Genomic DNA, 113985 nt, shown 5'->3' on the forward strand with positions numbered 1-113985 from the left:
GCAGAACAAGATCCCGGTCAAGGTGGTCATCCTCAACAACGGCCATCTGGGCATGGTCCGCCAGTGGCAGGAACTTTTCTACAATCGCAACTACAGCCATACCAATATGGAGGCCCAGCCCGACTTCGTGAAGCTGGCTGAGGCCTACGGCGCCGAAGGCTACCGCATCAGCAAGCCCGAAGAGCTGGAAGACGTGCTGCGCAAGGCCCTGACCTCGCCCAACCCGGCCTTCATCGACGTCATGGTTGAGCGCGAGGAAAACGTCTATCCCATGGTGCCCGCCGGGGCCGCCCTGGATGAGATGCTCTTGGTGTAGAGGAGGAACGCCATGCAAAGACATGTTCTTTCCGTGCTGGTGGAGAACGAGCCCGGTGTGCTCAGCCGCGTGGCCGGCCTGTTCAGCGGCCGCGGCTTCAATATCGATTCGCTCAATGTGGCGCCCACCCTGGAAGAGGGCGTTTCGCACATGACCATCACCACCTACGGTGACAGCCAGATACTGGAGCAGATCATGAAACAGCTCCACAAGATCGTGACCGTCATCAAGGTGATGGATTTTGCCGATATGTCCGCCATCGAACGCGAGATGATGTTCGTCAAGGTGCAGGCTGAAGGCCCCGCCCGCAGCGAGATCCTGCGTACCGTGGAGATCTTCCGCTGCAAGGTGGTGGACGTCAGCTCCAGCGAGATGACCATCGAGGCCACCGGCGACCACGACAAGCTGGACGCCATCCTGAGCCTGCTGCACCGCTTCGGCATCAAGGAAGTGGCCCGCACCGGTTCCGTGGCCATGCGCCGCTCCAAAAAGTGTGAATAGCATCCCCGGCGGCGGGATCGCGAACGGTCCCCCACCGGAAGATGACGGCAAATTTGCCTGAGGGATGCCGTGACGCTTGACATTTGCGCCGCGGCATCCCAAATAGAAGTTTCCCCCTCGGGAATACCGAGTATTTTTCCATTGAAAAGGACAAGAGCCATGAAAGTTTACTATGATCAGGATGCCGATCTTTCCGTCTTGAAAAACAAGACTGTGGCCATCATCGGTTACGGCAGCCAGGGCCATGCCCATGCCCAGAACCTGCGCGACTCCGGCGTGAAGGTCGTCGTGGGCCAGCGCCCCGGCGGTGCCAACTACGAGCTGGCCAAGCAGCACGGCTTTACCCCCGTGTCCGCTGCCGAAGCTGCCGCTCAGGGCGACCTGATCATGATCCTGCTGCCTGACGAAGTGCAGGCCGCCGTGTACGAAAAGGACATCAAGCCCAACCTGACTCCCGGCAAGGCTCTGCTGTTCGCCCACGGCTTCAACATCCATTTCAACCAGATCGTGCCTCCCAAGGACGTGGACGTGTTCCTGATCGCCCCCAAGGGTCCCGGCCATCTGGTGCGCCGTACCTTCACCGAAGGCGGCGGCGTGCCCTGCCTGGTGGGCATCCAGCAGGACGCCACCGGTGAAGCCCTGAAGGTGGCCCTGGCCTACGCCAAGGGCATCGGCGGCACCCGCTCCGGCGTTATCGAGACCAGCTTCCGTGAAGAGACCGAAACCGACCTCTTCGGCGAACAGGCCGTGCTGTGCGGCGGTATCTCCGCCCTCATCAAGGCCGGTTTCGAAACCCTGGTGGAAGCCGGTTACCAGCCCGAAATGGCTTACTTCGAGTGCATGCACGAAATGAAGCTGATCGTTGACCTGATGTACGAAGGCGGCCTGTCCCGCATGCGTTACTCCATCAGCAACACGGCTGAATACGGCGACTATGTGACCGGCCCCCGCCTGATCACCGACGCCGTGAAGAAGGAAATGAAGGCCGTGCTGAAGGACATCCAGAGCGGCAAGTTCGCCCGTGACTTCATCCTCGAAGCCCGCGCCAACTATCCCATGTTCATGGCCACCCGCCGCAACGAAGCCAACCACCAGCTGGAGCAGGTGGGCAAGGAACTGCGCGGCATGATGACCTGGCTGAAGAAGGACAAGAAGGACTAGTTCCGCTGTCCGTCATGACGCTCACAAAGGGGGACTTCGGTCCCCCTTTTTTGTTTCGGAGGCCGGGCAGGGGCGTTGAAAAGAAGGCCCGTGATATGGCCGTGCGGGCAGCGACCAGCCTCCGGGACTTCCCGCGGCAAGACAGCGGGAAGGACAGGCTCCGTCCCTGTCCCGGGAGGGAGCGGCCACCAGTGCATCCCGGCACGATGAGACAAAGGGAGGAAAACTGTGGCACCGGATACGGCATTCTATGACCAGCGCGCGGCCAGCTACGCTGCGGCATCCCATGATATGGACCTGCGGCCCCTGTATGCCCGTTTTCTGCCGCATGTGCGCCCCGGCGGGCTCATCCTTGATGCCGGTTGCGGCTCGGGGCGGGACGCGCTGGCTTTCCGGCAGGCGGGCTTCCGGGTGGAGGCCTTTGATGCTTCGCCGCAGATGGCCCGGCAGGCAGCGCTCCTGCTGGGGCAGGAGGTGCCCGTGCTCTGCTTCGAAGACGTGGCATGGCAGGAGCGTTTCGACGGTATCTGGGCCTGTGCCAGCCTGCTGCATGTGGCCCCGGCGGATCTGCCCGATGTCTTGCGGCGTTTGCAGCGTGCCCTGCGTCCCGGCGGCGTGATGTTCTTCAATTTCAAGTACGGTCAGGGGCAGCGCCACAGCCCGGACGGTCGTCGCTTCACGGATATGGACGAGGTCGGTGTCCGGGCCCTGCTGGATGCGCTGCCGGAGCTTTCCTGCCTCGATATGCGGACAGGGGAGGACGACCGTGCGGCGGAGCTGCGGGAACGCTGGATCCAGGTCCTTGTCCGGCGCATCCCCTCTTCCGATTGAGGCGGCCTGCTCAACAGCCTGACCGGAGGGGAGCGGCGTCTGGCATACCGGCATCCCTAGCGCAGCTTCCCCAACAGCCGCCCCCTGTGACTTGCAGACGGAAAAAACACCCGCTCCGGCGGGTGTTTTTCCGTTTAGGGCAGGGGGGCATCGTTGTCTTATTGCTGCCCGTCGTAACGGCTGCAGCCTGTCACAGCCTGGCTTGTCTCCATCCCCGTGCTTTGTGTTTGTCCCTGAGCGACCCGGGCTGCTGCAAAACAAGAAAGCCCATCCGCAAGGCAGATGGACATACTGGTGTTTTGGGAGGAGGGGCGTCCGAGGGGAGAGGCCCCTTTTTGCCGCAAGATGCGACCGGATGGCGGCCCGCAAGGCCGTGCCCGTTACGACGCAGGAAGTTACGGGCATCGACAGCAGGGATGCGACCGAATGGCGGCCGCAAGGCCGTGCCCGTTACGACGCAGGAAGTTACGGGCATCGACAGCAGGGATGCGACCGGAAGGCGGCCGCAAGGCCGTGCCCGTTGCGACGCAGGAAGTTACGGGCATCGACAGCAGAGATGCGACCGGAAGGCGGCCGCAAGGCCGTGCCCGTTACGACGCAGGAAGCTACGCCCGTCGGCAGCAGAGCGAAAGGGGATCTCCTCTCGATCTAAAAGCAACGGCGGCCTACACCGCCCAGCAGGCAACGCTGTGGCCGTTCTCGCAACGGGCCACAGGGGCGCTTTCAAAGCAGCGCGGCAGGGCTTCGTCGCAGCGCGGGGCAAAGGGGCAGCCTTCGGGCATGTTGTCCAGGCTGGGGACGCTGCCGGTGATGGCGGGCAGGCGCTGCATGCCCATGGCCGCATGTCCCGGTGCGGAACGCATGAGCCCGCGCGTATACGGATGCAGAGGATTGCGGAACAGCTCGGCCGTGGGAGCGTGTTCCACCAGATGTCCCGCGTACATGACGCCCACGTTGTCGGCGATGCGGGCCACCACGCCCAGGTCGTGGGTGATGAAGAGCACGGCCATGCCGCGCTTGCGGCTCTGTTCCGTGATGAGGCTGAGTATCTGCCCCTGGATGGTGGCGTCGAGGGCCGTGGTGGGCTCGTCCGCCAGCAGCAGATCGGGCTTGCAGGCCAGGGCCATGGCGATCATCACGCGCTGGCGCATGCCGCCGGAAAGCTGATGGGGATAATCGTCATAGCGGCTCTCGGCCGCCGGGATGCCCACCTCGGAGAACAGGCGGATGACCTCCTGCCGCGCCTCGCTGCGGGACAGGCCCAGATGCAGGCGCAGGGGCTCCGCGGTCTGCATGCCTACCTTCAGCACCGGATTGAGCGAGGTCATGGGCTCCTGGAAGATCATGGCGATATGGCGGCCCCGCAGGGCGCGCATCTCTTCCGGGGGCATGGTGCGCAGGTCACGGCCGCGGAACAGGATACGGCCGCTGATATGGGCATTTTCGGGCAGCAGATGCAGGATGGCGCGGGCCGTGAGGCTTTTGCCGCAACCGGATTCGCCCACCAGGCAGGTGATGCCCGCCGGGGGCAGGCTGAGGCTGACGGCGTGGACGGCGGGCAGGATGCCGTCGTCCGTGCTGAAACTGACGGAAAGCTGTTCCAGAGTGAGGGTATCGTCCAGGTTCATGGGCGGAGTGTTCCCCGGCTGTTGGGTTGGGCGGCCGGTCCCCGGCAGGGCTCCGGCACGGCGGGTTTGAAAAAGGGAAGGAGTCTTTCCTTGCGGAAACGGCTCCTTCCCCCGGATGTCGTCGAGGTGACGGCGGATCAGCGTTTGACGCGCGCCTCGCGGTACTGGATGTAGGCCTCGCGCACGGCGATGTACGGGTCCACGGCGATGCCGCTCAGGCTCTCGTAGGTGGGCAGCAGGTCGTCCAGGGCATTGAAGCGCAGGTAGAGCTCGGAAGCCGTGGCCAGCTCCCAGGGATGGACGAAGAAGAAGACATCGGTGGCGCAGTCGCCCACAAAGCCGATGCTTTCACGCACGGAGCTGGGGCCCAGGAAGGGCCAGACGATGTAGAAACCGTGCCCGATGCCCCAGCGGCCCAGGGTCTGTCCGAAATCCTCGCCGCCGGGATCGATGTCCACCAGGATCTTCTTGGTGCTGGCCACATCGGCAAAGCCGCCCAGGCCCACGGTGGTGTTCATGCAGAAGCGCCCGAATTCCACAAAGGCTTCCTTGACGCGGAACTGCAGCAGGCTGTTGATCATGCGCTTGGGCATGAGGATGTTGGCATAGAAGTTTTTGACGCCGCCCCGGATGGGCTGGGGGACGACGGTCTCGTAGAAGTTGTAGACCGGCTTGGCGACATGCAGGAAGAAGATATCGTTGAAGGCGAACCAGAAGCGGTTCCAGGGCTCCAGCGGGTCGGCGATGCTGGTCAGGGGCTCGCTGTCGTAATCATCCAGGGAATCCCCGTCAGCCAGCTGCTCATGGGCATAGGGATGCACGGAGATGGCCCCGGCCGGCATGGTGGGGCTGCTGCTGTCGTACAGGCTCGACGGCGCGTGTTCCGTGGCCGGGGCGGCCGGAGCGGCACCGGCGGGCGCGGCGCACAGGAGCGTCAGCAGCAGGAGCGGGACAAGGATATGGGGACGCATGCTGTCTCCGTCTGGCGGCTATTTGCCGACCGGCTGCTTGCGCACTTCTTCGGCCTTGGCCTTGACGCGGGCGATGAGCTCGTCAGGGGTGCCGCTGGTCAGGATGTCCTGGAACTGGGTGCGGTAATTTTTGACCAGGCTCAGGTTCTCCACGATGATGTCATAGACGCGCCAGCTGTTGTCCTTGGCCATCATGCGGTAGGCCACGGGCACGCGGGTGCCGTCCTTCATGGTGATCTCGGTGCGGACTTCCACACGGGTCTTGGCGGCATTGGCGATCTCGCCGGTATAGGCCACCTGCTCGCCGTTATAGCCGTCCACCTTGTTCAGGTAGGTGGTCAGCAGCAGGTCGGCAAAGGCGTTGCTGAAACTCTTTTTCTGGGCGGCGGAAAATTCCTTCCAGCGGGGGCCCACCGTACGGGACGAGAACTCGCCGAAATCGAAGATATGGTAGACCTCGTCCTCGATCTGGCGGCGCAGGGGCGGCCGGGTGGCGGGGTTCACGTAGTCGGGGTTCTTGATGCAGTCCAGTACGCGGCTGATGGAGACCTCCAGGGCTTTGCGGGCCGGAGAAGCTTCGGCCGCGTCGGCGGCGGGGGCAAAGCCGGGCAGGGACAGACAGAGGGTGAGGGCGGCAGCGGCCAGCAGGCCGAGCACCGTGCGACGGTTGTTCATATTACACACCTCCCAGGGCGTATTTGCTGATAAGGGATTCGATGTCCACGGCGGATTCCGTTTCTTCCAGGGTGTCCCCGGAAGCCAGGATGTCTTCGGAGCCGCCGGCAGTCAGGTTGACGTACTTGTCACCGATAAGACCGCTGGTCTTGACCGAGGCGATGGTATCGGCGGGCAGCTGCAGGTCCTTGTCCAGGATCAGGACCACGCGGGCCTGACGCCGGGAAAGGTCGTCATCCAGCTTGATGGAGGCCACACGGCCCACGGGCACACCGGCCATCTCCACGTCGGCGCCCACGCGCAGACCGGAAACGGAGTTGAAGTTGGCCACAAGCTCAAAGCCCTTGCTGTCGAAGACCTCCATCTTGCCGAGCTTGATGGTCAGGTAGGCCACACAGACAAGGCCCAGCAGGACGAAGATGCCGACAGCGGTCTGGCGGAAAGAATTCATGGCAATTTCCTTGTGCGGCAATGCCGCGCTATGGTTATACGCCCGGCAGGGGCAATCTTCAAGGTGCGTCCGCAACGATATGCGGCAACATTCGTTGGCGGCTCGCCGGGTATCAGACGATGGGTGCGGCGGCACGGCCCTGCAGCACAGGGCAGAGGGCCGCCGGCCCCGCCTAGGTCCTGAACCATTTGTCCAGGGCGGCGCTCACGCGCGGGTCGGCAGGGGCGTCGGCCAGGCTTTCCTCGTCGCCGCCTTCACGGCGCAGGAACTGGAGCAGGTACGGGTCCCGGCTGGCCTCCAGTTCCGGCAACGTACCGGAAAAGATGGCCCGGCCCTCGCGCAGCACCAGCACATGGTCGGCGATGCAGCGCAGGCTGGCCAGGTCATGGCTGACCACCACGATGGTCATTTCCGGGTACTGGCGGTGCATGGCCTGCAACAGGGCATCCATGCGCGCGGCCGTGATGGGGTCCAGGCCGGAGGTCGGCTCGTCACACAGCAGGATGCGCGGCTCGGCGATGAGGGCCCGGGCAAGGCCCGCCCGTTTGCGCATGCCGCCCGAAAGCTGGTTGGGGAAATAGTCGGCAAAGTCTTCCAGCCCCACCATGCGCAGGACGCGCAGCCCGGCTTCGCGCAGGACGTCCTTGGGCAGGCGCAGATGCTCGCTGAGGGGCAGGCAGACGTTCTGCACCAGGGTCAGGGCGCCCAGCAGGGCACCGTCCTGGAAAAGCACGCCCATGCGGCGGCGGATGCGCCGGGCCTCGGCATGGGGCAGGCTGAACAGGTCCTGGCCGCCGATGCGCAGGTTGCCGCTGATGGGCCGCGAAAGGCCGATGATGTGGCGCAGCAGGGTGGACTTGCCGCAGCCGGAGCCCCCCAGGATGACGGAGACCTTGCCGCCGGGCAGGGTGGCGTTGATGTCATGCAGCACGGCGTGGTCGCCGTAGCCTACGGAAAGGGAAGAAAAAGAGATGTCCCAGGCGTTCATGGTCACCTACAGCAGGAAGGAGGTCAGCACATAGTCGGCCACCAGGATGAGCACGCAGGAGATGACCACGGCCGAGGTGGTGGCGTTGCCCACGGCTTCGGGGCCCACACTGTCACGCCGCATGTGGGTGGTGTAGCCCTGATGGCAGCAGACCGTGGCCACCAGCAGGCCGAAGACCAGGGATTTGATGAAGCCCCCGGCCACGTCGTTCATGGTCACGGAGCTGGCGATGCGGTACAGATAGGCGCCTTCGTTGATGTGCAGCATGAGCACGCCGGTGAGGTAACCGCCGATGATGCCGATGACGTCGAAGATGGCCGTGAGCAGGGGAAAGGCCAGCAGCGAGGCCACCAGCCGGGGGCTGACCAGATAGGCCATGGAGTTGATGTCCATGACGTCCAGGGCGTCGATCTGGTCGGAGATGCGCATGACGCCGATCTCGGCCGCCATGGAGGAACCGGCGCGTCCGGCCAGCATGATGGCCGTGAGCACGGGGCCCAGTTCGCGGATGAGGCTCAGCGAGACGGCCGAGCCCAGCATGCCCACGGAACCGAACTGGACGAGGGTATAGTAGCCCTGCAGGCCCAGCACCATGCCGCAGAAGATGCCGATGAGCAGGATGACGAACAGGGATTTGTAACCGATGACGTACAGCTGCTGGATGGTGCGGGGAACGATGCGGGGACTGGTGAAGATATGGCGCAGGCCGTCGAGCATGAAAAGGGTCACGGCGCCCAGACTGTCCAGCATGCGCAGCACAGCGGCGCCCAGCCGGTTGCAGAACGTCAGGATGCTGCTCATAAAGGGTAACACGCCTCACTAGCGGGGGCGGGGTTTGCCGCCTACCCGTTTTTTGGATTTTTGCAGGGGAGAGCCGAGCCGCATGCGTTGCAGCTCTTCTTTGAGGTTGGCGGCATCAAGATCCGTGCCGCGCATATGGACCATGACCAGGGTCAGCTTGCCGCTTTTCTGGCCGCGTGTGCGCAGGCCCTGGCCTTCCAGGCGCTGGCGCAGGCGGTCGGCGTCGTCCACATTGCGGAAGGCCGCCACCTGGAACACGAAATCATACAGGGGCGCGCCGTTCGTCGCCGCCTGGGGCTTGGCCGGGGCCGCCGTTTTTTCGGAAGCGGGCTGGGCCGCGCCCTTGGGGGCATTGCCCCAGGCCGCCAGTCCGTTGTCCGAAGGCTTGTTGAAAGGATACGGGCTCTTGGCGGCAGGGGCCGCGGCCGGTGCGGCGGATGCGTTGGCAGCGGCAGCGGGGGCCGCAGCGGCATCCCCGTCGGGAGCGGCAGGGGCGCCGCCCACGGGCTGCCGGCTCAGGTCGGCCAGTTTGTCGCGCAGGCCCGCGTCTTCGGAACCGGCCATGGCCTTGTCCATCTCGGCCAGGGTCTCCCTGTCGGGACGGCCGATGCCGGTCAGCTCCCGCATCTCTTCGCCGGGGTTCTGGCCGTGGCCCACCATATAGCCCATGAAGAAGGCCCAGCCTATGCAGGCCAGCATGACGATGCAGACGGCCCCCGCGGCCAGGGGCGGCAGCGTGAAGCTGAAACCGCCCTTGGGCACAGCGGGAGCGATACGCTGGCGGATCTTTCGCAAAGGCTGGGCCATAGGATCTACATGGCCTCGGGAGCGCTGACGCCCAGCAGATCAAGGCCGTTGCGAAGCACCTGGCTCACGGCGCGCAGCAGGGCCAGACGCGAGAGGGTGCGGGCCGTATCGTCGGCCAGCAGCACCTGATGCTTGGCGTAGTAGCTGTGCAGCATGCCGGCCAGATCCATCAGATAGTGGCTGACGTGATGCACGGCCAGGGCCTGGGCAGCGGTGGCCACCATGTCCTCGAAACCGGCCATCTTGCGCAGCAGGGCCATGTCTTCGGGGGTGTCCAGGGCCGCCAGCAGTTCGTCCGTGGCAGCGGCGGGCAGGGTGATGCCGCGTTCCTCGGCACGGCGCAGCACGGCGCAGATGCGGGCGTGGGCGTACTGCACATAGTACACCGGGTTGTCCAGGCTGCGCTGCTTGGCCAGCTCCAGGTCGAAGTCCAGGCTGGTGTCGCTCTTGCGCGAAAGGAACATGAAGCGGGCCGCGTCGGCGCCCACTTCCTTGACCACGTCGGCCAGGGTCTCGAAGGTGCCGGCGCGGGTGGACATGCTCACGGGCTTGCCGCCCTGGAGCAGGTTCACCAGCTGGATGAGCACCACGTCGAAGCTTTCGCGGGGCTTGCCCATGGCGGTGATGGCCGCGCGCATGCGGGGCATGTAGCCGTGGTGGTCGGCGCCCCAGATATCGATGAGCCAGTCATAGCCGCGCTGGAACTTGTTGTGATGGTAGGCGATGTCCGAGGCGAAATAGGTCAGGCTGCCGTCGGACTTGCGCAGCACGCGGTCCTTGTCGTCGCCCAGGGCCTGGGTGGCGAACCAGAAGGCGCCGTCCTTGTCGAAGGTGTGCCCGGCTTCGGTCAGGGCGTCGAAGGCGGCCTTGACGGCGCCGCTCTCCACCAGGGTCTTTTCCGAGAACCAGTGCTGGTGCTCCACGCGGAAGTCGGCCAGGTCGGCCTTGATGCCGTCCAGGATCTCGTTCATGGCGCGTTCGTAGCAGCGGTCCTGACCGGCCTGGTCTTCCATGTCGGGCAGGCTGGGATCTTCGGCCAGCATCTCGCGGGCGATGTCGATGATGTAGCTGCCGCGGTAGTAGTCTTCAGGCCATTCCACGGGACGGCCGGCCAGTTCCTTCACGCGCAGCCACACGGAAAGGCCCAGGATGCGCATCTGGCGACCGGCATCGTTGATGTAGTACTCGGTCTCCACATCGAAACCGGCCTTGCGCAGCAGGCGGGCCAGGCTGTCGCCCACGGCGGCGCCGCGGCCGTGGCCCACATGCAGGGGACCGGTGGGGTTGGCTGAAACGTATTCCACCAGGGTCTTGCGGCCCTGGCCCACGCTGCTCTGGCCGTAGGCGGCACCGGCGGCTTCCACTTCACACACGGTCTTGCGCCAGAAGTGCTGGCTGAAGGTCACGTTGCAGAAACCGGGGCCGGCCACTTCCACCTTTTCGATGTCGGCGCAGCGCTGGGGCAGTTTTTCCACGAAGATCTGGGCCAGTTCGCGGGGATTCTTGTGGGCCTCGCGGGCCAGCAGCATGGCGATGTTGGCGGCCAGGTCGCCGTGTTTGGGGTCGCGGGGCGGTTCGATGACCGCTTTGGCGGGCCAGTTGAGGCCCATCTCTTCCACAATGCCCATGAGGGCAGAGCGCAAAACGTCGGTAGCGCGCATGTATTTTATCTCCTGAGGCGGGGCTCGCGCCTACGCCGAAAAATTTTCCACGCTTTCGAGGCTGTTGACCAGTTCCACCCGCAGTTCCTGGCGGGCGGCCTCGTCCAGATGATTGAGACAGGCGGGCACCATCTTGCCCAGCACGGCCTTGGGACCCACTTCGACCCAGCGGCGCACGCCGTCGGCGTACTGGTTGCGCACGGTCTCGATCCAGAGCACGGACGAGGTCATCTGCTTGAGCAGGCTTTCCTTGGCGCTTTCGCCGTCGGTGACGGCGCGGCCGTGCAGGTTGCAGTAGACCGGGAACTGCGGCTTGCGCCACACGGCCTTGCGCAGCAGGGGCTCCAGCTCGCGGGAGGCCTTTTCCATCATGGGGCTGTGGAAGGCGCCGCTCACCTTGAGCTCGATGGCGCGGCCGCGGTGCTCCTTGGCCTTTTGACAGGCCAGGGCCACGGCATCGCGGTGACCGCTGACCACGAACTGGGCCGGGGTGTTGTAATTGGCCACGATGAGCAGGGCGTCGGCTTCCACGGCGGCCTCGCGGGCCAGGGCCTCCACGTCTTCCTGCTTCATCTTGAGGATGGCGGCCATGCTGCCGGTGCCGTCGGGATCGGCCTCGGCCATGAGGCGGCCGCGCAGGGACACGATCTGCAGCACGGTCTCGGGATCCAGCACCTCGGCGGCGGCCAGGGCGCTGAATTCGCCCAGGCTGTGACCGGCGGCGGCACAGGGGCGCACCTTGCCCGCCAGCTCACGCCAGAGGTTGATGTTGACCACGGTCAGCGCGGGCTGCAGGGCGCGGGTGTCGCTCATGGCGGCAGCATCGCCTTCCCAGTAGATCTCGCGCAGCGGCAGGCCGCTGATGGCTTCGGCGCGCTTCCAGAGCGTCATGGCTTCGGGACGGGCTTCGGCCAGCTCCCGGCCCATGCCCGCTTCCTGCGAGCCCTGGCCGGGAAAAAGCAATGCACACGATGTCATTTTCATAGCTCCAAAAATGGATTGGCAAGCGGTATAAAGTCGTCTTTTTTACGACAGAGCGCCAGAGCTTGCAAGTCCCGCCGCCAGAGGCTACACAAGGCCCATGAAGCCCAACGCGAAACACGACGACATCTCCCTGTCCGCCCTGGCGCGATGCGCCCGGGAGGCGGGCGTGACGGTGCCCGAGGCGGCCCTGCCCGGGCTGGCGGAATATCTGCAGCTGCTCTGCCGCTGGAACAAGGCCATGAACCTGGTGGGCGCGCATCACTGGCGCGACGCCATGCAGCGCCTGGTGGCCGACAGCTTCCATCTGGCGACCTTCCTCGACGGCCTGCCCCTGCCCGAAGATCCCCTGTGCTGGGATCTGGGCTCCGGTGCGGGCCTGCCCGCCATCCCCCTGCGCATGGCCTGGCAGCGCGGCACCTGCTGGCTGGTGGAGGCCCGGGAGAAACGGGCGCTCTTCCTTTCCATGGTGCTGGCCCGCGTGCCCCTGCCGGGGACCCATGTTTTCCGGGGCAGGGTGGAGCACTTTTTCCCCAAGCAGGCCCGCAAGGCCGACTGCATCACCAGCCGGGCCTTCATGCCCTGGCCGCAGCTGCTGGAGCTGGTGGCCCCGCATCTGGCCGATGACGGCATCGTGGTGATCCTGGCCCGCGAGGAGCCGCCCGCCGCCGGGGACATCGACGGCTGGGAGCTGGTGGGATCCTTCGCCTACACGGCCGACAACGTGCACCGCTGGTTCTGGGCCCTGCGCCGGAGAGCCGAAGGATAGTTTTTGAGGGGAGGGGCTGCCCACGCGGGAGGGCCCCAGGCTTTTCGCCTTTTCCCCGCACGTTTCTTCGTATCCCCGGGATGCGTCCCTTCTTCTGCCTGAAAACTCTCTGCCACAAAGGAGAGCACGCATGACGGACAAACCGGTCTCCGTCTATTTTACCGCTGAGAACCGCACCTTCTGGCTGCACGGCCTGTTCTGGGGCCTGGTGACCCTGGGCCTGGCCTTTGCCCTGCGCATGCTGGAATGGCCCTGCTGGCAGAACCCGGAGTACTGTCTGGGCTCGGAATGGCTGCTGGCCACGCACGATGCCTACCACTGGGTGGCCGGTGCCGAAGGTTTCGGCCATGCGGTGGGGCACCCCATGGCCGTCATGCTGCGCGGCATGGCCGATCTGCTGGGGACCTATCCCGCGGCGGTGGCCTTCTGGTTCCCGGCGCTGCTCTCCTGCTTCGTGGCCGTCATCGTCTACGCCTGGGTCTGGGCCCTGGGCAGCATGGAAGCCGGTGTGGCGGCGGGCCTGCTGACCAGCCTTGCGCCGGGTTTCCTGGCCCGCACGCTGCTGGGCTACTATGACACGGACCTGGTGACCCTGTTCTTCCCCCTGCTCATGACCCTGGCGCCTGCCTGCTGGGCCATGCGCTACATGCTCCTGCCCCAGCTGATCCTGAAAAAGCTCATCGTAGGTTCCGGCCTGGCCGCGGCCAGACGCCTTTGGGGCAGCTCGCTGGCCGAGCAGGACCTGCGCCTGGGCAACCCCCTGCGCTGGCAGTGGGTGGTGCTGCTGGGCGTTTCCGGCGTCATCTCCTGGTGGACGCAGGAATGGCACTCGGTCTTCCCCTATCTGACCCGCTACAATGTCTGTCTGCTGGCCTTCATGAGCCTGGTCATGGCGCCGCGCGGCCGCCGCAACCTTCTGCTGCTGGGCTCGCTGGCCTACGCCCTGCCCACGCTGGGCGGCCCCCTGTTCTTCGGCTTCAGCGCCCTGCTCATGACCGCGGGCTGGACGCGTGCCCGTCAGATGTACCGTCTGCGCCAGTGGCTGTGCCGCCCCTGGGTCCTCATCCTCCTCTGGCTGGGGGTGGGCTCCCTCTTCCTGTCGGGCGAACTGTTGCAGACCATCACCCACCAGCTTTCCCTGTACATGAAGAAGGCCGAGGTCTCGGGCGGCAGCGGGGCGCTGGCCCTCATCTATCCGCCTGCGGGGCAGGCCCTTACCGAAGTACAGGACCTTGGCCTGCTGGCCGTGCTGGCCTATTTCCATCCCTGGCACGAGGCCGCGGCCCTTGGCCTGCTGGGTTTCGTATGGGTGATCTTCCGCCGTCCCGGCGCGCTCTTCCTGCTGCCGCTGGCGGCGCTGGGCCTGCTCAGCACCAAGATGGGCGGTCGCATGGTCATGTTCGGCGCGCCCATCGTGGCCGTGGGCCTGACCCTGCCCCTGTACTGGATGCTCCAGCGTCTGCTGCGCAAGCTGCGCCCCAACGTGACGGGCATCCTGACCTCCGCGCTGCTGCTGGCGCTGCTGGTGGCCCCCTTCGTGAACATCATCCCGGCCATGTCGCAGGGCCCCATGATCAACCGCCGCCATGCCGAGATGCTCAGCCGGGCCCAGACCGTGGTGCCCAAGGATGCCACGCTCTGGCTGTGGTGGGACTGGGGCTACGCGGCCCATCATTTTGCCCACCGCCTCACCATCGCGGACGGTGCCCGCAATGCCGGAGCGCCGCTCTATCTTTCGGCGGCGGTGCTGGGTACGGACAATCCCCGTTTCGCCCGTCAGCTCATCCGCTATACCAGCCAGTTCGCCAAAGGGCGCGACCCCTTCGACGAGGAGGTGGCCAGCGAGGTCTTTGCCGGACTGGACGCCCAGCAGGCCCAGGACCTCATGGACAAGCTGCGCTCGCCGGAAACGGCGCTGGTGGAAGGCGAAGGGCGGCAGTTCGTGACGGTCAGCTTCGAGATGCTGCGTCTCGGTTTCTGGATCAGCAATTTCGGCAACTGGGATTTCGTGACCCGGCAGGGAGAGGGCGCGGCCCTGTCCATCCTGCCGCAGGCCGTGGCCTACAATCTGGACAAGGGCGAGGTCCTGCTGGACGACAGCGCCACGCCCATCCGTCCGGCGTCCATCAGCGTGTTCGAGGAGACGGGCGTCACCCGCCGGGACTACATCCAGCAGTGGTTCGACAGCCATCCGCGGGCCACGGCGGCCCAGCGGCAGGAATTCCTTTCCGGACGCCGCAACGTGCACTTCTTCTTCAACCGCATCACGGACGAGAAGCTGGCCATGGATGCCAACCTCTACAATTCGCTCATGGTGCGCCTGCTGGTGGGCAATCCGCAGGATCCGGCCATCTCGCCCTATTTCAAGCTGGTCTACGACAACGTGTTCTGCCGTATCTACGAAGTGCTGTAGGGAAGGGCGGACGTTGAGGGATTCTTGAGGAGAGGGCAGACCTCTCCTCAAATCTCTTGGCCTTCCCCAGCGTGTTTTGTCTGGAAAAGAGGAAGCGGATGCCGGGGGAGCCCCGGTCGCGGGGATGCTTTTTGCCGGACGAAGCCGTCCCTTTTGGCATGGGCGTGTGACCAAAGACGGTCTGCAGGGCCGTGTCCGTCGCGATGGAGAGCGCCGGGGCATGGACGGCAGAGGGGCGAGCGGAGGCGGCTCGCGGCAAGGCTCCTCTGGAGATGAAGCGCATGGTGGGGAGGGGCGCTCCTCCCCGGCGGATTTTTCAGACAAGCGCCCGCAGGCCGCATCAATGATGGTAGGGTACCTTGCGGATGATGCACTCCGCGCGGTAGAGCTGCTCCAGCAGGAGCACGCGGGCCAGCTCATGGGGGAAGGTCATGCTGCTGAGGCTGACGAGCTTCCAGGCGCGCTGGCGCACGGCCTCATCCAGACCGTAGGCGCCGCCGATGATGAAGCAGGCGCGGCCCATGGCGTTGTTGTCGATCTTTTGCAGCAGCTGGGCCAGCTGGGGCGAGGTCATGGTGATGCCGCGCTCGTCCAGCACCAGGGGCACGTCCTGCGGGCCCAGGGCCTCCAGCAGACGGCGGCCTTCCAGCTCGTTGCGCTGGGCCTGGGGCAGGGCGGGGTCCCCGTCCCGGACTTCCACACATTCCAGACGCCGCCAGCGGTTGATGCGCTGGCTGTAGTGGGCGGCGGCGTCTTTCCAGAACGGTACTTTCAGTTTGCCCACACTGAGCAGGCGCAAGGGTTTCCCTGTCATGATTCCTCGATCGTTGTGTCAGATATCCACGGCGGAAGACGCCGCCCGCAGACTGCGTGATGGCGGCGTGCTGGCCTTTCCCACAGAGACGTTCTACGGCCTGGGCTGCTGTGCCGACCAGGCCGTGGCCGTGGCGCGAGTGTATCAGGCCAAGCGCAGGCCCGTCCATATGCCTCTGCCCCTGCTGGCGGGCAGCCTTGACCTGCTGCGCCCCTATGTGACGCTGGAGCAGGCCCCCGAAGCGCTGCTGACGGCCTTTTGGCCCGGCCCGTTGACCGTGGTGCTGACCGCCCGGCTGACGCCGCTGGAAGGATGTCGGCCCCTGGCGCCGCAGCTGGTGAACCCCAAGGGCAAGGCTGCCGTGCGCCTGACGCCCCATCCGCTGGCGGCGCAGCTTTCCCGTCTGGCCGGGGCGCCCCTGACGGCCAGCAGCGCCAACATCAGCGGCCAGGCGGCCGCCCGTGTGCCTGAGGAGCTGGACGAACGCCTGCTGACGGCCCTGACCGGGCCCGACGACGGCGTGGTGATCAGCGGCCCGGCCCCGGCAGGCGGCGTGCCGTCCACCATCGTGGAGCCGCTGGCCGGTACGGACCTGCGCGTGCTGCGTCTGGGGGCCGTCAGCCTGGAGGCTTTGAAGGCCGCGGGCTTCACGCCGCACCTGGCCTGAGCCCGCTCCGCCGCCAAAGGCGGAAGGCGCATCCCGGAGCATCGGAATCCCTGTCGAACATGGAGCTTGCGGCCAACATGCTGCTGGCGTACCATGCGCCACTGGAGGCACCCATGCAGAAAGAACTCACCTGTCCCGCTTGCGGTCACAGCGTCATCCAGTATCTGAACCCCGCGCCCACCACGGATGTGGTCATCTATGATCCCGAACGGGGCGTGGTGGTCATCGAACGTGTCAACGAGCCGCACGGCTTTGCCCTGCCGGGAGGCTTCGTGGACGACGGCGAGCAGGTGGAACATGCCGCCGTGCGCGAGATGCGCGAGGAGACCGGCCTCGATGTGGAGCTGCTGGGCGTGCTGGGCGTGTATTCGCGCCCGGATCGTGACCCGCGCCGCCATACCATGAGCGTGGTCTTCGTGGGGCGTCCGCGTGATGCGGCGGCCCTGAAAGCCGGGGACGATGCGGCCCGGGCGGCCTTCTATCCTCTGGACAGGCTGCCGCAGCCCATTTGTTTCGACCATGCCCGCATCCTGGCGGACTTCGGCCGCTGGCTGGCGGGAGAACGTACGCTGGCGCCGGTGGAACCGGCAGGGGAGGATGACTGATGGGCTACCGTAACCTTCAGGAATGTGTGGCCGATCTGGAAAAGGTCGGGCAGCTGCGCCGTATCGACGTGCCCGTGGACCCGTATCTGGAGCTGGCGCACATCCAGCGCCGGGCCTTCCGCTCCAAGTCTCCGGCCCTGCTGTTCACGCGGGTCAAGGGCTGCTCCTTCCCCATGCTGGCTAACCTTTTCGGCACCACGGAGCGCCTGCACTTCATTTTTCGCGACAGCCTCGCCGGGGTGGAAGCCGTGCTGGCCGCCAAGGCCGATCCGGCCGCGGCCCTGAAGCATCCCCTGCGCAGCCTGCGGGCCCTGCCCGCGCTGCCGCACATGCTGCCCCGCCGCACCTCCAAGGCCCCCGTGCTGGAGAACCGCTGCGCCCTGTCGGCCCTGCCCCGTCTGGTGGGCTGGCCCATGGACGGCGGCCCCTTCATCACCCTGCCGCTGGTCTACAGCGAGGATCCCGCACGCCCCGGCCCGGATGCCTCCAATCTGGGCATGTACCGTGTGCAGCTGGCGGGCAACGACTACGCCGCCGACGAGGTGGGCCTGCATTACCAGATCCATCGCGGCATCGGCGTGCACCATGCCGAGGCCCTCAAGCGGGGCCAGAGCCTGCCGGTGAACATCTTCGTGGGCGGGCCGCCGGCCTTCACCGTGGCGGCGGTCATGCCCCTGCCCGAAGGCCTGTCGGAACTGCGCTTCGCGGGCCTGCTGGGGGGCTGCCGTGCGGCCATGCATTACAGCCGCCGTCTGCCCCTGCCGGTGCTGGCCGAGGCGGATTTCTGCATCAGCGGCCACATCCTGCCGCACCTCAAGCCCGAAGGTCCCTTTGGCGACCATGTGGGCTACTACAGCCTGAAGCATGATTTCCCCGTCCTGCAGGTGGAGGCCGTGCATCACCGCACCGGCGCCATCTGGCCCTATACGGCCGTGGGACGCCCGCCGCAGGAAGACACGGTCTTCGGCGATTTCATCCACGAGCTCACCGGCGCGCTGGTGCCGCAGATCTTCCAGGGCGTGCGCGAGGTCCACGCCGTGGACGCCGCCGGGGTGCACCCCCTGCTGCTGGCCCTGGGCAGCGAGCGCTACACGCCGTACGAGGCGCAGCGCCGCCCGCGCGAACTGCTGACCGCCGCCCTGCACATGCTGGGCACCACGCAGACGGCCCTGGCCAAATACGTGCTGGTGGCCGCGCATGAGGATGCGCCGGGACTGCGGGCGCGGGACGTGGTGGCCTTTTTCCGGCATCTGCTGGAGCGCACCGATTTCGAGCGCGACCTGCACTTCATCACCCGCTCCACCACGGATACGCTGGACTACACCGGTTTTGCCCTCAACGAAGGCTCCAAGCTCATCTGGGCCTCGGCGGGCGAGAAGCGCCGGGAACTGGCGCTGGAAGTGCACGACCTGCCGTCGCTGCCCGAAGGCTTCGGCGACGCCCGCTGTGCCGGGCCGGGCATCCTGGTGCTGCGCGGCCCCCGTCATGAACTGGGCCGCAACGAGACCGACCCGCGCATGGAGGAGCTGGCCGCCTGCCTGGCCCACTGGCCGCAGCGCGATGCCTTCCCGCTGGTGGTCGTGGCGGACGATGCCGCCTTTTGCGCCGCGGACTTCGACAATTTCCTCTGGGTGGCCTTCAGCCGTTCCGATCCCGCTGCCGACGTCTACGGCACCGGGGCCGTGGTCCGCGCGCGGCACTGGTCCTGCGAAGGGCCGCTGCTGCTGGATGCCCGCATCAAGCCCTTCCATGCGCCCGCCCTGGAGGAAGACCCCGCCGTTCAACGCCGTGTGGATGCCCTGGCCGCGCCGGGCGGCCCGCTGCACGGCCTTATCGAATAAGGATCGTCTATGAAGATCGCCCTCTTGCAATGCAATACCGTCACCGGTGACGTGGCCGGCAATGCCGAGCGCATCCTTGCCGCCGTGCGTGAGGCCGCCGCCCAGGGCGCCGACCTGTGCGTCACTCCCGAGCTGGCCCTGTGCGGCGTGGCCCCGGGCAGCTATCTGCGCGCCGAGGACTTCGCCGAGGGCTGCAAGGCCGGGTTGCAGATGTTGGCCGATGCCCTGCAGGACGGGCCGCCCCTGCTGGTGGGCGCGCCGGTGGCCAGCGTGTACGCCTCGGGCCTGCTCTCCAATGCGGCCATCCTGGTGCAGAAAGGGCGCTGGTCGGTGGTCTCGCGCAAGGTCTACCAGACCTACGGGCAGGACAGCGAGGCCCGCTTCTTCGACCGGGGCGTCTCCTGCGGCATCCTGGCCCTGGACGGCTGGCGCCTTGGCGTGGTGCTGTGCCAGGAATCGGCCACCGAGGACGGCGCCTTCTGGAAGACCCAGTACGCCAGCGGCCACAACCCGCTCATGGAGCTGGTGCAGCGCGGTGTGGACGCCATCGTCCACATGGCGGCGGTGCCGTTCAGCAAGGGGGTGCAGCGCCTGAGCGAGCAGATGCTCTCGCATGTGGCGGCGCGGCATCATGTGCATCTTTTTTCCGTCAACATGGTGGGCGGCAACGACAGCCGCGTCTATAACGGCCAGAGCCTGGCCTTCGACCCCACGGGGCAGATCCTGGCCCGCGGCAAGGCCTTTGCCGAGGACGTGCTGCTGGTGGACACCGCGGGCAGCGGCGGCATCGTGCATCCGCGTCCCGCCTGCCTGCCCGAAGCCATCTGGGACGCCCTGACCCTGGGCGTGCGGGACTTCGTCCGCAAGTGCGGTCTGGAAAAGGCCATCGTGGCCCTTTCCGGCGGCATGGATTCGGCCCTGGTGCTCTGTGTGGCTGCCGAGGCCCTAGGCGCGGACAACGTGACGGCCGTGCTCATGCCGTCGCCCTACAGCAGCGAAGGTTCGGTGACCGACTCGCTGGAGCTGGCCAAGAATCTGGGAGTGCGGACCCTGACCCTGCCCATCGAGCCGGTCATGGAGAGTTTTTCCGCGGCGCTGGCGCCGGGGCTCGACCTGTTCGAGACCTTCCCCGGTGACACCACCTTCGAGAACCTGCAGGCCCGCATCCGGGGCATCATGGTGTCCTCGCTGGCCAACCGGGCGCGGGCGCTGGTGCTCAACACGGGCAACAAGAGCGAGTGCGCCGTGGGCTACAGCACCCTGTACGGCGATACCGTGGGCGCGCTGGGCGTCATCGCCGACCTGACCAAGACCGAAGTCTACACCCTGGCAGGCTGGTACAACCATCACCGTCAGGCCACCATCATCCCGCAGGCCATCTTCGACAAGGCCCCCTCGGCCGAGCTGCGGCCCGGGCAGAAGGATTCGGATTCCCTGCCGCCCTACGACGTGCTGGATCCGGTGCTGGAGAGCCTGATCTTTGCCGGGCAGACGGCGGCCCAGCCCCAGGAAGCCGACGAGGGCCTGCGCAAGGAAGTGCGCCGCAAGCTGTTCGCCGCGGAATTCAAGCGCCGTCAGGAGCCGTTGGGCCTGCACATCAGCCGCATGCCCTTCGGCACGGGCTGGCAGGTGCCGGTGGCCGGGCGCTACCGCATGCCGTAGGGGCGCGTGCTATCCGAGGAAAAGGGGACGCGCCGCAAGGCGCACGATATTTGATACCAAGGGAAGGCGGCTGCGGGAACGAGCATGGCCGCCGGAGCGCTCGCAGGAGCGCAGACAGACATCATTCGCATCTGGAGGAGAGACCATGCCTGAAGCACCAGAGAAAAACCTGGCTCTTGACATCGTTCGCATCACGGAAGCCGCCGCGCTTTCTTCGGCCCGCTGGCTGGGCCGCGGCAACAAGGAGGCCGGTGACGGCGCCGCCGTGGACGCCATGCGCAACAGTTTTTCCACCCTGCATGTGGACGGCATCGTGGTCATCGGTGAAGGCGAAAAGGACCACGCCCCCATGCTGTACAACGGTGAAAAGGTCGGCATGGGCGACGGCCCGCAGCTGGATGTGGCCGTGGACCCCGTGGAAGGCACCAGCCTGTTGGCCTATGGCCGTCCCAATGCCATCTCCACGGTGGCCGTGGCGCCGCGCGGCAGCATGTTCAACCCCGGCCCCAGCTACTACATGCAGAAGCTGGTGGTGGCCCGCGAGGCCCGCGATGTGATCGATCTGGACGCCCCGGTGGACGTCAACCTGCACAACGTGGCCCGCGCCCTGGGCAAGAACGTGCAGGACCTGGTGGTCTTCGTGCTGGACAAGCCCCGTCACAAGAAGCTCATCGAAGACATCCGCAGCACGGGCGCCCGCATCCAGCTGCATACCGACGGTGACGTGGCCGGCGCCCTGATGGCCGTGGATCCGCGTTCCGAAGTCGACGTCATGATGGGCACCGGCGGCACTCCCGAAGGCGTGCTGGCGGCCTGCGCCATCAAGGGGATGGGCGGCCAGATCCTGGCCCGTCTGGATCCCCAGTCCTATGTGGAGAAGGAAGCCATCAACGAGGCCGGCATCGACATCCGCGAAGTGCTGACCGTGCACGACCTGGTGCGCAGCGATGATTGCTTCTTTGCCGCCACGGGTATCTCCGGCGGCGATTTCCTGCGTGGCGTGCGCTACAGCGCCCGTCATGCGGTGACCCATTCCCTGGTGCTGCGCGGCAAGACCGGGACCCTGCGCTATGTGGAATCCTACCACAATATGGACAGGCTCTCCAAGATCAGCGCCGTGCAGTACTAAGCGAGGCTTGTTGCTTGATGAGAAAAACAGGATGCCAAGGCTGGCTGGCCAGCGGGCTGCTTTGCGGCCTGCTGCTGGGCGGCCTGACCGTGGTCGCCCCGGTGGACGTGGAAGCGGCCGCCGTGACGACGGTCTATGACGGGCAGAGCCCGGTGGAAGAAAAGGAACTGCTGCGCTTTCTCGATATGCTGCCCCAGTTCCGCAGCTGGGCCCGTGAGAACAGGATCGAGGCCCATCCCGTGGCCCGCAGGGGCAAGGCGGATTTCCTCTATCCTGAGGATGCCGCCCGCTGGGTGGAAGCCAAGGGCTGGGATGCCCGGCGCTTCTTCTGCGTCATGGGCCGTATGGCCGCAGCGCTTGTCATCGTGGAAGACGGCAATGACCTGCAGGCCCGTCCCAAGGATATGCCCGTCGTGGACAAGAGCGAAGTGGAGCTGGCCCGCAAGCATCTGGGCAGCCTGCTCAAGGTGAGCATGCCTGACGAGGGCATGTCCCACTAGAAGTCATTTCATAATTCTGGAGAAAATTTAAGGTTTCGGTTAGTCTCAAAAAATGAGCAAAGCCGAAATGCTAACTGATGATCAATGGTCTGTCCTGGAACCTCTTTTTCAGAAAGAGCGCACAGGCGCAGGACGTCCACAAATTCATTCTGACAGAGAAGTTTTAAATGGCGTCCTCTGGGTCTTGCGTACAGGCGCGGCATGGGCGGACTTACCGGACAGGTTTCCATCTTCCGCAACTTGCTATCGGAGATTCAGCAAATGGGTAAAAGATGGAAGGCTTCGAAAAATTCTGGAGTCTCTGGCCCGGCATCTTGAAGATAATGGCCTGATAAATCTGGAAGAATGCTTCATTGACGGCACATTCGTTGTCGCAAAAAAAGGGGCCCAAAAGTGGGAAAGACCAAGCGGGGCAAAGGTACGAAGCTCATGGTTATTGCTGACGCTTCTGGTTTACCTATCGCCGTGTACACGGATTCTGCTAACCCTCATGAAGTCAGACTTGTCCAGGCTACAATCAATGAAATTGTCACGTTGGGACGCCCCCGAAGAATTATTGGGGATCGTGCCTATGACAGCGATCCGCTTGATGAAGCCCTTGCTTCTCAGGGAATTGAACTCATCGCGCCGCACCGCAAGAATCGTAAAAAGCCGGCGACGCAAGACGGACGGCTCTTGCGCCGTTACAAAAGAAGATGGAAAATTGAACGCCTTTTTGCGTGGCTTAACAAATTTAAAAAGGCAATAACTCGTTGGGAAAGGTGCGTTGAACGTTTTACGGCTCTTGTCCACCTTGCTTTTTCTATGATTTTGTTGAGAAGAGTTATAAAAATTGCCCATTAATTATGAAATGAGTTCTAGCATCGCAGGCCCCTGCCTGCTGTTCTGAAAAAAAGGCGTCCGTCCCGTGAGGATGGGCGCTTTTTTCATGCCGTTTGGCTTTGTTCCGTTTGCATCCTCCCTGCTGGCAGGCGGATGTGGAGAGTCCTTTTCTCGCACGGCGAGGCCTTCAGAGCCTTAGCGGCGGCGACGGACGGAAGCGCCAAACGAAGAAGAGCTGTCTCCCAAACAGAGGGCCGGGACTGGTGGCCTCCCTGCTTTACAGTACGCTATGGAGGCAGGTCCGGTACGTTCGCATTTGTTGGTGTGGTGTCGTGTCGCTAGGGGAGATCCGCCATCTCGGGCGGCATCCTTTCCGTATGTTTGCGGATACGTCGTCCGGCAGGGATAAAGAGATGCTGTCACAGTCCCGCTGTCCGAAATGTGGGGCGGCAGGCAGCCCGGCAGCAGACAGGTGGAGTTCCCGCTGGGCAAGGAAACAGGAAACGCAAAAGGGGAGAGCCTTGGCAGGCTCTCCCCTTGTTTTTGGTCTATGGACGGGCGCTTACTGGGCCGGAACGGCTTCCGGCGGGATGGGCGCGCCGTGTTCGGGGCCCGCGGGCAGGGTCTGCACGGCGGGCGCCTCCTGCACGGGTTCGGCAGGCTGCGCGTTTTCCGCAGGCGCGGGCGTGCCTTCCGCGGGAGCGGGGGCCGCAGCCTCCTCGGCCGGGGCAGCCTGCGTTTCCGCAGGAGCGGCGGCATCAGTCGCGGGAGCGGTGTCTTCCGGCGTTTCCGGAGCCTGGGCGGCTTCAGCCGGAGCAGCGGCCTCAGGGGCCGGGGCCGCTTCAGCAGCTGCCGCATCAGCAGCGGGCGTTTCCGGTGCGGCCGTTTCGGCAGCAGCTTCGGGGGTCGCAGGAGCCGCGCTTTCCTCAACAGCGGCCGGAGCGGCAGGGGCAGCGGCGTTCAGGGGCTGGGCGGCGGCGAGCTTGAGCTCGGCATGTCCGGCCAGCTGGGGAGCCAGCCACAGGTGGGCGGGCTGGGCCAGGAGGATGGCGAACAGGGTGCAGACCAGCAGGGAGCCGCCGGGCCAGGCGCGGCGGGTGAAGCGGGCCAGCAGCACGGCAAAGACGATGCACAGGCCGCCCAGGACGGGCAGGGCATCCAGACTGGTCAGCAGGGCCTCATACTGCTGGGGGATGGCCAGCGAGGTGGACGTGCGGAGCCATTCCAGCGCCACGGGGAAGTGCAGGGCGGCCAGCAGCATGCCCGCATGCAGGAAGAGCAGGGCGATGACCAGATAGAAGAACTTGCTGCCCAGGCTGCCCATGCGGACCAGGGCGCGGCCCAGCAGGATGGCCAGCAGGCAGAGCGCGGGCGTGGCACCGGCAAGACCGGAACCCAGCAGGGACAGGGGCAGGGAGAAGAACAGGGCGATCCAGAGGAAGGAACTGCCGCTGTTTTCCTTGCGGCTGGCCCGCAGGGTCTTCCAGCTGGTGGCGAACACGCGGCCCCAGTTGACGCCGGTGACCACGAAGAGCCAGGGCAGGAGGCCGAGCACGGCCAGCGCCGGGGCCAGCCACCAGAAGGCGGGCAGGGGCCAGGGCAGGCTGATGAACTTGCCCGACACGGCCTGGGCGTAGCCTTCGGCCTGCACCCAGAAGATGATGGCGGCGGCCCAGAGGGTGCCCAGCAGCAGGAGCAGGAGGAAGCCCGCCAGCGCGTCCAGACGCTGGGCGCGACGGATGCGCCAGGTCCAGAACAGGTGGACGAGGCTGGTCAGCAGGGGCAGGATCAGGAAGACCAGGCCGCCGGTCAGCGCGGCCAGACCGGAGGTCAGGAAGGCCAGCGGCAGGGAGATCCAGGCGTGTTCCTTTTTCCAGCCCATGCAGAAAAAGGCCATGGAGAGCAGGCACAGACCGGTGGCCAGCCCCTGCGGGCCCATGAAATGCGCCAGCTGCGGGAACAGCAGGCTGGAGAGCAGGATCAGGCCGGAGGCCAGGGCGGCCTGCGGGCCGAAACCGGCGGCACGGCTCAGGGCCCAGGTGCCCCACAGACAAGCCAGCCCGCCCAGAGCGGCGCCCGCCGGCCAGACGAAGGCCGAAAGCTGCGGCACCATGCGGGCCACCAGGTCGAGGGCGGCCAGCATCCATACGAAGACGGGCAGCTGGGCATCACCGTTATGCAGGGGCGCGAACCACTGTCCACTGGCCAGCGCTTCACGGACGGTATCCATCAGTTTCATTTCCGGCGGGCAGTACAGACCGCCGGTCAGGAAGGTGGGCCAGAGCTGGCAGGCCAGGAGCAGGAGCAGGGCCAGGGGGCCCATCTTGGCCAGTACGGCAAAGGCCTTCTGGGCAGGCCCGGCTTCCAGCACGGCCACCGGCGCGGCAGCAGGCGCGGCGGGAGCGGCCGGGGCTTCTGCCTGCGGGGCGGGCGCCTGGCCTTCTTCCGGCAGGGGAGCTGCTTCGGCTGCCGGGATCTGTTCATCCATCGCAGCGGGCTGCATGGTGGCCAGACCGCGACGTCCGCTGCGGGGCGCTTCGGCCATGGCGGCAGCCGCGGCGGCATCGGCAGCGACGTCCTCCGCAGGGGCTTCGCTGCCGTCGGCCTTTTCTTCGGCGGTGACGGCAGGCTCGGTCGCGGGTACGGGCCGTGCAGCCTCGGCAGGGGCCGCAGGCGCTTCCCCGGCTTCCATGCTCAGGGGCGCTTCGGGCGTATGGTCCGCGGCAGGGCTTTCCACCGGCGCGGCAACGGGCGCGGCGGGAGCGGCCGGGGCGCCCTCAGCCTGCACGGCCTCTGCGGCGGGCATGGGGATGGGGACCTCTTGCTGCGGGGCGGGCGCCGGTTCCGGGGCCACAGACGCTGTGCCGGGGGCCGGGCTCTTCTGGCCGTCGGCAGGGGCGGGGCGGCTTACCCGGGCCCGGGCCTCTTCATCCAGCTGGGACCAGGGCGTCATGCCCATGGGGATCTCCTCTTCAGGGCAGGCCAGCTTGCTGGCGGCATCGGGATTTTTTTCTGTCATGATGGCTCCTTGGGCGATGCGGCGGCTCCGACCAGATAATGCCGGGCAGAACGGCCGTTCAGGGTCACGGTCAGACCTCCCCGGACAGCCAGGGACGTCTGTTCAACGATATCTTGCGCTGCCCCGGAAACGGGCAGGGGGATGCGAAAGGTGGCGCTGTCGCTGCCGAAGTTGGCGGCCAGCACCCAGCAGCTGCCGTCAGGCAGACGGGTGACGGTGGCCAGAGTCCCGGCAGGGCCGCTGACCACGCGCAAAAGCCGGCCCCGGGCCACACCGGAGACGGCGCGGGCATGCAGCAGCCGCGCCATGATGCTTGCCGGGCTCCGGGGCAGGCGCAGCTCTTCCGAAAGCGGGCCAAAGGCCAGGGGCGCGGGCTCCACTTCTCCGGCTGCGGTCTCCGGCTCCAGAAGGGGGACGAGACCGGCGCTGGCAGCCGTGCCCGGCGTGGACTTGGGCAGGGGCAGGGCGCCCTGCAATTCCTGCGGGCTCACGAAGGCCAGACCGGGCAGGCCCACACGCCAGGCAAGCAGCAGCAGGCAGGCTTCTTCCAGTTCCGTGTCGCGCCGGTCGCGGGCGGGAACGGCATCGGGCTTGCGCCCAAGGGCTTCCCGGGCCAGTCCGGCGGGCGTGGTGGGCCAGAAATATTCGTCGTCATGCAGGCCGGCAAGACGGCAGGCACGCTGGAACAGGGCCTCGCCACCGGGCAGGTCGCGCAGGGGACGCCAGTCCACGCCCCGCCACTGGTGCAGACCGCGGGCCAGACCTTCCTGCCGGACACCGCTGTTCATGGACTGGCGCAGTAATGAGGCCAGAGGCGCGGCATCGCCGGTGAGCAGGGCATATTCGGCGGCGGGGCTGGTGACGGTATCGCGGGTCAGGTCCACGGGGGCCCGCTGGATAAGGGGCGTCAGCGACGGGGGCAGGATGTCGGCCTGCATGGCCCAGCCGCCGTAGCGGTGGATCTCGCGGGCAAGGGCATCCAGGGCCTCCAGACCGGGGGCCAGCTGGTCACGGGGGGAGGGAACTCCGCCGTCGGGCGGCACGTCCAGGCCCATGATGGCTTCAAGGTGCAGCCCGGCCAGGGTCTGCTGCTGCAGGCCGGTATGGCGGATGACGGCGGCGGAGAGCACGCGCCGGGCCTGTCCCGAGGGATCCTGCCAGAGCAGCACGGGGCGCAGCACGTTGCCCGCATAGCGGTAGAGCCAGCGCCGGGGCTTGCCGTCGGCCCCGCGCACTTCGCCGGTGACGGCCCAGCCGCCGGGCGTGGCCCAGGGCAGGCTGTCGCGCAGCAGGGCCGGGGGCAGCAGGCCCTTGTCGGTGAGGGCGCGGCATTGCCGGGCGTTGAGGGGGAGGCATTCCCATTCCTGGGGCGAGGCGGGCAGCGTGCTCCAGAGGGAGGAGGGGGCCTCCATCATGGCGTACAGACCGCTGAAGCGGCTGGCGTGGCGGGCCTGGAGGAAAAAGTCCGGGCCCAGGCCTGTGGCGGCCGGGGGCAGGGAGCCGCCCAGCTGGAAGCCGCTGGTGGCGGCACGGGCGTTGAGCCGGGCGAACTGTTCGTCATCGCCGCTGCGGGCGTCGAAGGCCAGGGACGTGGTGCCCGTGCCGAAATCGGGGCGGAGCTGGTTGTGCCAGAGGGCGCCCTGTTCCTGGGACGGGGACAGGTAGAGGCCGGAAAAGCCCATCCGCCGGAAGGCTTCCAGGGTGCCGGAGCGGGCCAGGGACTGCATGGCCGTGGCCTTGCCCCGCAGGGTGTGGGGATTGACCTCCAGCCAGCAGGGGGCGGCGTCCAGCAGCAGGGGAAGACGGTCATTGCTGCCGCTGTTGCCCCACAGGCGTTCCGAGCCCGAGACCTCGGCGGCCAGGTCGTCGGCATTGCCCAGCATGGACTGGCGTTCCAGCCACTGGATATAGCCGGGATCGGCGCGCAGCAGGCTGCCGGGGGCCCTGTCGGGGCGTTCCGTCCCGGACAGGAGCATCGGCTTGCGGCCGTGCGGGCCCATGACCTCCTGCGAACAGGCGCAGAGCAGCAGGGCCAGCACGACCGCCAAAAGCCGCCAAAGGGCAAAGGTCGCTAATGGGCGGCCTTTTCTTCTTCCTTGGCCGCGTTCCACAGCTCGTCCTTCTCATCCAGCGACAGGTCGGGGAAGTCCTTCCCCTGCTGCCGGGCCAGTTCTTCCATGCGGGCAAAGCGGCGCAGGAAGCGGGCCGTGGCCAGGTCCAGGGCTTCGCTGGCCTTGATGCCCTTGCGGCGGCCCATCTCGGTGATGCTGAAGATCAGGTCGCCCAGTTCGTGCTTCTGGGCTTCGGCGTCGTCCCCGGCGGAGGCGTCCAGCCATTCCAGCCATTCGGCTTCCACCTGCTGTTCCACTTCTTCGTCCTCGGGCCAGGTGAAGCCCACGCGGGCGGCCTTGGAGTGGATGCGGTAGGCCTTGGTCAGCGGCGGCAGGCTGGAGGGCAGGGAGTCGAACAGGCCCTGGGGCTTGCCTTCGGCGTCGGTGTGCTCGGCGCGCTTGATCTTTTCCCAGGTCTTGAGCTGCTCGTCCAGATTGTCGAAGGTCACGTCACCGAACACATGGGGATGGCGGCGCACCATCTTGGCCCGGTTGTTGTTCAGGGCGTCGTCCAGGCTGAACTGGCCGCGCTTCTGGTACAGATGGGCCACGAAGAGCAGCAGGAAGGCCACGTCGCCCAGTTCTTCGCACACGTCGGCCGTGTTGCCGGAGCGGATGGCGCTGACCAGCTCGTGGCTTTCCTCGATGAGGTATTCGGTCAGGCTTTCGGGGGTCTGCTCCTTGTCCCAGGGGCAGCCGTTCTCGGCATCGGTCAGCCGTTCGATGACGGCCTGCAATTCTTCCAGAGCGCTTTTCATGAAACAGTTCCTTGTGGAGGGTTAAAGTCCGAAACGGCTGATGAGGTCAGGCGGCAGCCAGCCGCGCACCTGGCTTATCAGGGAATTGAAGTAGGGCAGGGCGCGCGAATGGCGCAGGAACTCGGCATCGCCGAAGAGCTTTTGCAACAGCAGCAGGACCACGGCGCAGAGCAGCACGCCCTTGGCCAGGCCCAGCAGGCCGCCGGTGAGCTTGTCGATCCAGCCCACGAAGGAGAAGGCCAGCAGCTTTTGCAGCAGCCGCGCCAGCAGGCCCACGGCGATGAGCACGCCCAGGAAGAGCAGCACATAGCTGGCGATGTTGCGCCAGGCCGGTTCGGTGATGAAGGTGAGGTGCGGGGCCAGCACGGTGTGGAAATGGTGGGAGACCCAGAAGCCGCCCACGATGGAGATCAGCCCGGCGACCTCGCCCACGAAGCCGGTCCAGAACCCGCGGGCCGCGAAGGCCGTCAGGACCAGCACGATGATGACGTCGAAAATATCCTGTCCCATAAGCTTCCTGTAGGAAAAGATCCTCCTGCGGCCGACGGGGCGGCAGGGTCGCGGGGCGCCGGGATCTCCGGCAGCCTGCGGCGGGCCGCATCCGTGCGTGCAGGTACGGGCGCAGCATAGCAAAAGGGGGGGCAGGACACAATCCGTCCGTCTGTACAGATGGGGGCCGATACGCTATGCTTGCGGGATGGATACGCGATTGGGAAACTTGCTGGAGCAGGCCGGACTGGCCTGCAACAGTACGGAAGCTCCGGCGGCGGAGACCGCTCCCGGAGCCGAAGAGGAAAGCCACGGCCTGACGGCCTACACGCCCTTCATCTCCGTGCGGGCCTGCGGCCGTTTGTGGCGCCTGCAGCGCGCCGCCGACCTGGAGACCCTGTGGAACGCCATGCTGGACGATCCGCAGAACTTCGAGGACGAACGCCTGCCTTACTGGACGGAACTGTGGCCGTCCAGCATCGCCCTGTGCCGCTGGCTGGAAGAGCGCCGCGCCGAGATCGCCGGGCGTCCCTGCCTCGACCTGGGCTGCGGCCTGGGCCTCACGGCCATGGTGGGCCAGTGGCTGGGCGCGCAGGTCATCGGCATGGACTATGAGGAAGAGGCCCTGCACTTCGCCAGCCTCAACGCCCGGCACAACGGGGTGTCCTCGCCCCTGTGGACCGTCATGGACTGGCGGCAGCCCGCCGTGCGGCCCCGCAGCATCTTCCGCCTGTGGGGCGGCGACATCATGTACGAAAAGCGCTTCGTGGCGCCGGTGATGCACTTTCTTTCCCATGTGCTGGCCGATGACGGCGCGGCCTGGGTGGCCGAGCCCGGGCGCGGCGTGTACGAGGCCTTTTTGCAGGCCCTGCACGGCGGCGGTCTGGAAGGGCGGCGCGTGTTCACCGAGCGTGTGGAACCCCTGTATGCCCAGCCTGTGCCCGTCACGGTGGCCGTATGGGAGATACGCCGCCGCGTCCGGCCCGCGTAGGCCCGGATCGTGGGCCCTGGAGCCCTCCCGCCCCGGTAGCCTGCGTGAGGGGCTTGTCCCCGCAAGGCATGCGGCAACATGCGCAGGCAGGGGCCTTTTGTATCCCTTGCCGCAGCGGCCCGGCATGACGGGCGCGCACCTGTGGCCGACATCCGGCCTGTCCGTCCCTTTCCAGGCACGTTTTTTCGTGAAAGGCGCCGCTCCGGCGGGCAGGGGCGGGGAAAGGCCTCTGGATTTTCAGGAAGATTTTGCTAGATTCACCACCGGGCACCGCCGGACGGTGTCCCGGCCGCATGAGGCGAACAATGGGAAAACTGACACGTTTTGGTGTTTCTCTGGATGAAGAGCTGCTGGAACCTTTCGACGCCCTGTGCGCCGTCAAGGGCTACAGCAACCGCTCCGAAGCCATCCGTGACCTCATCCGCAAGGCCCTTGTGGCCGAGGAGTGGCAACAGGCCGACGGCCAGGGCGCAGGCACGCTGACCCTGGTCTATGACCATCACAAGAACGACCTGGCCCGCCGCCTGACCCAGATGCAGCACGACGAGCATGACATCATCATCGCCACCCTGCATGTGCATCTGGACCATCACAACTGCCTTGAGGTGCTCATCCTCAAAGGCGAGGCCGCCCGCGTGCGGGCGCTGGCCGACAAGCTCATTTCCTGCAAGGGTGTCAAGCACGGCACCTTCAGCGGTACAACTACAGGACAGGATCTCGCATAATGGAAGACGTGCAACGCCATGCCCCCAAGGTTCCCATCAATATCGACCGCGTCGGCATCCGCGGCATCACCGTGCCCCTGCTGGTGCGCGACCGCGCCCAGGGCAGCCGCCAGACCGTGGCCCGGGTGGACCTTGGTGTGGATCTGCCCGCCTCGTTCAAGGGCACGCACATGAGCCGCTTCATCGAAGCGCTGGAAGAATGGAACGACGAAATCAACTACCAGTCGGTGCGCCGCCTGCTGGCCACGGTCAAGGAACGTCTGGAAGCGCGCCGTTCCTATGTGCGCTTCTGCTTCCCCTATTTCGTGCACAAGCCCGCGCCCTCGTCGGGCATCAAGAGCATCATCTCGTATGAATGCCGTTTGACCGGCGAGCTGGACGAGAAGGGCCAGTCCTTCCTGCTGGAAGTGGACGTGCCCGTGATGACCGTGTGCCCCTGCTCCAAGGCCATCAGCCGCGAGGGCGCGCACAGCCAGCGCACCATGATCCATCTGGCCGTGCGCATGTCGGGCTTCAGCTGGATCGAGGAATTCATCGAGATGGCCGAGGCTTCGGGCTCGTCCGCCGTCTACACCCTGCTCAAGCGCGAGGACGAGAAATACGTCACCGAGCACGCCTTCGCCCAGCCCACCTTCGTGGAGGACGTGGTGCGCAACGTGGCCCAGCGCCTGACGGAGCACGAGCATGTGCGCTGGTTCCGCGTGGAAGTGGAGAGCATGGAATCCATCCACAGCCACAACGCCTTTGCCTGCATCGAACGCGACCTGCGAACGCAGGACGAACAGGCCTAGCCCACACCTGAGGAAGCCGGGAGAGCCCCGGCTTCCTTTTTTTACACGATACTGCGGTCAAAAAATTTTCCCCAAAAAGTTTTTTACACTTGACAGCAGCCTGTGCTAATACTCTCAAGCCCAAGTTTCGTATGGCCTTGGGGCAGGGCAGGCTGTCCGGCCGTCGTCCTGTCCCCCTCAGGGACTGTCCCTTTGCCGGCGGCATGCGGGGCTTTTCCCTGCCGCCCGGGCCCTTTCCCCCGTTTTTGGTTGCGATTTCTTACCCCGGAGAAAGCATGCGTCTTGTCCCAAGACTGCTGATACCCCTTGCCATGGGCCTGCTGGCCCTGAGCGCCGGTTGCGCCTCCCATTCCGGGTCCGGCTCTTCCGGTTATCCTGAAGAATCCTGGTATGCGCAGCGCCAGCGCGCGGCGCAGGAAGCCCGCTTCCGCCGTTCCTATGAAGCCGTTTTCGATGAAAGCGCCGAGGAGGGCGGTCCCCGGCAGGCCAAGGCCGTGCAGGTGGCCCGTTCCGCCATCGGTACCCCCTATGTGCCCGGCGGGCGCAATCCCGGCGGCTTCGACTGCTCCGGCCTCGTCCAGTGGGCCTACAAGAGCGTGGGCATCAACCTGCCGCGCACGGCCCGGGAACAGTCGGCCGTAGGCAAGCGCATCACCCGCGTGGAAGACATGCGCGCCGGTGACATCGTGGCCTTCCACCATCCCCGCCGCGGCTACCACACCGGCATCTATGTGGGGGACGGGAAATTCGTCCACAGCCCCCGTCGCCGGACGCGCGTGCGCATCAACAGCCTTGACGACCCGTATTTCAGAACTACCTTCATGGGAGCCCGGCGCGTGGAAGGCAGCGACGCCTTCAGTGCTGAGGAACTGCGCATGGCCGCCTATGCCGAAGAGCAGGCCGTGCGCGAGATCTCGCACAGCCGCAGCAAGAGCAAGGCCGGTGTCAGCCAGAAGAGCTCGCGGGACAAGAAGAGCAGCGTCAAGAAGAACAACAGCCGCAGCAAGAGCAAGAGCAGCGTCAGCCGGAAGGGCAGCAGCAAGAAGAGCAGCGTCAAGAAAAGCAGTCGCAGCAAAAGCAAGAGCAGCAAAAGCAAGAGCAGCGTCCAGAAAAAGAGCAGCAGCAAGAAAAGCTCCGGCAAGCAGGGACGCAATACCAAGAAATAGTCCGTCCTTTCGTCCGCAACGGGAGGGCGGCATGACCCGGGCCCCGGGCCCGGCATATACGGGAGTCGATCATGCTTCCTCTCATGAGCCCCCAGGATGCCAAAAGGAAACTGGAAGCCGGCGAGATCCGGCTCGTGGACATACGCGAACCTGATGAAGTGGAGTCCCTGCGCATCGAAGGCGCGGAGATCGCCCCCCTGTCGGTCATCCGCTGGCAGGATTTCCGCCCCGTGACGGACAAGCCCGTGGTCTTCACCTGCAACTCGGGCCGCCGCACCAAGAACAACAGCGACCTTCTGGAACAGCTGGCCGCCGGTGAGGCCTGGCAGATGGAAGGCGGGGCCACGGCCTGGGACAAGGCCGGTCTCCCCGTGGTGCGCAGCCGCCGCAGCCTGCCCATGTTCCGCCAGATCCAGATCGGCGCGGGCGGCATGGTGCTGCTGGGCCTGGTCCTGAGCCTTGTCTGGCCCCAGTGGCTCTGGCTGAGCGCTTTCGTGGGCGCGGGCCTGGTCTTTGCCGGGGTGACGGGCTTCTGCGGCTTGGGTCTTTTGCTGGCCCGCATGCCGTGGAACAAGAAATAGTCTCCGCGCAGACAGATTTTCCCAAAGGGGAAGGGCGCTCCTGTCAGGGGGCCCTTCCCCTTTCGTTCATATCCTTCATGATACACAGACGGCCCGTACGGGCGTTTTCGGAGGCGGCATGACCATCCCCTGCGCACTGCCCCGCAGCCTGCAAGCCTATCGTTACCATCCTGCGCCGTCAGCCTCTTCCCGTCCCGTGCGGGGACGGCTGGCCCCCAGCCCCACGGGCTACATGCATCTGGGCAATGCCTGGGCCTTCCTTCTGGCCTGGCTGGCGGTGCGCAGCGCCGGAGGGTCGCTGGTCCTGCGCATGGAGGACATCGACCCCCAGCGTTCGCGTCCCGAATATGCCCGGGCTCTGGTGGAGGATCTGCGCTGGCTGGGGCTGGACTGGGACGAAGGCCCGGCCGTGGACGGTGCCATCCCGGACGAGGGCGACATGGCGGAGCAGGGCCCGTGCGGCCCCTATTTTCAGAGCGCCCGCGCGGCCCTGTATGATGCGACGCTGGATGCCATGGATCGTGCCGGGCTGGTCTATCCCTGTTATTGCACCCGCAAGGAGCTGCGCCAGCTGGCCGGAGCCCCCCATGTGGATGATGCCGGGGCCCCCTATCCAGGTACCTGCCGTCATCTGAGCCCGGAAGAACGGCGTCAGCGCGAGGCCCGGGGGCGGCGTGCCTGCCTGCGTCTGCGCTGCCCCGAGGGACGTTTCCATTTTCAGGACGGCCTGCTGGGTGAGCAATCTTTCACTCTGGAGGACTGCGGCGGCGATTTTGCCCTGCGCCGTTCCGACGGCGTGGTGGCCTACCAGCTGGCCGTGGCCCTGGACGACGCCCTGATGGGCATCACCCAGGTGGTGCGGGGCCGCGACATACTGACGTCCACGCCGCGCCAGCTGGCCCTGCTGCGTCTGTGGGGCTTCGAACCGCCCGCCTATGCGCACATCCCGCTGCTGCTGGACGGACAGGGGGAGCGGCTGGCCAAGCGCCATCAGAGCCTGGGGGTGCGCGAGCTGCGCCGCCAGGGCGTCGCGGCGGCGGAGATCGTGGGCGTGCTGGCCCGTCTGGCAGGCCTGCGCCCGGACATGCGACCGCTGGCGGCAGCGGATCTGCTGGCGGATTTCCGGCTGGAGCGCCTGCCCCGGCAGGACGTCTGCCTGCGGGACCTGCCCTGTGTGCCGGACTGGCTGCGGCCCCTGTGCCTGCCCTGCTGACGGGCGGATTTGTCTTTTATGAAAAAAAACGCTATCTTTAGCTTTTGAAATTTTCTTGCCCGTTGTCGGGCTGGAGGCAATATGAGCAAGGTTCTTGATAAGGCCTTTCTTGAAAGTGTGTTCCCTCCGGAACGCACTGAGGCTTTTTTCGACGCACTGTTCGGCGGCGCTGAGGAAGGCGCTTATGACATCGTTCTGGTCTGCCGCTCCGAAGGAGAAGGGAAGGCGGAACTGGCCTTTGAGCTGCATCAGCGTCCCGGAAAATGTCTTGCCTGCAATCTGACCTACGGACTGCCGCAGGTCTTCCAGCGCCATCCCATCCTCAATGTGGCGGGCGTGGCCCGTGCCGTGGCGGAAAAACTGGGTTGGCCCGGCGAAAAGGTCCGCTGGTGGCTGGGCCATACCGAGGAAGTCAGCCGCAGCCTGCACGTCATCCTCCTGTATCTGGAAAGGACTGCGGACTGATCCCGGGGCCGGGCATATTTCCGCTTGACAGTCCGGCCATATTTTGACACAACAAGCCGTCCGCCAGCTTAGCTCAGTTGGTAGAGCAGCTGATTCGTAATCAGCAGGTCAAGAGTTCAAGTCTCTTAGCTGGCTCCATAAAAAATAAGCCCTTACGGAAATCTCCGTGAGGGCTTTTTTTGTGCCCATGCGACATCTTCCTGCCGGGCCTTTCTGTGAGGTATCCCGGCAGGACGGCAAATGATCCATCTTTTGCGCATGGTCATGACGCCAGATCTGGCCGGGAAAATGCCCGGTCAGCACGCCAACGAAACGACATTCCGGTTCAGACTATTCCCCGTTTGCCTTGGCGCATGACACGCCGTCCTGCGCCTGCTGTCGTGACCGGCAGGGACACTCGCGGCAGGCCCTGGTGGAAAGCGTGGATATGTTCGGTGCTTTCCTCACTGTCTTTGGACGGCAGGGACCGCAGGTGGAAAAAAGTGCTTGAAAGATGAAAAACAGAAACGGTTGTTTATTATAATCGGTCAATGATACACGCAGGATAACAAAAAAGAACAAAGAATTTTCACATGACCCGCGATCTGGAACGATCCCGCAGCAGGATGGGGCATTCACTGCCGGACAGTGTCATTTCAACCCTGAGAGGTACGTCATGCCAGTGTGTCCCACCTGCGGTTTTCCGGGAACGATCTATAAATGTGATGTTTGCGGTGATGTCCGTTGCAACGGCATACGGTGAGCGCCGGAGGCCAGCGCGGTGCCTGCGGTACCACCAAGAGCCCCTTTGGTACGGCAAACCGGCTGTGCCCAATGGCCGTTGCCATGTCTGCCGCAAGGGGAAGTACAGAAAGATCTAGCGTTTACCGGGGCTCCGGCTTGCGGGCCGTCGGTGAACAATGCCGCATCCGGGAACGAGAGGTGCCGTGAGGTGCGCCGTCGTGATGGTGGCAAACGCTCCGCCTTGGCGCTATCTTTGTTCCCGGACAGGCTGTCCAGGGCTGGAGGGCTGGTCTCTGCGGCCACGTCCAGCTTTTTTTCTTTGAAGTGCGCCATCCCGGGGATGCAGCCTCCCTGCTGGAGAAGAACGGGCAGGACGTTTCCATGAGGCGCCGTGTATCAAGGAGATCGATCATGCTGGGAGCCATCATCGGTGACATGGTGGGCAGTCCTTACGAGTTCCATCCGTGGCAGGGGGCTGCGGAGGCCTTTCCTTTGTTTTCTCCCCGTTCCCGCTTCACGGACGATACGGTGATGACCGTGGCCGTGGCCCGCGGGCTGATGCAGGCCTATGGGCAGGAACAGGCCTGCCGGGAGGCCTTCATCGACGCCATGCACGAATATGGCCGTGCTTACAGCCGGGCGGGCTACGGTCAGCGTTTTTTTCGCTGGATCGTCACAGGCAGCCGCGCGCCGTACAACAGTTTCGGCAACGGTTCGGCCATGCGCGTCTCACCCGTGGGCTGGGCCTGTGACAGTCTGGAAGAAACGGAACGCTATGCGGCCCTGAGCGCCTCCGTGATGCATGACCATCCCGAGGGCATCAAGGGGGCCTGCGCCACGGCCGCAGCCATCTTCCTGGCCCGGGACGGGGCCGGGCGGGATGCCATCCGTGACTATGTCTCTTCCCGCTACGGGTATGATCTGGCCCGCAGCCTGGCCGAGATCAGGCCCGCGTACCGTCATAAGGAGAGCTGTCAGGAGTCCGTCCCCGAAGCCATCATCGCCTTTCTGGAAAGCCGTTCCTTCGAGAAGGCCGTACGCAATGCCGTCTGGCTGGGCGGTGACAGCGACACGCAGGCCGCCATCGCCGGGAGCATAGCCGAGGCTTTTTACGGCGGTGTGCCGCAGGAACTGCGGGAGGCGGCACTGGCCCGCCTCGATGACCGTCTGCGCGGCGATGTGGCTGCCTGGTACCACTGGCTGTCGGAGTACAGGGGCATCCGGCTTGACAGGAAGGCCGATCCTGTTCAGGAACAGAAGACAGCCGTATCCGCAACAGGGAGGGACATCATGGAGATCATGCCGAAAGCCGGGATGACAGGGCAGTGGGAAACGACGGTGGAAGAAGGCCTGCTGGCCGCGCAGGTGGGCAGCGGCGAGGTCCGGGTGCTGGCCACGCCCATGATGATCATGGGCATGGAACGGGCCGCCATGGAAGCTGTGCGTCCCTGCCTGCCCGAAGGCATGACCAGCGTGGGTACCCGTGTGGACATCAGCCACATGGCGCCGACCCCCTGCGGCATGAAGGTGCGCTTTGAGGCGAAATTGACGGCGGTCTCGGCCAACGGGCGCGGTCTGACTTTTTCCGTGGCTGCCTATGACGAGGTCGGCACCATCGGAGAGGGGACCCACGAGCGCGTGGTGGTGGACAGGGAAAAATTCCAGAGCCGGGCTCAGACCCGTGGCGGTCAGGGCTAGCACAGACCGTCAAACCGGACAGAAGTACCGGTGCAAAACAGGACGTTACTGACAGGGAGGGGCAGAGGCTCCTCCCTGTTTTTTGTTCCAGGAGAGAAGGGGCGGCTCGGTGTATCTTGCGCGGGAAAGTGTGGTTTCCTGGGGAATAAGGCTGCTCCTGTCTCGTCCTATCTCTGGGCAGGTATCTTCAGCAGCCTGCAGTGCGGACAGGATGCCGGTGCGCAAGGCAACGCCAAGGGATGAGAAGAGGCTTGCCCGCACGTCTGGGGAAGGGTAGGCTCTACACGTCCTTCTGCGGGAGGAGAAAAAGCGCAGGCAGCAGGAGGAAAGCGGTCTGCCGGCGGCCAGGCGGAACCGTTCCGGGCCTCTGCCTTGGGCCAGCCCTGACCTGCAAGCTGTGGCGTCAGATTTGCCCTTTGTCGCGATATTGCGTACTTGTCTGGCAGCCGTCCTCTGGTCGTGGATGCCGGGGCGGATACGGCACGGCAGCCATCTGCCCTGTGCTGCATAGCAATGCTTCGAGGAGGCACCGTTGTTTTTTATCGGATCACTGACCTGCCTGAGCATCTTTCTGGCCTGGCGTCTGGCTGCACCCTGGTGCGCCCCCTTCCTGGCGGTCTGCGTGACAGCCCTGCTGCAGGTCCTCGCGGCCATGGGGGGCGTGTATCATGAAGTCCGCCTTGCTGTGGCTGTCCTCTCCTTCCTTTCCCTGCTGCCTGTCTGTCTTTCGCTGTTCACCGCGGGGGCGCCGCGGCGGCGCTATATGTGGACGGCCGCTCCCTCCTTGCTCTTCGCGGGCCTATTGCTCCTGTTCGCCTGGCATTATGCCGGGGCCAGGCTCGTCTATTGGGACGAATACTTCTGGGGGGGCTTCGTCAAGCATCTGGTGCAGGAAAACAGCCTCTGGGCCTGGGGCTCCGTCCTGCCCCGCCATGATTCGGTGCTGCTCTATCCCCCCATAGTCACCATCCTGCAGGCCCTGCTCCAGCCCATGGGGACGTTCTCGGAGCCTGCCATAGCCCTGGGCGAAGGAGCCGTCCTGCTTTCTGCCACCGGTGTCGTCATCCATCTGGCCCGGGAACGAGGGCTTTCGTTCTGGCCGGTCTGCTTCTGCGCTCTGCTGACGTTCGGCCTGCTGCGCTCCCTGGGCACCCCGGTACGCTTTTTCTCCTACCTGTTTGGCTATGCCGAGAGTCTGCAGGCCGCCTTGTTTCTTGTCCCCGCACTGGTTCTGGTCTTTGCCGGGAATACGTTCCTGACGCGTACGGTATTGTTCCTTGGGCTGCCGGTTCTGATCCTGTGCAAAGTGACGGGGTGTTTGCTGGTCCTGTGCATCCTGGGCACCACGGCAGTGGTGACCTTTCTTGTCGCGCCTGCAGGGCAAAAGTTGCGCCAGACAGGGAGGATGCTTGTTCTTCCGGGAGGGGCCTGCCTTCTTTTTTGGGGGCTCTGGCGCTGGTATCTGCAGATCCATATTTTGCAGCACGTTCCCCAGCTTTCTGCCAGGATGGCGAATGCGTTTGATCCGGCTGTCGTGCAGCTGGTCATCTCCAAGTATGTCCAAGCATTTTTCCTGACGGATCTTTTCGCCATCCCGTATGTCGGGGATCTTCCCGTCGTGACAGGGACGGCATTTCTGTTGCTCCTGAGCGTGTACTTTATTGTCAAAAAGGATGCGAAAGGCCAACGATGTTTCCGGGGCAGCCAGTATGTTGCTTTGGGGATACTTTTATGCGGCTTCTTTTGCTGGATGCTGGCCCATGCCTATGTGACCATCATGTATATGACCCCGGAAGAGCAGGGACGAGCCGCGAGCTATGAACGTTATATCGCTGTGGCCATCGCTCCGTTCCTTGTTGCCGGCCTTATGGCGGCTCTGGAGTCCGGCATGCGCTGCCGTCCCTTTTTGACACGACGCATCGTCAAGGGAGGCATATTCCTTCTGGGAACTGGTATGGCCCTCTTTTTCTTCATGCGTCCTGTGGGGTTGCCGGCCAACATGGCAGAGATGGATCAGGCGGCCCGGATCGTGGCCCGGGCGTCGGCCCCAGGGGCCCGGTACTGGCTCGTGGTAGGCCAGGAGAAGTACCTGTACGGGAATGCCTGCCAGTTTTATCTGATGCCGGACAGACAGGAAGCCCCGGTGGAAAATGACATCGTATTCAATCCCCATGATACGCCGGAGACGGCCCTGCTCGGCGGCAGGTTGCCTGCCGACCTGCGGGCCACGGCCCGACGGCAGAAGGTGGATTATCTGCTCCTGTGGCGCGTCCCTGCCGACTTCGTGGCGCGTTACGGCAAGGAGCTGGGTTTGTGTGAAGGTGAAGCGTTCCCGCTCCTCCTGCGTCTTGATGCCTGGCGTGAAGGGGAACGGGAGCTGCCTGAAAAGATCGTGTTGCCGGCAGAGCTTGGCCGGTAATGAGGGAGATGCGGTACGGCCGTGTCCCCATCGAGGGGAAATGCTATGGAACAGACCTGTGAACTGACTATCCTGATGCCCTGCCTGAATGAATCCGAGACGTTGGCCACCTGCATCATGAAGGCCAAGGCCTATCTAGAACGCTCCGGAGTCGACGGGGAAGTGCTGATAGCGGACAACGGCAGTACGGACGGGTCCCAGGAGATAGCCCGCGGCCTGGGGGCCCGGGTGGTGGATGTGGCGCAGAAAGGGTATGGCGCGGCCCTGCTGGGGGGGATCGCTGCCGCACGCGGCAAGTACACCATCATGGGCGATGCCGATGACAGCTACGATTTCTCCAGCCTTCAGGTCTTTGTGGACAAGCTGCGTCAGGGCGTGGATCTGGTCATGGGCAACCGCTTCAAGGGCGGAATCGCTCCCGGGGCCATGCCGCCGCTCCATCGCTATCTGGGCAACCCGGTCCTGAGCTGGATCGGTCGTTTGTTCTTCCGTATCAGCATCGGCGATTTCCATTGCGGTCTGCGTGGGTTCAACACCGAGGCTATTCGGCACTGCGACCTGAAGACCACCGGTATGGAGTTCGCCTCCGAGATGGTGGTCAAGGCCTCCCTTTACGGCCTCAGCATGGCCGAGGTCCCCACCACGCTGGCCCAGGATGGCCGCAGCCGTCCGCCGCATCTGCGTACCTGGCGCGATGGCTGGCGCCACCTGTGCTTTTTGCTGACCTATGCGCCGCACTGGCTGTACATGTATCCGGCGCTGGCCCTGATGGGCGTGGGCCTGCTGGGCGTGCTGCTCCTGCTCTCCGGTCCGCTGTCCGTGGGCAGTGTGACCTTTGCCAACAAAAGTTTCGTGACCTTTGCCATGCTGCTCATGCTGGGCATGCAGGTCATGGGGCTGGGGGTCGTGGCGGCCGGGCTGGCCGGTACGCATCTGCCGGGTCGCGGCGTCAGCCTGCTGGCGCGCCTGGCCTCCCGTGACAGGCTGGCTTTCGTGGCGCTGGCCTTTCTGGTGCTCTTCGTATCCAGCTATGGCTATTGTTTTTCTGCATGGTCCAGTGCCGGTTACGGGGATATGGCATCGCCCTTCGTGGACAATCTGAGCATCCTTGCCATCGTCTTCGGTGCCATGGCTGTTTTTTCCTTCATGCTGGCCTTCATCATCGCTGTGTGCAAGGAATTCGGCATGCGGCACTGATCCTGCCGCCAGAAGCTGTATGAAGGGGAGAACGCGGACGGAGCTTGAGCGGGCTTTGTCTGTCATCTTAAAAACAGGTAATAGATCAAGCATGAAATACTGCGCTATCTTGCTGTGCTGCTTCCTCTGGGGAGCCGTGCCCGTCCTCGCTTCCCCCCTGGGGGCGGACAGTTTCTTCACGGTAGACATCCCCGAAGGCTGGACCATCGAGGCCCAGGACAAAGGCTCCGTGACCATGCTTTCCCCGGATGCCGGCATCATGGTGAGCCTGGTGACAGGTCTCAACGGTGCGCGCAGCCGTGCCGATATCGTGGAGGAGTACCGCAAGATGCTGGACGCGCCGGATGTCCGGCCCCGGGCCGATGATGTCTACGAGATGCAGGGCCATGCGGGGAACATCCCCATGCGGGGCGTGCTGGCTCTGGGAGCTGACCGGCATGTGCTCGTCCTGCTGGCCGGGAAGGTGGATGATGCCCAGGCCCAGGCCATTGTGGATTCGCTGGCCCTGAAAAAATAGACTGCTTCCGTACCGCTTCCTGCTGGGGCGGGACAGCGATCGCAGGCGCAGGAGGACTGCTCTTGACGGGCAGGAAAAGACCGTTTGGCTAAAAAGACCGTCGTCCGTGGGATGGCGGTCTTTTTTTATGGCAGGAAGACCCATGTGCGGCTGGTTCCGTCAGGTGGCGGCCCGTGGGAGAGAGGGCGGGCTCGGGCCCGGGGCATGTCTGCTGCTGTCGCCATGTACAGGAGGACGTGACGGGCCTGAGGAAAGGGCCGCAGGGGCATCCGTGGCCGGAAAAGCCGCTGTTCTGCGGAAAGGCGGCTCCCCGGCCCCTTGTGGGGCGTGTGTAATGGGTATATGCTCCAAAGATTCCGCCTGCCTCTGGCGTGAGCAGGCGCACCGTTTTTACAAGGGATGTTTTCCATGTCGAATCATAGCGAGTACCTGAACAAGGTGTTGTTGAGCCGGGTCTACGACGTGGCCGTCGAGACCCCGCTGGATGAGGCCGTGAGCCTTTCCCGCCGCCTGGGCAACCGCGTGCTGCTCAAGCGGGACGACCTGCAGCCTGTGTTTTCCTTCAAGCTGCGCGGCGCCTACAACAAGATGGCCCGTCTTTCTCCCGAAGAGCTGCGCCGCGGCGTCATCGCCGCCTCGGCCGGCAACCATGCCCAGGGGGTGGCCCTGGCCGCCCGCCGTCTGGGATGCGAAGCCGTCATCGTCATGCCCGTGACCACGCCCGCCATCAAGGTGGATGCCGTGCGCCGTCTGGGCGGACAGGTGGTGCTGTTCGGTGAGTCTTTCAGCGATGCCTGGCGGCATACGCTGGATCTCATCAAGGAGACCGGCTACGTGTTCATCCCGCCTTTTGACGATCCCGATGTCATTGCCGGACAGGGCACCATCGGCATGGAGATCCTGCGTCAGCATCCCGACCCCATTCACGCCATTTTCGTGCCCATCGGCGGGGGCGGACTTGCCGCCGGCGTGGCCGCCTATGTGAAGAACCTGCGGCCCGAGATTCGCGTCATCGGCGTGGAACCCGTGGACTCCGACGCCATGCGCCGTTCCATCATGGCCGGGCATCGTGTGGAGCTCAAGGACGTGGGCTTGTTCGCCGACGGCGTGGCCGTGAAACTGGTGGGCGAGGAGACCTTCGCCCTTTGCCGCGACCTGCTGGACGACATCATCACCGTGGACACGGACGCCATCTGTGGCGCCATCAAGGATATCTTTGAAGATACCCGCGTGGTGGCCGAACCGGCCGGTGCGCTGGCCCTGGCCGGTCTGCGTGCCTATGCCCGCGCGGGCAACCTGCGCGACACCACCCTGGTGGCCGTGGTCAGCGGCGCCAACATGAATTTCGACCGTCTGAGCCATGTGGCCGAACGGGCGCGCTTCGGTGCCAACCGCGAAGCCCTGCTGGGCGTGACCATCCCCGAGAAGGCGGGCAGCTTCCGCCAGCTGGTGCAGGCCATCAGCAGCCGCAACATCACCGAGCTGTGCACCCGCTTCGCCGACCCGGTCAACGCCCATGTGCTGGTGGGCATCGACATCAAGAACAGCGACGAGGTGGCCTCCGTGCTGGAAGACCTGCGGGCTGCCGGTTTCAGCGCCTGCGACCTTACGGACAACGAGCTGGCCAAGCTGCATCTGCGCCATATGGTGGGCGGCAACGCGCCCCAGGTGCACAACGAGCGCCTGATCCGCTTCTTCTTCCCCGAGCGGCCCGGCGCCCTGCTCAATTTCATGGACGCCATGCGCGTGACCTACAACTTCACCCTGTTCCAGTACCGCTACCACGGGGCGGACTTCGGCCGCGTGCTGCTGGGGGTGGAAGTTCCCGAAGAGCGGCGCGAGGACTTCGAGGAGTTCCTGGCCCGCGTCGACCGTATGGGCTACCCGCATGTGGATGAGACCGACAACCCGGCCTACAAGATGTTCCTGGGCTGGCATCACGACAACTAACTGATGCCGGTCTGCACGGACAGACCATGATGCTTGTCGGGAGGCCGCTCCTTCGGGGGCGGCCTCCTGCTGTTCACAGGCCCCGGAGATCCCGGCGGCAACAAGGAGAGCACGGGAGGGCTGAGAGAGATCCGACAGCGCGGCTCCTTTGCGGACAATCGGGAGGCCTGCATCGGCCCTCCCCGGGCCGGGGGAGCTTTCTCCGCCTGTCCCTGCCTTCCGGGCCGTCGTCATTGACAAGCCGGGACAGTTGGCCGAACATGGACAAAACCGGTATCGTCAACTTTTTACCGTCTGACAGGACGCTATGATTCGTATTCAGGAAATTCTCGACAAGGTGGCGGCCAACAACCATGATGCCAATCTGGAGCTGATCCAGAAGGCCTATGTGTTCGCCGCCACAGCTCACGCGGGGCAGACGCGCCTTTCGGGCGAGCCCTATCTGTCCCATCCGCTGGCCGTGGCCTATACCCTGGCCGACATGGGTTTTGACGAGCCCACGGTGGCGGCGGGCCTGCTGCACGATACGGTGGAAGACACCGGCACCACCATCGAAGAGATCGACGACAAGTTCGGCGAAGACGTGGCCGACATCGTGGACGGTGTCACCAAGATCAGCATGATCGTCTTCGAGAACAAGGAAGAGGCGCAGGCCGAGAACATCCGCAAGATGATCCTGGCCATGAGCCACGACATGCGCGTGCTGATGGTCAAACTGGCCGACCGCCTGCACAACATGAGCACCCTTGATTTCCAGAAGCCCCACAAGCAGCGCCGCATCGCCCAGGAGACCATGGACATCTACGCGCCCCTGGCCAACCGTCTGGGCCTGTACCTGCTCAAGCGCCAGCTGGAGGACCTGAGCTTCAAATACCTGCGGCCGGACATCTACAACCAGATCGACCACTGGCTGGACGCGCATCAGGTAGTGGAAAAGCAGATCATCGAAAAGGTGGTCTCCCTCATCCAGGATCTGCTGGCTTCCAACGGTCTGGAAGGGCAGGTCTACGGGCGCATCAAGCACAAGTACAGCATCTACAAAAAGATGCAGTCCCAGTCCCTGACCCTGGACGAGATGCACGACATCATGGCCTTCCGCGTGCTGGTCAAGGACATCCGCGACTGTTACGCGGTGCTCGGTCTGGTGCACTCGCAGTGGAAGCCGGTGCACGGGCGCTTCAAGGACTATATCTCCATGCCCAAGGCCAACGGCTACCAGAGCCTGCATACCACGGTCATCGGGCCCGAGGGCGAGCGCATCGAGATCCAGATCCGTACCGAAGAGATGCACCGGCAGGCCGAACACGGTGTGGCCGCGCACTGGTTGTACAAGGAAAAAGGCCGGGTCAACTCCAAGGACCTGGAACAGTTCTCCTGGCTGCGCGAGATCTTCGAGCGCCAGGGCGACGAAGCGGACTCGCGCGAATTCATGCATTCGCTCAAGCTGGACCTGTTCAAGGACGAGGTCTACGTCTATACCCCTGCCGGTGATGTGAAGGAACTGCCCGAAGGCGCCACGCCGCTGGACTTCGCCTTCCACATCCACAGCAAGGTGGGCCATCATTGCGCCGGGGCCAAGATCAACGGCCGCCTCATGCCGCTGGGCACGCCGCTCAAGAACGGCGACATCGTGGAGATCATCACCGATCCTTCGCGCAACCCCAATCGCGACTGGCTCAAGATCGTCAAGACGGCCCGCGCCCGCAGCCGCATCCAGCGCTACCTGCGTACCGAGGAACGCGCCCATGCCCTGGCCCTGGGCCGCGACATGCTGGAAAAGGAAGGCCGCAAGGTCAACCTCAATGTGGCGCGCGCCCTGAAAGACGGCCAGCTGGCCATCGTGGCGCAGGAGATGAACTTCGAGAACGTGGACGAGCTGGTGGCTTCGGTGGGCTATGCGCATATCACGCCGCGCCGTGTGCTCAACAAGCTCTATGCCGTCCTGCATCCCGATAATGCCGCAGCCGCGGAACCGGCCACGCCCACCATCAAGGAAAGCAAGGAAGCCGCAAAGCGCAAGAGCGACGGCGTGGGCATTTCCGGCTGTGACGGCGTGCTCATGCGTTTTGCCAAGTGCTGCAACCCGGTGCCGGGGGACCCCATCATCGGTTACATCAGCCGCGGCATGGGCGTCACCGTCCACCGTGCGGACTGTCCCAATGTGGCCAATATGGAGCCGGAGCGCCTCATCTCCGTGCATTGGGACGGCGAGGAGGAAAAGCCCTACGAGGCCGGTATCTTCATCCTGGCCCAGAACCGCAGCGGCGTGCTGGCGGGCATCGCCCAGCTCCTGGCCTTGCAGGGCATCAACATCACGGCGCTGTCTTCGCGGGCGCTGGTGGACGGCCGGGCAGAACTGCGCCTGACCGTGGAAGTGTGCAACGCCACCCAGCTCTATGATGTCATCGAGGCCATCCGCGGCCAGTCCGGCATCCTCGAAGTGGTGCGCGATACCGAAGAAGCCTAGCCCATCCCGCCCGGCTGCCGTGGCGCAGCCTTTCAGCGAACATACGCAGGGGACACCGCAAGGTGTCCCCTTTTTCGTGGGCCATCCCGCGACAGTTTTGGGCAACTATTTGCCAGGAGCAGGTCTGTACCCGGCAGCCGGGGCGGCGTATCCCGGTAAGCACAGGACAAAGGTCCGTTGCCCGGACGGGATCTGCCGGAAAAGGGCGGAGCCTTCCGGTCTGCATCGACGGGGAGCAGGAGGCATCTTTGCGTTGCGTTCCCCGGTATGCGGCAGCGGGCCGTCTTTCTCATGCCGGGGCATCCGGCACAACCGTTGAAGATATCGTGGGGAACACCATGGACAGGATGCAGAAAGCGGAAGCGTACAGGAAGGAATTGGGCAAGACGGGGGCCCCGGCACTGGCCGGGACGGATCCCGAACTGGCGGCTATCCGGGAGCGCCTGGAATACGGCGAGATCGCCGGACAGGGCTGCCTGGATGCGCGTCGGCGCCGCCTCATCACCCTGGTCGTCCTGGCCGCCATCCAGACGCCGGAGGGGATAGGGGAGGAGACACGGGCCGCCCTGCATCAGGGCGTGCGTCCCGAAGAGATCCGCGAGGCCCTGTACCAGTGCGCGCCCTATATCGGCTTCCCGCGGACGGAGGCGGCCCTGCGCCATGCGGATGCCGCCCTGGAGGCCGCCGGTATCGCCCTGCCCCTGCCTGAAGGCGGCACGGTGAGCGAAGAAGACCGCTTTGAAAAAGGCCTTGCCGTACAGACCGGTATTTTCGGGGATGCCATCAGCAAGATGCACGCTTCGGCCCCTGAAGGACAGCGAGAGATCCTCGTCCGGCATCTTTCCGCGTTCTGCTTCGGCGACATCTATACGCGCACGGGGCTTGATCTGCCGCTGCGGGAGCTGCTGACCTTCTGCATCATCAGCGCGCTGGGCGGCTGTGAGGTCCAGGTCAAGGCCCATGTGCAGGGCAATGCCGCCGTGGGCAACGGCAAGCAGCTGCTGGTGGATGCCCTGCTGCAGATGCTGCCCTGCATCGGCTTCCCCCGCACGCTCAACGCCCTTGCCTGCGTCAACAGCGTGCTGCCGGAGGCCTAATGCACCCGGCAGGACGATAGCGTCCCCGCGCGCCCCGGCTGTGTTCCTGTTGCCGGGGCATGCGGGAATGACGGGATGGTCTTGAGGTCAGGAAGGGCGCGGCCCTACGAGGACGGGCCGCACCGGCGCGGAACAGGGCCGGCCCGCAGGCGGATGACGCGGACGTATCCTAAAGGCCGCCCGCCCCGGCTTCGCCCAGAGGCGCAACCGTGCGTTTCCGCTGGATGTCCCGGTGGGGCGGTTCGCCGAACATGCGTTTGTACTCCCTGCTGAACTGGGTCACGCTCTCATAGCCTACGGAAAGGGCCGCCGAGGCCGCGCGCATGTCTTCCATGAGCATCAGGCGCTGGGCCTCGTGCAGCCTGAGCTGCTTGAGGTATTGCAGGGGGCTCAGGCCGGTGACGGTCTTGAAATGACGATGGAGCGTGGACAGGGACATGCCCACCTGCCGTGCCAGGCTCTCCATGCGTACCGGGGCCCCCAGATCCCGGCGCAGGATGGAGACGGCCTGCAAGACCTGGCTGTTCTGCGAGCCCTGGGCATAGAGTCCGCGCAGCACATGGCCCAGGGGCCCGATCAGCAGCAGATAGTGCAGCTCCTGCAGGATCATGGGGGCGCGGATGGCGATCTGCTCCGGCTTGTCCAGCAGCTCGGCCAGGCGCAGCACCGCTTCCAGGAATTCCGGTTCGGCATCCGCCACGGCGACGCCGGGGCCGTCTTCCTGCGGCGTTTTGCCCGCAGGCCGCATCCTGAGCATGAGGTCCGTCAGGATCTGCCTGTCCAGATAGAAGAAGAGGGAGAGGAAAGGCTGTCCGGGAGCCGTATCGAAAAAGGAAGACGAGCTGGGCATGTCGATGCCGGAGACCAGGAACTGGCCCCGCCGGAAGACGAATTCCTGCGAGCCGATGAGCGAGCGTTTGCTCCCCTGGACGATGACGGACACCAGCGGTCTTTCGAAGCAGCGGTCAGGTGCGGGCGGGTCCTCCCGCCGGACGAGCACCAGACCGTCGATGGGGCTGGGGCGGATCTCCGGGGCGGGGAGGTGCCGCATCAGGATGTCTTTCAGGGCGGCAAGGATATCTTCTTTGATGGACAGGGCTGAGGATGCCATGAGGACCTCCGGTTCGGGCTGCCTGTCCAGTGTAACCAAAAGACGGCAGGGAGAGAAGACGCCCGCCAGTGGCGTCCGCGGGCAGACGGCACGACTGTGCAAGAGCGCCGGAGGGGATGTGTTTCCCCAGCCTCAGGAAGGCTCTGTCTTTGCCCTGCTGACGGGACAGGCACGGGGAGCGGTACACGGCGCTGTCCGTCCGCGGCTGCCCGGCAGTGTGGCCGCACCTCCGGCGATACCGGCCGGGCGTGACATGTAACGATCAACAAAAGGAAACGACCATGCAGGAAAACAGGGGGCCTTTCGCCCAGGGCGGTGCCAACACGGCCTATGCCCGCTACTTTGTCGGCAACAGTTACCTGAACATGCTTTCCACCGAAGGGGTCGTCATCGGTAACGTGACCTTCGAACCGGGATGCCGCAACAACTGGCATATCCATGAGGCCGCCAGCGGCGGCGGGCAGATACTGCTCTGCACCTCCGGGCGCGGCTGGTATCAGGAGTGGGGCAAGCCCGCACGCGAACTGCACGCGGGCGACGTGGTCCACATCCCCGCCGGGGTCAAGCACTGGCACGGCGCGGCCAGGGACAGCTGGTTCGTGCATCTGGCCGTAGAAGTCCCCGGTGAGGGCTGCCGCTCCCAGTGGCTGGAGCCTGTCAGCGAAGAGGAGTATGCCCGTCTGCCCTAGGCAGGAGCATCTTGCATCCGGTGCCCACGGCGCCGGATGAGCCTGCCGGCAGCCGCCGGAAAAAGGAGGCCGCCGCTGTTCCTGCAAAAACAGCGGCGGCGGAGTGCGCGCGGGAAGGAGAAGCACGCGCGGGAAAGGGGCGGATGCCCGCCCCGGGAGGACTAGAAGCTGTAGGCGAAGATCAGCTGGGCCTTCCAGGCATCCTGCTTGGACCAGTTACGATCGCTGACGTAGCTCTTGTCCCAGGTGTCCTTGTCCATCATGTTGATGATGTAGCCGAGCTCGAGATTGGCTTCCAGGTTCTCGTAGATCTGCCAGGAGTTGACCAGGTTGAATTCCAGCAGGCCGTCGTTGGTGGTCAGGTAGGGACCGTCCTGGGTGGCGGTGGTGTCGTTCCAGGCCACGGCGGAACCCATGTACTTGACCATGGAGGGGCTGTTGGTGCCGCCCCAGTAGGCCACACGGAAGGTGTGCTTGAGGTCTTCCACAAAGCTCACGTCCGCGATCTGCAGGCCCACGCCCCAGGTACCGGCGTAGGTCAGATTGTTGTCGTAGAAGTTGTAGCCGGTGCCCCAGGCCAGGTTGCCGTCGCCCATGAAGGACGTGAAGTTGCCCGCGCCGGCGATGGAGGGCAGGCGCTCGGAACCGTTCTTGACGTTGCCGTCGTCACCGGAGGCATACCAGCCGAAGATGCCGGGGGTGCCCCAGTCCATCTTGTATTCCACCAGGGCCTTGACCAGCCAGCCTTCACGCTTGCTGTTGCCGCGCACCAAGTCCGTACCGCGCTTGAGCACGTCGTAACGGCCCATGGCTTCCACATAGCCGTAGTTGATGTCGAATTCGATGTTCAGGGGATCGAAGGCCGTGATGGCCACGGGCAGACCGGCCCAGAACATGGAGCCGTAGGCCTTGCTGGTCTTGCCGAGGGCAAACTCGTTCATGCCGGGCAGATAGCCGGGCAGGGTCACGTCCAGCGCGCCGTCGGCCGTACCCACGCCGCCTTCATTGAAGCGGGTGTTCTTGCCCTGCATGCCGTACATGGCCCAGGGGGTCAGTTCCACACCGTCGAACTTCAGGGGCAGCATGAGCGCGAAGAGGTCCATGTTGTCCAAGTAGTTCTTCTGGTAATCTTCCCTGTCGCCATAGACACGGCCAGCATAATTGTCGTTGAGCGGGCGCATCCAGAGGGCGGTCAGGCCCACATTGTCGTTGAACTGGTAGCTGGCGACCAGGGCGGCGGCGTCACCGTCCATGATGGCGGAACCGCCGGCCACGTTGGGCATGGCCACGGCCTGCAAGCCCATGCGGAGTTTGAGGTCGGTATTGGGCACCATCCAGTCGATGTAGGCGTTCTTGACCTTCACCTCCCTGCCGTCGGCACCCAGGGCGCCGCCGCTTTCGGCATTGCCCCACATCTGGTCGCCGATCTCGAAGAACACCGTACCGGACAGGGATTCGGAGGCCACGGCATCCAGCTGCAGGCGGACGCGCTGACCGGCATTGAAGGTATCCTCGTGATGGCGTTTCTTGTTGTCCACATCCTTGATAAGGCTGCCGTCACCAAGGCCAAAGCCCACCAGCCATTCGCCGGAGGCTTTGAAATCGATGGCTTTGGCGCCGCTGGCGGCCCCCAGGAGCATGCCGGCAGCCAGCATGAGGGTAAGAATTTTTTTCATGACCTTCTTCCTTACTGTTTGAGGTTCACATCCATCAGGCAACAGCGGCGCCCCCCGACGCCACGGCCGCCCGGGCCGTATTCCGCGCCTTGGCGCGGGCCTTTTTGTCCTTGCAGCGGCAGTTGGGGCAGGTGCCCTTGCAAACATGCTTTGCCTTTTCAGGGACAATGAGGACCTTGTTGCCGCTCGTCGCCAGCTCGAAGCCGCGGGAGCCTTTGTAGTGGATGCGCTGCGGCGCGATGGAAGGCTGGGGCGCACCGCGCAGGGCGGCGGCCGCCGCCGGCTGGATGCGGGTCACATGGCGCACATCGATGAAGAATTTGTTGCAGTCGTTGCTGTGGCAGCGCATAAGGTTCAGGATGGCACGGGCCTGTTCCAGATCCAGATCCTCGCCGGTGGCGATGTGCAGGTTGTTGGCACTGCGGCGGAAAGAGATCCGGGTCTGGGGAAGGTTTTCCAATCTCGGCATGGTGGCTCCTGTGGTAATGTGTTTTGTTGGGGCAAACATGCCATGATTGAAAAATGATGTCAACAGAATTGAAAATTGTTTTCAATTTATTGTCCCACTCAGGGAGGGGTAAAACCCCCACCTTTAGGTGGCGGCTTTAGCGTTTCTTTTGTAGTCTGTGGGCATGAGCAATTATCGTAAAGGCTCCCACAGTGTTTTTTCAATTCACCTGCACCTGGTCTGGATAACCAAGTACAGGAAAAAGATTTTGTCAGGCGACATCGCCCAGAGAGCCAGGTCGCTGATACGCGGCATCTGTGAAAAGCATCAGGTGGAAATTCTCAAAGGACATATAGCACCCGACCATATCCATCTTTTCGTTTCGATTTCACCAAGCCTTGCTGTGAGCAAGTTGATGCAACAACTGAAAGGCCGAACCGCGCATGCCATGATAAATGAATTTCCATTGTTGCGCCGCCAGTACTGGGGACGTCATATGTGGGCGCGTGGCTATTTCTGTTGCAGCAGTGGCAATGTGACCGATGAGGTCATTAAGCAATACATCACGCAACAGGAAGATGCAGATGAAACCTTCCGAATTGAGGGGGAATGACTTCAGCCTGCTTCAGCAGGGGCCATACCGGCTTTAGCCGGAACGCGACTTTAGTCGCCACGGTGAATCCACCGGCTTTAGCCGGTGGAGTGTTCAATGTCCCACTCAGGGAGGGGTAAAACCCCCACCTTTAGGTGGCGGCTTTAGCGTTTCTTTTGTAGTCTGTGGGCATGAGCAATTATCGTAAAGGCTCCCACAGTGTTTTTTCAATTCACCTGCACCTGGTCTGGATAACCAAGTACAGGAAAAAGATTTTGTCAGGCGACATCGCCCAGAGAGCCAGGTCGCTGATACGCGGCATCTGTGAAAAGCATCAGGTGGAAATTCTCAAAGGACATATAGCACCCGACCATATCCATCTTTTCGTTTCGATTTCACCAAGCCTTGCTGTGAGCAAGTTGATGCAACAACTGAAAGGCCGAACCGCGCATGCCATGATAAATGAATTTCCATTGTTGCGCCGCCAGTACTGGGGACGTCATATGTGGGCGCGTGGCTATTTCTGTTGCAGCAGTGGCAATGTGACCGATGAGGTCATTAAGCAATACATCACGCAACAGGAAGATGCAGATGAAACCTTCCGAATTGAGGGGGAATGACTTCAGCCTGCTTCAGCAGGGGCCATACCGGCTTTAGCCGGAACGCGACTTTAGTCGCCACGGTGAATCCACCGGCTTTAGCCGGTGGAGTGTTCAATTTGCCTTTGAAAAATAAAAAGGCAATCATCTCAAAGAGGTAGCGAACCTGTGCCGGCTTATCTCTGCGTATGACGCAGAACAGGGCCAGCATCGATCCCGGACTGCGTGCCCCTGCTGGCCCTGACGGCCGCCCTGTGGGGCGCCCAGCCGCTGCTGGTCAAGATCACCATGCGGGAGCTGAACCCGTCCACCATGACCGCAGTGCGTTATCTGCTCATGAGCATCACCTTTTTCGCGCTCATGCGCTGGCGGGGGCTGCCGCTCCTGCCGCCGCTGCGCCTGATGCCGGCCCTGCTGCTCATGGGCATCACCGGTGTGGCGCTCAACAATATCGCCCAGTTCACCGGTCTGCAGCTCTCCACGGTCAGCAATGCCACTCTCATCGCCACGACCACTCCGGCCGTGACGGCGCTGGTGGCCCTGATCTTCCTGCGCGAGCGCCTGCTGCCCATCGAACTGCTGGGGATCCTGCTTTCCGTGGCCGGGGCGCTGTTCCTCGTCAGCAAGGGACAGATGGACGTATTGCTGCATATCTCCTTCAACAAGGGGGATCTGCTGTTCTTCACCGCCCAGCTGGGCTGGGCCGTCTATTCCCTGACGGGCTTCCGCGTCATGCGCCATCTTCCGCCCCTGACGACCACGGCCTGGGCCGGGCTGTTCGGGACGGCGGGCACCTTCATCTACGCCGCGCTGACCGGCCAGCTGGACGTGCACAGCGTGGGCGGCACGACCCTGGCCTGTATGGTCTATATCGTCTGGATCGGCGGCGTGTGCGCCATGATCTTCTGGAACATGGGGGTCAAGGTGGTGGGGGCAGGGCAGGCGGCCATCTTCCTCAACATCATGCCGCTGGTGGGCGTTGTCCTGGGCGTGACCCTGCTGGGAGAGGACTTTGCTTTCCGCGAGGCCTTCGGCGCCGTGGGCATCCTGGGCGGGGTGTACATCCTGACGCACAGCCGCCAGATCATGCGGCGCATGGACCAGCGCCTGATCCGGCGTGCCCGGGAGCTGGCGGCCGCCCGCCGGCAGGCTGCGGAAAAGGAATCCCGCCGGGACTGAGACCGGCGGGATGGCATCTATCAAGAGACGGGCTGCCGCTATGAAAGAGACTGAACACAAAAGACACCGGCTTGCGGATCTGCTTCTGGTCCTGCTGGCCGCGCTGTTCTGCTGGTGTGCCCTGCAGGGGACGCTGGACCTCAATCCCCAGGGCATCGGCATGGACAGCGACCTGCAGAACTACGCGCAGATCATGGAAGCCGGGGAATGCCCCGCGGCCTTTGCCCGTGACCCGGTGGCGTCTTTTTTCCCGCAGGATCCGGGCGTGCCCAACCTGCTGACGGCCCTGGCGGGTCTGCTCCCCGACGGGGACAATGCGGCCACGGACATGCTGCGTGTGGGCGCGCTGGGCGTCTTTTTGCACTTCCTTGCCTATTACATCCTGGGGCGCTGCCTGTTCCGCAGCCCCTCTCTGGCGGCCCTGCTCTCGATCCTGATGAGCATTGCCGTGCACTGGTCGTTCGGCACCTTCTGGGGCAGCATGCGCTCGGATCCGGTGCCGCGCATCTTCTATGCCGATCTCTGGCCCTTTCTTCTGCTGCCGGCCTGTGCGGCCGTCAAACGCCCTTCGCTGCAGCCTGTGGTCATGTTCCTGTCAGGCTGTGCCATGCTGGTGCATACGGTCAGCGCCCTCATGGGCGGAGCCATGTTCTTCATGGCCTTTTTCCTGCTCTGGCGGGACAGGGGACTGTGGCGCCACGCGGGCCTGAGCCTGCTGAATCTGTTGAGCTTCGCAGTTCCCGTTGTTATATATCTGAAAGTTTTTCTTGCGGATACACCAGCACCGCCGGCCGAGTATACCGGGCTTTTTGCCGAGGTGCGCGCCCTGCGTTACAGCAAGGACTGGCATGATGTCTGGCAGAGCCTTGCGGACATATTGCGCTATTATACCTTCCCCGTCCCGCTGTTCCCCGCGGCGGCCGTAGCAGCCGCCATACTGTTCAAAAAAAGACAGCAGCTGGCCGGGCCGGTGCGCACCCTGCTGCGGCTCATGCCGGGCATGGTGCTGGGCATCGCGGGCGGCTGTGTGCTCTGCGCCCTGGAGATGTGGCTGGCCCGCCATCTGGGGCGGCAGAACATGAGTCAGGAGATCCTGCGGGGCACACGCTTTTTGGTGCCGCTTTCCTGGCTGCTGCTGACCTGTCTTTTGTCCCCGTACTGGCAGGGCCTTGCCCCCCTGCTGCGCCGTGGCCTCGTCATCCTGCTGGCTGTCGTCCTGCTGTCGCTGGGGCAGGGCAAACAGGTGGTGGCGGCCCGGCATGCCCTGGCGGACATGACCGGTCTGGGCTGGCTGGATACGGAAGAGGCCCGGCAGATCAAGGCGCATTCCCTGGGATTGCGGGATGCCCTGCAGGCCCTGCGCGCGCAGGCGGGACCGGAAGAGCTGGTTTTTACTGACGGAGACTGCATGGCCGTGCGCTTTGCTGCCCGCATGCCCATGCTGCCCGTACACAAGGACGGGAACGTCATCTATTATGCCGCCGACCCGGATATGGCCCGGCGCTGGCTGGCCATGCAACACCGCATGGCGGCCGATGCCACCGGCTATATGGAGGTCTGGCGTACGGAGCAGGCCGCGTTGCTGCTGACGCGCCATGTGGAGCACAAAGCCCTGTTGCTGCGTTACGGTGTCCTGCTTTTTGAGAATGAAGACTGGCTGTTGCTGCGGCGTTCGCCGGTAGCGGCGGACGCCGATGCACAGGTCACGAGGAGCGGATATGCAGACTGAGAAGAAAGGCAACAGGATCGCGGTCCTGATCCCCTGCTATAACGAGGCGCTGACCATCGGGAACGTGGTCAGGGATTACCGTCAGGCCCTGCCGGATGCCGATATCTATGTCTATGACAACAATTCCACCGACGAAACGGCCCGTCTGGCCCGTGAGGCCGGTGCCATCGTGCGCCCCGAGCCCCGTCAGGGCAAGGGCAACGTGGTGCGGACCATGTTCCGTGACATCGAGGCGGACTGTTATCTGATGGTGGACGGGGACGACACCTATCCGGCTTCGCAGGCGGCGGCCCTGTGCGCGCCCGTGCTGGAAGGACGTGCGGACATGGTCATCGGCGACCGGCTGTCCTCCACCTACTTCACGGAGAACAAGCGCCCATTCCACAACTGCGGCAACATGCTGGTGCGCCGCTGCATCAACATGTTCTGGAAGCGCGGCCGGCAGATCGAGGACGTCATGACGGGCATGCGGGCCATGTCGCCCCTGTTCGTCAAATCCTTCCCCATCCTTTCGCAGGGCTTCGAGATAGAGACGGAGATGACCATCTTTTCCCTGGCCAACAATTTCCGCATCGCCTCCATGCCCATCCAGTACCGCGACCGGCCGGAAGGGAGTTTTTCCAAGCTGAGCACGTTCCGGGACGGCTTCCGCGTCCTGAAGACCATCGCCGTCCTGTTCAAGGATTACCGTCCCCTGCTGGTCTTCTGGTCGGTGGCCTGTCTGCTGGCCCTGCTTTCTCTGGGGCTGTTCCTGCCTGTGCTGGGCGAATACATGTCCAGCGGGCTCGTACCCCGCTTCCCGACCGTGATCGTGTCCGGATTCTGCATGCTGGCGGCTTTGCTGAGCTTTGTTGCCGGCCTGACCCTGGACTGCCAGCGCAAGCGGGCCCGGCAGGCCTTCGAGATCCAGCTCAATGTGCTGTCATTGCTGCTGCGGCAGGGCAGGACAGGCATGCCCTCCGGCGGGAACAGGCCGGAGCAAGACCCTCAGGCGTAAATGAAGAAAGCCGGGCAACAGCCTGGCTTTTTCTGTTATGGGCTTTAGCCTGTTGAGCGCCTGACAGGCGCGAAACAAAAAACCACCCGCTATGCGGGTGGAGACAATACATTATACACACAAAAACACCTTTCCGCTACGATGAAGTTGTTCAAGCCCATCGCAACATTAACGGAAAGGTGTTTTTGTTATGGGAACCAAGGCTCATAGCCTAGCGCATACGAAATGGTTGTGCAAGTATCATATCGTCTTTACTCCAAAATATAGAAGAAAAATAATCTTCGCACAGCTCCGTGAAAGTATAAAAGAAATTCTGCAATGCCTCTGCAAATATAAAGGGGTTGAGATTCTGGAAGGGCATCTGATGCCGGATCATGTCCACATGCTGGTGTCCATTCCTCCTAAAATCAGTGTGGCAAATTTCATGGGCTACCTGAAAGGGAAAAGTTCGTTGATGATATTCGATAAGCACGCAAACCTTAAATATAAGTTTGGCAACAGAAAATTTTGGGCCGAAGGATATTATGTCAGTACGGTGGGGCTTAATGAGGCAACGATCAAAAAATATATCCAGGATCAGGAACGTCACGACATTATGAGAGACAAGCTGACATCACGCGAATATCAAGACCCCTTTAAGGGGTAGCCAAGGCGGCAAGGGCACTGGGCTTGAACAGCGTGAAAGCCAGCGTCTTTAGGCGCAGCCGGTAACAGGCCCTTACAGGGCCAGAGCAAACCACCCGCTTTGCGGGTGGTTCTGATTTGGCAGCAGTACTGGAAAGGTAGCCGCAATACGGCAGGGACGTTTCTCTGCCCGGTCAGCTGAGGGCCTTGCGCTTCATGATGTAGTTCCAGATCATGACCACGCCCGTGGCCACGACCTTGGCCAGCATGTAGTGCAGGGCCAGCTTGTCCACCAGCAGCCACATGCAGACCTGGTTGATGCCCAGACCGGCCAGGCTCGATCCCACGAAGACCACCTGCCGGGCAAAGCTGCGTGCCGCCTGATGGAAGACGAAGAACACGCAAAGGTAGTAATTGACGATGACGGCCACGATGAAGGCCCAGGCGGACGACCAGAGGTAATGGACGTCCAGCACGCTGGTCAGCAGGAACAGCAGGCCGTAGTCCACCAGAAAGGTCAGACCGCCCACGATGCAGAAGCGGAAAAATTCCGCGCCACGGCTGGCAAGGGACATAAAGACTCCTTTGGGATTGGGCTGCCCTGACTTAGCCTGTTCCCCGCCGGGGCGCAAGCCGGATGGGCAGGTATGCGGCAAAGGGGCGAGGGCTGACCGCTACGCTACATGCGCGACAGGGCACGGCATGCACGCCGGTAGGGCGGAGCAATATGCCGGAACGCGGAGTGCGCCGCGAACTGTCGGACATCACACGCCGCACGACGCGCAGCGCGGAGGGGAGGGCACTCCCGTCCGCGCTGCTTCTTGCTCCGTCGTCCCCTGTAACCGGGGCGATGTTTTCTGGTCTTGCGTACGGTTTGTGAACGCCAATGTCGTCAGGGACGTAGGGGGACTTCTTCAGCTCCCTCCGGCCCGGCGGGGCGGAGCTGCCCCTTGTCCAGCAGGAAGAGGGGGGCGGAGGGCTGGACCTCCCGCAGCAGGGCCGCCGTATGGGGATGGCAGGTGAAGAAGAGGATCTGCTGCCGGGGGCCGTATCTTCCCAGGCTGAGGTCCCCCAGGATACGGGCCGTGCGCCGTGCCCGGCCGGGATCGAAGTCCACCAGCACATCGTCCATGATGACCGGCAGGGGGCTGGCCTGCGCCGCGTGATCCTGGATGTAGGCCAGACGCAGGGCCAGATAAAGCTGCTCCTGGGTGCCCCGGCTCAGCTGCTCCGGGCTGACGGGCTCGCCCTGCGGCGGCATGACCCGCAGGCTGGAATCGCCCACGACGGCGCCCACGTCCTGCCATGCACCGGCGGTGATGTCCCGGAATATGGCCGCGGCCCGGCGGATGACACGGGGCTGGCGTTCCTTCTCAAAGGCCAGTTTTGCCCGGTGGAGCAGAGCATGGGCCAGACGCAGGCGGCACCAGGCACGGGCCTGCCGTTGCAGCTCTTCCCGCTGGTCGGCTTCCTGCTGCAACAGGTCGGCCAGGGTCCCGTCCTGCCGCATGGCCTCCACGCGCACGCCCAGAGCGGCGACTTCTTCCGCCAGCGTGTCCTCTTCCTGACGCAATCCTTCCAGAAGATGCTGCTGCCCTGCGCAGACCTGTTCCTCTTCCTCCCGGGCCTCTTCCCGGAAAGAAGCCAAAAACGCTTCCAGCGGCTGCGTCCCGGCCACCAGGCGCAGGCTGTCTTCCAGCAGCAGGCGACGCTGCTCCGTCCGGTGCCGTTCTTCCAGCAGGGCGGCCGTTTGCAAAAAATCCCCGTCGTCCCGGGCTCCGCCCTGATGCAGCAGGGCCGCCAGATCGGTACGGATGTTGTCCAGATCGCTTGCCGCACGGCGGCAGGCCGTTTCCTGCTCATCCAGCAGCTGGCGCAGGCGGGCCTGCTCTGCGGCACGGTGGCGGGCGTCCTCCGCCGCCTCGCCCAGCATTTCCAGATGCCGGAGCCAGTCGGCATCCTGCGGCGGTACGGGGCGTCCCGTCTCTTCCAGCAGGGCGGCCAGCGGTGCCCGCAGGGCTTCTGTTTCGCCGTGCAGACGTTGCAGGCGCGAATCTTCCTGTTGCAGCTCTTCTTCGAGGCGCAAACAGCTCTCCATCCCGTCCAGGGCCGCGTGGACGGTCCCCGGCGTCAGGTCTTCCGGCAGGCCCAGCGAATGCAGGCCACCGGTCCAGGCGGTCCGGGCCGTCTCCAGCCGGAGGGCCGCTTCCTGCGTGCGGCAACGGCTGTCCTCCAGTACCTTGCGGCAGCGTTCCAGCAGCCCGGCACTGGTCGCGGCCTCGGCAGCGGCCTGCGAATGTCCGGCACGGGCCTCTTCCGCTTCCCGGCAAAGGGCAAGGCCGCGGCGGACAGCCTCCGGCAGGCTGGGGCAGGCGGCATCGGGAGGGAGCAGGGCCAGCAGGTCGCGCAAGGCCTGTTCCGTCTGTTGCAGGGAAGAGGTCGCATGCCCGGCATCGTCCCCGGCTGCGCGCAGTGCCTCCGCCAGTGTGGCGGCGGAGGCTGCCCGCTCGAAAAGCAGCCCTGCCGCTGCCGGGGCAAAGGCCGTCGCCGTGGCTGCGGGCAGCATGGCCTGCCAGCGGTTCTCCCCGTCCTGTATGGCGGCAAGGAGTTCCTGCTCCTGCTCGGCCAGTCGGGCCAGCGTTTGCCTGACGCGCCTCAATTCCTGCCGCAGGCTGTCGTGTTCCTGCAGGAGCTGATCCAGCTGACGGCGCGCGGCCTGCTGTTTTTCCAGACAGCTTTCCAGTTCATCGGCATCCGGGATGTCGTTGTTCATGGTGCGCGGCAGGGGCAGACGGGCAAGGCGGTGCTGCTGTTCCCGCAGGCGTCCTGTGCTTTCTTCCAGCAGCTGCCGGATGCGCGCCGCTTCTTCCCGGCGATGGCGTTCCGCCTTCCCGGCATGGGGCAGGCCGCCTGCCAGCAGGGCAAGACCGCAGACCGCTGCCAGCCCGCCTGCCCAGGGCGAGGCCGCCAGCCCGGGCCAGGGGAGCAGCTCCGGGGCCCACTGTCCGGCCAGCAGAAGGACCAGACCGGGGAGCAGGAGCACGATGCCCATGCAGAGCAGGGGCAGGCTGCCGCCTGTCAGAGGACGCTCCAGCTGTTGGGCCTGTTGTGAAAGCCCTTCCTGCCGGACCGTCTCGGCGGCGATCCCGGAGCGGAGCGTACGGCAATGCCGCACGGCGGCAGCAAAACGATCCAGGGCTTCCTGCTCCAGGGCCGGATGCCGGTCGATGGCCTGGACAAGGGCCGTCTCGCGCTGTTGCAGCTTGTCCTGCTCCTGCCGTGCGTGGTCCTGCTGTTCCCGCAGGCTGCGCAAGCGCTCTGTCAGATGGTCGAGGCGGGAGGCCAGCGAGAGGGCCTCGTCCCTGTGGCGGAGCAGCCGCTCCGGCCCGGCAAGGTCGTTTTCGTCCAGGCGCAGCGGCGCGCAGGCGCGTGAAAAGGCTTCCCGGGCCCGTTGCTGCCGTCGCTGCCAGCGGGGGAGGTCCCCCTGTTTTTCCTGCCAGTTTTCCAGAAGGCGTTGCAGGTGGCGTTGTTGGCCGCCGTCCAGAGGCGGCTGGCGGTCGGGCAGGGCCTCCAGACGTTGCAGGTGTGCCTGGTGGGTCTCCTCAGCCTGTGCCAGCGCGGCGGCAGCCTCGTCTTCCCGCTGGCGGGCCATCTGGAGGGCCGTCGTACAGGTCGCCAGTGTGGCGGCCTGCCGTTCCACTTCCTCCCGGCCGAAGACAGAGCGGTCCGTGGCACGGATGCGGGCGCAATCCCAGTCAGGGCCCAGACGGGAAAGTTCTTCCTGCATACGGCGGGCGATCTGTTCCTTGCGCAGACGCGCCAGCGGCAGGTCGGTCAGGGCTTGCCGGTAGGTGGAGGTCTGTTCCGTCAGGACGCGCAGACGGGGCAGGGCCGCCACAAGGGCCTGATCCGGGCACAGCTCCCGGAGCTGTTCGCGTGTGCGCGCGCACTGTTCCCGAAGGCCCTGCAGGGCATGCCGGCCCTCCTCCTCCCGTTCGCGCAGACGGGCCAGACGCTCGCGCCCCTGCGGCGGGAAATCCTGCGGCAGGCCGGAAAGACGCTCCAGCCGCATCCCCAGCAGATGCCACTCCCGCCACTGCTCCCAGACCGAGAGGCGCCGTTCCGTACGGCGCAGGGCGGTCTCCAGCTCCGTCTTGCGGCGGCGGAGGTCTTCGAGATCCTGCTTGCGCTGCTGCCACTGGGCGCACAGGGCGTCGTAGCTGCCGCTCCGGGCATCGGCCTGACGGATGCGGGCCCGCAGCTCCTGCCAGCAGCCTGCCTGGACGTTGAGGGGCAGCTTGCGTCCTTGCGGGCGATAAATGGCGTCGGCCTGCTGTTGCAGGGCGCGCAGCACATCGGCCGGGGAACGCAGGCCCGTGCCGAAGCTGGCCCCGTAGAGGGCATGGCGCACGGCCTCGTCGTCCAGGCTCTCGAAGCGCTGCAATTCCCCCAGACTGAAGCCGAAAACATTGCTGTAGACCTGACGGTCGATGCCCCGGAAGAGCTGCTCCAGCAGGCTTTCCGGCACAGGGGCCCCGTCGGGGCCGGTGAGCTGCAAACGGCCGCTGCCCGGGCCGGGGCGGCGATGCAGATGCAGCAGGCCGTGGAGGCCGCTTTCCAGCGTCAGGCTGCCCCCGGCCTGTCCGCCGCGCAGGGGCTGGCCGGCCTGACGTTCCTTGCGCCCGGAGGGATAGCCGGTGAGCATGGCCCGCAGGAAGGCCAGACAGGTGGATTTGCCGGCTTCGTTGTCGCCCAGAAAAATGTTGATGCCCGGGCCGAGGTCCTCGGCGCCCGTTTGGGCAAGGATGCCGAAACCGTCTGCATGGAACGAGAGCAGGCGCATCACTTCCCCTCCAGCATGTCCAGGCAGAGATAGCGGGCTTCGTCCAGCAGGTCCTGGAGATCTTCCCCTTCCGGCATGTCGAGCATCCCGGCGGGGCAGTGCCGGAACAGGGGCGCCAGCTCTTCTTCGGCAAAGGCGGCCAGCGCTTCGGGCTGCTGCTCGAGCCCTTCCGCCAGACGCAGGGCCTCGCCCAGCAGATCCTGGCGTTGCAGGCAGGCGGCCATATCCACAGCGGGGGCCGTCTCCACACACAGATCCTTGATATGGACAGGCAGAGGCAGGGGAGCCTGATGAAGGCGCTCCCGCAGGTCGCGGCAGGTCTCCGGGCGGCGCAGCAGGCTGTCCAGCGGGGTGCGCCCCTGCAGGCACAGGCGCACGACCATGAGCGTGCAGGATGCGTCAGCCTTTTCCGTGACCGTGGTCAGGGCCTCCAGCAACCTGTCCTCTACGGCGTCGAGCTGTTCCACGGCGTCCAGACCGATGACCGGACGCTGCCATTGTACCGGCCCCAGCGGCAGGAACTCTTCCCGGCAGGAGAAAGCACCGTCGCAGGCCTCGGCAGTGACCAGCAGACAGCCGCGCGGGCCGCCTTCATTGATGTGGAGTCCCTGGGCATTGCCGGGATAGGCGATGAAGGGATGGCGCGCCAGAATGCGGCGTTCGTGCACATGGCCCAGGGCCCAGGCATCCAGACCGGCGGCGCGCAGATCGTCCAGCGAGCAGGGGGCGTACCTGTCCTGCGTGGGGCTGCCTTCCACGCTGCAATGCAGCACGCCCAGCTGGAAGCAATCCGTCTCCGGCTGGCGGTGGAAGAGGAGGGCCAGGTTGCGGGCCTCCCTGATGCGGGCATGGCTGATGCCGTGGATCACGGCAAGGGGAGCCCCGTCCCGGTACAGCACATGCTGTTCGGGCTCCGGGCCGAAGATGGTCACGTTGTCGGGCCAGTCCACGGTCTTCAGCCGCGAGTCCAGCGGGTCATGGTTGCCGTGGGCCCAGAAGACCGGGATGCCGCAGGCCTGCAGGCGCACACAGCCGTCGCGCAGGGCCAGCTGGGCTTTGACGCTGTGCTCTTCCTGGTTGTAGATGTCCCCGGCCAGGACGAGAAAGTCCGGCCGCAGGCGCTCGCACTGGTCGAACAGGCGTTGCAGTGCCGTGAAGGTGGCGTCGCGCAGCTGCGCTTGCAGGGCCTCTCCGGCATCGGTACGGCTCAGGCCCAGGAAGGGGGTGTCCAGATGCAGGTCGGCGGCATGGATGTATCGGAGGCTGTTCATGGCGTGTCCTTGGCGTGGGCTCCTCCGGCAGAGATATGTTTTTTCCGGCAGCAGGACAAGTTGCGCGCGTGGAGGCGTGCGCGGTTGACGCTGTCAAAGCCCGTTGGTATGACTAGCGTTTATACCACAGGGGGAAAGAATGGCGCGAATCCTTTACGGCATCCACGGGACAGGGCATGGCCATGCCATGCGCGGGCTGACCATCGCCCGCCGTCTGGGCGCACACGAATTTCTGTTCGTGGCCAATGACGACGCCCCCAAGATACTGGAGCCCGAATTCCGGGTGCACCGCATCCCCAATCTGGGCACGGTGTTCCGCAACTATCAGGTGGATGTGGGCGCTACGGTGCGCAAGGCCATCCCGCTGCTCTGGCACCGTCAGCGCTATGTGGATGAAGTGCTGCGCCTTATCGACCAGTTCAAGCCCGATGTCTGCATGACGGACCTGGAATATTTCGTGCCGCGTGCGGCCGAGAAGGCCGGGCTGCACTGCCTGACCCTCGACCATCAGCACGTCATCACCTGCTGTCGCCACGGCTGGCTGCCGCCGCGCATGTGGTGGGATCACCTGCTGCAGGGCATAACGCCCCGCTACCTGTTCCGGCCCACGGAGCAGAACCTGCTGGTCTCCTTCTATGCGCCGCCGGTGCAGCCCCGCTACCACGCCCGCGTGGTACCCCCCATCCTGCGCGAAAGCGTGCTGCGCCTCAATCCCCGTGATGACGGCCATGTGGTGGTCTACCAGAGCAATTCCACGCACCGCAAGCTGGTGGACTTTTTGCTCCAGGCCACGGACCGCCCCTGCTATGTCTTCGGCTATGACCGGACGGAAGGCCGCGAGGGCAACGTCATCTTCATGAAGAAGAGCGAAGAGGGGTTCCTCAAGCTGCTGGAAGGCTGTTCCTACGTCATCCAGGGCGGCGGCCATACCCTGATGACCGAGGCCCTGCACTTGGGCAAGCCCATCCTGAGCCTGCCGCTCAAGGCCATGGTGGAACAGTGTTTCAACGCCCTGTACCTCGAACGTCTGAACTACGGCATGCAGGCCGACATGATGACCCTGGAGCCCGCCTTGCTGCGCCGCTTCGAGGAACGCCTGCCCGAGTTCCGGGCCTCCATCGCGCGCGGGCATTTCTGCGGCAACGATCTGGTCTTCGGCCTGGTGGATACCTTCATCCGCACCGGTACCCTGCCGGTATCGGGCACGCCGAAGGTGGTGGAGTAGGAGAAAAAGCTCGCATCACGGCAGGGCTTCCATCCCTGTTTCCATGATAGCAAAACGCCTCTTCCGTCTCATGCGGGAGAGGCGTTTCTGCGTGGGGCGCTCCACGCGCAGGGGGAATGCTCTTTGTCATTCCCCTTGTCCGTATGTTCGCTCGGCATCCCCACGGGAGTGGGGAATACTGCCTTCGCCGGCAAGCTCATCGGCGCGTTCTCGGTTCATCCCCACGCATGTGGGGAATACTCTTCGACGAGATGCAAGAGATAACAAGCTGTCAGCGGGACGGCTGCATACTGCCGAACCAGGCCAAACTCGCTGCGATCTGCTCCACGAGCATCAAAAAAGGGAAGGAGCTTGCGCGCAAGGCGGCTCCTTCCCTTCCAACAATACCGCCCGGCAGGGCAGCTGGGATCCATTGATTTTTACATGCCCAGATAGGCGGAACGCACGTCCTCGCTCTTGAGCAGGTTCTCGGCGCTGTCGCTGGTGACGATACGGCCGTTCTCCATCACATAGCCGCGGTGGGCGATGCGCAGGGCCTGGTTGGCGTTCTGTTCCACCAGGAAGACCGTGGTGCCGTTGGCGTTGACGCGCTGGATGATCTGGAAGATCTGCTGGATGATGATGGGCGCAAGGCCCAGCGAGGGCTCGTCCAGCAGGAGCAGCTTGGGCCGGGCCATGAGGGCGCGGCTGATGGCCAGCATCTGCTGTTCGCCACCGGACAGGGTGCCGCCGGTCTGCTTGCGGCGCTGGGCCAGGATGGGGAAGAGGTCGAACACATAGTCCATGTCTTCCTTGATGCCCTGCATGTCGTTGCGCAGGAAGGCGCCCAGGTCGAGGTTCTCGCGCACGCTCAGGTCGGGGAAGATGAGGCGGCCTTCGGGCACCTGCGAGATGCCCAGGCGGACGATCTCGTGCGGGGGCAGCTCGTGGATGGGCTCGCCGTTCCAGAGGATCTCGCCCTTGCGCGGCCGGTTGATGCCGCAGATGGTCATGAGCGTGGTGGACTTGCCGGCGCCGTTGGCACCGATGAGGGTCACGATCTCGCCGTCATCCACGCGCAGGGAAACGTCGCGCAGGGCCTGGATGTTGCCGTAGTAGGTATCAATGCCCTTGACTTCAAGCATCTTCGCTTTCTCCCAGATAGGCCTGAATGACGCGCGGGTTGCTGCGCACTTCCGCGGGAGTGCCGGCAGCGATGCGCGAACCGTATTCCATGACATAGATGTGGTCGGACAGGGACATGACCATGCCCATGTCGTGCTCGATGAGCAGGATGGAAAGATCCCGGTCCGCGCGGATCTGGAGCACCAGATCCTTGAGCTCGTTGGTCTCCTGCGGGTTCATGCCGGCGGCGGGTTCGTCCAGCAGCAGCATGCGGGGCTCGGTGGCCAGGGCGCGGGCGATCTCCAGACGACGCTGGGCACCGTAGGCCAGGTTGCAGGCCTTTTCGTTCCACAGATCCTGCAGGTGCACGGTCTCCAGCAGGCTGTAGGAGATGTCGATGGATTCCTGCTCTTCGCGACGGGTGGCGGGGTTGCGGGTCAGGGCGCCCCAGATGCCGGCCTTGGTGCGGCAGTGACGGCCGATCATCACGTTCTCCAGCACGGTCATGTCGCTGAACAGACGGATGTTCTGGAAGGTGCGGGCCATGCCCAGCGCCGTGATGAGGTGGGGCTTGCGCCCGTTGAGCAGATGCTTCTCGCCGTTGGCGCCGTACAGGTGCACGGTGCCTTCCGTGGGCTTGTAGATGCCGGTGACGCAGTTGAAGAAGGTGGTCTTGCCGGCGCCGTTGGGGCCGATGAGGGCCACGATCTCGCCTTCGTTGACGGTCAGGTCCAGCTCGTTGAGGGCGCGCAGACCGCCGAAGTCACGCGTCAGGCCCTTGACTTCAAGGACGGGTTTCATGCGCGTTCTCCTTTGTTGCCGCCCTGCAGGGCGGTGATGCGGTAGCGGCGGCGCTCACCGGTGACGAGGCCCTGGGGCCGGAAGATCATCATGATGACCATGATGGCGCCGAAGATCAGCATGCGGTACTCGGAGAAGGCACGCAGGTATTCGGGAGCCAGGATGAGGATGGTGGCGGCGATGACCACGCCCACGATGGAGCCCATGCCGCCCAGCACCACCATGGAGAGGATCATGGCCGATTCCATGAAGGTGAAGCTGGCGGGGTTGATGAAGGTGGTCTTGGCCGCAAAGATGACGCCGGCGAAACCGGCCCAGCAGGAGCTCAGGGCAAAGGCCGAGAGCTTGACGCGGGCCAGGTCGATGCCCATGGCCTCACAGGCGATCTCGTCTTCACGCAGGGCCTGCAGGGCAAGGCCCACACGGGAGTTCTTGAGGCGGCTGATGACGATGATGGTCAGGATCACGGCCAGCAGCACCAGATAGTAGATGAAGATGGTGTTGGCGGCGATCTCCAGCTCCTGGCCGAAGAAGGAGGGACCGGGGATGTTCTTGATGCCGCCGGAACCGCCGGTGAGGCTGGTCCAGTTGAGCAGCACCAGGCGCACGATCTCGCCGAAGCCCAGGGTCACGATGGCCAGATAGTCACCGCGCAGGCGCAGCACGGGGAAGCCCAGGGCCAGGCCGAAAACGATGGCCATGAAGCCGCCCACGGGCAGACAGGCCCAGAAGCCCAGGCCGAACGCCTGGTTGAGCAGGGCGTAGGAATAGGCGCCCACGGCGTAGAAGGCCACATAGCCCAGCACCAGCTGACCGGCGATGCCCACGGCGATGTTCAGGCCCAGGGCCAGGATGACATAGAGCATGGCCGAGATCATGATGTTGGTCTGGTAGAAGGAGCTCACCAGAGGCATGACGATCATGACGGCCAGCAGCAGGCCGAGGCTGGTCAGACGGGTGGTGGTATTGCGGTTGGGCAGGGTGACCAGGCTGTGCAGGCCCTTGCCCAGGCCTTCGGGCAGGCGGATCAGCGGGATGCCGCGGGCCTTGCGGCTGAAACACCAGTTCCAGAGCATGGAAAGGAAGAAGATGGCCACGCCCAGCAGGATGACCCTGTCGAACTGCCATTCCACGGTCTGGTCAACGCTGTTGAGCTTGATGCCCATGACCGGGAAGGTCAGGAGCATGAACCAACAGGCAGCCAAAAGGGCTTTTGTAAGATATTGCATCATGATTGGCTACACCTTCTGCACTTTCGCTTTGCCGAGGATGCCGTCGGGACGGAAGATGAGGATGAGGATGAGCAGGGCAAAGGCCAGGGCATCCTCATAGTTGCCCGACAGGTAGCCGGTGGTCATGCTCTCGGCGATACCCAGCACAAGGCCGCCCACCATGGCACCGGGGATGGAACCGATGCCGCCGAGCACCGCGGCCGTGAAGGCCTTGAGGCCGGCCAGGAAGCCGATGCCGAAGTTGACCTGTCCCATGTGGGAGGCGATGAGCACGCCGCCCAGGGCCGCCAGGGCCGAGCCGACGATGAAGGTGAGCGAGATGATGCGGTCGGCATTGATGCCCAGCAGCAGGGCCATCTTGCGGTTCTGCGCGGTGGCGCGCATGGCCTTGCCCATGCGGGTATAGCGGATGAACAGGCTCAGGGAGACCATGGCCAGCGTGCTGGTGACGAGGATCAGGAAATCACTGGGGCCCATGATGTTGCCCAGGTAATCCAGAAACTCCATCTCCGGCAGCAGGCGGGGGAAGGGGACATAGTCAGAGGTCTGCGCCAGCAGCACATAGTTCTGTAGGAAGATGGACATGCCGATGGCCGAAATGAGGGGCGACAGACGCGGGGCGCCGCGCAGGGGTTTGTAGGCCACCTTTTCCAGAGTATAGCCGTAGGCCGCGCTCCAGACCACGGCCGCGAGGGCCGCAACGATGAGGATGCCTCCGGCGGGGAAACCGACGATGCCTAGCACACCGGCTACCAGCAGGGCCGTGAAGGCGCCCAGCATGTAGATTTCGCCGTGTGCGAAGTTGATCAGTTCGATGATGCCGTACACCAGCGTATAGCCCAGGGCGATGAGGGCATAGATGCTGCCGCGTGTGAGGCCGCCGAAGAAAAGTTCGATAAAGTACTGGAAGTCCATGCCGTTACAGGGGCTGCGGTTTACCCGGGCGCAGCGGGCAAGAGGGCGCGGAGGCCATGCCTCCGCGCCCGTGCGCCATAGTATCCTATTAATGCAGAGTGACGCTGTGGTCGCTTTCGACGAACTTGCCGTCCTTCACCACATAGACGGACAGGCCCAGACCGGTGGCGTCACCGGCCTTGTTGAAGGACATTTTGCCCAGAGGGGTGTCCACTTCGGTGCTCTTCAGAGCGGCCATGATCTTGTCGGTCTCGGTGCTACCGGCCACTTCGATGGCCTTGATGAGGGCCTGGGTGGCGGCATAGGCGTTGTAGTAACCGAAGCCGGGCTCGCTGCCGAACTGCTTGACGTGGGCTTCGCGGGCGTGCTTGTACATGGCCAGGGTACTGGTATCCTTGGGATAGGAGGCCATGACGCCTTCGCTGTCCTTGCCGGTCATCTTGAGGAAGGTCTCGTCCTTCACGCCGTCAGGACCGATGAGGGGGGTCTTGACGCGGTCGCGGCGCATCTGCTGCACCAGCTTGGAGGCGGTGTTCTGGTAGCCGCCGAAGATCAGGACGTCGGCCTTGGCGCGACGCAGCTTGCGCACCACGGCGGAGAAGTCCACGGCGTCGGGGGTCACGGCTTCGAACAGGACGGTCTCGACACCGGCCTTTTCGAGGATGCCGCGGTTCTGCTGGGCAAAGCCCTTGCCGTATTCGCCGTTGTCATGCAGGTAGGCGACCTTCTTGGCCTTCAGCACTTCGATGATGTAGCTGCTGGTCAGCTGGGCCTGGGCATTGTCGTTGGCCACGGTGCGCAGGAACAGGGGGTGCTTGCCTTCCAGGGTCAGGGCAGGCGTGGTGGCCGTGGGGGAGATGCTGATGATGTTGGCGCTTTCATACATGGGCAGGGAGGCGTTGGTGGCGCCGGAGCAGATGGGGCCCATGATGGCCACGACCTTGTCGGAGATCAGCTTGGTCGCGGCGTTGGTGGCCAGTTCGGGCTTACACTGGTCGTCCTGGGACACCAGTTCGATCTTCTTGCCCAGCACGCCGCCCTTGGCGTTGGCTTCTTCAATGACGATCTTGGCGGCATTGAGGCTGGGGACGCCGTACGAGGCCAGGTCGCCGGAATGGGCGCCCTGCACGCCGATTTTGATGGTGTCGGCGGCCATGGCAGGAGCCGCAACGGCAACGCTGCACAGCGCGGCCATGAGCCAGGTCATGCACTTTTTCATTTTCTCCCTCCTTGAGAGACTCCATGCACTGCCGGGCGTCGCACAACAGCAAAGCGACGTCTACCTTGCGGCAGTATAAGCCCTTTCTATTGCATCTTTATCTGATTCCTGTCAATGCGGTTTGCCGGATGGACACACAAATCCATCTCCCCCGCACGGCCACATATCTACTGTGATTTCTTGTGGCTGGAACGCAGGTGCAGGCGCATGGGCGCATGCGTGATGCCGAAGATGCGGCGCAGGGCGCGTTCCAGATAGCGGGCATAGCTTTCCGGCACGCGGTCGGCGTCACTGACGAAAAAGACGAAGGTCGGCGGCTGGGACTCGGCCTGGGTCAGATAGAAGAACTTGGCGCGCACGCGCTTGACCACCGGGGGCTGGTGGCGGGTCAGCACTTCTTCCATGGCACGGTTGAGCTGGCCGGTGGGCACGCGGATGGCGCACTCCTCATGGATCTTGCGGGCCATGGGCAGGATCTTGTTCAGGCCCGTGCCCTTGAGGGCCGAGACCGTGAGGATGGGCACATGCTTGCAGAAGGCCAGCATCTCGCTCACGTTCTGCAGCAGCTGCTTGAGCTGACCGGCGGGCACCAGGTCGCACTTGTTGACCAGCACCATGAAGGGGATCTTGCGGGTATCCAGCAGATCCATGAGGCGCTTGTCCTGCTGGCTCACGCCTTCGGTGGCGTCCAGGGTCAGCAGGGTCACGTCGGCCTTGGTGGTGGACTTGAGGGCCGCGTTGACGGAGTACTTTTCCACGATGTCCGTGATCTTGGTACGGCGGCGCACCCCGGCGGTATCCACAAAGACGTAATCCTGGCCGTCGCGCTCAAAGCGCACGTCCACGCTGTCGCGGGTGGTGCCGGCCACGTCGGAGACGATCATGCGTTCCTCACCGGCCAGGGCGTTGATCATGGAGGACTTGCCCGCATTGGGGCGGCCCAGCATGGCCAGGCGCAGGGCCGGGGGCTCGTGTTCGGCCTCGTAATCATCGGGCAGCAGGTCGGCCAGTTCTTCGGTGAGGGCGCGGATGTTGTGCCCGTGCTCGGCCGAGACCGGCAGCAGGGGGAAGCCCAGGCTGTGGAACTCGGCCAGCAGCTCGTCTTCCTTTTCCAGGCCGTCCACCTTGTTGACCACGCAAAGGGTGGGCAGGCCCATGCGGCGGATGTGGGCCGCCAGATATTCGTCCAGGGGCAGCAGGCCGTCACGGCCGTCCACCACGAAGGCCACGGCACAGGCGTCCTTCATGGCCGCCTCGGCCTGGCGCAGGATGTCGGACTCGAAGCCGCGGATGCCTTCGGGGCCTTCGGTGACCATGGCATGGGCATCCAGGGTGATGCCGCCGGTATCCACGATGCCGAAATCAGGATGGCCCTTGCGGCGGACCACACCTTCCATGCGGTCGCGGGTCACGCCGGGACGGTCATGGGTGATGGCGCGGTTGCTGCGGATCAGGCGGTTGAACAGAGTGGACTTGCCCACGTTGGGGCGTCCCACCAGAACGATGCAGGGTAATGAGGACATGGGTCTCCCTTCGGCCATGACGGGCCGTTGTTGCGGAAATGGGGCCGCACGGGGCGGCGGGCATGGCGCACGGAGAAACGGGATGGAAAAAAGGCCCCTCAAAGCGGGGTGAGCGCCACACGCTGCGCTTGTGTAGCATCCTTGAGGCCGTTTGAAAAGAAAAAAATGCCCCGCGGGCGCATTTGCCGGAATCGACCGGATGCGGGCAGACAACACAGCGGGATGACAGGCGTTTTTTCAGGATGCCGTCAGGGCGGCAGAAAGCCGTGCCGGGCAGTCGTAAAAAAACAGTCCCTGCCGGTCCGAAGGGCCTGCAGGGACTGTGTGGGTGTGGCTGATCGCTGGGGCCGCCGGAGCGGCCGTGGCCCAGAGAGGGGGCCTTGGGGAAAAATGCGGTGCGGGAGGCACTCACTCGTTGCCCTCGCTCCGGCTCTCGCTGACGGGCAGGGGCAGCAGCAGGCGGAACAGGGCCCCGCCTTCGGGACGGTTGGCCGCCGTGATCTGGCCGCCGCGACCGTGGGCAAGGCCCGTGGCCACGGAAAGGCCCAGGCCTGCGGCCCGGCCCGCCTGACGGTGGGTGGTGAAGAAGGGCTCGAAGATATGGGGCATGATGTCGTCAGCGATACCGGTACCGCTGTCGGCCACCGAAAGCTCGTACCAGGTGGTGCCGTCGTCATCGGCGGGCAGCAGCCGGGCGCCGATGTCCAGCGTGCCGCCCTCGGGCATGGCGTCCAGGGCATTCTCCACCAGATGCAGGCAGATCTGTTCCAGCTCCAGGGCGGAGCCCAGGGGACGGGGCGCGTCCTCGCCCCATTCCGGCGGGAAGTGCAGCCGGCAGGTCACCTTGAGGCTGTCCATGCGGCCCTGCAGCAGGGTCAGGACACGGGAGACCACGGCCTGCACGTCCATGGGCGCGCTGCGGGGGTCCAGGCCCACACCGGCCATGAGCAGCTTGCGGGTGATCTCGCGCACGCGCATGCTCTGGGTCACGATGGCCTTGAGGGACTCGCGCAGGTCCTCGATGTCGGGCAGGGCCTCGGCCTCGGGGCTGTCCAGGCTGTCGCCCATGAGGCCCGCGGCCTGGACGATGATGTTCAGGGGGTTGTTGACTTCGTGGGCCACGCCTTCGGCGATGCGGCCCAGACTGCGCAGGCGGGCCTCTTCGGCCAGACGCCGGGCCTGGCGCCGGGATTCGGCCCGCTCCCGGGCCTTGCGGCATTCTTCCAGCACCGCATCCAGCGAGACGGGCTTGGCAAGCCAGTTGAGCGCGCCGCGCCGCATGGCCTTGACCGCCTGGCTCATCTCCGTGGCGCCGGAGAGCATGACCACATCGGGACGCGGTTCATGTTCCTGCAGGAGCTTGAGCAGGGAGACGCCGTCCATGCCCGGCAGGCAGACATCCAGGAAGACCAGATCCCATTCCTGCCGGGAGAGCATGCCCAGGGCCGTTTCCGCATCGCCGGCCACGGCAGCCTCGATACCGCGCAGCTCCAGGCGCTGTGCCAGCGGTTCGGCAAAGGCCTGTTCGTCGTCGACGATGAGTACACGCATGACGTCTTTCCCCCTTGCGACAATGCGTCAACATGATGCACGCCCGGAGCGTGCGGGATCTTTCCTGTCCGGCGGTGCTGCCGCCGGACAGGGGCAATGGCGGCCTAAAGCTTGTGCTCGGCCAGGAGGTCTTTTTCGTTGAGGACATCCTGGGCGGCGTCAAAGTCGCCGCCTTCGGCCAGGCTGACGGCCACCATGGCGTTCTCCACCTTGTCGCGGTAGGCCATGCGGATGCTGTTCAGCAGCTCGTCGATGTCCATGGGTTTCTTGAGGAAGTTGTAGGCGCCCATGCGGTAGGCCGTCTGTTCTTCGGCATCACCGCCGTGACCGGTCAGGATGATGACCTGCACCTGGGGGTTGCTCTTCTTGACGCTGCGCAGCACTTCGAAACCGTCCATGCCGGGCATGCGCAGGTCCAGGACGATGACGTCGGTGGGCTCTTCAACGGCTTTGAGGGCCTGCGGGCCGTCATAGGCCACGCGCGCTGAAAAACCGCGCATGGCAAGGCGCTCGGCAAGCGTGTCCACAAACTGTTTTTCGTCGTCTACCAGCAGAATCTTGATCTCTTCCTTGCTCATGCCATTCTCCTTCACCCGGTGATGCCGGGAAAAATGTCGTTCTAGTCTTCACTCCCGCAGGCGGAAATGGAGAGGAAAAAGCGCTGTGCCGGATCGCGCCAGGGCATCAGCAGGGCCTGCCAGCCGGGCCGGGGCCGGGCGTTGAGCAGGGGGCTGCCCGTCAGGGCCGCCAGGGCCATGTCGCGATTGGCGCCGTCGCAAACTTCGATGATGATGCCTTCCACCTTGTTCTGGCGACCGGCGGAAAAGCGGAGCTTCACCTGCCCGCCCACGGAGGCGCACAGGTCGAAGATGTCCAGCAGGGCACGCAGCACCGCCAGGGCGGGCACGGCGGACCATACGGGTTCTTCGCTGTCGGCAGATTCCAGCACCATCTGCACGGCGCGGGCCCGGCGGGCCGCCATGAGGCAGAAGGTGCTGGCCACACGCGCCAGGTCGCAGGGCGCGTTCTCGTTCTCGCTGTGGCTGACCTGGGCCAGGTACTCCATGCACTCGGCCAGAGCCGCGCCCCGCAGGATCTGCTGCTGGGCTTCCTTCAGGGCCTTGATGACGCGCGGGTCGGCAGGCTTGTCGGCCCCGGCGGCCAGCTGCACCATGTCCTGCGCCAGTCCGGCGGATTCGCGGATCACGGCCAGCACGTTGCGCATGTCGTGCGTGGCCGAAGCCAGCAGACGTCCCATGCATTGCGAATCGGTCATGCTACGCCCCCCTGGCCTTGTCGCTGCCGGTGCCGCCGGAACGGGCCGCGGCTTCCAGCGTTTCCAGGAACATGCCCAGGCTCAGCGGCTTGGTCAGGCAGGCGAAGGCACTGGCCACGGGGCTGTCGCCGGAATCGTCCACGGAGTCATGCCCCGTGAGCACGATGACCGGCAGGCCGGGGTACTTCTGGCGCACCTGCTGGAGGACGGCGTCCCCGGTCATGCCGGGCATGAGCAGATCCACCACCATCACGTCGGGCAGGGCCTCCGCGGCCGCCATCTCGTCCAGGGTGGTCAGGGCCGCCTTGCCGTCCAGGGCCACCCGTACTTCGATACCGCGCAGATCCAGACGCTCGGCCAGGGTCTCCACGAATTCCTTCTCGTCATCGGCCAACAGTACACGCAGTGCCATCTCAAGCCTCCACAGGACGTTCCGGCGGTGTAAGCGGCAGCGTGATGCTGACCGTCGTGCCCTTGCCTTCGGTGCTGTCCACGGTGATCTCGCCGCCGAGACGGCGCACGATACCGTAGGTGATAAACATGCCCAGGCCGTTGCCCTTCTCCTTCTTGGTGGAATAGAAGGGCTCGAAGATGTGCTTGATCACTTCCGGGCTCATCCCCTTGCCGTTGTCGGTGACGCGCACCAGCAGCCCGCCGTCGGCCATCCGGCTGCAGGCGATGTCCACCTTGCCGCCGTCAGGCACCGCATCCAGGGCATTGCCCATGATGTTGAGGAAGACCTGCTGCAGCTGGCCGCGGTCGGACACGATGTCCGGCAGGCCTTCGGCAAAGTCCGTGCCGATGGTCACGCCGCGGTTCTTGGCGCCGCGTTCCAGAAAGCCCATGGTCTCGGTCAGCACTTCGGGCACGCTCAGTTCCTGGCGGTTGGCCTCCATGCGCCGGGCAAAGCCCAGCAGACGGTGGGTGATGCCGCGGGCACGTTCCACGGTGCTCTCGATGGCCTCCAGCAGGCTGATGAGCCTGTCCTTGCGCTCGAAGTTGCCGCTCATGTGCAACAGGTCGAGACCAAGGCCCGCCTTTTCGTTGATGACGGCCAGGGGGTTGTTGACCTCGTGGGCCACCCCGGCTGCCAGCCGGCCGATGGAGGAGAGCTTCTGGTTGTGTTCCATCTGGGCGAAGACCGCCACGCGGCGTTCGTCGCTGGCCTGCAGGCGTCCCACCAGATGCTTCATCAGCAGGTGCGAGACCAGCACGATGATGGCGATGCCGCCGCAGAAGACCAGCAGCAGCTCGCTGCGCAGGGCCGTCCAGGGTTTGTAGATGTCCAGGGTGGGCTTGACGGCCAGGAGCATGAAGTCCGTGCCCGCCAGGCTGGTATAGGCCACCATGAGATCCTGTCCGCTGTCGTCCTTCCAGGGCCGCACCGTGGTCTCGAAGGACTGGGGCGGCAGGGTCAGGGGCAGCTTGTCCAGCACCTTGCCGTAGAAACGGGAGTTGGTCTGGAGCACGCCCCGGCTGTCACAGAGGAAAGCGTCGGTATCCTGCATCAGGCCCACGGCCGCCACCAGGCGTTCCAGCCGGGAGGTGTCGATGGTCACGCGCAGGGTCCATTCCCGGCCGCTCTCTTCCATGCGGTGCACGGCGATGACCATGTGCGGGAAGCCGCGCAGCCCCAGGAAGACGTCGCTAATGTAGCGGCCCTTGACCTGGGCCTCGCTGAGCCAGGGCTGTCCGGCGTAGTCGGCGTCCTTGAGCTTGTAGGGGCCCACATAGGCCACCTGCCGCCCGTTCACATCCACCAGGCCCATGTCCACGAAGCCCTGGAACTCGCTCTTGAGCGCCAGGAAGACGCGGTTGAGGGTCTGCTCGTTGGTCAGGTCGTCAAGGCTGTAGGCATGGGCGATCAGACTGACGGTGGAGGCCCGCTCGCCGAGGAAAAGCTCCATCGAGGCCTGCGATTTGCGCACCATGGCGTAGAGCGGGTTCTCCATCTCCCGTTCCAGGGTGCTCATGTACTGGGCGTGGTTGATACCGGTGAGGATCAGCAGCGGCGTCACCGACACCGTGACCATCAGGATGGTCATGATGCGCCGCAGTGAGCGGTAACGCGCTGGCGATACGGCGTCCGGCACTTCCAGCAGATGCCCGAAATACGCTTTGATTGCAGAAAACATGCGACCTCCCGCGCAGGAACGGCGCGGCCTGTGCTCCGTCGGCCTAATGCCCGCCGCCCACCAGGATGCCGGAGGCGGCCAGCACCAGCACCAGCACTTCGAGGATGGCGATGACGCACAGCAGCCACTGCTTGCGACGCGCCAGGGAAAGCGCCAGCTGGGCGAAGCAGACGATGGTCAGGCCCGCCAGGATGATGATGCCCACAAAGTTGCAGATGTCGCCCTTGCCGATGAGGGCCAGCCAGCCCCAGCCCTGCGGGATGCTGCCGGCGGCACGGTAATCGGCGGCGCTGCCGGTCCACAGGCGCGGCAGGTCGTCCAGGGGGATCTGCGGGGTGAGGATGCCCGTCACGTACAGGACGTAGGTGATGAGCATGATCACGAAACCGATGAGGGAACCATAGAACAGAGTATCGGCATAGCGCAATTGCGCGGGCGAAGCCTGGATGTCATTCTTGTTCATTTTTCTGTCTCCTTCATGCCCGGCAGCTTACCAGCCCAGGCCCTTCAGCAGCGCCTTGGCGCCAGAGAAAAACAGCACGGCGATGACCATGATACGGATGAACTTGGGCTTGGCCTTGGCCAGCAGGCGCACACCCACCACGGAACCGAGCATCAGGCCCACGATGGACGGGATGGCCATCAGCGGGATCACGCAGCCCTGGTTCAGGTAGACCCAGGCGGCGGAAGTATCGGTGATGGAGAGCAGGAACTTGGAGGTACCCACGCTGACCTTCAGCGGCACGCCCATGAGCAGGTTGAGCACGGGCACGTTGGCCCAGCCGGCGCCCAGGCCGAACATACCGGCCATGATGCCGATGACGATGAAAGCAGCAGACCGGCCAGGGTGCGGTGGGTCTTCCAGTCCACCACTTCACCGGTGCTGGGCTCAAGGAACACACCGTTCATGCCCAGGGCCAGGCCCACGGCGTCCTGCTTGTTGACCACGGGACGCACGGAGTTCTTGGAGAAGAAGAGCAGCACGGCGATGCCCAGGATGGTCACGCCAAGGCAGGTCTGGATGATGTCGGTGGGCAGAGCCAGGCCCAGCATGGCGCCCACGATGGAGCAGGCCGAGGCGATGAGGGCCACGGGCAGGGCCAGACGCAGGTTGGCGAAGTTACGGCGCAGCAGACCGGGACCGGCAGCCAGGGCACCGGCCAGGGCCACCAGCAGGCCCGCGCCGCGGACGAAGTCCAGATGGAAGGGGAAGAAGCCCGAGACCAGCGGCACGAAGAGCACGCCGCCGCCCACACCGGCCATAACGGCGATGATGCCGAGGATGAAGCAGAAGAAAAGCAGCGCCACAGGCCAGAACCACCACGGATGGTTGTCCACGACCTGAGCGGTCTGCACGTCGCCCGTGGTGGCGGCCACCGGCGAAGGCGTCACGGCCGTATCCTGGGCATCGGCCACGGTGACGACGTTCGTCTGGGCGGCAGGAGCCGTAGCGGCGGCATCGGCCGCCATGCTGATGGCCGGACAGGCCAGGACGAAGGTCAGGAAAAACAGAACGAGCCACTGCCCGGCAGTGGCTTTGACGGCACGGGCCGTCGTTGCAAGTGCGTTGCGCGCCATGTGATCCCCCTTTACTGTCTGGTGGGGCGGTGCCCCACATGCATTCCTTTTGATGGCCTTACCCTACGCGTACGGGCGGGGCGGCCGGTATCAGGAGAATCCTGAAATTGGCTCCATCAGCGGCCTGCGGCCGGAAGATGCGGTACAGGTGACTGCTTTTATTCGTTATTTTCTTCACAAAAAACATCTGCCACACCCGCATGCGGACAGAAATGGCTCTCAGGAGGAAGAGCTTACATGGGGAAATCTCCCCATAGCGGCGGGGAAAGCCGCTTTTTTCCTGATGCCTGTCCGGCATCCCGAGAGGGGCACGGAGCACAGGCGACGCGGGCCTGAAGGACAGATAGGCAAGAGGGAGAGGTGCAGAGCCGGGAAGCGTCTTTACACGTTGGGACGGCCTCCGAAAAGCAGGGGCAGGTGGGCGGAGGGCACAGGGCATGTGCTGCGCCCTCCGGCCTCCGGCAACGACCGTGACGGACAGGCGGAGGTCAGCAGGCCAGCCTGTTCGCGGCAACCGGGCAGGCTCTCGGGATGAAAAAAGGCTGCCGGGACTGAGGGCGCAGGCAACGCGGCAGACGCCCGGTCTTCGGTCTGCCGCGGCGCCCGGGAGATTTTGCAGGGCACAGGACGGAAGAAAGCCCCCGCAGGGCAGGGGCTTTCCGTTCGGAAGGCGGACAGCGGCAGGATATGACGGATGCCGCTGCGTGATGGAGCAGGCAGGAGGAGGGGGGATCCCCTGCTTCGGGTCTATCCTTCGGAGGCCGGTTCCTTCTTGAGGGAACGCAGGTAGGCCAGGGTCTCGGCCTTGACCACCGGGGTCAGCATGATGAGGCCTATAAGGTTGGGGAAGGCCATGAGGGCGTTGAAGATGTCGGACAGGGTCCAGACCAGATCCAGCTTCATGGACGCGCCCAGGCCCACGGAGATGATGAAGGCCCAGCGGTAGGGGATGATGGCCTTGCTGCCCAGCAGGTATTCGATGGCCTTTTCGCCGTAGTAGCTCCAGCCGAGGATGGTGGAGTAGGCGAAGAGGATGATGCCGATGGTCACGATAAGGCCGCCCAGTTCGCCGGGCAGGCCCGTCTCGAAAGCATAGGAGGTGAGGGGGGCGCCGTTCTTGCCGGAAGTCCAGACGCCGGTGACGAGGATGACCAGGCCGGTCATGGAACAGACCACCAGGGTGTCGATGAAGGTCTGGGTCATGGAGATGAGGGCCTGCACCACGGGCTGGCTGGTGCGGGCGGCCGCGGCGGCGATGGGGGCGGAACCCAGGCCGGATTCGTTGGAGAACAGGCCGCGGGCCACGCCCAGACGAATGGCCATCATCACCGTGGCGCCGGCAAAGCCGCCGGTGGCCGCCACAGGCTGGAAGGCGCTGGACACGACCATGGCCAGGACGCCGGGGATCTCGGTGATGTGCATGAGGATCACCGCCAGCGCGCCCAGCACATAAAGGGCGATCATGACGGGCACCAGCAGGGCGGTCACGCGGCCGATGCTGCGCACACCGCCGATGATGACGGCGGCGGTCAGGCCCATGAGCACGATGCCGGTGATGCCGGGAGCGATGGAAAAGCTGTGGTTGAGGGCGTCAGCCACGGAATTGGACTGCACCATGCTGCCGATGCCGAAGGTGGCGATGGCCGCGAAGAAGGCGAAGAGCGTGGCCAGCCATTTCCAGCCCAGCCCGCGCGAGATGTAGTACATGGGGCCGCCGCTGAAGGTGCCGTTCTCGTTCTGCACGCGGTATTTCACGGCCAGCACGGCCTCGGCGTACTTGGTGGCCATGCCCACAAGGCCGGTCATCCACATCCAGAACAGCGCGCCGGGGCCGCCGATGTAGATGGCCGTGGCCACACCGGCGATATTGCCGGTGCCCACGGTGGCGGAAAGGGCCACCATCAGGGCCTCGAAGTTGGAGATGTCGCCCTGGGCCTTCCTGTCGGGGGTCTTGCGGACGATGAGGGTGAATGCGTGGATCAGATGACTGAACTGCAGGGCTCGCAGGGAAAAGGTCAGCCACAGGCCCGTGCCGACCAGAAGGATCATCAATGGCCATCCCCAGACATACCCAGAAACCGTGTTCAAGAAATCCAGCATGTTCCCTCCCGGAAAAGAGGCCGCAGCCGCGTGCCTCCCGGCGTCTTTGCATTAAACTGAATACGCCGTTGTTTACAAATATTAAACCATGCTATAAAATTTTTTTGCGACTGCAAAGGGGTTTCAGCCGCAAAAGCTCACATCTTTCACATTTCATCCAAGGCCGCTCCTGCGGGGATGATCCGGGGAGCGGACACGGGGGGAACCATGATTCGTTCACTTCTGTCCTGCCTGCTGATGCTGCAGGTGCTGCTTTTTTCCCTTCAGGTCGCCACGGTCCAGGCCCGTGCTGATGCCGCCACGGAATACCAGATCCAGACCTTCCCGCTGGAGCGCAACGGCGTCGCCCTGCATCTGCAGCGTCTGGCCGTGGCCGGGACGCAGCCCCAGCGCCAGATCCTGCTGGTGCACGGTCTGACCTATTCCTCGCATGAGTTCGACGTGAACTATGCCGACTACAGCCTGGCCCGCTACCTTGCCGCGCGCGGCTTCGCTGTCTGGACCTTCGATGTGGCCGGTTATGGTGAATCCCAGGAAGTGGAAGACGGCTTCATGCCCAATTCCGACTATGCCGCCGAGGATGCCGCGGCCGCTGCGGCCGAGATCCTCAAGGTCTCCGGCCAGAAGAAGCTGGATGTGCTGGGCTGGAGCTGGGGCACCGTCACCAGCAGCCGCTTCGTGGCCCGTCATCCCGAGATGGTGAAGAAGCTGGTGCTGTATGCGCCCATCATGGTGGGCCTGGGTGCCGCCGAAGTGAAGGTGCCCTTCAACCATAATACCTGGCTGCATGCGGCGGGCGACTTCCAGACCACCAAGGACGGCGCCATCGACTACACCATCGTGGACCCGCAGGTGGTGGCCGTGTTCCAGTCCAACTGCTGGCGCTATGACAAGGACTCCAGCCCCAACGGCGGCCGCCGCGACCTGCTGGTCTCCGCGGAGACGCCTCTCATCGACCCCGCCGCCATCCGGGTGCCCACCCTGGTCATCGGCGGTGACAAGGACCCGTACCTGAACCTCGACAGCATGCGGGCCGCCATGAGCAAGCTGCCTTCCGGCTCCAAGCTGGAAATCATGCCCGGCGCTGCCCATGCCATGATGATGGAAAAGCCCTATTACAAGGAATTCCGCCAGAAGGTGGTGGAGTTCCTGGAACACTAGTCCCGGACTGCGACAGGCCGGGATACCGGCTTGACGGAAAAGCCCGGCCATGACATACCGCCCCGTCCATCAGCTCATGCCGATAAACGGGGCGGTATCGTTTCAGGGAAGAAAGGGACACGGCAGCGTGTTCGACGTACCGGAGCACGGCTGTCTGCCATGCGGGCAAGCTGCCGGTCTTCACACCGGGATGGGGCGTTGTGCAGGATGTTCCGGGGAAGGACGCTCCTTCCCGGATTTGAGCAGGCTGCTACGCCTCCATCTCCACAGGCAGGCCGAGCATGGCGCGGCGCAGCATGTCCAGGGCGTGGCTGGCGGCGCGCTGGCGGGTCCAGGCCCGGCCCATGTAGCGGCCGTGGGGGTGCATGACGCGCAGCCAGGTCTGCCGGCCGTTGCTGAGGGCGATGTAGACCAGGCCCGCGGGCTTGGTGGCCGTGGCGCCGCCGGGGCCCGCGATGCCGGAGATGCCCACGCCCCAGGTGCTGCCGTAGCGGGTGCAGGCCTGTTCGGCCATGCAGCGGGCCACTTCGGGGCTGACGGCCCCCACGCTGGCCAGCAGCTCTTCGGGAACGCCCAGCAGCCGGGTCTTGGCTTCGTTGGCATAGGTCACGACCCCCTGATGGAAGACCGACGACGCACCGGCCACGTCGGTGATGCGCTTGGCCAGCAGGCCGCCCGTGCAGGATTCGGCCGTGGTCAGGGTCTCGCCGCGTTGCAGCAGCAGGGGCACGACGACGCTTTCCAGATTTTCCACGTCCACGCCGTAGACGTGTTCGCCCAGACGACGGCAGACGGCATCCCGCACGGGGGCCACCAGCTGTGCGGCCTCTTCGGCGGTGGCGGCCTTGGCCGTGATGCGCACGAACATCTCGCCGTCGGTGGCGTAGGTGGCCACTGTGGGGTTGGCGGCACCGGTCATGTCGCGCAGCCGCAGTTCGGCATCCCCTTCGCCCAAGGCAAAGGTGCGCACCATGCTGGAGTGGATGCAGGCCCCGGTCTTGCGGGCAAGCCAGGGCACGACCTCGTCATGCAGCATGGGCAGGAGCTCGGACGGCGGGCCGGGCAGCAGGATGACCAGCTTGCCGCCTTCCGCAGGCGCGGCGCAGCCCGGGGCCGTGCCCACGCTGTTGGCAAAGGCGTGGCTGCCGCGCGGCAACCAGGCCTGCTTGTACTGGTTCTCGCCCACGGGCCGGTCACCGAAGTATTCCCGCAGCCTGCGCAGACTGTCCGCATCTTCTTCCAGCGGCAGGCCCAGGACGCGGGCCACGGTCTCCTTGGTGAGGTCGTCGTTGGTGGGGCCCAGGCCGCCGGTGGTGATGACCAGGTCGCTGCGCTGCAGGGCGGCGCGCAGGCATTCTTCCAGGCGGGCGGCGTTGTCGCCCACCACGCAGGCATGGTGCAGGTCGATGCCCAGGGAGGAGAGGGCGCGGGCCACATGGGCGGCGTCCGTATTGATGGTGTGGCCGAGCAAAAGCTCGGTGCCCACGGAAATGATCTCGGCTTTCATGCGATGTTCCTTGTCTGTGGGGATGCGTCGGGGCGGGCTCAGGCGGTGAAGACGCCGGTCAGCCAGCGGCGGAAGAAATCTTGTCCGGCGGCCGCGGCACGGCTGCCCAGGTCGCGGGCATCCTGACGGATGGCCGCCACGTCCAGACCGGCGGCGGCCAGTTCGCAGGCATGGCCCATGAGCCAGTGCTCCATGCGGGCGGCGTCGGCCTCGGCATGGAATTGCAGGGCCAGCTGGCCTGCCCCTGCCTGAAAAGCCTGATGGGGCGTGATGTCCGTGGAGGCCAGCAGGGTGGCGGCGGGCGGCAGGTCGAAGGTATCGCCGTGCCAGTGCAGCACGGGGGCCCCGCGCAGGGCTGCCAGGGGCGAGGCTGCGCCGGCTTCCGTCAGCTGCAGGCCGCCCCAGCCGATCTCCTTGGCCTTGCCCGCATAGACCGCCGCGCCCAGGGCCTGTGCCATGAGCTGGGCGCCCAGGCAGATGCCCAGCAGGGGCCGTCCTTCGCCCAGGCGGCTGCGGACGAGCTCCAGTTCACGGGAAAGGAAGGGATAGGCCGCCCCGTCGTGGACGCCCATGGGCCCGCCCAGGACGATGCACAGGTCGGCATCGCGCCAGTCCCGTGCATCCGGGAGACCATCCGCCACATGGCAGGCCTGTATGGTCCAGCCTGCCTCAAGGAGTATGGGCGCGAATGTCCCAAGATCTTCAAAAGCCAGATGTTGCAGTACGCAGCAGCGCATGGGGACCTCCTGTGAGGGAGCGTCGTCCGGTGTCATGAAGGTACGGGCGCTCCCGCTGCCCCCTGTCATACACGCGGAATGCCGGGAGGGAAAGGCTTGCTCCCTTCATGCGCTTTTGATAGGAAATCATGTATGATACCCGGGATGACCCTATGAGTGATGTACCTTTACCGGCTGACTGGTATGAATCCCATGTCATGGGTGCCGCAGACCCCCTTTGGCAGTGGGACGTCCACAGTGACCGCATCGTCCTGAGCCCGGAGGCCGCCAACCTGCTGCAAGGAGGGGCGGGGAATGGTTACCGGGGCGAATGCGGGGCCTTCTGTGATGGCCTTGCCGATGACCGGCAGGAAAGTGTCCGGCAGCTCTTCGGCAGCCTGCGCCGCTCTTCCTTCGACAGTGCCATGGAGATCCTGCAGACCGTGGGCGAGGACATCATCTGCTGCCGGGCCATCGTGCTGGAGCGTTTTTCCTGCGGCACGCCCCGCCTGCTGGTCGGGGCCCTGACCAGGTTGGACGGCAGGGGCTGGTTGCATGAGAGCGGCGCGGAAGGCCGGTGGGTCTATGATTGCGCCCGGGAGGAATATACGCTGGACAGGAACTGTGCCCGGCTGCTCTGCCTTCCCGACAGCGTCGGCCTGCGTCTGCCCCGTCAGACCATCCGGGACATGCTGGGGGCCGAAGCCGCACGCTTTTTCTCCAGCCGCTTTTCCCGGCTCCTGAACGCCCGTGACCATGACGGCAGCTTCGTGGAGCGCGTGCTGCTGCATCTGCCGGACGGCAGCCGCAAAAATTTTCTGGTTTCCGGCACCCTTGTGGGCCATGACGATTCCGGGCAGCCCGTCTATGTGACAGGGAACCTCGTGCAGCGGGGCGGGGAAGAACCTCAGGAGGCCCTTTCCAGCAAAAGCTGCGAGATCTCCCTCATGACCCTGTTCGGCAGCGGTGACGGCCTGTGGGACTGGAACATGGAGACCAACACCATCTACTACAGTCCCCGCTATACCGCCATGCTGGGCTATGACAGGAGCACGTTCGGCAACACTTTCGAAAGCTGGCGGGACAAGTTGCATCCCGATGAGCGTCCGGCGATCCTGAAACGGCAGATGGACATCATCATGTCGCCCCGTTACGGTGACAGTTACGAACATTCTTTCCGCATGCGCAAGGCAGACGGCACCTATTGCTGGATACTGAGCCGGGCCCGCGTCCTGCGGCGCAACGCCCACGGTCGCGCAACGCGCCTCATTGGCCTGCATACGGACATCACCACCACCCAGGGAGAGCGCGACCGGCTGGCGGAGATGATTGAATACGATCCCCTGGCGGACGTCCACAGCCTGGTCTATTTTCATAACGAGCTGGACCGGCTGGACATGCAGCCGGACAAGGTGGTCAGCATCATCAGCTGCGACGTCAACGGACTGAAACTGATCAACGACTATCTGGGACACGACACCGGCAACAGCATGTTGCAGACGGCCGCCCGTCTGCTGCGGAGCTCGCTGCGTTCCACGGACTGCGTAGCCCGGCTGGGCGGTGACGAGTTCGCCGTGCTGCTGCCCCGGTGCAATCTGCGCGATGCCGCGCGGGTCCTGGAAAAAATCAGGGCGGTGTTCCGGCATTACAACGAACATTCCGGCAATGTGCCGGTCATCATGTCCTTTGGCCTTTCCGGTGCGGAGGAGGCACCCTCCCTGCGGGAGGCCCTTGCCCTTGCCGACCGCCGGATGCTCCACGAAAAGCACGGCAGCCGGCTGGTTTCCGGCCATGCCATCAAGGCCTGGATAGAAAAACGCAAGGATTGCGTGGTATCCCTGGAGGAGAGCCGATATGATGGGTGAAGCGCCCGACCCCAATACAGTCATCGTGGATCCCCGCGAAGGCGGGCAGAAGCTGCTGCAATTCCTGCAACGGCGTCTGGATCTGCCGCCGTCGCTGCTGCATCGCTGGATCCGCACGGGTCAGGTCCGCATCAATGGTGGCCGGGCAAAACCGTTCGGCCTTGTGGCCGCGGGCGACAGCGTGCGCCTGCCTCCCTTTGCTCTGGGCATGAGCCGCCGGAGCAAGGCCACGGGAGGTCAGGCCTCCCCGGAGCAGGAGCATGAGCCGCGCCAGCGGACACAGGCCCTGCCCCCTGCCCCCCGTCCATTGCAGAAGGACGGGGACCTCTGGGTCTTCTGCAAGCCGGCGGGCCTGCCCACGCATCCTGGCACCGGCCACGAGGACAGTCTGTCCAGCCGTCTGGCGGCCCGGGCAGGGGATGCCCCGTTCAAGCCCACGCCTGTCCATCGTCTGGACAAGGACACTTCGGGCATCCTGCTGGTGGCTGCCAGTTTTTCCGTCCTGCGCGAGCTGACCACGGCTCTGCGTGAACGGCGGATGAAAAAAGAATATCTGGCCTGGGTGGAAGGGCGCTGGCCCCATACGGGGGTGCGCCTGTTCCGGCACTGGCTGCGCAAGGAGGCCGATAACGGCCGGGAACAGATGCACGTCCGGCAGACCGGCGCACCGGGCAATGGGGAGACGGAAGCCCTGCTGCTGGTCCGGCCCGTACGGGTGGAGGATCGTCGCAGTCTGCTGCTGGTCCGTCTGCTGACCGGACGCACCCACCAGATCCGGGCCCAGCTTTCCTCCCTGGGGCATCCCATCGAGGGGGACGTCAAATACGGGGCCCGCGGGCGTGCCGCGGGGACGCCCATGTACCTGCATGCCATGCGGGTCATCCTGCCGGACGGACGGCGTTTTGCCTGCCTGCCCGACTGGCCCGCCGACAGGCTGCCGCAGGCCGTGCCGGACGAGATCGACGAGGCGGCGGCCCGGCAGGGGAACTGAATCCTAAGATGACCATAAAGAAAGGGGACGGCATCATGCCGTCCCCTTTTTGTGTGCTTGTTGCCTTGCCGGAAGGAGAGCGCCCTGCCGGTAAAGGACGCCCAGGGAAAAAGGACTTTTTCGCTCGCGTTAGCGGGGCAGGGGCACGTTGGTCTGGAAACCGGTGGCCAGACACTTGGCCACATGGGCGCCGCTGCCGTCATAGACGTTGACGTCGTAGGTGAGCACATGGGCGCCGTTGCGCACCAGACGGGCTTCGGCCTTGAGGGGGCTGACCACACCGGGGCGCAGGTACTCGATGGTGGTGGACAGGCTGACCACACCGTGGTCGTTGCCGGCATTGGCCGCACAGCCGAAGGCCACGTCGGCCAGGGAGAAGATGGCGCCGCCGTGGGCCACGCCCATGCCGTTCTTGTGGTTCTCGGTGATGGGCATGGTCACGCGGGCGTATTCGCGGCTGACTTCTTCGATGCACATATCAAGATGACGCACGAGCTTGTCGTGCTTGCGGACATAACATTCCATGTGGACTCCTTGCCCCGCCGGGCGGGAGATAAAAAAGGCCGGAAGAACTTCCGGCCCCGGTTGCTTAGTAATAGTTCTTCTTTGCGTATATTACGCTACTTGCTGGATGCCGTCCAGCTTCCAGGTGCCGCCGTCGAGCTCACGGACGAAATGCCAGATCTCGCGCACGTTGGAAGGCGTAGGCTGATCGGGACGTTCGCGCATGAGGACATCGAAGTAGACCTGGGCGCGCTGTTCCTTGTCTTCATTGACCACGCTCAGGAGCTGGGCGTTGACCAGCAGGATCTCGGTCTTGCTGGGTTCGGTCTCTTCGGCCAGCTGCTGACGCACGGCGTCCATGACGGCCGGGCTGGCGAACTGGGCGATATCGTTGAGATCACGGCTGTCCCAGGCAGCCTGGAGGCGGTTGTAGGCCATCTTGGCGCCGCGCAGGAATTCTTCGGCATCGAAGTCGGCGGGCATGGGGATGACCACTTCGGGCTGGCTGTTGTAGGCAGTGTTCTGGCCGCTCAGGGTGTCCCAGCCGGAAGCCGCGGTATCGTTGCGCTGCAGGGGGGGCTCCATGCCGCCCATGGGAGCGTTGCCGGCACCGGCGGGCGCGGGCTGGGCCTTGCTGCGGGCGCGGGCAAAAAGCTTCAGGCCCACGAAGAGCAGGATGCCGAGCAGCAGGATGTCCATGATGCCGCCACCGGAGAAGCCGCCGCCGAAGAGCAGGGAGCCGATGAGCGAACCGGCCAGAAGGCCGCCGAGCAGGCCACCCATACCGCCGAGGAAGCCCTTGCGCTGGGGCTGCTGGGCCTGGGCCGCCTGCTGGCGCTGCTGCGTGGACTGGCGCTGCATGGCGCTGGGGGCCTGGGCGGGCTGAGACATGGAAGGACGGCTGCCGAAGGAACGCCCCCCGCCCAGACGGGCCGCATCGGCGGTGTCGGGCAGGGCATACATACAGGCGCCTCCCAGCATGATGAGCATGGTCAGGATAGCTTTGATCTTCATTGATGTCTCCGTAAGGGTAGAGATGCGTTCAGGCTTCTTTTCTCAATACCATTTACTATAGCTGGCTTGGGCAAAAAGGCAAGGCCCGCAAGGCTCTCCCGGAGGGACGGCCGGGGCTGCACGGTGATAATCGCGGGAAATACCTGCTAAAAAAGTGTATTTTCGGCCTACCGGTTTTTGTCGGGCTGTTCTGCCGCATCCACGTACAGCCAGAGGACGCTCCCCAGGATCAGGGGCGTGGGCTGGCCGTCAGGGCCCTTGAGGGGCTGGCCGGGCACTTCCACCACGCAGCACCACCAGCCGGGCGCTCCGGGGGTGAAGGTGAACTGGCCGTCGGCATCGGTGCGGGCTTCCAGATCATGCTGCCAGGGCAGGGGGCCGGTCTTTTTTTTCGTGCGGATGCGGTCCATGTATACACGGGCATTTGTCAGGGGACCGTCAGGACCCAGTGCCTTGCCCGTAAAGCTGCTGCCTGCGGTCAGGCCGAAAGGCCGGGTCAGGGGCAGGATCTCCAGGCGCAGTCCGGCGGGCCGCTCCCAGCCTTCTTCCACGCCGCAGACCGGCAGGATGCTCTTGACGTACTGCTGCTCGAAGCATTGCCGTTCCGCATTGAGGCGCGGGCGGGTCTCGGTGATGAACTGGTAGAGGCCGGGCTGGTCGATGGCCACATTGGCGCCCCAGGCCTTGGTATCCAGGTACAGGCTTTCTTCCATGTCGCCCAGCAGGTCACGGCGCTCGGGCTGGGGAGTCCCGTTGACGAAACGGGTCCCGGCATCGTGCCGCAGCACGGCGAAGAGCTGCGGCATGTCCATGGGCTGGGCGGCATGTTCTCTGGGACGCATCAGGCTGATGAGCATGTCCACCTCCGCATTGAGCGGCGGCGGGGCGGGCTGGGCGGCAGCCTGGGCCTTGTTCTCCTCACCGGCGGCTTCGGCAGGGGCATCCTTGCCGCTGTCGGCGTTGTTCTTGGCTTCTTTGGCGGCGGGCGCTTTGGCAGCCTGGGGTTCCGTACCTTTTTTCTCGGCGGGGACGTCGATGAAGGTACGGCTGGGGATGAGCAGGGTGACTTCGGCGCGGGCCGGGGCAGGGACAGTCAGGGAGACGGCCAGGGACAGCATACAGCCCAGCAGGGCGGCACGTGGCAGTGACATGCTTCGATCCTTATTTTATGGGTAATATAGGGCAGATGTAGCAATTTTCCCCATTTTTGTCATGCGCCATTTCCAGAGGCGCCTCAGGGACGGGGCGTCCGCGCCAGGGCCAGGACATCCACGCGCGCGGCCCCGGCACGGTGCAGCTCGGCGCAGGCGGCCCGCAGGGTGCTGCCGGTAGTGATGATGTCGTCCACCAGCCACAGGTGCAGCCCCCGGACGTCGGCAGCCTGAAAGCTCCCGGCGGCGTTGCGCTGCCGCTGGGCCGCGGAGAGGCCTGTCTGGTGGGGGCTGTCCGCCGGACGGCGCAGCAGGCCGGGACGGACAGGAAGGGAGAGCAAGAGCCCCAGCGCCACGGCCAGCTCATGCGCCTGGTTGTAGCCGCGTCGGCGCAAATGATCCTCATGCTGGGGGATGCCCAGGACGGCGTCGGGCAATGGCAGGCAGGAGGCGGCATCGGCCAGCATCCCGGCCAGCAAGAAGGCCAGGGCCGGTTTGCCGCCGTGCTTGAAACGCAAGATGAGCTGGCGCAACGGCCCGTGGTACTGGCCGTGCAGTGCCAGTCCCTGCCAGGGAGGCGGGGAAGCCAGGCAGTCTCCGCACAGCAGCGGCTGCCCGGCGGCAGGCCAGGGCAGGGGGAGCCCGCAGGCCCGGCAGCGGCCCCCGACGTACGGGCCCAGGGCCCGGGCACAGGCGGGACAGAGGCCGTGGGCCAGCATCCCGGCTTCCGGGCCGGAGCCGCCTGCCCCGTCATCCTCCACAGGCGTGCCGCAGACCGGGCAGCGGTGTTCGCTGAAGCCCAGCAGACGGGTCAGGCGGAACAGGAAGGAGGAGCGCCGCAGCGGCGCCTCCGGGACGGCGCCCGGTCTCCCCTCCCTGACGTGATCCCGCCCGGCAGGGCTCACGGGCGGCCCTCCGCCAGACGGACGGCCCAGTCCCGGCCCCAGCGCTCAAGATCGGCACACAGGTCGGGACGGGAAAGCAGGTCCTCGGGACAGGCCAGGCCCCGGAGGGTGCGGGTATCCGCTATCCGGGCGCCGAAGCTGGCAAAAAAGTATTTCAGGCCCAGCAGGCTGCCGGTGAAGAGCTGTTCCCCGCGCGGACGGGCCGCCGCCAGAGCCGCCAGCACCAGGGGGCCTTTGCCTGCCGGTCGGCCCGCCTCCACCCCGGCCCAGATGCGCTGGGAACGGTCCACCAGCGCCTTGGCCTGGGCGGGCAGGCCGTAGAAGTAGACGGGGGACGTCCAGAGGACCACGTCCGCGGCGGCGATGGCCGCAAAGACGGCCTCGGCATCGTCCGTCCGCGCCAGCGGGCAGACATGGGGCGCGGCGTCACAACTCTGGCAGCCCCGGCAGGGACGGATGTGCTTTTCCTGCAGGGCGATCTCTTCCACGGGCCCGCCGCCGGACAGTCCCCCGGCGATGAGGCGGGCCATGCTATGGGTGGTGCCGTTGGCGCGGGGACTGCCCAGCAGGGAAAGGATGCGCATCAGACGAAGTCCCCGCAGAAGGGATTGTTGCGGCGTTCGTTGCCGATGCTGGTGGCAGGGCCGTGACCGGGCAGGACGGCCGTTTCCTCCGGCAGGGCGAAGAGCACCTTGCGGATGGAATGGAGCAGGGTGTCGTGATCGCCGCCGGGGAAGTCCGTGCGGCCCAGGGAACGGTAGAAGAGGGCATCACCGGTGAACACGGCCTTTTCGTCCGGGAAGTAATAGGAGACGCCGCCGGGGGTATGGCCGGGGGTGTCCAGCACGGTGCAGGCCATGCCGCCGAAGACCTGCGGTCCCGTGGGCAGGTCACGGCTCTCGAAGGCAGGCACCGGCGGGAAGCCCCAGATGCCGCCGTCGGAGGATTCCGTACCGATCAGGCAGGCATCGTGGACCGGAGAGTAGACAGGGGCGCCGGTCTCCTTCACCAGCGTGGCCACGCCGTACATGTGATCGAAGTGGCGGTGCGTGAGGCAGATGGCGGCCAGCGTCAGGCCCTTGGCGCGCAGGTCGTGCAGGATGGGGGCGGGATCGCCACCGGCATCGATGACCACGGCCTGGCCGTCCTTGTAGACGAGGTAACTGTTGGTCTCCAGCGGACCCAGAGGATAGACGGAATACGACATGGGATCCTTCCTTTTGCGAATGGGATTTTCTTCTAGATAGTGTCGTCAAATTATGTTTGCCCACAAAGATATGCATCTGATTTGAACGGCGGCAAGACAAGATGCACATCTTTTGGCATATCGTGTGGCAATTCCCCGCCAGCGCTTGAGATGGAGAAAAGCATTCTCGACAAGATGCCTGACTTTGTAGCGCTCTCTGTCATAGTTGCGTGATATTTTACGACTTCTCTTTGGCGGGATGACAACCTGGAAACCGGATTCACCTGCTTTGCGGAGAATACTCTCCGTATCGTAGCCTCTATCAGCCAAAAGTGCCCCGGCACTCAACCCGTCAATCAACGCACAGGCCTCTTTGCAATCAGCTCGGGTACCTTCTGTAACAATAACTCTGACCGGCATACCATGCGCATCCACGGCCAGATGTATTTTTGAGTTGAGCCCCCTTTTGTGCGGCTCATGGCCTCATTACCTCCCGCAGCGCCCGCCGCATGGGGATGTACTTTGCAATGACTGGCATCAATGATGAGCCATTCAAAATCAGGTTCGACAATGAGAGCTTCGAGTATTTTCTCCCAAACTCCCCGATCTCGCCATCGGCAGAAGCGGCGATGTGTATTTTTCCAGTCGCCAAGATCGGGGGGTAAATCCCGCCACGGAGCCCCGGTTCTCAGTATCCAGAAGACGGCGTTGATAAACAATCGGTTATCGGCGGAAGGACGACCGACAGAGCCTTTGGAACCGGGAAGAAGTTTTTCAATATTTGCCCATACCTTGTCGGAAATATCATGCCTCCGATGTGCCGCCATATGGTCTCTCCTCATTGTAAGTGAAGAGATTATAACATACTTTTGAATTTGACGACACTATCTAGTGTCTAACACCCACAAATATACCTCAAAAATTAAAGTTTCTTAAAATTCTTTTTGATACGTAGCTGGACAGCTATTTATTTTCGGTATTCCTTTTTTGAAGGCATGCCCGGATGGAGCTTTCATATTCTGCCAGTTTGGTCTTGTACGTTATACAAATTATTCACTCTATATCGGAGAGAAAAATTTCTCCATCCTTGACTTCAATGGTGACAGCTTGGGATGTCGCGGAGTTGTTCTGTACATCCGTCATTTCAAACATGAACATGAATGTTCCGTCCCCCATGTTAATGTCCTCAAAAACGCTATGCTCTCCAAGCGTAAACTCATCCACCTCCACATCCTGAAATTCGTCGTCATCACCGCTGATGCTCATGGCCTTGAGAACTGTTGTTACGTTGTCTCCCGGCTTTAGTTGAATCAGAGCCTTGTCCGCAATATTGTTTTCAAGTATGCGCCGCGCTCCGAGAATACGATAGCCTTCTTTGTCGAAGTCATAGACAACCACTAGGTTGCAGAGGACACCATTCAGTTTGATGGGAACAGCGTAGTGGTTAAACCTGTCGCTTTTGTTGACGATATCCAGATAGACCAAGTGTCCGTCAAATGCGGCCCACACGCCTTGGAAGTTGTCCTGAAAAATGCCTGTGTCCCAATCGGCATCCATATCCGAATCTTTGCCCAGCAACAGAATAAGGTCGTCTTCCAGGCTGTAATAGGCCAGGTAGAAGCACACACTGTCAAGAAAACGAATCCGCTCAGGCCCGAGGGCAAGCCGGGCGTTTCCTTCGTCGGTAATCGTGACCTCAAAATCTTCCAACGAGGAAATATCAAGTTTTCTGAGAGATTCTATGGAGGTCAAAGCTGTGCTGGATGCCTGCCCTATCAGTGCCGCTATATCCGCGGGTGTCGTTATGCCGGAAGAGGAAAGGCCGCTGAGAATGCCTGCCAGAGCGGAATAATCATATTGCGGGAGAGTTCCCGATGACTGTGAAGGCGAGGGCGGAGTTGCAGGCCCATTATCCTCGCTGCCTTCCTCGTCCGCTTCCAGAGCGGCGGAAATCTCATCGGAAATTCGTTCCAGGTAGGATATGGCCTTGTCCGTATCAAGGAATCCTAACTGGAGACCGTTCAGAATCAGAAAAGAGGTTACATTCCCCGTGTCCATCATGGCCTTGAAGCCATCGCTGTTGCCATCAAAAGGGTAATAGCAAGATATGCCTGACGGGTTACGGTAAGGTCCGCTGACCTTATAGATGACGGCTTCGTCGAGAGCGTCCAGCATGAGTTGCGTGAACTCCGGCAGCTCCCATTTCAGATTGCGGACAAGCGAGCCGATGTCCACCATATTGGTAAACCCTTCGGATCGGGAGTTCATATAGTTTTCAGCGGACTTGGCCTGGCGCCCGTATGCGGCGTAGAATGATTCGTTTTCCATGACCTTTACGACGGCTTCAAGGCCAAGCGCGTTATAGGTCATATTCAGAACAGGAAGCTTTCCAAGATCAACAAGAGAAAGTGTGGCGCTTCTTTCTGTTCCTTCCCTTAGGCATCCTTCCATATATGTATCGCAAATGATTTTTCCCAGCTCCGCCCCGTTCATGGATGGGTTTGCACCAAGCGCCCCTACCCATCCTGTATATTCCCAACCGTTGCCCGGTTCCAATTCTTGGGATGCCACCATGTATTGTGCCAGCCCGCTTAGAGTGTTGGCCGTATCCAGTGTTGCCATCAGACAGGCATCGAACCCGATGAGTTCAAAGGGCGGCTTTGCTGAGGACGGGGTGTAAATTTTTTCAAATGCCTGCCGGATTTCCTTCAGCGACAGCGCCTCGTTGTTAAAATTTTCATCGTTGGCTACGCCGCCGATACTGCCGCCGCCATGATTCCAAAAGACAAAGACCTGATGATCCGCCGGATAATTTTCCTTGCAGAAGGCAAGGAAGGAAGCCAGTGTTTCCCCGTCGCCCATATTGGCTTGCGGGAGTCTGCCCGACTGTTCCAGTTCACCGTCCCTGTAGACATAGCGACCAATATGTTGAGAACTGATGCCACTGTGGTGCCATCGTCTGGCGCCTCCCGTCTGAATGACTACCACGACGTTATCCGGTAGACGGGTTTTGAGTAGTTCTTCCAAATCCGCAGAGGCCGCGCCACCCAGGGTCTCAAGATCACTGCCGCACAGATACCAGTAAACACCCCATGTCTCCGCCGAAAGAGCGGAGACTGGATGCATAAGGAGAAACAGAATACAGATAAGAAAAATGTGTTTCATGAAGAAAACTTTGAAGAATACATCCGACAGGCAAGAGGTTCTCCTGTATAAATCAGAAAGTACTTTGCAGAATATGATATTGTACGTCGCAGCTTATTTCGCAAGCTCTTTCATTCCCGTTCCGTTCAATGTACAAATGCTCATGCATGATCCCACGAGCGCATATTCTACCTAAACGGTTTTTCTGCATCCTGCAGAGAGCTTTTTCGTTATCACCCTTAGCGTCAAGATACACAGTTTATTAATATAATACCGCTTGGGGAATCGCACAAAACTTTTATTTCAGCGAGTAGTGCACCTTTGTCTCTGTGCGAAAACGTCCGATCCTGTATGGTCAGCGAGGATTGATCGCGTATAGAGATGACCTTGTGTTAGCCGCCTTTCGCAAGGCGGCTAACACTTTCCAATCCCTCTGCCCGTATAGTGCGGCTGTGGATTCGGGAAGCATCGAGGCTGGCACTGTACAGACAACAAGAAAAAGGATTCCCCTCAGGGGAGAAGAGTCAGGCGTATGGTTTCCCTGTGCAGCTACAGCAGGACAAAGACCAGCATGGGAAGCACCTGGAGCGTGACTGCCAGCGCAAGAGCCAGCCATCGCCTAGCGCCAAGCTGCGCAGGTTCGAGACCGTAACGCAAGGCCATCATTCCGTGTAGCACCCGCTTGAGAGGCCAGATAAGACAAAGTATTGCGAATATTATGATAGTTGTCACCAAAGTCGAGACTCCAGGAATGTTCCAGATCGCTCGCAATCCGTCTATTGGTGCCAAATCGCTGTTGATGATGGCATCAAGCCTTGCCTCCAAGAAGGGGTCATTGCCCATCCATGCGCCAATCGCAATCACGGCGACGACAGCAAGAATGGCAAGCAGCAGTGTCAGCCAGACCGTGTTGATCTGCCATGAGGCATGAGCCGCATTGAAGATTTGTCCATGCTTACGAAAGAGGTGTCGTGCCAGATAGCCTCCGATCAGGACAACAGCACCAAACAGTGCCAGGACCTGGAAATACATCGCAAGTATAAACAATAACAGCGAAATATAACCAGCCCACAGCACGATACTCTTGTCAGATACATTTTTCATAAGGCGATCTTCCCTCAGCCCTCAAAGCGCAAGATGCTGACAGTATTATTCAAGATTGGCCGTGCCATCGGCATGCAATGTGATCTTGCTGACGCCTGTAAGGTTGAGATTCTGCCAGTTCACTTGCCCGCCCTCACCGTCAACAGCAATAAGTTCCCATCCATTGGGGTCGCCGGAAATGTTGATTCTTAATCCTTCGCCGGCGGCAAGTGTGTCATTACCCAAAAGATCCTGAGCCTCTCCGTCGGAATTTGAATCGACAAGACCAAGTTGGTGAATGGTGAATCCTGTCCCGTTGGCAACAATAAGCTCCTGAGCCAAGGCTGAACCCGCAATCCCCAGAGCCAAAAGGGAGGCCATAAAAATAGCGCGCACTGCTTTCATAAAATACTCCTGCATTTCTTACATGTTGACATAATGAAATGCTACTCCCACGGCAACATCGAGAGAGTAGCTGAAACATGTAAAGCGGATGTGCAGCCCATGGATACACGCTCCGCCTTGGAAAGGTTAGTTGGATGGGACAGCGTTCATTGCGTCCATGATGGTTTTGCCGGGATTAGAGGAACAGAAAGAGGCCATGTGAGCGCCCAGTTTTTCCATCCAGGCCTTACTCATCATGGTATTGTCGCTCCGAGCACTCATGTAGCCATCAATCCAGGTTAGCATCAGGCCCATTTCGCTCTCGCCAGCACTCAAAAACTCTTTGCAGGTTATCTTGGCCATATCGGTTTCATCATCTGCGGAAGCCACGGCAGGTATGCAAAGTGTGGCGGCGACCAGAGCAGCCAGAAGACTTTTTTTCATTCTCCAATTCCTCCTGAGGGTTCAAAAATTTGAGAGCCGTAGTGGCGAAAAAGTACACCTGACCGTCATCCATCTAACGGTGGTGCACTCCATGCATATTTACTAGTTCAAAAGTACGAAGTCAATCATTTTGGGATATTGCGGCATTGTAACGCTCCATATGGCGTACACTTTATCGACATATTATGGACAATATTTCTTGAATGATTTCACACGAATGCGGAATGTAGAGCGGGCCATGCCGGAACGTTTTGCCGCTTTCGATGTCGAGATGGTGCCCTCTGCCCATAAGGTATATGTTTCCGGGAAATTGGGGGGGGAGCGGTCGTGGCGCGTGACCGAACCTCACACCGTTTCGTTTGGCCGCTGCAATGCCTTGGGCCTGCCTGCTGCGGATGTTCTCCCGCTCGTTCTGGGCCACAAAGGAAAGTATCTGTAAAACGAGATCAGCAATGAATGTGCCGAGCAGATTTTTGTCGCGTCTGGTGTCGAGCAGGGGCATGTCTAGAACGAGGATATCCACGCGCTTTTCCCTAGATAGTGTCGTCAAATTATGTTTGCCCACAAAGATATGCATCTGATTTGAACGGCGGCAAGACAAGATGCACATCTTTTGGCATATCGTGTGGCAATTCCCCGCCAGCGCTTGAGATGGAGAAAAGCATTCTCGACAAGATGCCTGACTTTGTAGCGCTCTCTGTCATAGTTGCGTGATATTTTACGACTTCTCTTTGGCGGGATGACAACCTGGAAACCGGATTCACCTGCTTTGCGGAGAATACTCTCCGTATCGTAGCCTCTATCAGCCAAAATGCCCCGGCACTCAACCCGTCAATCAACGCACAGGCCTCTTTGCAATCAGCTCGGGTACCTTCTGTAACAATAACTCTGACCGGCATACCATGCGCATCCACGGCCAGATGTATTTTTGAGTTGAGCCCCCTTTTGTGCGGCTCATGGCCTCATTACCTCCCGCAGCGCCCGCCGCATGGGGATGTACTTTGCAATGACTGGCATCAATGATGAGCCATTCAAAATCAGGTTCGACAATGAGAGCTTCGAGTATTTTCTCCCAAGCTCCCCGATCTCGCCATCGGCAGAAGCGGCGATGTGTATTTTTCCAGTCGCCAAGATCGGGGGGTAAATCCCGCCACGGAGCCCCGGTTCTCAGTATCCAGAAGACGGCGTTGATAAACAATCGGTTATCGGCGGAAGGACGACCGACAGAGCCTTTGGAACCGGGAAGAAGTTTTTCAATATTTGCCCATACCTTGTCGGAAATATCATGCCTCCGATGTGCCGCCATATGGTCTTTCCTCATTGTAAGTGAAGAGATTATAACATACTTTTGAATTTGACGACACTATCTAGGTAGCGCAGGAGGGTCCGGGGGGCAAGCCCGCCCGGTACCGGCATATTCGCGGACGATATTTCTTGATTTTTTCTAGACAATGCCCGGGGGGACAACTACACTGGCGGCATGAATACCGCTCCTTCCGCCTGTGACCTGACCCGCAGGGACCTCATGGACATGGACGCCCTCCTGATGCAGGAACTGGGCAAGTTCATCCAGTGTTCGCACCATGCCCTGTACTTCCCCACCACCCATGCGCCGCGCCAGCCGGAACTGCTGCCGCGCGAGCGTCGTTTGCTCCTGCCCCTGTACCGGCAGGGGAGTCTTTTGGGCGTGCTGATGCTGCATGGCGTCAAGGTGAGGGATGCCCGTGTCCTGTTGCCGCAACTCCCTGCCATCGCTGATCTTTGCCTGGAACTTCTGGCCCGGGTCAAGGCCACGCGCGTGGATGCCGTCACCGGCCTTGCCACGGAGAACGTGCTCTACGGCTCCATGGAAGACGAGGCCGCCCGGGTGCGCGAGATATTCGCGGACCCCTCCCGCGGGGACGGACAGAGCTCCCCCCTGCACCGGCTGTGCATGGGGCTGGTGCTGCTGCATTTTTCCAACGGGCGCGAGATCGTGGGCCGCATGGGCTTCCGCTTTGCCGATGAGCTCATGCGCCGCGCGGCCGAAGCCTTGCAGGAGGAGCTGCCGTCGGATGTGGTGGCCGCCCGTGTGGGGCGCTTCGGCATGGCCCTGCTGCTGCCGTCGGTGAGCGGCCGCAGCGCCTGCCAGAAGGTGGCCGAGGCCGCGCTGGCCCGCATGGCCGGGGCCGCCATGCCCGCCCCCCTGACGGGCAGGACCATACGTCCCCGTCTGAGCGCCGGACATGCCGTGTACCCGCAGGACATGGAGGGCGCCGAGCTGCGTCTGCCCATGTTCGAGCAGGCCCGCATGCTCATGGAACGTGCCCGGCTCGCGGCCCGCATGACCTCCCAGCCGGGAGCGCCGCGCGTCATGCCCTTTGCCCGCATCCTTCAGGACGGCGGTACCGTGCTCCGGGCCCTGCCGCAGGGCCGGGTGCGGGTGGGGCTGGGGGCCCAGGCCAAGGCCCGCGAAGGCATGCGTTTCGCGGTCTGGGGGCCGTCGGGACAGGAAGGCTCCGGCAACCAGTACAAGGGCGAAGTGGTGCTCCTGCAGGTGCGGGAATTCCATTCCGTGGCCGAGACCGTGCATCTGGCCGATGCCACGGCGCCGCTGGAAGCCGGGGACAGACTCAGCCTGCTGGAAGTGCCCTCCCTTGCGGCGTCGCATCCCCATACGCCGGGCGGCAAGACCGCTGCCGCCGATGCATCCGGCACGCCCGGGCAGGAAGGGACGGCCGCGGCGGATAAGGAAACGGAGGAGGCTTCCTCTGCCGGGAGCGTGCAGGAGGTACGCGCCCGTATCCCCGTTCTGGAGGACGGCTCCTGCGCGGGCATCTACGGGCATGGGGACTTTTTGCATCTTTTTGCCCAGGAGAAAGAGCGCACGGGGCGCTTCGTGCTGGCCATCGTGCGGGTGGATGTCCCGCATGACGCACGGCAGGAAGCGGCGCTGGGCGAATGCCTTGCGGCATGGCGGCAGATCCCCGAACTGTGCGCCGGGGAACCGCTGGCGGGGCTCTATGGCAGCAATGCCCTGATCTTCTTCCATGCGGACAGCAGCGCCGAGACGCTGTTGCCCTACTATGCGGCCCTGTGCACCCGGCTGGAAGGGGCCGGACTGCCGGTCTCGGCCGGTCTTGCCGGGTATCCCCTCCTGCACTATCGCAAGGGCGAGATGCCCGACTGCGCCCTCAAGGCTCTGGAGTACGCCCAGCTGCTGCCTTCGCCGCGCGCGGGCCTGTGCAATTCCCTGGCCCTGAACATCAGTGCGGACCGCCGCTATGCGCTGGGGGACGTCTTCGGCGCCATCGACGAATACAAGCTGGCCCTGCTGGCGGATGCGGAAAACGTGCTGGCCCGCAATTCCCTGGGGGTCTGCATGGCTGCTCTGGGGCGTTATCACGAGGCCCGGCGGCATTTTCTGGAGGCCCTGCGCTACAAGGGCGATGCCGGGCCGGAACGGCAGGAGCGCATCGCCCAGACCCATTACAATCTGGGCACGGTCTGCCAGCAGCTGGGCGAGCGCCGTGCCGCGGCCCGCTATTACCGGGAATGCATCAAGGACGCCCCGGAACACGTCTATGCCCACCTGCGTCTGGGGCAGCTGTGCGAGGAGGGCGGACGCCGCAACGAGGCCCGGCGCTTCTATGAGCTGGCCGCCGCCATCGAGGACAGGCAGGCGGAGCAGGCCGGGGAGCAGCGGCCCAGCCTTGCCCGGCGCTATTTGGCCCGGCTCGCGGCCCGGCAGCGGCATGGCGGCGAGGCCCGCGAACTGCTGCACGATACCCTGCTGCGCAATCCTTTCGATGCCGCGGCCATGCTCCTGCTGGCCCGCCTGTATCTGGACGGCGACGAGGATCCGGCCATGGCCGAGCTGCTGGCCCGCAAGAGCGTGGGCCTGCGCGACACGCCCGAAGGCTGGCAGGTGCTGGCCCGGGCCCTGCGCGCCCTGGGCCGTGAAGAGGAAGCCAGCCTGGCCGAGGCGCATGCCTCCGTGGGCTAGCGGCAACGTACGGGCAGAGAAGGAAGAGGCCCTTGCCTCGTTCTTCTGTCTGTGCTCGTGAGGGTAAGGGGACGCCCGCGCCTTTGGGGCGCTGCCGGCGGCCCGGCAACTCTTCCTCCGGACGGGCCGGGAAGGAAAAAGGATGGGCGGCCCTTCCTTCATCCGGGAGGGCTGGAAGATATTTCTCCGCTTCGTGTGTCCGGCGGAGAGGATGCGGGACGGATCAGCCGTACCGTGCATCGTGAAGAGGGGGGAGCCTGCGGGCCCCCCTCTTTTCGCATTTGCGGCGGACGGGCATGAAAAAAGGCCACCCGCATGGCGGATGGCCCCGGATGTTCGCGATGTGTGGAAGGCCAGGCCTAGCGGCCCAGCAGGGCCTTGCTGGCCGGGGTCAGGCCGCGCAGGCTTTCCACGACCTTGGCCGTGCCCAGACCGGCCGGATCCTGTTCCATGATGATGAGGATGCGGGCGTCATCGGCGCTGACGCGGGTCAGGGTCTCCATGGCCATGGCCCGGCTGCGGGGCGTGCCGCGGAAGGTCCACATGGCGCCTTCCTGCTGCAGGTCCGTGGGAGCGTCCTGCATCTCGCGCATGCGGGAAGCAAAGGTCCTGGCGTCCATCTTGTCCTTGTTGGGCAGGATGAAGATGGTGATGTGGGCCTCCACGGCTTCCTCGCCGCGCTTGCCCAGCAGGAGCATGTATTCGTCCGGGTGTCCGCTCTGGAAACCGGGACGTTCGTCACTGGTCCAGCCGTCGGGCAGGTCCACGGCGAACTGGCTGAAGGTCTTTTCGGCGGCCGGGGCACTGACGGCGGCGGTCAGCAGGAACACGAGAGCAAGAAGAATGTGGCGCATAACGGATCCTTTGGAGTGGGATAAGATGTCCTCGTCAGCATAGCCCGCAGCGGGGACGGGAGCAAGCTGGTCAGGGGCGCGGCAGCTGGGTGAGCGGTACGGCCATCCGTATGAAGAGGAAACACCAGGGCAGGAGCTGCAGCACAAGGCTGCGGGCCTTCCGGGGCCGGTACAGGAAGACGCTCCAGCTGATGATGGCCAGGGCGGCCAGCACCGACAGGATCAGGGCGTTCATCTGGGGCATGATGTCGAAGGGGACGCCGCTGTGCAGGCTGCGCAGCAGGGCGGCCAGCAGGGTGCTCCAGAAGTCTATGATGGAAGGCAGGTACCCCACAACGGCCCAGACCGCGCACCAGCGGACGGCCAGGGTGAACGCCCTTTCGTCCGTCAGCGGCGCGCGATGGCGCAGATACCAGAGCCAGAGCAGGGCAGCGCCGCCCGCCAGCGAGAGGTAGCGGAAGAGCAGATGCAGGGCCTGACGGATCTGGAGCAGGATGAAGTTGCTGCGCTCCATGCCCTGCGGCGGCTCCAGCAGCAGGCCTGTGGACAGCAGGCTGCCCAGCAGGAAGAGCAGCAGGGCCAGCAGGCAGCCCCAGAGCGTCAGGCGCAGGTCAGTGGTGCGATAGGCCGTGATGGCCGGATCCGTGGCATCGGGCCAGTGACGGGAGGCACGCAGCAGGCCCCAGAGCAGCAGGGTGGCCGGCAGCCAGGCCAGCAGGGCCACGCTGGCGGGCTGGACGAGAAGGTCGGCCAGCGGAGGCATCTGCGGTTGCCGCAGGGTTTCCAGCAGGAGCATGAGCGGGAACAGGGGCAGGGAGAGGGCGGCACAGAACAGGCCCAGACGCAGGAGCTGGCGCCCGCCCCAGAGGCACAGGGCCGCGTTGCCCTTGCGGCCGGCCAGCAGGGTCATGAGGATGAGGAAGGGCAGGGCCTGGGCCGTCTGTGCGAGCAGGGCCTGCAGGTTGCCAAGCCAGTATATGAGGATGAAAGTCATTTGCATGGGATACTCTCCTGCCCGCTATATAAGCGTTGCCCGTGCGGGCTGCAAGAGGAGGGCGCCGGGACAGCAGCCTTTGCCGCGGGCCGTCGGGATGCGGATCTGCCGTGCGGGCGCGTGATCGTGGCTGCCGCGCAGGAACGCGGAAGTGGTTTCCGGCTCCGGAGCCTTCTCCCGGCCGGGGATGCTGCGGCGGAAAACTTGCCGCCGTCGTGCGCTTGGGGTATGACTCATCTGTTTCACCTCCGTCAACCTGCGGGATAATCATGTCATTTTTTACTGTTTTTCTGCTGGCTGTGGCCCTGTCCATGGATGCTTTTGCCGTGGCGCTGGCCTCGGGATGCGCCATCCGCGAAGTCCGGCTGCGCCAGTATGTCCGGGTCAGCGCGGCCTTTGGCTTTTTCCAGTTCTTCATGCCGGTGCTGGGCTGGTTCCTGGGGCAGTCGGTGCATCATTTCATCGAGGCCTGGGACCACTGGCTGGCCTTCGTGCTGCTGGCGTGGATCGGCGGCAACATGCTGCGCTCCGGTATCGGTGGCCTGCGCAAGAACGAGCCCGTGTCCTGTCCCCAGAGCGACCCCACCGCAGGCTGGAACCTGCTCCTTCTGGCCGTGGCCACCAGCATCGATGCCCTGGCCGTGGGCCTGACCTTTGCCATGACGAATACCAATGCCTTCCTGCCTTCCTGTCTTATCGGGGTGGTCTGTGCCGCCATCTCGGCCTGCGGGCTCTTTTTGGGCAAAAAGCTGTCCTCGCTGCCCATGCTCAACGGCTGGGCCGAGGTGCTGGGCGGCGTTGTGCTGCTGTGCATCGGCCTGAACATCCTGCACGAGAGCGGTGTCATCTAGCCTGCCGGGAAGGCCGCAGGCCCCTGCCGGATGGTTGCCGAGCCGCGCCAAGATGCCCTATAGTGCCGGAGGCCCGGAGACCGTCCGTGCCGCAGGCATGTCCGAAATCATCCGGCATGCCGGAGTGTTGAGAGGAGACCATGATCAGTATCTGCCGTTATCATGATATTTCCGTGGGACACCGCATCTGCGGGCACGAATCCCACTGCGCCCGTCTGCACGGGCATAATTACCGCATCCATTTCACCTGCACCGCCGACGAGCTGGACGCCCTGGGGCGCGTGCTGGACTTCCAGGTGGTCAAGGAACGCCTGTGCCAGTGGCTGGAAGACCACTGGGATCACCGCTTTCTGGTCTGGGACAAGGATCCCCTGCTGGAAGGCCTGCGGGCGCTGGATCCTTCGGTGAGCGTCCTGCCCTGCAATCCGTCCGCCGAGAACATGGCCCGCTATCTGGGCGAAGTGGTGGGGCCGGCCCAGCTGGAAGGCACCGGGGCCCGTCTGGTGGCCGTGGAAGTGGAAGAGACCGCCAAGTGCAAGGCGCGCTGGAGCCTGTGATGCGGACCCTGGCGGTCAACGAATTTTTCGTCACCCTGCAGGGCGAGGCCTCCTTTGCCGGGACGCCTGCCGTGTTCGTCCGTTTCCAGGGCTGTCCTGTGGCCTGCCCGTGGTGCGATACGCAGTACGCCGCCCGGCTGGACGGCGCGACGCTGGATTTTGCCGCCGTGCGTGCCAAGCAGGGGCCGGGAGCGGGCTATGCCGATGTGGAGCCCGGGGCGTTGCTGGCAGCCATCCGGGAGGCCGGGCCGCGCCATGTGGTGCTGACTGGCGGCGAGCCCTGCCGCCATGACCTCACGGAGCTGACCTCCCGGCTGGTGACGGAAGGTTTTCGTGTCCAGATCGAGACCAGCGGCACCATGCCCATCCGTTGCCATGCGGATGTCTGGGTGACCCTGAGCCCCAAGCTGGACATGCCGGGGGGGCTGGAAGTGCGTCAGGATGCCTGGGAGCGGGCCGGAGAGATCAAATTCCCTGTGGATACGGCCGCGGATCTGGCCCGTTTCGAACAGGCGCTGGCAGCGGCCCGCAAGGCGGCTGCCCGGCCGCTGACGGAGCTCGTCTGGCTGCAGCCCGTGAGCCAGGGGAAGGAAGCCACACGACTGTGCGTGGAGGCGGCCTTTGCCCATCAGTGGCGTGTGAGCGTCCAGGTCCACAAATATCTGGATCTGCGCTAGCTCCTGTGGCGCAGAAAAAGACATAAGGAAGATGAAAGGCGGCATGCACGGCATGTCGCCTTTTTCTTTGGGGCATTTCCTTCCGTCGGACAGGGGCGTCTGCCCCTTTGTGGGGGAATGCAAGTTTGGGGAAAAGTGCCTGCCCTCATGTGCAGGAAGTATTCCATGCAGGCTGTAAAATCTTTGCCGGCAGTTGTCCGTGTCGCTATCACCGCAGAGTGATGCATCGTTCATGCTGCCCTGTATAGTGATGGATCGTCATGGGCATGGTGATGGATAAAACGTCTTAGGGTAACAGGGAAATACAGTTTTTGGGAGGAATGAATTCAAAAAGGAGTTCTTTGAAAGCGATGCTCTGCGGCGGGATATACCGGTTCTTTTTTGAGATCATGATATATTTACGTAGAGGAATCTCATCTATTATATTTGTTATGCAAAGATCATTGTCATCCATTACGGCAAATGAGTCGATGATCGAGATGCCAATATTTGCTTTGACCATATTGATAAGAGTATTGAAGCTGGATATATAGGAAATGGTATTCAAACTGATATTGTTCTTGCTGATATAATTTGAAATCGTTGATCCTACAGCATATTCAGGAAAAAATGATATGAACGGGAATTTTTCTATGCTTTTTATGGATGCTTCTTTCGGAAGGGAAAAATGATTGTTGCGCGATGATATTATCTGAAGGCGCGCACCAAACAGCGGAGTGATGTCAAGAGCTGTATCTCTATGGTCTGCCATGTCAAACTGGTTTACTATTCCGAAATGAACCATACCATTTTTTACTTTTTCATAAATTTGTTTTGAGCTTCCGCTGAAAAGGGAAAAGCAGACCCCTTCATGCTTGTCATGGAATTTTGAAATGACCTCAGGTAGCAGGTTCTGGGCGATGGCATGGGGCATGGCCATCGAAATGGTGCCGCTGAGGTCGTTTTTATTTGAAGAGAGCGCATGTCTTGTTCGCTCAAGCATATCGAAAAATTTTTCTGCATCTCTATAGAGGATCTCTCCTGCCTCTGTCAGGATGAGGCGATTGTTCTCTCTGTAAAACAGTGTCGTATCAAATTCTTTTTCAAGATTTCGTATGTGGTGGCTTACCGCTGATTGCTTTATATTCATATGAAAAGCAGCATTACTCAAATTCCCATACAGTACAACATTATAAAAACCGCGCAGCCATTGTAACAGGTCTCCGCTTATTCTTTGGTTCATAATATTTTCTCCTTAAAATTGTAAAAAAATATATCACTTATATAAAAAAGTCCATAGGGATATTGATAATTTGCATTTATCAATATCCCTATGGACCATATCTGTATATCTCTAAAAAACGCCGACGAATTGCCAGTAAGGGTAAAGCACAAGGGCCAGGAATGCACCGGCAAGGACCATCCGGACTGCGAATATCGTCATGAAATGGGAAAGCTTGATGTAACCGGTAGAGTAGAAATAGAGGGTCACGACGAATTCGTAGGGAAAGAGGTATTGGTCGACGCCATAGGAGAAGGAGTAGACCAGCGCCAGCGGGGACATGTTCATCTGGGAAGCCATTTCCACAAGCGGAGCGGTCATGGCCGAGAATGCGGCGATAGGTGTAAACAGGAAGTTGAGGATGATGCCGGAAACGAAGGTCGAGAATGACGTATAAAGTTCGCCACCGCTCAGGAGAGGCATCAGAAGATCGGCAATGACCTTGTCGACTCCGCTGGCCTTCGCGGCGCCTCCGATCGTCATGCAGCCCACAACAAAGAATACCTGCTGATAGGGGATGTTGCTCAGGCTCTTCTTGTCGAGCAGGGAAAAGCCGGGGAAGAAGGCGAGGGACGCGATCATCAGCATCATCCAGCCGGCATCGATCTTGTGGATCTGGTCTGTCACAAGCGAGAGAAGCAGCAGGCCGAGCAGGATAAGGGCCTTCTTTTCCCGCAGGCTCATGGGGCCAAGAGTTTCGTATTCCTCCCTGATGAAGGTCTCAAGGTCGAAGGACAGCTTGGGACGCATGATAAAAAGCAGCGTATATATGGAAAGGGCCGCATAGAGCAGGCTGGGAGGGAAGTTGTGCAGGAAGTACGCACTCCAAGATATGGGGGTACCTGTCGCCTGCGCGTACAGGCCCATCGCCATGGCCACGTCCACGCCGGCAGAGAGGAAGGCCAGCTTGGGAATCGCCACGGCCAGCAGGGCACCGATCACCAGCGTTGCGGCCTCCTTGCTGCAGGGCTGGATATTGAAGCCCTTGCAAATGCCGACCGCCAGGATGGCGAAGATGGCCGCCTTGCCTGTGACCGTGGGGATAAAAGGCGCCATGATATAGCCGGCCAGCATGAATCCCCAGAGCAGAAAGTGGAAGGAGCCCTCGGTCAGCTTGATGGACCAGACTGCGATACGCTTGGCGATGCCCGTGCTCGACATGACCTCGGCAATGAACAGGCCGCTCAGGACAAGCCATCCGGCTGACCCGGACCAGGCCGAAAGGATCTGGCTGGGCTTCCCGACCCCGGTCACGATATAGATGATGGGCAATATCATGGCCACGAAAGGCTCGGGAAGGATATTCAGTGTCCAGATGGCAAGGGCGCAGAATGTAAAGGTCAGGAAGCGCTGGGCCTCGGGGGAAAGGTCAGTCGTACCTGTCCAGAAGTATGTGACGACGGGTATCAGGAGCGCGATGCCCCATTTGATCCAGTAAGCTCTGTCGTGATGTTGTTCCTGGTTCATGGAAATACCTCGTTCGGCTGGCTATGCCGCTATACAGGGAAAGCCTGAAAAGACGCAGCTGGGTACGGTCAGTTCCATTTTTCGCGCCATGTGGCATGGACCTTGCCCGCTTCATTTTTGAGGACGAGGAATTTGTTGCCCAGCAGCGGATTGGTCAGCGGATAATCGGAACGCACGTGGTTGCCTCTGGTCTCCTTGCGTTCGAGCGCGGCATGCATGATGGCTTCACCACAGTCGAGCAGCTCATAGACTTCAAGGGCTCGCATCAGTTCATGCGGATTGGCGGCGGAGAGTTCCTTGTCGAACCTTTTGCGCAGATCCCGAAGATAGTGCAGGCCGATGGTGAGTATCCGGGCCGAGCGTACCCGGTAGGGGGGCACGGCGGCGTAGGAGGTCATGACGGTTTGCAGCGCGATATTGGCCTCCCTCCACGTGGCCGCATTTGCAGCCTGCCTGCGTTCATAGATCCGGCTGCAGTGATGGCAGGACTGTTCCAGGGCTTCCTGGTCCAGGCGGGAGGGGGCGGCAACCGTACGGGAACGCTTTGCGGCATTCTTTCCGCAGATCTGTCCGTAGACCGCTGCACCGGCGACACCCACACGGAAGTTGCCCACGATGTCGCCGGCAGCGTAGACGTTGGGCACGCTGGTTTCGCCATCAATATTGATCTCGATGCCCCGCCCCTGGATATGGGGTTCATACTGCATGAACTCGATGGCATCGGCGGCAAGGTCGATATGTTCCGTCTCCATGTGGTCTGTCATGGCGGCAACGCCTTCCCAGTGGAGAGCTTCTTTCATTTCATCGAGCCAGGCAGCCTCCGCTCCGGCACAATCGACAAAAATGGGGCCCCGGCCATCGCAAAGCGCTTCTGTCAGGATCCGGTGGGATACATCCAGGGTCACGTCGCCATATTCCCGGTCGGGGCGAGTGATGAACGGGCCGACGGGCGAGCCGTCAGGATAGCGGGCAACGCCGATGAAAGAAGCCTTGCCGCAGCGGGCAAAGTGCTTGGGACCGGCATGGATATAAGGAATTTCCATATTCAGCATGTTGAACGCATGCCGCCAGGCCAGTGATATCCCGGTCCCTGTGCAGGAGGGACAGTAGGCAATGTTGAAAAGCATGCCTGGCGTCGTGGTGCTGCTGTACAAGCGTGTAGCGACGCCTGTAGCCAGGATGACTGTCTTGCCGCGGATCAGGGAAAATTCCGGAACATCAGTCCGGATATTCAAGGCAAGCACACCGGAGACATGCCCCTCATCGTCGAAAACGAAATCGACGACGGGGTGGTGGGAAAGGAACGCGACGCCGTGCTCCTTCGCCTTCTTGTACAAGACAGGCTTTTGCTGGCGCCCGTCATAGTGCAGGAAGGCCCGGGGACGGGTGGGAAAAGCGTGGCCCTTGAATTCATAGAACCCTTTGGGCTTCATGGGGATGCCCCAGCTGTCCCAGAGATGCACCATGGCTGCGGATTCTTCAAGGAAGCGGCGGGTAAGGGTGGGGTCGTGGCATGTGCCGGTCTGGCTGTTCAGGATCTCCCTGGCGATGACGCCTATATCGTCACCATGGACTTCCGGGAGATAGCATCCAAAGTGGTCGCATCCTGTGGCACCCGAGCCGCTCCTGCGAGGATGGCTTTTATCCACAACAATGACTCGTGCGCCTTCTTCAGCTGCGGCTATGGCTGCCTGCAGTGCTGCGATGCCACCACCCACACATACCACATCATATTCACATTCATTTGTTATGGAAATCATAAGCTGAATCCTCTCATGAGATCTTCTGATTTTACATGCAACAAGCGATATGGAATCGGTATGCGTAAGGTTATGGCTCCACTCGGATAGTCCATCTTGCACGCCGTACAATGCCAACATTCTTCAGGATACATTATTTGAGGGATATTCCCGTCTTTTGGAGGAAGAAAAATGTTCATTGTACATATTTTTTCACATAAACCGCACCGTATACATTTTTTTTCATCAATAATTGGAGGCATGACATCTCCTTTATGGCATGGGCGCCTGTCAATTTTTTGATGAATAAAGTATTGTTATTCAAAAAAATTTAATCAATACATATTTTATGCATCTCAGATTATGATATTTTTTATAGTGTACTGAGGGCGATTCTATGATGTCATTAAATACAGGCAGATAGGTATGACGGGATTTTCAGGATAAAAAGGTGATGAAAAAAATTGAAAGCAGCGTCCAAAATAATTGGATGTCTGTGACGACAGAAGTTTGAGGTATGGTGATTTATAAAATTATTACAGTGTATTATGGTTATTTCAAGGAAAGGTGTTCCTGATGGTGTCCGAGGCGGGGCAGCAGTAAAAAAATCGCCTTGATGAAGGTGCGGGATATGGGGAGGGGGGAGGAAAGATGGGGCTGGAGCAGAGGCAGATCCCCTGTCCCAGGAATGTAGACGAGGCGTCAAAAGAACAGGGATAGGGAGCTCTCTCTGTCTTCCGGCTCTGTTGGGCTGGGCATGCCGCGAGATGCTCCTGAGCCCCTCCAGGCTGGGCGAAGAACGCTCAGCGAAAGGAGGCGCTTTGTCATGCCAGGCGCATGGAGGATGCATTCACCTGGCCTACGCTACAGGGCAAAGCGTGGGATCAGGTATCCTGATGATCCGTGCGGCCCGTCGTTGCAAGGCGAGAGCGGGAAAAGCACAGGTGCGCCAGAAAAACGAAAAAAGCCACCCGAAGGTGGCTTTGTCTATCCTGTAAAGCGTGCGCCCTAGTGGCGCTTCAGGCGCTTCATCTCGTCCTGCATCAGCTCCAGGCCGACCAGGATGTTGCGGCGCATGGCTTCCATGAGTTTTTCTTCATCCTTTTCGCGCATGGCGGTCAGGATGTCCTTGTGCTGCTGGATGAAGAGCGAGATGTCTTCGGGAGAATAGCGGCGGGTATTGAGGAAACCTTCCACATAGTCCAGCAGGTGGCTGTCCACGGCCAGCAGATGGTGCATCCGCGAAAGGGAGTAGAGCTGCAGGTGGAAATCCCTGTCCTTGTGGAAGAAAAAGTCGGCATCACGGGTATCGGCCAGGTCGCCGGCCAGCTGTTCCAGCCTGTCCATGTCTTCGGCGGTCGCCTGCTGCATGGCCTCCTTGGCCAGGGCACATTCCACCTGGATGCGCAGGTTGAAGATGTGCTCGATCTCCTGGGAAGAGGGCGGCATCATGACGATGGCCCCCTTGTAGGGGATGTTCTGGACCAGACCGGATTTGTCCAGGCGCATGAGGGCATCACGGATGGGGCCGCGCCCCACGCCGAGCTTTTTTTCCAGATCAACAAGGACAAGACGGGTGCCGGGCAGGGCCTCGCCGGACAGGATCATGTCGCGGATCAAATCGTAGGCCGCCAGCGATTTGATGGTAGAAGCAGTACTCATGGAAACTCCTTCTGTAAGGTACATATTTTGATAAATAATTTATAAAATTATGTCAAATGGCCCAGAATGGCAAAAAAAGGAGCAAACTCGCCCGTATGGCACGTTTTTTTGCGGTCCGGGAGCAGGACGGGGAAGCCTTCGGACAGCCGTGCAACAGGGAAATGCTGACGGGGGATGTGTCCGGGTACGAAAAAAGGGGCTTTCTCCAAAGAGAAAACCCCTGAATTTGCTGGAGCGGGAGACGGGATTTGAACCCGCGACTTCAACCTTGGCAAGGTTGCACTCTACCACTGAGTTACTCCCGCGCGGGATGCGGAATTATCCGCTATGGAAAGGACCTCGTAAGAAGTCCGTGTCGGCTTGTGGAGCGGGAAACGGGACTTGAACCCGCAACCTTCAGCTTGGGAAGCTGACACTCTACCGTTGAGTTATTCCCGCCCGAAAGGGCAGTTTTTTGTGGAGCGGGAGACGGGATTTGAACCCGCGACTTCAACCTTGGCAAGGTTGCACTCTACCACTGAGTTACTCCCGCACACTGGCACGGTATTTTGCGATCGTTTTTTATGGAGGCGACATCCAGATTTGAACTGGAGAATGGAGGTTTTGCAGACCTCTGCCTTACCACTTGGCTATGTCGCCTTATGTTGTGGAGCGGGAGACGGGATTTGAACCCGCGACTTCAACCTTGGCAAGGTTGCACTCTACCACTGAGTTACTCCCGCGCATATGCACGGCATATCCACCGATCGTTTTTTTGGAGGCGACATCCAGATTTGAACTGGAGAGTGGAGGTTTTGCAGACCTCTGCCTTACCACTTGGCTATGTCGCCTCATTTGTTGGAGCGGGAGACGGGATTTGAACCCGCGACTTCAACCTTGGCAAGGTTGCACTCTACCACTGAGTTACTCCCGCTCAACGAAAGAGGGTTCTACGCTAGAGGCCCCCTTTCTGTCAAGCAGCTTTTTTTATTTTGTCGAAAAATAAAAAATTTATTTCCCAACATGCTGCTTTTATTATCTTTATTCTGTGGGCCGCTTGTCGATGATACGCTTGGCCTTGCCCTCGGAGCGCTGGATGGAATGCGGTTCCATGAGGCGCACCTTGGTGGTGACGCCCAGGAATTCCTTGATGCTCTTCTGGATGGAGCTTTCCAGGCTCTGCAGCTTGCGGATCTCGTCGGCAAAGAGGGTCTCGTTCATCTCCACCTGGACTTCCAGGGTATCCAGGTTGTTCACGCGGTCCACGATGATCTGATAGTTGGGGCTCAGGTTCTGGTTTTCCATGAGCAGGGCTTCGATCTGCTGCGGGAACACGTTGACGCCGCGGATGATGAGCATGTCGTCGCTGCGGCCCCGGATGCGGGTCAGGCGCACATAGGTACGTCCGCAGCGGCAGGGGGTGTAATCCAGGCTGGTCAGGTCGCGGGTGCGGTAGCGGATCAGCGGGATGCCTTCCTTGGTGAGCGTGGTGATGACCAGTTCGCCCAGTTCGCCCTCGGGGAGCTGTTCGCCGGTGACGGGGTCGATGATCTCGGGCAGGAAGTGGTCTTCCCACAGGTGCATGCCGCACTTGGATTCCAGGCATTCCATGGCCACGCCGGGGCCCATGACTTCGGAAAGGCCGTAGATGTTCAGGGCATTGATGCCCATTTTCTGCTCGATGTCCTGGCGCATCTCTTCGGTCCAGGGCTCGGCACCGAACACGCCGGTACGCAGGGGCAGGTCACGGAAGTCGATGCCCACCTCCTGGCCGGCTTCCCACAGGTGCAGGGCGTAGGAGGGCGTACAGCACAGGGCCGTGGCGCCGAAGTCGCGCAGCAGGTAGGCCTGGCGACGCGTGGCGCCGCCCGAGGCCGGGACCACCGTGGCACCGATGCGCTCGGCACCGCCGTGGGCGCCCAGACCGCCGGTGAACAGGCCGTAGCCGTAGGCCACATGCACGATGTCCGTCTGGTTGACGCCGGCGGCGGACAGGCTGCGGCCGGCCAGTTCGGCCCAGTTGTGCAGGTCGCGGGCGGTATAGCCCACCACCACGGCCTTGCCGGTGGTGCCGCTGGAGGCGTGCAGGCGGACGATGTTGTCACGCGGCACGGCGAAAAGACCGAAGGGATAGTAATTGCGCAGGTCCTGCTTTTCGGTGAAGGGCAGGTTCTTCAGATCGGCCAGGCTCTTGATGTCGCCGGGCTTGATACCGCTCTCGTCGAAGCGTTTGCGGTAGAAAGGCACATTGGCATAGACACGGGAGCAAAGGTCCTGCAGACGGCGCAATTGCAGGGCTTCGATATCTTCGCGGGGCAGCGTTTCCTTGTCGATATTGAAAATCACGGCGTTTCTCCTTGAAATCCTGAGTAGTCTATGGATGACGCAAAAGCCCCCCAAGGTCAAGATATCTGCTTGAAAAACATGGATAACATATTGCAATGCAATGTCTTTTTTTATGCCCGGAACAATGCGCCGGGCTATCCCCGGGCCGGGCGGGATTGTTGCCCTCGGGTACGCTTTGAGGTATGGGAGGGACATGCAAAACCTTATCTCTACCCCCAAGAAATATTCGGAACTGCCTACGGCGGAAAAAATGGCCGTCATCAAGGCGTGGCTTGAGGAACACAAGGCTGTCGACGTGGCCGAGATCGACCTGGCCGGCCAGGGTGCCTTCACGGACGCCCTGCTGGTGGTCAGCGCCACCTCCGTGCGTCATGCCCAGAGCCTGGCGGACGGCGTCTCCGCCCTGTGCCATGAACAGAACTACGAATACCTGCGCATGGAAGGCTACAACACCGGCCAGTGGATCCTGGTGGACTGCAACGACATCGTGGTCAACATCTTCCAGCAGTCCGTGCGTGACCTTTATCAGCTGGAGAACCTGTGGGGCGCGGCTGCCGCTGCCCTCAACAAGGAGCCCCGTGCATGACCCCCACCCTGTTGCTCATCCTTGACGGCTGGGGCCTGACGGAAAAAGGGGAAGGCAATGCCCCCTGGGTGGCAGCCACGCCCCATCTGGATGACCTGATGGCGCGCTGCCCCCACAGCCGCCTTGCCGCCTCCGGGCGCGAAGTGGGCCTGCCTGCCGGCTATATGGGCAACTCCGAGGTGGGACACCTCAATATCGGTGCGGGACGCATCGTCTATCAGGACATGACGCGCATCGACGTGGCCCTTGAGGACGGCTCCCTGTTCCACAACCCCGTGCTGCAGGACGTGCTGGAAAAAACACGCCGCAGCGGCGGCCGTCTGCATCTGGCGGGCCTGCTCTCCGACGGCGGTGTGCACAGCCACATCAACCATCTGGTGGCCCTGTGCGCCATGGCTTTCGCCGCCGGTGTGCCGGTGCGCATCCACTGCTTCATGGACGGGCGCGATACCCCGCCCCAGAGCGGCGCCTCCTATGTGCGCAGCCTGCTGGAACAGATCGTCTCCATGAAGGACGTGCGTGTGGCCAGCCTGGCGGGGCGCTTCTATGCCATGGACCGCGACAAGCGCTGGGAGCGCGTGTCCGAGGTCTGGGATCTCATGGTCCACGGCAAGGGCCGCAAAGCCACGGATGCCGTGCAGGCTGTGGAAGATTCCTATGCCGAGGGCGTCAGCGACGAATTCATCAAGCCCGTGCTGCTGGAAGGCGAGGATGCCTCCACCCTGCAGGACGGCGACGGCCTGTTCTTCTACAATTTCCGCGCCGACCGCATGCGCGAGCTTTCCCAGGCCTTCGTAGACGCGGACTTCACCGGTTTCGAGCGGGGCAGGGTGCCGCAGCTGGCTGCCGTGGCTTCCATGACGGCCTACGACGCCCACTTCCCCCTGCCGGTGGCCTTCCCCAAGGAATCCGTGACCATGGGCCTTGGCGAAGTCGTTTCGCAGCAGGGCATGCACCAGCTGCGTCTGGCCGAAACGGAAAAATACGCGCACGTCACCTATTTCTTCAACGGCGGTGTGGAAGAGCCCCTGCCGCTGGAAGACCGCATCCTCGTGCCTTCGCCGCGCGAGGTGCAGACTTATGACCAGAAACCGGCCATGAGCGCCCGCGAGGTCACGGACAAGTTCGTGGAAGCCTGGCAGAGCGGACAGTACGACCTGGTGGTCTGCAACCTGGCCAACGGC

General features: G+C 63.2%; 99 protein-coding genes, 8 tRNA genes and 2 pseudogenes (2 of these 109 only partly in view). 45 read left to right on the forward strand and 64 right to left on the reverse strand.

Annotated elements, in window-relative coordinates:
• From ilvB to Q4I12_RS07385, 4 genes are all read left to right on the forward strand, one after another.
• Positions 1–316, forward strand: the 3' portion of a protein-coding gene (gene ilvB / locus Q4I12_RS07370) for a biosynthetic-type acetolactate synthase large subunit (RefSeq protein WP_297159461.1). It extends 1376 nt beyond the left edge of the window; 316 of the gene's 1692 nt are visible here — the last part of the coding sequence; its start codon lies beyond the left edge, outside the window; the stop codon is at positions 314–316.
• A 12-nt stretch (positions 317–328) separates the two neighbouring features.
• Positions 329–817 carry an acetolactate synthase small subunit gene (gene ilvN / locus Q4I12_RS07375; protein ID WP_297138834.1) on the forward strand — a complete coding sequence of 163 codons (489 nt, stop codon included), beginning with the start codon at positions 329–331 and terminating at the stop codon, positions 815–817.
• Positions 818–976: 159 nt separating this feature from the next.
• A complete protein-coding gene (gene ilvC / locus Q4I12_RS07380; RefSeq protein WP_006006284.1) occupies positions 977–1978 on the forward strand; it encodes a ketol-acid reductoisomerase in 1002 nt (333 codons plus the stop codon).
• Positions 1979–2206: 228 nt separating this feature from the next.
• On the forward strand, positions 2207–2809 hold the full coding sequence (locus Q4I12_RS07385) for a class I SAM-dependent methyltransferase (protein ID WP_302261221.1): 603 nt from the start codon (positions 2207–2209) through the stop codon (positions 2807–2809).
• A 665-nt stretch (positions 2810–3474) separates the two neighbouring features.
• Here Q4I12_RS07385 and Q4I12_RS07390 read toward each other — a convergent pair.
• From Q4I12_RS07390 to Q4I12_RS07430, 9 genes are all read right to left on the reverse strand, one after another.
• The gene (locus tag Q4I12_RS07390; protein WP_297137552.1) at positions 3475–4437 is read right to left on the reverse strand and encodes an ABC transporter ATP-binding protein; all 963 of its coding nucleotides are present in this window, start codon (positions 4435–4437) and stop codon (positions 3475–3477) included.
• A 137-nt stretch (positions 4438–4574) separates the two neighbouring features.
• On the reverse strand, positions 4575–5408 hold the full coding sequence (locus tag Q4I12_RS07395) for an MlaA family lipoprotein (protein ID WP_204625159.1): 834 nt from the start codon (positions 5406–5408) through the stop codon (positions 4575–4577).
• Between the two features lie 18 nt (positions 5409–5426).
• Positions 5427–6083 (reverse strand): Tgt2/MlaC family protein, encoded by a 657-nt coding sequence (locus tag Q4I12_RS07400; protein WP_204625158.1) that lies wholly within the window; start codon positions 6081–6083, stop codon positions 5427–5429.
• Between the two features lies 1 nt (position 6084).
• Positions 6085–6534: an outer membrane lipid asymmetry maintenance protein MlaD gene (mlaD, locus tag Q4I12_RS07405; protein ID WP_006006299.1), complete on the reverse strand. Its 450-nt coding sequence runs from the start codon at positions 6532–6534 to the stop codon at positions 6085–6087.
• 172 nt (positions 6535–6706) lie between these two features.
• A complete protein-coding gene (locus Q4I12_RS07410; RefSeq protein ID WP_168934473.1) occupies positions 6707–7522 on the reverse strand; it encodes an ABC transporter ATP-binding protein in 816 nt (271 codons plus the stop codon).
• 6 nt (positions 7523–7528) lie between these two features.
• Positions 7529–8323 (reverse strand): MlaE family ABC transporter permease, encoded by a 795-nt coding sequence (locus Q4I12_RS07415; RefSeq protein ID WP_006006302.1) that lies wholly within the window; start codon positions 8321–8323, stop codon positions 7529–7531.
• 18 nt (positions 8324–8341) lie between these two features.
• A complete protein-coding gene (locus Q4I12_RS07420; protein WP_297159091.1) occupies positions 8342–9130 on the reverse strand; it encodes an SPOR domain-containing protein in 789 nt (262 codons plus the stop codon).
• Between the two features lie 5 nt (positions 9131–9135).
• Positions 9136–10791, reverse strand: coding sequence for an arginine--tRNA ligase (gene argS, locus Q4I12_RS07425; RefSeq protein WP_302261226.1), 1656 nt, complete (start codon positions 10789–10791; stop codon positions 9136–9138).
• A gap of 30 nt (positions 10792–10821) precedes the next feature.
• Positions 10822–11775 carry an ACP S-malonyltransferase gene (locus Q4I12_RS07430; RefSeq protein WP_168934469.1) on the reverse strand — a complete coding sequence of 318 codons (954 nt, stop codon included), beginning with the start codon at positions 11773–11775 and terminating at the stop codon, positions 10822–10824.
• A 97-nt stretch (positions 11776–11872) separates the two neighbouring features.
• Here Q4I12_RS07430 and Q4I12_RS07435 point away from each other — a divergent pair, with 97 nt between their 5' ends.
• Both Q4I12_RS07435 and Q4I12_RS07440 read left to right on the forward strand, forming a co-directional pair.
• Complete coding sequence (locus Q4I12_RS07435) at positions 11873–12541, forward strand: 16S rRNA (guanine(527)-N(7))-methyltransferase RsmG (RefSeq protein ID WP_297159092.1); 669 nt, start codon at positions 11873–11875, stop codon at positions 12539–12541.
• 130 nt (positions 12542–12671) lie between these two features.
• Complete coding sequence (locus Q4I12_RS07440; RefSeq protein WP_302261229.1) at positions 12672–14954, forward strand: STT3 domain-containing protein; 2283 nt, start codon at positions 12672–12674, stop codon at positions 14952–14954.
• A gap of 340 nt (positions 14955–15294) precedes the next feature.
• Here Q4I12_RS07440 and Q4I12_RS07445 read toward each other — a convergent pair whose 3' ends face one another.
• Entirely contained in the window at positions 15295–15768 is a 474-nt protein-coding gene (locus tag Q4I12_RS07445) for a 23S rRNA (pseudouridine(1915)-N(3))-methyltransferase RlmH (RefSeq protein WP_006006317.1), read from the reverse strand.
• On the opposite strand from Q4I12_RS07445, the gene Q4I12_RS07450 reads away from it, so the two are divergent.
• The 7 genes from Q4I12_RS07450 to Q4I12_RS07480 all read left to right on the forward strand — a co-directional run bounded on the left by Q4I12_RS07450 (position 15767) and on the right by Q4I12_RS07480 (position 23015).
• Positions 15767–16435, forward strand: a complete 669-nt coding sequence (locus Q4I12_RS07450; protein ID WP_302261231.1) for an L-threonylcarbamoyladenylate synthase — start codon at positions 15767–15769, stop codon at positions 16433–16435. The two genes, Q4I12_RS07445 and Q4I12_RS07450, sit on opposite strands and share 2 nt — an antisense overlap.
• A 113-nt stretch (positions 16436–16548) precedes the next feature.
• Entirely contained in the window at positions 16549–17040 is a 492-nt protein-coding gene (locus tag Q4I12_RS07455) for an NUDIX domain-containing protein (RefSeq protein WP_168934465.1), read from the forward strand.
• Positions 17040–18881 carry a UbiD family decarboxylase gene (locus Q4I12_RS07460; protein WP_302261233.1) on the forward strand — a complete coding sequence of 614 codons (1842 nt, stop codon included), beginning with the start codon at positions 17040–17042 and terminating at the stop codon, positions 18879–18881. The genes Q4I12_RS07455 and Q4I12_RS07460 overlap by 1 nt, the downstream gene beginning before the upstream one ends.
• A gap of 9 nt (positions 18882–18890) precedes the next feature.
• Positions 18891–20543, forward strand: a complete 1653-nt coding sequence (locus Q4I12_RS07465) for an NAD+ synthase (RefSeq protein WP_168934463.1) — start codon at positions 18891–18893, stop codon at positions 20541–20543.
• Between the two features lie 145 nt (positions 20544–20688).
• A complete protein-coding gene (gene glpX, locus Q4I12_RS07470) occupies positions 20689–21672 on the forward strand; it encodes a class II fructose-bisphosphatase (RefSeq protein ID WP_006006325.1) in 984 nt (327 codons plus the stop codon).
• A 17-nt stretch (positions 21673–21689) separates the two neighbouring features.
• Complete coding sequence (locus Q4I12_RS07475) at positions 21690–22172, forward strand: hypothetical protein (protein WP_302261237.1); 483 nt, start codon at positions 21690–21692, stop codon at positions 22170–22172.
• Positions 22173–22224: 52 nt separating this feature from the next.
• A protein-coding gene (locus Q4I12_RS07480) for an IS5 family transposase (RefSeq protein WP_412388922.1) occupies positions 22225–23015 on the forward strand; the annotation gives its coding sequence in 2 pieces (ribosomal slippage) (positions 22225–22567 and positions 22567–23015; 792 coding nt in all).
• 541 nt (positions 23016–23556) lie between these two features.
• Here the strand turns inward: Q4I12_RS07480 and Q4I12_RS07485 are convergent.
• Genes Q4I12_RS07485 through Q4I12_RS07500 form a run of 4 tightly spaced genes read right to left on the reverse strand, consistent with a single transcriptional unit; the run spans position 23557 to position 29392 of the window.
• Positions 23557–26013, reverse strand: coding sequence for an ArnT family glycosyltransferase (locus Q4I12_RS07485; protein ID WP_302261238.1), 2457 nt, complete (start codon positions 26011–26013; stop codon positions 23557–23559).
• Complete coding sequence (locus tag Q4I12_RS07490) at positions 26010–28124, reverse strand: hypothetical protein (RefSeq protein ID WP_302261240.1); 2115 nt, start codon at positions 28122–28124, stop codon at positions 26010–26012. The genes Q4I12_RS07485 and Q4I12_RS07490 overlap by 4 nt, the downstream gene beginning before the upstream one ends.
• Positions 28085–28882 (reverse strand): nucleoside triphosphate pyrophosphohydrolase, encoded by a 798-nt coding sequence (gene mazG / locus Q4I12_RS07495; RefSeq protein WP_168934459.1) that lies wholly within the window; start codon positions 28880–28882, stop codon positions 28085–28087. Before mazG ends, Q4I12_RS07490 begins: the two co-directional genes overlap by 40 nt.
• A gap of 21 nt (positions 28883–28903) precedes the next feature.
• Positions 28904–29392, reverse strand: a complete 489-nt coding sequence (locus Q4I12_RS07500) for a CvpA family protein (protein WP_168934458.1) — start codon at positions 29390–29392, stop codon at positions 28904–28906.
• Between the two features lie 187 nt (positions 29393–29579).
• Here Q4I12_RS07500 and Q4I12_RS07505 point away from each other — a divergent pair, with 187 nt between their 5' ends.
• The 15 genes from Q4I12_RS07505 (at position 29580) to Q4I12_RS07575 (ending at position 47371) form a co-directional block, all read left to right on the forward strand.
• Positions 29580–30362 (forward strand): class I SAM-dependent methyltransferase, encoded by a 783-nt coding sequence (locus Q4I12_RS07505; protein ID WP_168934457.1) that lies wholly within the window; start codon positions 29580–29582, stop codon positions 30360–30362.
• Between the two features lie 305 nt (positions 30363–30667).
• Positions 30668–31087, forward strand: coding sequence for a nickel-responsive transcriptional regulator NikR (nikR, locus tag Q4I12_RS07510; protein WP_006006341.1), 420 nt, complete (start codon positions 30668–30670; stop codon positions 31085–31087).
• Entirely contained in the window at positions 31087–31878 is a 792-nt protein-coding gene (gene folE2 / locus Q4I12_RS07515; RefSeq protein ID WP_006006345.1) for a GTP cyclohydrolase FolE2, read from the forward strand. The genes nikR and folE2 overlap by 1 nt, the downstream gene beginning before the upstream one ends.
• Positions 31879–32153: 275 nt before the next feature.
• Entirely contained in the window at positions 32154–33044 is an 891-nt protein-coding gene (locus Q4I12_RS07520; protein WP_302261241.1) for a C40 family peptidase, read from the forward strand.
• Positions 33045–33115: 71 nt separating this feature from the next.
• Positions 33116–33625 (forward strand): rhodanese family protein, encoded by a 510-nt coding sequence (locus Q4I12_RS07525; RefSeq protein ID WP_297137540.1) that lies wholly within the window; start codon positions 33116–33118, stop codon positions 33623–33625.
• A gap of 118 nt (positions 33626–33743) precedes the next feature.
• On the forward strand, positions 33744–34838 hold the full coding sequence (gene gluQRS / locus Q4I12_RS07530; RefSeq protein ID WP_297137539.1) for a tRNA glutamyl-Q(34) synthetase GluQRS: 1095 nt from the start codon (positions 33744–33746) through the stop codon (positions 34836–34838).
• 81 nt (positions 34839–34919) lie between these two features.
• Positions 34920–35303 carry a hypothetical protein gene (locus tag Q4I12_RS07535; protein ID WP_302261242.1) on the forward strand — a complete coding sequence of 128 codons (384 nt, stop codon included), beginning with the start codon at positions 34920–34922 and terminating at the stop codon, positions 35301–35303.
• Positions 35304–35365: 62 nt separating this feature from the next.
• A tRNA-Thr gene (locus tag Q4I12_RS07540) sits at positions 35366–35441 on the forward strand.
• A 996-nt stretch (positions 35442–36437) separates the two neighbouring features.
• Positions 36438–37724 carry a thioesterase, FlK family gene (locus tag Q4I12_RS14015; protein WP_302261243.1) on the forward strand — a complete coding sequence of 429 codons (1287 nt, stop codon included), beginning with the start codon at positions 36438–36440 and terminating at the stop codon, positions 37722–37724.
• Positions 37725–38256: 532 nt separating this feature from the next.
• Positions 38257–40143: a hypothetical protein gene (locus Q4I12_RS07550; RefSeq protein ID WP_302261244.1), complete on the forward strand. Its 1887-nt coding sequence runs from the start codon at positions 38257–38259 to the stop codon at positions 40141–40143.
• A gap of 45 nt (positions 40144–40188) precedes the next feature.
• Entirely contained in the window at positions 40189–41340 is a 1152-nt protein-coding gene (locus tag Q4I12_RS07555) for a glycosyltransferase family 2 protein (protein ID WP_302261245.1), read from the forward strand.
• A gap of 91 nt (positions 41341–41431) precedes the next feature.
• Positions 41432–41857 (forward strand): hypothetical protein, encoded by a 426-nt coding sequence (locus Q4I12_RS07560; protein ID WP_297160093.1) that lies wholly within the window; start codon positions 41432–41434, stop codon positions 41855–41857.
• Between the two features lie 408 nt (positions 41858–42265).
• A complete protein-coding gene (gene ilvA, locus Q4I12_RS07565; RefSeq protein WP_168934453.1) occupies positions 42266–43807 on the forward strand; it encodes a threonine ammonia-lyase, biosynthetic in 1542 nt (513 codons plus the stop codon).
• 307 nt (positions 43808–44114) lie between these two features.
• Complete coding sequence (locus Q4I12_RS07570) at positions 44115–46274, forward strand: RelA/SpoT family protein (RefSeq protein ID WP_168934452.1); 2160 nt, start codon at positions 44115–44117, stop codon at positions 46272–46274.
• A 338-nt stretch (positions 46275–46612) separates the two neighbouring features.
• Complete coding sequence (locus Q4I12_RS07575; protein ID WP_302261246.1) at positions 46613–47371, forward strand: carboxymuconolactone decarboxylase family protein; 759 nt, start codon at positions 46613–46615, stop codon at positions 47369–47371.
• A 169-nt stretch (positions 47372–47540) separates the two neighbouring features.
• Here Q4I12_RS07575 and Q4I12_RS07580 read toward each other — a convergent pair whose 3' ends face one another.
• Positions 47541–48482, reverse strand: a complete 942-nt coding sequence (locus Q4I12_RS07580; protein WP_302261247.1) for an AraC family transcriptional regulator — start codon at positions 48480–48482, stop codon at positions 47541–47543.
• Positions 48483–48763: 281 nt separating this feature from the next.
• Here Q4I12_RS07580 and Q4I12_RS07585 point away from each other — a divergent pair, with 281 nt between their 5' ends.
• Entirely contained in the window at positions 48764–49171 is a 408-nt protein-coding gene (locus tag Q4I12_RS07585; protein WP_204673850.1) for a cupin domain-containing protein, read from the forward strand.
• 161 nt (positions 49172–49332) lie between these two features.
• Here Q4I12_RS07585 and Q4I12_RS07590 read toward each other — a convergent pair whose 3' ends face one another.
• Positions 49333–50847 carry an outer membrane homotrimeric porin gene (locus Q4I12_RS07590; protein ID WP_302261248.1) on the reverse strand — a complete coding sequence of 505 codons (1515 nt, stop codon included), beginning with the start codon at positions 50845–50847 and terminating at the stop codon, positions 49333–49335.
• Between the two features lie 34 nt (positions 50848–50881).
• Positions 50882–51316: a squalene cyclase gene (locus Q4I12_RS07595; RefSeq protein WP_168934448.1), complete on the reverse strand. Its 435-nt coding sequence runs from the start codon at positions 51314–51316 to the stop codon at positions 50882–50884.
• Between the two features lie 163 nt (positions 51317–51479).
• Between Q4I12_RS07595 and tnpA (Q4I12_RS07600) the strand changes: the two genes are divergently transcribed.
• The 6 genes from tnpA (Q4I12_RS07600) (at position 51480) to tnpA (Q4I12_RS07625) (ending at position 57037) form a co-directional block, all read left to right on the forward strand.
• Positions 51480–51908, forward strand: a complete 429-nt coding sequence (tnpA, locus tag Q4I12_RS07600) for an IS200/IS605 family transposase (protein ID WP_302260190.1) — start codon at positions 51480–51482, stop codon at positions 51906–51908.
• Positions 51909–52078: 170 nt separating this feature from the next.
• The gene (gene tnpA, locus Q4I12_RS07605; RefSeq protein ID WP_302260190.1) at positions 52079–52507 is read left to right on the forward strand and encodes an IS200/IS605 family transposase; all 429 of its coding nucleotides are present in this window, start codon (positions 52079–52081) and stop codon (positions 52505–52507) included.
• A gap of 204 nt (positions 52508–52711) precedes the next feature.
• Positions 52712–53665, forward strand: a complete 954-nt coding sequence (locus Q4I12_RS07610) for a DMT family transporter (protein ID WP_302261249.1) — start codon at positions 52712–52714, stop codon at positions 53663–53665.
• 40 nt (positions 53666–53705) lie between these two features.
• Positions 53706–55394 carry a hypothetical protein gene (locus Q4I12_RS07615; RefSeq protein ID WP_302261250.1) on the forward strand — a complete coding sequence of 563 codons (1689 nt, stop codon included), beginning with the start codon at positions 53706–53708 and terminating at the stop codon, positions 55392–55394.
• Positions 55384–56391 carry a glycosyltransferase family 2 protein gene (locus Q4I12_RS07620; RefSeq protein WP_302261251.1) on the forward strand — a complete coding sequence of 336 codons (1008 nt, stop codon included), beginning with the start codon at positions 55384–55386 and terminating at the stop codon, positions 56389–56391. The genes Q4I12_RS07615 and Q4I12_RS07620 overlap by 11 nt, the downstream gene beginning before the upstream one ends.
• 190 nt (positions 56392–56581) lie before the next feature.
• The gene (gene tnpA / locus Q4I12_RS07625; protein ID WP_072333439.1) at positions 56582–57037 is read left to right on the forward strand and encodes an IS200/IS605 family transposase; all 456 of its coding nucleotides are present in this window, start codon (positions 56582–56584) and stop codon (positions 57035–57037) included.
• A 172-nt stretch (positions 57038–57209) separates the two neighbouring features.
• On the opposite strand, the gene Q4I12_RS07630 is transcribed toward tnpA (Q4I12_RS07625), so the two are convergent.
• The 3 genes from Q4I12_RS07630 to Q4I12_RS07640 all read right to left on the reverse strand — a co-directional run bounded on the left by Q4I12_RS07630 (position 57210) and on the right by Q4I12_RS07640 (position 63129).
• Positions 57210–57590: a GtrA family protein gene (locus Q4I12_RS07630; RefSeq protein WP_006003486.1), complete on the reverse strand. Its 381-nt coding sequence runs from the start codon at positions 57588–57590 to the stop codon at positions 57210–57212.
• A 317-nt stretch (positions 57591–57907) separates the two neighbouring features.
• Positions 57908–61858: an AAA family ATPase gene (locus Q4I12_RS07635; RefSeq protein ID WP_302262095.1), complete on the reverse strand. Its 3951-nt coding sequence runs from the start codon at positions 61856–61858 to the stop codon at positions 57908–57910.
• Entirely contained in the window at positions 61858–63129 is a 1272-nt protein-coding gene (locus Q4I12_RS07640) for a metallophosphoesterase family protein (protein WP_302261252.1), read from the reverse strand. The genes Q4I12_RS07635 and Q4I12_RS07640 overlap by 1 nt, the downstream gene beginning before the upstream one ends.
• Before the next feature lie 139 nt (positions 63130–63268).
• Between Q4I12_RS07640 and Q4I12_RS07645 the strand changes: the two genes are divergently transcribed.
• Positions 63269–64354 (forward strand): glycosyltransferase family protein, encoded by a 1086-nt coding sequence (locus tag Q4I12_RS07645; protein WP_204624989.1) that lies wholly within the window; start codon positions 63269–63271, stop codon positions 64352–64354.
• A 419-nt stretch (positions 64355–64773) separates the two neighbouring features.
• Here the strand turns inward: Q4I12_RS07645 and Q4I12_RS07650 are convergent, their stop codons facing one another.
• The 14 genes and pseudogenes from Q4I12_RS07650 to Q4I12_RS07715 form a co-directional block, all read right to left on the reverse strand.
• Entirely contained in the window at positions 64774–65478 is a 705-nt protein-coding gene (locus Q4I12_RS07650; RefSeq protein ID WP_302261253.1) for an ABC transporter ATP-binding protein, read from the reverse strand.
• Positions 65471–66259 carry an ABC transporter ATP-binding protein gene (locus tag Q4I12_RS07655; RefSeq protein ID WP_302261254.1) on the reverse strand — a complete coding sequence of 263 codons (789 nt, stop codon included), beginning with the start codon at positions 66257–66259 and terminating at the stop codon, positions 65471–65473. The genes Q4I12_RS07650 and Q4I12_RS07655 overlap by 8 nt, the downstream gene beginning before the upstream one ends.
• The gene (locus Q4I12_RS07660) at positions 66256–67488 is read right to left on the reverse strand and encodes an ABC transporter permease subunit (protein WP_168935224.1); all 1233 of its coding nucleotides are present in this window, start codon (positions 67486–67488) and stop codon (positions 66256–66258) included. Before Q4I12_RS07660 ends, Q4I12_RS07655 begins: the two co-directional genes overlap by 4 nt.
• 9 nt (positions 67489–67497) lie before the next feature.
• Positions 67498–68406, reverse strand: coding sequence for an ABC transporter permease subunit (locus tag Q4I12_RS07665; protein WP_168935217.1), 909 nt, complete (start codon positions 68404–68406; stop codon positions 67498–67500).
• Positions 68407–68494: 88 nt separating this feature from the next.
• The gene (locus Q4I12_RS07670; protein WP_297158967.1) at positions 68495–69625 is read right to left on the reverse strand and encodes a branched-chain amino acid ABC transporter substrate-binding protein; all 1131 of its coding nucleotides are present in this window, start codon (positions 69623–69625) and stop codon (positions 68495–68497) included.
• A 167-nt stretch (positions 69626–69792) separates the two neighbouring features.
• Positions 69793–71148: a ribosome biogenesis GTPase Der gene (gene der / locus Q4I12_RS07675; RefSeq protein WP_040368902.1), complete on the reverse strand. Its 1356-nt coding sequence runs from the start codon at positions 71146–71148 to the stop codon at positions 69793–69795.
• 408 nt (positions 71149–71556) lie between these two features.
• Entirely contained in the window at positions 71557–72699 is a 1143-nt protein-coding gene (locus Q4I12_RS07680; RefSeq protein WP_204624991.1) for a sensor histidine kinase, read from the reverse strand.
• 104 nt (positions 72700–72803) lie between these two features.
• Positions 72804–73277: a response regulator gene (locus tag Q4I12_RS07685; RefSeq protein WP_006003526.1), complete on the reverse strand. Its 474-nt coding sequence runs from the start codon at positions 73275–73277 to the stop codon at positions 72804–72806.
• A gap of 41 nt (positions 73278–73318) precedes the next feature.
• Positions 73319–73975, reverse strand: a complete 657-nt coding sequence (locus Q4I12_RS07690; protein WP_204624992.1) for a sensor histidine kinase — start codon at positions 73973–73975, stop codon at positions 73319–73321.
• Between the two features lies 1 nt (position 73976).
• Positions 73977–74387 (reverse strand): response regulator, encoded by a 411-nt coding sequence (locus Q4I12_RS07695; RefSeq protein WP_204624993.1) that lies wholly within the window; start codon positions 74385–74387, stop codon positions 73977–73979.
• A 1-nt stretch (position 74388) separates the two neighbouring features.
• A complete protein-coding gene (locus Q4I12_RS07700; protein ID WP_302261255.1) occupies positions 74389–76110 on the reverse strand; it encodes a sensor histidine kinase in 1722 nt (573 codons plus the stop codon).
• Between the two features lie 43 nt (positions 76111–76153).
• On the reverse strand, positions 76154–76573 hold the full coding sequence (locus tag Q4I12_RS07705) for a DUF1634 domain-containing protein (RefSeq protein WP_168935211.1): 420 nt from the start codon (positions 76571–76573) through the stop codon (positions 76154–76156).
• Between the two features lie 27 nt (positions 76574–76600).
• A pseudogene (locus Q4I12_RS07710) lies at positions 76601–77688 on the reverse strand (sulfite exporter TauE/SafE family protein).
• 747 nt (positions 77689–78435) lie between these two features.
• Positions 78436–79788 carry an alanine/glycine:cation symporter family protein gene (locus Q4I12_RS07715; protein WP_168935209.1) on the reverse strand — a complete coding sequence of 451 codons (1353 nt, stop codon included), beginning with the start codon at positions 79786–79788 and terminating at the stop codon, positions 78436–78438.
• A gap of 207 nt (positions 79789–79995) precedes the next feature.
• Between Q4I12_RS07715 and Q4I12_RS07720 the strand changes: the two genes are divergently transcribed.
• Positions 79996–80949 (forward strand): alpha/beta fold hydrolase, encoded by a 954-nt coding sequence (locus Q4I12_RS07720; protein ID WP_240937656.1) that lies wholly within the window; start codon positions 79996–79998, stop codon positions 80947–80949.
• A 250-nt stretch (positions 80950–81199) separates the two neighbouring features.
• Here the strand turns inward: Q4I12_RS07720 and Q4I12_RS07725 are convergent, their stop codons facing one another.
• Together Q4I12_RS07725 and Q4I12_RS07730 are read right to left on the reverse strand one after the other, a co-directional pair.
• Positions 81200–82456 carry a competence/damage-inducible protein A gene (locus tag Q4I12_RS07725; protein WP_302261256.1) on the reverse strand — a complete coding sequence of 419 codons (1257 nt, stop codon included), beginning with the start codon at positions 82454–82456 and terminating at the stop codon, positions 81200–81202.
• Between the two features lie 38 nt (positions 82457–82494).
• The gene (locus Q4I12_RS07730; RefSeq protein ID WP_302261257.1) at positions 82495–83193 is read right to left on the reverse strand and encodes a glutamine amidotransferase; all 699 of its coding nucleotides are present in this window, start codon (positions 83191–83193) and stop codon (positions 82495–82497) included.
• A 152-nt stretch (positions 83194–83345) separates the two neighbouring features.
• On the opposite strand from Q4I12_RS07730, the gene Q4I12_RS07735 reads away from it, so the two are divergent.
• Positions 83346–85037: a sensor domain-containing diguanylate cyclase gene (locus Q4I12_RS07735; protein WP_302261258.1), complete on the forward strand. Its 1692-nt coding sequence runs from the start codon at positions 83346–83348 to the stop codon at positions 85035–85037.
• The gene (locus Q4I12_RS07740; protein ID WP_168935204.1) at positions 85027–86028 is read left to right on the forward strand and encodes an RluA family pseudouridine synthase; all 1002 of its coding nucleotides are present in this window, start codon (positions 85027–85029) and stop codon (positions 86026–86028) included. The genes Q4I12_RS07735 and Q4I12_RS07740 overlap by 11 nt, the downstream gene beginning before the upstream one ends.
• A gap of 129 nt (positions 86029–86157) precedes the next feature.
• Here Q4I12_RS07740 and Q4I12_RS07745 read toward each other — a convergent pair whose 3' ends face one another.
• The 13 genes and pseudogenes from Q4I12_RS07745 to Q4I12_RS07805 all read right to left on the reverse strand — a co-directional run bounded on the left by Q4I12_RS07745 (position 86158) and on the right by Q4I12_RS07805 (position 97149).
• Positions 86158–86553 carry a PaaI family thioesterase gene (locus tag Q4I12_RS07745; RefSeq protein WP_204625000.1) on the reverse strand — a complete coding sequence of 132 codons (396 nt, stop codon included), beginning with the start codon at positions 86551–86553 and terminating at the stop codon, positions 86158–86160.
• A gap of 90 nt (positions 86554–86643) precedes the next feature.
• Positions 86644–87546, reverse strand: a complete 903-nt coding sequence (locus Q4I12_RS07750; RefSeq protein WP_297158952.1) for a Tim44 domain-containing protein — start codon at positions 87544–87546, stop codon at positions 86644–86646.
• Between the two features lie 167 nt (positions 87547–87713).
• On the reverse strand, positions 87714–88697 hold the full coding sequence (locus Q4I12_RS07755; RefSeq protein ID WP_302261259.1) for a DUF4198 domain-containing protein: 984 nt from the start codon (positions 88695–88697) through the stop codon (positions 87714–87716).
• A gap of 83 nt (positions 88698–88780) precedes the next feature.
• Complete coding sequence (locus Q4I12_RS07760) at positions 88781–89602, reverse strand: ComFC family protein (RefSeq protein WP_302261260.1); 822 nt, start codon at positions 89600–89602, stop codon at positions 88781–88783.
• Complete coding sequence (locus tag Q4I12_RS07765) at positions 89599–90186, reverse strand: flavodoxin family protein (RefSeq protein WP_239464939.1); 588 nt, start codon at positions 90184–90186, stop codon at positions 89599–89601. The genes Q4I12_RS07760 and Q4I12_RS07765 overlap by 4 nt, the downstream gene beginning before the upstream one ends.
• Positions 90186–90809, reverse strand: coding sequence for an MBL fold metallo-hydrolase (locus Q4I12_RS07770; RefSeq protein ID WP_297158946.1), 624 nt, complete (start codon positions 90807–90809; stop codon positions 90186–90188). Before Q4I12_RS07770 ends, Q4I12_RS07765 begins: the two co-directional genes overlap by 1 nt.
• A gap of 45 nt (positions 90810–90854) precedes the next feature.
• Positions 90855–91615, reverse strand: a protein-coding gene (locus tag Q4I12_RS07775) for an IS5 family transposase (RefSeq protein ID WP_302261261.1) whose coding sequence is annotated in 2 segments (ribosomal slippage) — positions 90855–91258 and positions 91258–91615 — 762 coding nt in all. Because the reading frame shifts where the segments join, the coding sequence is not laid out codon by codon here.
• Between the two features lie 226 nt (positions 91616–91841).
• The gene (locus Q4I12_RS07780; RefSeq protein WP_302261262.1) at positions 91842–93953 is read right to left on the reverse strand and encodes a clostripain-related cysteine peptidase; all 2112 of its coding nucleotides are present in this window, start codon (positions 93951–93953) and stop codon (positions 91842–91844) included.
• A 528-nt stretch (positions 93954–94481) separates the two neighbouring features.
• On the reverse strand, positions 94482–95036 hold the full coding sequence (locus Q4I12_RS07785; protein ID WP_302261263.1) for a hypothetical protein: 555 nt from the start codon (positions 95034–95036) through the stop codon (positions 94482–94484).
• 45 nt (positions 95037–95081) lie between these two features.
• Positions 95082–95420, reverse strand: a complete 339-nt coding sequence (locus Q4I12_RS07790) for a hypothetical protein (protein WP_302261264.1) — start codon at positions 95418–95420, stop codon at positions 95082–95084.
• A gap of 126 nt (positions 95421–95546) precedes the next feature.
• A complete protein-coding gene (locus Q4I12_RS07795) occupies positions 95547–95843 on the reverse strand; it encodes an HdeA/HdeB family chaperone (protein ID WP_302261265.1) in 297 nt (98 codons plus the stop codon).
• A gap of 172 nt (positions 95844–96015) precedes the next feature.
• Entirely contained in the window at positions 96016–96366 is a 351-nt protein-coding gene (locus tag Q4I12_RS07800; protein ID WP_302261266.1) for a recombinase family protein, read from the reverse strand.
• A gap of 23 nt (positions 96367–96389) precedes the next feature.
• Positions 96390–97149 (reverse strand): annotated as a pseudogene (locus Q4I12_RS07805) (IS5 family transposase).
• A 174-nt stretch (positions 97150–97323) separates the two neighbouring features.
• On the opposite strand from Q4I12_RS07805, the gene Q4I12_RS07810 reads away from it, so the two are divergent.
• Positions 97324–99828, forward strand: coding sequence for a tetratricopeptide repeat protein (locus Q4I12_RS07810; RefSeq protein ID WP_302261267.1), 2505 nt, complete (start codon positions 97324–97326; stop codon positions 99826–99828).
• 359 nt (positions 99829–100187) lie between these two features.
• Here the strand turns inward: Q4I12_RS07810 and Q4I12_RS07815 are convergent, their stop codons facing one another.
• Together Q4I12_RS07815 and Q4I12_RS07820 are read right to left on the reverse strand one after the other, a co-directional pair.
• Complete coding sequence (locus Q4I12_RS07815; protein ID WP_287438251.1) at positions 100188–100682, reverse strand: protoporphyrinogen oxidase; 495 nt, start codon at positions 100680–100682, stop codon at positions 100188–100190.
• A 70-nt stretch (positions 100683–100752) separates the two neighbouring features.
• Positions 100753–101682, reverse strand: a complete 930-nt coding sequence (locus tag Q4I12_RS07820) for a hypothetical protein (RefSeq protein ID WP_297140124.1) — start codon at positions 101680–101682, stop codon at positions 100753–100755.
• 263 nt (positions 101683–101945) lie between these two features.
• Between Q4I12_RS07820 and Q4I12_RS07825 the strand changes: the two genes are divergently transcribed.
• The 3 genes from Q4I12_RS07825 (at position 101946) to queE (ending at position 103761) form a co-directional block, all read left to right on the forward strand.
• Positions 101946–102527, forward strand: coding sequence for a manganese efflux pump MntP (locus Q4I12_RS07825; RefSeq protein WP_168935197.1), 582 nt, complete (start codon positions 101946–101948; stop codon positions 102525–102527).
• A 140-nt stretch (positions 102528–102667) separates the two neighbouring features.
• Complete coding sequence (locus Q4I12_RS07830) at positions 102668–103084, forward strand: 6-pyruvoyl trahydropterin synthase family protein (protein ID WP_006003584.1); 417 nt, start codon at positions 102668–102670, stop codon at positions 103082–103084.
• Complete coding sequence (gene queE, locus Q4I12_RS07835) at positions 103084–103761, forward strand: 7-carboxy-7-deazaguanine synthase QueE (RefSeq protein WP_297160334.1); 678 nt, start codon at positions 103084–103086, stop codon at positions 103759–103761. The genes Q4I12_RS07830 and queE overlap by 1 nt, the downstream gene beginning before the upstream one ends.
• A gap of 286 nt (positions 103762–104047) precedes the next feature.
• On the opposite strand, the gene Q4I12_RS07840 is transcribed toward queE, so the two are convergent.
• The 13 genes from Q4I12_RS07840 to Q4I12_RS07895 form a co-directional block, all read right to left on the reverse strand.
• A complete protein-coding gene (locus tag Q4I12_RS07840; protein ID WP_302261268.1) occupies positions 104048–104983 on the reverse strand; it encodes a LysR family transcriptional regulator in 936 nt (311 codons plus the stop codon).
• Between the two features lie 111 nt (positions 104984–105094).
• On the reverse strand, positions 105095–106489 hold the full coding sequence (locus Q4I12_RS07845; protein ID WP_302261269.1) for an SLC13 family permease: 1395 nt from the start codon (positions 106487–106489) through the stop codon (positions 105095–105097).
• Positions 106490–106557: 68 nt separating this feature from the next.
• The gene (locus tag Q4I12_RS07850; RefSeq protein WP_302261270.1) at positions 106558–108249 is read right to left on the reverse strand and encodes an FAD-dependent oxidoreductase; all 1692 of its coding nucleotides are present in this window, start codon (positions 108247–108249) and stop codon (positions 106558–106560) included.
• Positions 108246–108491: a 4Fe-4S dicluster domain-containing protein gene (locus tag Q4I12_RS13975; RefSeq protein WP_367891469.1), complete on the reverse strand. Its 246-nt coding sequence runs from the start codon at positions 108489–108491 to the stop codon at positions 108246–108248. The genes Q4I12_RS07850 and Q4I12_RS13975 overlap by 4 nt, the downstream gene beginning before the upstream one ends.
• 745 nt (positions 108492–109236) lie before the next feature.
• Positions 109237–109890 (reverse strand): GntR family transcriptional regulator, encoded by a 654-nt coding sequence (locus Q4I12_RS07855; protein ID WP_302261271.1) that lies wholly within the window; start codon positions 109888–109890, stop codon positions 109237–109239.
• Positions 109891–110120: 230 nt separating this feature from the next.
• A tRNA-Gly gene (locus Q4I12_RS07860) sits at positions 110121–110195 on the reverse strand.
• 58 nt (positions 110196–110253) lie between these two features.
• A tRNA-Gly gene (locus tag Q4I12_RS07865) sits at positions 110254–110328 on the reverse strand.
• A 19-nt stretch (positions 110329–110347) separates the two neighbouring features.
• A tRNA-Gly gene (locus Q4I12_RS07870) sits at positions 110348–110422 on the reverse strand.
• A 32-nt stretch (positions 110423–110454) separates the two neighbouring features.
• A tRNA-Cys gene (locus Q4I12_RS07875) sits at positions 110455–110529 on the reverse strand.
• An 8-nt stretch (positions 110530–110537) separates the two neighbouring features.
• Positions 110538–110612 (reverse strand) — tRNA-Gly (locus tag Q4I12_RS07880).
• Positions 110613–110645: 33 nt separating this feature from the next.
• Positions 110646–110720, reverse strand: a tRNA-Cys gene (locus Q4I12_RS07885).
• Positions 110721–110728: 8 nt separating this feature from the next.
• Positions 110729–110803, reverse strand: a tRNA-Gly gene (locus tag Q4I12_RS07890).
• Between the two features lie 107 nt (positions 110804–110910).
• Entirely contained in the window at positions 110911–112215 is a 1305-nt protein-coding gene (locus tag Q4I12_RS07895) for a phenylacetate--CoA ligase family protein (RefSeq protein ID WP_297160244.1), read from the reverse strand.
• A 193-nt stretch (positions 112216–112408) separates the two neighbouring features.
• Between Q4I12_RS07895 and rsfS the strand changes: the two genes are divergently transcribed.
• Entirely contained in the window at positions 112409–112801 is a 393-nt protein-coding gene (gene rsfS / locus Q4I12_RS07900; protein WP_168935194.1) for a ribosome silencing factor, read from the forward strand.
• Positions 112798–113985, forward strand: partial view of a 2,3-bisphosphoglycerate-independent phosphoglycerate mutase gene (gene gpmI, locus Q4I12_RS07905; RefSeq protein ID WP_297160241.1) — the 5' portion only. The gene runs 348 nt beyond the window's last position; 1188 of the gene's 1536 nt are visible here — the first part of the coding sequence; the start codon lies at positions 112798–112800; the stop codon falls past the right edge of the window. The genes rsfS and gpmI overlap by 4 nt, the downstream gene beginning before the upstream one ends.

The organism is Desulfovibrio piger (assembly GCF_951793255.1).
GTDB lineage: Bacteria > Desulfobacterota > Desulfovibrionia > Desulfovibrionales > Desulfovibrionaceae > Desulfovibrio.

Bases quoted from the DNA above. Each gene is read 5' to 3' on its own strand.
- ilvN (WP_297138834.1), top strand. From the start codon at position 329: ATGCAAAGACATGTTCTTTCCGTGCTGGTGGAGAACGAGCCCGGTGTG.
- ilvC (WP_006006284.1), top strand. From the start codon at position 977: ATGAAAGTTTACTATGATCAGGATGCCGATCTTTCCGTCTTGAAAAAC.
- Q4I12_RS07390 (WP_297137552.1), bottom strand. From the start codon at position 4,437: ATGAACCTGGACGATACCCTCACTCTGGAACAGCTTTCCGTCAGTTTC.
- Q4I12_RS07395 (WP_204625159.1), bottom strand. From the start codon at position 5,408: ATGCGTCCCCATATCCTTGTCCCGCTCCTGCTGCTGACGCTCCTGTGC.
- Q4I12_RS07400 (WP_204625158.1), bottom strand. From the start codon at position 6,083: ATGAACAACCGTCGCACGGTGCTCGGCCTGCTGGCCGCTGCCGCCCTC.
- mlaD (WP_006006299.1), bottom strand. From the start codon at position 6,534: ATGAATTCTTTCCGCCAGACCGCTGTCGGCATCTTCGTCCTGCTGGGC.
- Q4I12_RS07410 (WP_168934473.1), bottom strand. From the start codon at position 7,522: ATGAACGCCTGGGACATCTCTTTTTCTTCCCTTTCCGTAGGCTACGGC.
- Q4I12_RS07415 (WP_006006302.1), bottom strand. From the start codon at position 8,323: ATGAGCAGCATCCTGACGTTCTGCAACCGGCTGGGCGCCGCTGTGCTG.
- Q4I12_RS07420 (WP_297159091.1), bottom strand. From the start codon at position 9,130: ATGGCCCAGCCTTTGCGAAAGATCCGCCAGCGTATCGCTCCCGCTGTG.
- argS (WP_302261226.1), bottom strand. From the start codon at position 10,791: ATGCGCGCTACCGACGTTTTGCGCTCTGCCCTCATGGGCATTGTGGAA.
- Q4I12_RS07430 (WP_168934469.1), bottom strand. From the start codon at position 11,775: ATGAAAATGACATCGTGTGCATTGCTTTTTCCCGGCCAGGGCTCGCAG.
- Q4I12_RS07435 (WP_297159092.1), top strand. From the start codon at position 11,873: ATGAAGCCCAACGCGAAACACGACGACATCTCCCTGTCCGCCCTGGCG.
- Q4I12_RS07440 (WP_302261229.1), top strand. From the start codon at position 12,672: ATGACGGACAAACCGGTCTCCGTCTATTTTACCGCTGAGAACCGCACC.
- Q4I12_RS07450 (WP_302261231.1), top strand. From the start codon at position 15,767: ATGATTCCTCGATCGTTGTGTCAGATATCCACGGCGGAAGACGCCGCC.
- Q4I12_RS07445 (WP_006006317.1), bottom strand. From the start codon at position 15,768: ATGACAGGGAAACCCTTGCGCCTGCTCAGTGTGGGCAAACTGAAAGTA.
- Q4I12_RS07455 (WP_168934465.1), top strand. From the start codon at position 16,549: ATGCAGAAAGAACTCACCTGTCCCGCTTGCGGTCACAGCGTCATCCAG.
- Q4I12_RS07460 (WP_302261233.1), top strand. From the start codon at position 17,040: ATGGGCTACCGTAACCTTCAGGAATGTGTGGCCGATCTGGAAAAGGTC.
- Q4I12_RS07465 (WP_168934463.1), top strand. From the start codon at position 18,891: ATGAAGATCGCCCTCTTGCAATGCAATACCGTCACCGGTGACGTGGCC.
- glpX (WP_006006325.1), top strand. From the start codon at position 20,689: ATGCCTGAAGCACCAGAGAAAAACCTGGCTCTTGACATCGTTCGCATC.
- Q4I12_RS07475 (WP_302261237.1), top strand. From the start codon at position 21,690: ATGAGAAAAACAGGATGCCAAGGCTGGCTGGCCAGCGGGCTGCTTTGC.
- Q4I12_RS07485 (WP_302261238.1), bottom strand. From the start codon at position 26,013: ATGACAGAAAAAAATCCCGATGCCGCCAGCAAGCTGGCCTGCCCTGAA.
- mazG (WP_168934459.1), bottom strand. From the start codon at position 28,882: ATGAAAAGCGCTCTGGAAGAATTGCAGGCCGTCATCGAACGGCTGACC.
- Q4I12_RS07500 (WP_168934458.1), bottom strand. From the start codon at position 29,392: ATGGGACAGGATATTTTCGACGTCATCATCGTGCTGGTCCTGACGGCC.
- Q4I12_RS07505 (WP_168934457.1), top strand. From the start codon at position 29,580: ATGGATACGCGATTGGGAAACTTGCTGGAGCAGGCCGGACTGGCCTGC.
- nikR (WP_006006341.1), top strand. From the start codon at position 30,668: ATGGGAAAACTGACACGTTTTGGTGTTTCTCTGGATGAAGAGCTGCTG.
- folE2 (WP_006006345.1), top strand. From the start codon at position 31,087: ATGGAAGACGTGCAACGCCATGCCCCCAAGGTTCCCATCAATATCGAC.
- Q4I12_RS07520 (WP_302261241.1), top strand. From the start codon at position 32,154: ATGCGTCTTGTCCCAAGACTGCTGATACCCCTTGCCATGGGCCTGCTG.
- Q4I12_RS07525 (WP_297137540.1), top strand. From the start codon at position 33,116: ATGCTTCCTCTCATGAGCCCCCAGGATGCCAAAAGGAAACTGGAAGCC.
- gluQRS (WP_297137539.1), top strand. From the start codon at position 33,744: ATGACCATCCCCTGCGCACTGCCCCGCAGCCTGCAAGCCTATCGTTAC.
- Q4I12_RS07535 (WP_302261242.1), top strand. From the start codon at position 34,920: ATGAGCAAGGTTCTTGATAAGGCCTTTCTTGAAAGTGTGTTCCCTCCG.
- Q4I12_RS14015 (WP_302261243.1), top strand. From the start codon at position 36,438: ATGCTGGGAGCCATCATCGGTGACATGGTGGGCAGTCCTTACGAGTTC.
- Q4I12_RS07555 (WP_302261245.1), top strand. From the start codon at position 40,189: ATGGAACAGACCTGTGAACTGACTATCCTGATGCCCTGCCTGAATGAA.
- Q4I12_RS07560 (WP_297160093.1), top strand. From the start codon at position 41,432: ATGAAATACTGCGCTATCTTGCTGTGCTGCTTCCTCTGGGGAGCCGTG.
- ilvA (WP_168934453.1), top strand. From the start codon at position 42,266: ATGTCGAATCATAGCGAGTACCTGAACAAGGTGTTGTTGAGCCGGGTC.
- Q4I12_RS07570 (WP_168934452.1), top strand. From the start codon at position 44,115: ATGATTCGTATTCAGGAAATTCTCGACAAGGTGGCGGCCAACAACCAT.
- Q4I12_RS07575 (WP_302261246.1), top strand. From the start codon at position 46,613: ATGGACAGGATGCAGAAAGCGGAAGCGTACAGGAAGGAATTGGGCAAG.
- Q4I12_RS07580 (WP_302261247.1), bottom strand. From the start codon at position 48,482: ATGGCATCCTCAGCCCTGTCCATCAAAGAAGATATCCTTGCCGCCCTG.
- Q4I12_RS07585 (WP_204673850.1), top strand. From the start codon at position 48,764: ATGCAGGAAAACAGGGGGCCTTTCGCCCAGGGCGGTGCCAACACGGCC.
- Q4I12_RS07590 (WP_302261248.1), bottom strand. From the start codon at position 50,847: ATGAAAAAAATTCTTACCCTCATGCTGGCTGCCGGCATGCTCCTGGGG.
- Q4I12_RS07595 (WP_168934448.1), bottom strand. From the start codon at position 51,316: ATGCCGAGATTGGAAAACCTTCCCCAGACCCGGATCTCTTTCCGCCGC.
- tnpA (WP_302260190.1), top strand. From the start codon at position 51,480: ATGAGCAATTATCGTAAAGGCTCCCACAGTGTTTTTTCAATTCACCTG.
- tnpA (WP_302260190.1), top strand. From the start codon at position 52,079: ATGAGCAATTATCGTAAAGGCTCCCACAGTGTTTTTTCAATTCACCTG.
- Q4I12_RS07615 (WP_302261250.1), top strand. From the start codon at position 53,706: ATGAAAGAGACTGAACACAAAAGACACCGGCTTGCGGATCTGCTTCTG.
- Q4I12_RS07620 (WP_302261251.1), top strand. From the start codon at position 55,384: ATGCAGACTGAGAAGAAAGGCAACAGGATCGCGGTCCTGATCCCCTGC.
- tnpA (WP_072333439.1), top strand. From the start codon at position 56,582: ATGGGAACCAAGGCTCATAGCCTAGCGCATACGAAATGGTTGTGCAAG.
- Q4I12_RS07630 (WP_006003486.1), bottom strand. From the start codon at position 57,590: ATGTCCCTTGCCAGCCGTGGCGCGGAATTTTTCCGCTTCTGCATCGTG.
- Q4I12_RS07635 (WP_302262095.1), bottom strand. From the start codon at position 61,858: ATGCGCCTGCTCTCGTTCCATGCAGACGGTTTCGGCATCCTTGCCCAA.
- Q4I12_RS07640 (WP_302261252.1), bottom strand. From the start codon at position 63,129: ATGAACAGCCTCCGATACATCCATGCCGCCGACCTGCATCTGGACACC.
- Q4I12_RS07645 (WP_204624989.1), top strand. From the start codon at position 63,269: ATGGCGCGAATCCTTTACGGCATCCACGGGACAGGGCATGGCCATGCC.
- Q4I12_RS07650 (WP_302261253.1), bottom strand. From the start codon at position 65,478: ATGCTTGAAGTCAAGGGCATTGATACCTACTACGGCAACATCCAGGCC.
- Q4I12_RS07655 (WP_302261254.1), bottom strand. From the start codon at position 66,259: ATGAAACCCGTCCTTGAAGTCAAGGGCCTGACGCGTGACTTCGGCGGT.
- Q4I12_RS07660 (WP_168935224.1), bottom strand. From the start codon at position 67,488: ATGCAATATCTTACAAAAGCCCTTTTGGCTGCCTGTTGGTTCATGCTC.
- Q4I12_RS07665 (WP_168935217.1), bottom strand. From the start codon at position 68,406: ATGGACTTCCAGTACTTTATCGAACTTTTCTTCGGCGGCCTCACACGC.
- Q4I12_RS07670 (WP_297158967.1), bottom strand. From the start codon at position 69,625: ATGAAAAAGTGCATGACCTGGCTCATGGCCGCGCTGTGCAGCGTTGCC.
- der (WP_040368902.1), bottom strand. From the start codon at position 71,148: ATGTCCTCATTACCCTGCATCGTTCTGGTGGGACGCCCCAACGTGGGC.
- Q4I12_RS07680 (WP_204624991.1), bottom strand. From the start codon at position 72,699: ATGCGTGTACTCATCGTCGACGACGAACAGGCCTTTGCCGAACCGCTG.
- Q4I12_RS07685 (WP_006003526.1), bottom strand. From the start codon at position 73,277: ATGAGCAAGGAAGAGATCAAGATTCTGCTGGTAGACGACGAAAAACAG.
- Q4I12_RS07690 (WP_204624992.1), bottom strand. From the start codon at position 73,975: ATGACCGATTCGCAATGCATGGGACGTCTGCTGGCTTCGGCCACGCAC.
- Q4I12_RS07695 (WP_204624993.1), bottom strand. From the start codon at position 74,387: ATGGCACTGCGTGTACTGTTGGCCGATGACGAGAAGGAATTCGTGGAG.
- Q4I12_RS07700 (WP_302261255.1), bottom strand. From the start codon at position 76,110: ATGTTTTCTGCAATCAAAGCGTATTTCGGGCATCTGCTGGAAGTGCCG.
- Q4I12_RS07705 (WP_168935211.1), bottom strand. From the start codon at position 76,573: ATGAACAAGAATGACATCCAGGCTTCGCCCGCGCAATTGCGCTATGCC.
- Q4I12_RS07715 (WP_168935209.1), bottom strand. From the start codon at position 79,788: ATGCTGGATTTCTTGAACACGGTTTCTGGGTATGTCTGGGGATGGCCA.
- Q4I12_RS07720 (WP_240937656.1), top strand. From the start codon at position 79,996: ATGATTCGTTCACTTCTGTCCTGCCTGCTGATGCTGCAGGTGCTGCTT.
- Q4I12_RS07725 (WP_302261256.1), bottom strand. From the start codon at position 82,456: ATGAAAGCCGAGATCATTTCCGTGGGCACCGAGCTTTTGCTCGGCCAC.
- Q4I12_RS07730 (WP_302261257.1), bottom strand. From the start codon at position 83,193: ATGCGCTGCTGCGTACTGCAACATCTGGCTTTTGAAGATCTTGGGACA.
- Q4I12_RS07735 (WP_302261258.1), top strand. From the start codon at position 83,346: ATGAGTGATGTACCTTTACCGGCTGACTGGTATGAATCCCATGTCATG.
- Q4I12_RS07740 (WP_168935204.1), top strand. From the start codon at position 85,027: ATGATGGGTGAAGCGCCCGACCCCAATACAGTCATCGTGGATCCCCGC.
- Q4I12_RS07745 (WP_204625000.1), bottom strand. From the start codon at position 86,553: ATGGAATGTTATGTCCGCAAGCACGACAAGCTCGTGCGTCATCTTGAT.
- Q4I12_RS07750 (WP_297158952.1), bottom strand. From the start codon at position 87,546: ATGAAGATCAAAGCTATCCTGACCATGCTCATCATGCTGGGAGGCGCC.
- Q4I12_RS07755 (WP_302261259.1), bottom strand. From the start codon at position 88,697: ATGTCACTGCCACGTGCCGCCCTGCTGGGCTGTATGCTGTCCCTGGCC.
- Q4I12_RS07765 (WP_239464939.1), bottom strand. From the start codon at position 90,186: ATGCGCATCCTTTCCCTGCTGGGCAGTCCCCGCGCCAACGGCACCACC.
- Q4I12_RS07770 (WP_297158946.1), bottom strand. From the start codon at position 90,809: ATGTCGTATTCCGTCTATCCTCTGGGTCCGCTGGAGACCAACAGTTAC.
- Q4I12_RS07780 (WP_302261262.1), bottom strand. From the start codon at position 93,953: ATGAAACACATTTTTCTTATCTGTATTCTGTTTCTCCTTATGCATCCA.
- Q4I12_RS07785 (WP_302261263.1), bottom strand. From the start codon at position 95,036: ATGAAAAATGTATCTGACAAGAGTATCGTGCTGTGGGCTGGTTATATT.
- Q4I12_RS07790 (WP_302261264.1), bottom strand. From the start codon at position 95,420: ATGAAAGCAGTGCGCGCTATTTTTATGGCCTCCCTTTTGGCTCTGGGG.
- Q4I12_RS07795 (WP_302261265.1), bottom strand. From the start codon at position 95,843: ATGAAAAAAAGTCTTCTGGCTGCTCTGGTCGCCGCCACACTTTGCATA.
- Q4I12_RS07810 (WP_302261267.1), top strand. From the start codon at position 97,324: ATGAATACCGCTCCTTCCGCCTGTGACCTGACCCGCAGGGACCTCATG.
- Q4I12_RS07815 (WP_287438251.1), bottom strand. From the start codon at position 100,682: ATGCGCCACATTCTTCTTGCTCTCGTGTTCCTGCTGACCGCCGCCGTC.
- Q4I12_RS07820 (WP_297140124.1), bottom strand. From the start codon at position 101,682: ATGCAAATGACTTTCATCCTCATATACTGGCTTGGCAACCTGCAGGCC.
- Q4I12_RS07825 (WP_168935197.1), top strand. From the start codon at position 101,946: ATGTCATTTTTTACTGTTTTTCTGCTGGCTGTGGCCCTGTCCATGGAT.
- Q4I12_RS07830 (WP_006003584.1), top strand. From the start codon at position 102,668: ATGATCAGTATCTGCCGTTATCATGATATTTCCGTGGGACACCGCATC.
- queE (WP_297160334.1), top strand. From the start codon at position 103,084: ATGCGGACCCTGGCGGTCAACGAATTTTTCGTCACCCTGCAGGGCGAG.
- Q4I12_RS07840 (WP_302261268.1), bottom strand. From the start codon at position 104,983: ATGAACCAAAGAATAAGCGGAGACCTGTTACAATGGCTGCGCGGTTTT.
- Q4I12_RS07845 (WP_302261269.1), bottom strand. From the start codon at position 106,489: ATGAACCAGGAACAACATCACGACAGAGCTTACTGGATCAAATGGGGC.
- Q4I12_RS07850 (WP_302261270.1), bottom strand. From the start codon at position 108,249: ATGATTTCCATAACAAATGAATGTGAATATGATGTGGTATGTGTGGGT.
- Q4I12_RS13975 (WP_367891469.1), bottom strand. From the start codon at position 108,491: ATGCCTCCAATTATTGATGAAAAAAAATGTATACGGTGCGGTTTATGT.
- Q4I12_RS07855 (WP_302261271.1), bottom strand. From the start codon at position 109,890: ATGAGTACTGCTTCTACCATCAAATCGCTGGCGGCCTACGATTTGATC.
- rsfS (WP_168935194.1), top strand. From the start codon at position 112,409: ATGCAAAACCTTATCTCTACCCCCAAGAAATATTCGGAACTGCCTACG.